Origin of the sequence: Chitinophaga horti (assembly GCF_022867795.2) — a bacterium.
GTDB lineage: Bacteria > Bacteroidota > Bacteroidia > Chitinophagales > Chitinophagaceae > Chitinophaga > Chitinophaga horti.
In genome coordinates, this window is sequence record NZ_CP107006.1 from 3,690,175 (window position 1) to 3,805,517 (window position 115,343).

At 50.0% G+C, this 115,343-nt stretch carries 97 protein-coding genes and 1 other RNA gene (2 of these 98 only partly in view); 42 read left to right on the forward strand and 56 right to left on the reverse strand.

The genetic code is table 11. From position 1 onward, the window contains the following. Positions 1 to 604 carry the 5' end (the start) of a GH92 family glycosyl hydrolase gene (locus MKQ68_RS14860; protein WP_264279815.1) on the reverse strand. The gene continues 1,658 nt to the left of window position 1, outside the view, so 604 of the gene's 2,262 nt are visible here — the first part of the coding sequence; its start codon is at positions 602 to 604; its stop codon lies off the left edge, out of view. A 296-nt stretch (positions 605 to 900) separates the two neighbouring features. Here MKQ68_RS14860 and MKQ68_RS14865 point away from each other — a divergent pair, with 296 nt between their 5' ends. Continuing rightward, positions 901 to 1,167, forward strand: a complete 267-nt coding sequence (locus MKQ68_RS14865) for a SemiSWEET family sugar transporter (protein ID WP_264279816.1) — start codon at positions 901 to 903, stop codon at positions 1,165 to 1,167. Here MKQ68_RS14865 and MKQ68_RS14870 read toward each other — a convergent pair. The 4 genes from MKQ68_RS14870 to MKQ68_RS14885 form a co-directional block, all read right to left on the reverse strand. After that, positions 1,164 to 1,379, reverse strand: a complete 216-nt coding sequence (locus MKQ68_RS14870) for a hypothetical protein (RefSeq protein ID WP_244839486.1) — start codon at positions 1,377 to 1,379, stop codon at positions 1,164 to 1,166. The two genes, MKQ68_RS14865 and MKQ68_RS14870, sit on opposite strands and share 4 nt — an antisense overlap. Positions 1,380 to 1,409: 30 nt before the next feature. Continuing rightward, the gene (locus MKQ68_RS14875; protein ID WP_264279817.1) at positions 1,410 to 2,819 is read right to left on the reverse strand and encodes a nicotinate phosphoribosyltransferase; all 1,410 of its coding nucleotides are present in this window, start codon (positions 2,817 to 2,819) and stop codon (positions 1,410 to 1,412) included. Positions 2,820 to 2,830: 11 nt separating this feature from the next. Beyond that, positions 2,831 to 3,721 carry an NUDIX domain-containing protein gene (locus MKQ68_RS14880; protein WP_244839490.1) on the reverse strand — a complete coding sequence of 297 codons (891 nt, stop codon included), beginning with the start codon at positions 3,719 to 3,721 and terminating at the stop codon, positions 2,831 to 2,833. A 255-nt stretch (positions 3,722 to 3,976) separates the two neighbouring features. Beyond that, positions 3,977 to 4,669, reverse strand: a complete 693-nt coding sequence (locus MKQ68_RS14885; protein ID WP_244839491.1) for an NUDIX hydrolase — start codon at positions 4,667 to 4,669, stop codon at positions 3,977 to 3,979. Positions 4,670 to 4,725: 56 nt separating this feature from the next. Between MKQ68_RS14885 and MKQ68_RS14890 the strand changes: the two genes are divergently transcribed. Then, a complete protein-coding gene (locus MKQ68_RS14890) occupies positions 4,726 to 6,285 on the forward strand; it encodes a class I SAM-dependent methyltransferase (protein WP_264279818.1) in 1,560 nt (519 codons plus the stop codon). 2 nt (positions 6,286 to 6,287) lie between these two features. Here the strand turns inward: MKQ68_RS14890 and MKQ68_RS14895 are convergent, their stop codons facing one another. Next, on the reverse strand, positions 6,288 to 7,163 hold the full coding sequence (locus MKQ68_RS14895) for a hypothetical protein (protein ID WP_244839495.1): 876 nt from the start codon (positions 7,161 to 7,163) through the stop codon (positions 6,288 to 6,290). Positions 7,164 to 7,452: 289 nt separating this feature from the next. Between MKQ68_RS14895 and MKQ68_RS14900 the strand changes: the two genes are divergently transcribed. Continuing rightward, positions 7,453 to 9,336, forward strand: a complete 1,884-nt coding sequence (locus tag MKQ68_RS14900; protein WP_264279819.1) for a gamma-glutamyltransferase family protein — start codon at positions 7,453 to 7,455, stop codon at positions 9,334 to 9,336. Positions 9,337 to 9,342: 6 nt separating this feature from the next. Here the strand turns inward: MKQ68_RS14900 and MKQ68_RS14905 are convergent, their stop codons facing one another. The 6 genes from MKQ68_RS14905 to MKQ68_RS14930 form a co-directional block, all read right to left on the reverse strand. Next, positions 9,343 to 9,963: a hypothetical protein gene (locus tag MKQ68_RS14905; protein WP_264279820.1), complete on the reverse strand. Its 621-nt coding sequence runs from the start codon at positions 9,961 to 9,963 to the stop codon at positions 9,343 to 9,345. Between the two features lie 43 nt (positions 9,964 to 10,006). After that, entirely contained in the window at positions 10,007 to 10,210 is a 204-nt protein-coding gene (locus MKQ68_RS14910; RefSeq protein ID WP_244839497.1) for a hypothetical protein, read from the reverse strand. Between the two features lie 177 nt (positions 10,211 to 10,387). Further along, positions 10,388 to 10,690: a response regulator gene (locus MKQ68_RS14915; protein WP_244839498.1), complete on the reverse strand. Its 303-nt coding sequence runs from the start codon at positions 10,688 to 10,690 to the stop codon at positions 10,388 to 10,390. A gap of 9 nt (positions 10,691 to 10,699) precedes the next feature. After that, positions 10,700 to 11,578 (reverse strand): pirin family protein, encoded by an 879-nt coding sequence (locus tag MKQ68_RS14920; protein WP_264279821.1) that lies wholly within the window; start codon positions 11,576 to 11,578, stop codon positions 10,700 to 10,702. 67 nt (positions 11,579 to 11,645) lie between these two features. After that, positions 11,646 to 12,296 carry a Crp/Fnr family transcriptional regulator gene (locus MKQ68_RS14925; protein WP_264279822.1) on the reverse strand — a complete coding sequence of 217 codons (651 nt, stop codon included), beginning with the start codon at positions 12,294 to 12,296 and terminating at the stop codon, positions 11,646 to 11,648. A gap of 15 nt (positions 12,297 to 12,311) precedes the next feature. Further along, a complete protein-coding gene (locus MKQ68_RS14930; RefSeq protein WP_264279823.1) occupies positions 12,312 to 13,106 on the reverse strand; it encodes a DUF5995 family protein in 795 nt (264 codons plus the stop codon). Positions 13,107 to 13,200: 94 nt separating this feature from the next. Here MKQ68_RS14930 and MKQ68_RS14935 point away from each other — a divergent pair, with 94 nt between their 5' ends. Both MKQ68_RS14935 and MKQ68_RS14940 read left to right on the forward strand, forming a co-directional pair. Next, entirely contained in the window at positions 13,201 to 13,890 is a 690-nt protein-coding gene (locus MKQ68_RS14935; RefSeq protein ID WP_244839502.1) for an LA_2272 family surface repeat-containing protein, read from the forward strand. Between the two features lies 1 nt (position 13,891). Then, positions 13,892 to 15,034 carry a hypothetical protein gene (locus MKQ68_RS14940; RefSeq protein WP_264279824.1) on the forward strand — a complete coding sequence of 381 codons (1,143 nt, stop codon included), beginning with the start codon at positions 13,892 to 13,894 and terminating at the stop codon, positions 15,032 to 15,034. 774 nt (positions 15,035 to 15,808) lie between these two features. Here the strand turns inward: MKQ68_RS14940 and MKQ68_RS14945 are convergent. Both MKQ68_RS14945 and MKQ68_RS14950 read right to left on the reverse strand, forming a co-directional pair. After that, positions 15,809 to 16,054 carry a hypothetical protein gene (locus MKQ68_RS14945; protein WP_264279825.1) on the reverse strand — a complete coding sequence of 82 codons (246 nt, stop codon included), beginning with the start codon at positions 16,052 to 16,054 and terminating at the stop codon, positions 15,809 to 15,811. Between the two features lie 160 nt (positions 16,055 to 16,214). Further along, the gene (locus MKQ68_RS14950; protein ID WP_244839507.1) at positions 16,215 to 17,168 is read right to left on the reverse strand and encodes an ABC transporter ATP-binding protein; all 954 of its coding nucleotides are present in this window, start codon (positions 17,166 to 17,168) and stop codon (positions 16,215 to 16,217) included. Positions 17,169 to 17,274: 106 nt separating this feature from the next. Between MKQ68_RS14950 and MKQ68_RS14955 the strand changes: the two genes are divergently transcribed. The 8 genes from MKQ68_RS14955 to MKQ68_RS14990 all read left to right on the forward strand — a co-directional run bounded on the left by MKQ68_RS14955 (position 17,275) and on the right by MKQ68_RS14990 (position 30,871). Then, the gene (locus tag MKQ68_RS14955; protein WP_264279826.1) at positions 17,275 to 17,868 is read left to right on the forward strand and encodes an RNA polymerase sigma factor; all 594 of its coding nucleotides are present in this window, start codon (positions 17,275 to 17,277) and stop codon (positions 17,866 to 17,868) included. Positions 17,869 to 17,968: 100 nt separating this feature from the next. Next, positions 17,969 to 19,132, forward strand: coding sequence for a FecR family protein (locus tag MKQ68_RS14960; RefSeq protein WP_264279827.1), 1,164 nt, complete (start codon positions 17,969 to 17,971; stop codon positions 19,130 to 19,132). Between the two features lie 283 nt (positions 19,133 to 19,415). Continuing rightward, positions 19,416 to 22,769 carry a TonB-dependent receptor gene (locus MKQ68_RS14965; RefSeq protein WP_264279828.1) on the forward strand — a complete coding sequence of 1,118 codons (3,354 nt, stop codon included), beginning with the start codon at positions 19,416 to 19,418 and terminating at the stop codon, positions 22,767 to 22,769. Between the two features lie 11 nt (positions 22,770 to 22,780). Further along, the gene (locus tag MKQ68_RS14970; protein ID WP_264279829.1) at positions 22,781 to 24,490 is read left to right on the forward strand and encodes a RagB/SusD family nutrient uptake outer membrane protein; all 1,710 of its coding nucleotides are present in this window, start codon (positions 22,781 to 22,783) and stop codon (positions 24,488 to 24,490) included. Positions 24,491 to 24,493: 3 nt separating this feature from the next. After that, a complete protein-coding gene (locus MKQ68_RS14975) occupies positions 24,494 to 26,947 on the forward strand; it encodes a hypothetical protein (protein ID WP_264279830.1) in 2,454 nt (817 codons plus the stop codon). 44 nt (positions 26,948 to 26,991) lie between these two features. Next, positions 26,992 to 28,317: a hypothetical protein gene (locus MKQ68_RS14980; protein ID WP_244839517.1), complete on the forward strand. Its 1,326-nt coding sequence runs from the start codon at positions 26,992 to 26,994 to the stop codon at positions 28,315 to 28,317. Position 28,318: 1 nt separating this feature from the next. Continuing rightward, the gene (locus MKQ68_RS14985) at positions 28,319 to 30,112 is read left to right on the forward strand and encodes an FAD-dependent oxidoreductase (protein ID WP_264279831.1); all 1,794 of its coding nucleotides are present in this window, start codon (positions 28,319 to 28,321) and stop codon (positions 30,110 to 30,112) included. A gap of 90 nt (positions 30,113 to 30,202) precedes the next feature. After that, entirely contained in the window at positions 30,203 to 30,871 is a 669-nt protein-coding gene (locus MKQ68_RS14990) for a GDSL-type esterase/lipase family protein (RefSeq protein WP_264279832.1), read from the forward strand. 51 nt (positions 30,872 to 30,922) lie between these two features. Here MKQ68_RS14990 and MKQ68_RS14995 read toward each other — a convergent pair whose 3' ends face one another. Further along, positions 30,923 to 31,096 (reverse strand): hypothetical protein, encoded by a 174-nt coding sequence (locus MKQ68_RS14995; RefSeq protein WP_264279833.1) that lies wholly within the window; start codon positions 31,094 to 31,096, stop codon positions 30,923 to 30,925. Positions 31,097 to 31,186: 90 nt separating this feature from the next. Between MKQ68_RS14995 and MKQ68_RS15000 the strand changes: the two genes are divergently transcribed. The 3 genes from MKQ68_RS15000 (at position 31,187) to MKQ68_RS15010 (ending at position 35,571) form a co-directional block, all read left to right on the forward strand. Beyond that, a complete protein-coding gene (locus MKQ68_RS15000; protein ID WP_264279834.1) occupies positions 31,187 to 33,970 on the forward strand; it encodes a TonB-dependent receptor in 2,784 nt (927 codons plus the stop codon). 138 nt (positions 33,971 to 34,108) lie between these two features. Continuing rightward, a complete protein-coding gene (locus MKQ68_RS15005) occupies positions 34,109 to 34,423 on the forward strand; it encodes a hypothetical protein (RefSeq protein ID WP_264279835.1) in 315 nt (104 codons plus the stop codon). Beyond that, complete coding sequence (locus MKQ68_RS15010) at positions 34,420 to 35,571, forward strand: sigma-54-dependent transcriptional regulator (RefSeq protein WP_264279836.1); 1,152 nt, start codon at positions 34,420 to 34,422, stop codon at positions 35,569 to 35,571. The genes MKQ68_RS15005 and MKQ68_RS15010 overlap by 4 nt, the downstream gene beginning before the upstream one ends. A 5-nt stretch (positions 35,572 to 35,576) precedes the next feature. Here the strand turns inward: MKQ68_RS15010 and MKQ68_RS15015 are convergent, their stop codons facing one another. Genes MKQ68_RS15015 through moaA form a run of 7 tightly spaced genes read right to left on the reverse strand, consistent with a single transcriptional unit; the run spans position 35,577 to position 40,618 of the window. After that, entirely contained in the window at positions 35,577 to 36,113 is a 537-nt protein-coding gene (locus MKQ68_RS15015) for a molybdenum cofactor guanylyltransferase (RefSeq protein ID WP_244839528.1), read from the reverse strand. Next, on the reverse strand, positions 36,110 to 37,027 hold the full coding sequence (gene moaCB, locus MKQ68_RS15020) for a bifunctional molybdenum cofactor biosynthesis protein MoaC/MoaB (RefSeq protein WP_264279837.1): 918 nt from the start codon (positions 37,025 to 37,027) through the stop codon (positions 36,110 to 36,112). Before moaCB ends, MKQ68_RS15015 begins: the two co-directional genes overlap by 4 nt. A gap of 3 nt (positions 37,028 to 37,030) precedes the next feature. Continuing rightward, positions 37,031 to 37,447 carry a molybdenum cofactor biosynthesis protein MoaE gene (locus MKQ68_RS15025; RefSeq protein WP_244839531.1) on the reverse strand — a complete coding sequence of 139 codons (417 nt, stop codon included), beginning with the start codon at positions 37,445 to 37,447 and terminating at the stop codon, positions 37,031 to 37,033. A 13-nt stretch (positions 37,448 to 37,460) separates the two neighbouring features. Continuing rightward, on the reverse strand, positions 37,461 to 37,694 hold the full coding sequence (locus MKQ68_RS15030; RefSeq protein ID WP_244839533.1) for a MoaD/ThiS family protein: 234 nt from the start codon (positions 37,692 to 37,694) through the stop codon (positions 37,461 to 37,463). An 11-nt stretch (positions 37,695 to 37,705) separates the two neighbouring features. Then, positions 37,706 to 38,434: a sulfite exporter TauE/SafE family protein gene (locus MKQ68_RS15035; protein WP_244839534.1), complete on the reverse strand. Its 729-nt coding sequence runs from the start codon at positions 38,432 to 38,434 to the stop codon at positions 37,706 to 37,708. A gap of 2 nt (positions 38,435 to 38,436) precedes the next feature. Next, positions 38,437 to 39,621 carry a molybdopterin molybdotransferase MoeA gene (locus MKQ68_RS15040; protein WP_264279838.1) on the reverse strand — a complete coding sequence of 395 codons (1,185 nt, stop codon included), beginning with the start codon at positions 39,619 to 39,621 and terminating at the stop codon, positions 38,437 to 38,439. Between the two features lie 16 nt (positions 39,622 to 39,637). Continuing rightward, a complete protein-coding gene (gene moaA, locus MKQ68_RS15045; protein WP_244839538.1) occupies positions 39,638 to 40,618 on the reverse strand; it encodes a GTP 3',8-cyclase MoaA in 981 nt (326 codons plus the stop codon). Positions 40,619 to 40,948: 330 nt separating this feature from the next. Here moaA and MKQ68_RS15050 point away from each other — a divergent pair, with 330 nt between their 5' ends. The 4 genes from MKQ68_RS15050 to MKQ68_RS15065 all read left to right on the forward strand — a co-directional run bounded on the left by MKQ68_RS15050 (position 40,949) and on the right by MKQ68_RS15065 (position 49,106). Beyond that, positions 40,949 to 42,259 carry a NarK family nitrate/nitrite MFS transporter gene (locus tag MKQ68_RS15050; RefSeq protein WP_244839539.1) on the forward strand — a complete coding sequence of 437 codons (1,311 nt, stop codon included), beginning with the start codon at positions 40,949 to 40,951 and terminating at the stop codon, positions 42,257 to 42,259. Positions 42,260 to 42,264: 5 nt separating this feature from the next. Further along, positions 42,265 to 45,762 (forward strand): nitrate reductase, encoded by a 3,498-nt coding sequence (locus MKQ68_RS15055; RefSeq protein ID WP_264279839.1) that lies wholly within the window; start codon positions 42,265 to 42,267, stop codon positions 45,760 to 45,762. Continuing rightward, the gene (locus MKQ68_RS15060) at positions 45,759 to 47,195 is read left to right on the forward strand and encodes a rubredoxin (protein WP_264279840.1); all 1,437 of its coding nucleotides are present in this window, start codon (positions 45,759 to 45,761) and stop codon (positions 47,193 to 47,195) included. The genes MKQ68_RS15055 and MKQ68_RS15060 overlap by 4 nt, the downstream gene beginning before the upstream one ends. An 84-nt stretch (positions 47,196 to 47,279) precedes the next feature. Further along, complete coding sequence (locus MKQ68_RS15065; protein WP_264279841.1) at positions 47,280 to 49,106, forward strand: cellulase family glycosylhydrolase; 1,827 nt, start codon at positions 47,280 to 47,282, stop codon at positions 49,104 to 49,106. Between the two features lie 290 nt (positions 49,107 to 49,396). On the opposite strand, the gene MKQ68_RS15070 is transcribed toward MKQ68_RS15065, so the two are convergent. From MKQ68_RS15070 to rplU, 3 genes are all read right to left on the reverse strand, one after another. Continuing rightward, a complete protein-coding gene (locus MKQ68_RS15070; protein WP_264279842.1) occupies positions 49,397 to 49,819 on the reverse strand; it encodes a hypothetical protein in 423 nt (140 codons plus the stop codon). Positions 49,820 to 49,886: 67 nt separating this feature from the next. Continuing rightward, positions 49,887 to 50,165, reverse strand: a complete 279-nt coding sequence (gene rpmA, locus MKQ68_RS15075) for a 50S ribosomal protein L27 (protein WP_248073049.1) — start codon at positions 50,163 to 50,165, stop codon at positions 49,887 to 49,889. A gap of 28 nt (positions 50,166 to 50,193) precedes the next feature. Further along, positions 50,194 to 50,496, reverse strand: coding sequence for a 50S ribosomal protein L21 (gene rplU / locus MKQ68_RS15080; RefSeq protein ID WP_244839545.1), 303 nt, complete (start codon positions 50,494 to 50,496; stop codon positions 50,194 to 50,196). A 305-nt stretch (positions 50,497 to 50,801) separates the two neighbouring features. Between rplU and MKQ68_RS15085 the strand changes: the two genes are divergently transcribed. The 4 genes from MKQ68_RS15085 (at position 50,802) to ssrA (ending at position 55,409) form a co-directional block, all read left to right on the forward strand. After that, positions 50,802 to 52,292: a GH3 auxin-responsive promoter family protein gene (locus MKQ68_RS15085; RefSeq protein WP_264279843.1), complete on the forward strand. Its 1,491-nt coding sequence runs from the start codon at positions 50,802 to 50,804 to the stop codon at positions 52,290 to 52,292. Positions 52,293 to 52,389: 97 nt separating this feature from the next. Continuing rightward, complete coding sequence (locus tag MKQ68_RS15090; protein WP_264279844.1) at positions 52,390 to 53,553, forward strand: 1-deoxy-D-xylulose-5-phosphate reductoisomerase; 1,164 nt, start codon at positions 52,390 to 52,392, stop codon at positions 53,551 to 53,553. Between the two features lie 67 nt (positions 53,554 to 53,620). Continuing rightward, positions 53,621 to 54,976 carry an RIP metalloprotease RseP gene (rseP, locus tag MKQ68_RS15095; protein WP_264279845.1) on the forward strand — a complete coding sequence of 452 codons (1,356 nt, stop codon included), beginning with the start codon at positions 53,621 to 53,623 and terminating at the stop codon, positions 54,974 to 54,976. Positions 54,977 to 55,037: 61 nt separating this feature from the next. Beyond that, positions 55,038 to 55,409: a transfer-messenger RNA gene (ssrA, locus tag MKQ68_RS15100) on the forward strand. A 79-nt stretch (positions 55,410 to 55,488) separates the two neighbouring features. Here ssrA and MKQ68_RS15105 read toward each other — a convergent pair. From MKQ68_RS15105 to MKQ68_RS15115, 3 genes are all read right to left on the reverse strand, one after another. Next, a complete protein-coding gene (locus MKQ68_RS15105; protein ID WP_264279846.1) occupies positions 55,489 to 55,884 on the reverse strand; it encodes a hypothetical protein in 396 nt (131 codons plus the stop codon). Positions 55,885 to 56,301: 417 nt separating this feature from the next. Further along, positions 56,302 to 56,778 (reverse strand): hypothetical protein, encoded by a 477-nt coding sequence (locus MKQ68_RS15110; RefSeq protein WP_264279847.1) that lies wholly within the window; start codon positions 56,776 to 56,778, stop codon positions 56,302 to 56,304. A 95-nt stretch (positions 56,779 to 56,873) separates the two neighbouring features. Next, a complete protein-coding gene (locus MKQ68_RS15115) occupies positions 56,874 to 57,380 on the reverse strand; it encodes a chitin binding peritrophin-A domain-containing protein (protein WP_264279848.1) in 507 nt (168 codons plus the stop codon). 720 nt (positions 57,381 to 58,100) lie between these two features. Here MKQ68_RS15115 and MKQ68_RS15120 point away from each other — a divergent pair. The 7 genes from MKQ68_RS15120 to MKQ68_RS15150 all read left to right on the forward strand — a co-directional run bounded on the left by MKQ68_RS15120 (position 58,101) and on the right by MKQ68_RS15150 (position 67,821). Further along, positions 58,101 to 58,706 carry an RNA polymerase sigma factor gene (locus MKQ68_RS15120; protein WP_264279849.1) on the forward strand — a complete coding sequence of 202 codons (606 nt, stop codon included), beginning with the start codon at positions 58,101 to 58,103 and terminating at the stop codon, positions 58,704 to 58,706. 123 nt (positions 58,707 to 58,829) lie between these two features. Then, entirely contained in the window at positions 58,830 to 59,999 is a 1,170-nt protein-coding gene (locus MKQ68_RS15125) for a FecR family protein (RefSeq protein ID WP_264279850.1), read from the forward strand. Positions 60,000 to 60,276: 277 nt separating this feature from the next. Next, entirely contained in the window at positions 60,277 to 63,828 is a 3,552-nt protein-coding gene (locus MKQ68_RS15130) for a SusC/RagA family TonB-linked outer membrane protein (protein WP_264279851.1), read from the forward strand. A 17-nt stretch (positions 63,829 to 63,845) separates the two neighbouring features. Beyond that, the gene (locus MKQ68_RS15135; RefSeq protein WP_264279852.1) at positions 63,846 to 65,279 is read left to right on the forward strand and encodes a RagB/SusD family nutrient uptake outer membrane protein; all 1,434 of its coding nucleotides are present in this window, start codon (positions 63,846 to 63,848) and stop codon (positions 65,277 to 65,279) included. 43 nt (positions 65,280 to 65,322) lie between these two features. Further along, positions 65,323 to 65,568 (forward strand): hypothetical protein, encoded by a 246-nt coding sequence (locus MKQ68_RS15140; RefSeq protein WP_264279853.1) that lies wholly within the window; start codon positions 65,323 to 65,325, stop codon positions 65,566 to 65,568. Continuing rightward, entirely contained in the window at positions 65,565 to 66,590 is a 1,026-nt protein-coding gene (locus MKQ68_RS15145; RefSeq protein WP_264279854.1) for a TlpA family protein disulfide reductase, read from the forward strand. Before MKQ68_RS15140 ends, MKQ68_RS15145 begins: the two co-directional genes overlap by 4 nt. Positions 66,591 to 66,597: 7 nt before the next feature. Further along, entirely contained in the window at positions 66,598 to 67,821 is a 1,224-nt protein-coding gene (locus MKQ68_RS15150; protein WP_264279855.1) for a TlpA disulfide reductase family protein, read from the forward strand. A gap of 472 nt (positions 67,822 to 68,293) precedes the next feature. Here the strand turns inward: MKQ68_RS15150 and MKQ68_RS15155 are convergent, their stop codons facing one another. The 5 genes from MKQ68_RS15155 to MKQ68_RS15175 all read right to left on the reverse strand — a co-directional run bounded on the left by MKQ68_RS15155 (position 68,294) and on the right by MKQ68_RS15175 (position 72,206). Then, positions 68,294 to 68,602 carry a hypothetical protein gene (locus tag MKQ68_RS15155; RefSeq protein WP_264279856.1) on the reverse strand — a complete coding sequence of 103 codons (309 nt, stop codon included), beginning with the start codon at positions 68,600 to 68,602 and terminating at the stop codon, positions 68,294 to 68,296. Then, positions 68,599 to 69,441, reverse strand: coding sequence for a lysophospholipid acyltransferase family protein (locus MKQ68_RS15160; protein WP_349773789.1), 843 nt, complete (start codon positions 69,439 to 69,441; stop codon positions 68,599 to 68,601). The genes MKQ68_RS15155 and MKQ68_RS15160 overlap by 4 nt, the downstream gene beginning before the upstream one ends. Position 69,442: 1 nt before the next feature. Further along, on the reverse strand, positions 69,443 to 70,348 hold the full coding sequence (locus MKQ68_RS15165; RefSeq protein ID WP_264279857.1) for a DUF6268 family outer membrane beta-barrel protein: 906 nt from the start codon (positions 70,346 to 70,348) through the stop codon (positions 69,443 to 69,445). Between the two features lie 86 nt (positions 70,349 to 70,434). After that, the gene (locus MKQ68_RS15170; protein ID WP_264279858.1) at positions 70,435 to 71,193 is read right to left on the reverse strand and encodes a LytR/AlgR family response regulator transcription factor; all 759 of its coding nucleotides are present in this window, start codon (positions 71,191 to 71,193) and stop codon (positions 70,435 to 70,437) included. Then, positions 71,190 to 72,206: a sensor histidine kinase gene (locus MKQ68_RS15175; protein ID WP_244839586.1), complete on the reverse strand. Its 1,017-nt coding sequence runs from the start codon at positions 72,204 to 72,206 to the stop codon at positions 71,190 to 71,192. The genes MKQ68_RS15170 and MKQ68_RS15175 overlap by 4 nt, the downstream gene beginning before the upstream one ends. A gap of 190 nt (positions 72,207 to 72,396) precedes the next feature. Between MKQ68_RS15175 and MKQ68_RS15180 the strand changes: the two genes are divergently transcribed. Continuing rightward, positions 72,397 to 72,831 carry a VOC family protein gene (locus MKQ68_RS15180; protein WP_244839587.1) on the forward strand — a complete coding sequence of 145 codons (435 nt, stop codon included), beginning with the start codon at positions 72,397 to 72,399 and terminating at the stop codon, positions 72,829 to 72,831. 4 nt (positions 72,832 to 72,835) lie between these two features. Here the strand turns inward: MKQ68_RS15180 and MKQ68_RS15185 are convergent, their stop codons facing one another. The 14 genes from MKQ68_RS15185 to MKQ68_RS15250 all read right to left on the reverse strand — a co-directional run bounded on the left by MKQ68_RS15185 (position 72,836) and on the right by MKQ68_RS15250 (position 92,830). Beyond that, complete coding sequence (locus tag MKQ68_RS15185; protein WP_264279859.1) at positions 72,836 to 73,021, reverse strand: hypothetical protein; 186 nt, start codon at positions 73,019 to 73,021, stop codon at positions 72,836 to 72,838. A 94-nt stretch (positions 73,022 to 73,115) separates the two neighbouring features. Next, positions 73,116 to 75,326 carry a Gldg family protein gene (locus tag MKQ68_RS15190; protein WP_264279860.1) on the reverse strand — a complete coding sequence of 737 codons (2,211 nt, stop codon included), beginning with the start codon at positions 75,324 to 75,326 and terminating at the stop codon, positions 73,116 to 73,118. Further along, entirely contained in the window at positions 75,323 to 76,267 is a 945-nt protein-coding gene (locus tag MKQ68_RS15195) for an ABC transporter ATP-binding protein (RefSeq protein WP_264279861.1), read from the reverse strand. The genes MKQ68_RS15190 and MKQ68_RS15195 overlap by 4 nt, the downstream gene beginning before the upstream one ends. A gap of 81 nt (positions 76,268 to 76,348) precedes the next feature. After that, entirely contained in the window at positions 76,349 to 77,779 is a 1,431-nt protein-coding gene (locus tag MKQ68_RS15200; RefSeq protein ID WP_244839593.1) for a RagB/SusD family nutrient uptake outer membrane protein, read from the reverse strand. 11 nt (positions 77,780 to 77,790) lie between these two features. Continuing rightward, positions 77,791 to 81,168, reverse strand: a complete 3,378-nt coding sequence (locus tag MKQ68_RS15205; RefSeq protein ID WP_264279862.1) for a SusC/RagA family TonB-linked outer membrane protein — start codon at positions 81,166 to 81,168, stop codon at positions 77,791 to 77,793. A 309-nt stretch (positions 81,169 to 81,477) separates the two neighbouring features. Next, positions 81,478 to 82,671 (reverse strand): FecR family protein, encoded by a 1,194-nt coding sequence (locus MKQ68_RS15210; RefSeq protein ID WP_264279863.1) that lies wholly within the window; start codon positions 82,669 to 82,671, stop codon positions 81,478 to 81,480. A gap of 97 nt (positions 82,672 to 82,768) precedes the next feature. Beyond that, positions 82,769 to 83,341: an RNA polymerase sigma factor gene (locus MKQ68_RS15215; RefSeq protein ID WP_264279864.1), complete on the reverse strand. Its 573-nt coding sequence runs from the start codon at positions 83,339 to 83,341 to the stop codon at positions 82,769 to 82,771. Between the two features lie 257 nt (positions 83,342 to 83,598). After that, positions 83,599 to 84,372: a hypothetical protein gene (locus MKQ68_RS15220; RefSeq protein ID WP_264279865.1), complete on the reverse strand. Its 774-nt coding sequence runs from the start codon at positions 84,370 to 84,372 to the stop codon at positions 83,599 to 83,601. Between the two features lie 14 nt (positions 84,373 to 84,386). Next, positions 84,387 to 85,175 carry a hypothetical protein gene (locus MKQ68_RS15225; RefSeq protein WP_244839604.1) on the reverse strand — a complete coding sequence of 263 codons (789 nt, stop codon included), beginning with the start codon at positions 85,173 to 85,175 and terminating at the stop codon, positions 84,387 to 84,389. Positions 85,176 to 85,195: 20 nt separating this feature from the next. Further along, positions 85,196 to 88,603 (reverse strand): TonB-dependent receptor, encoded by a 3,408-nt coding sequence (locus MKQ68_RS15230; protein WP_264279866.1) that lies wholly within the window; start codon positions 88,601 to 88,603, stop codon positions 85,196 to 85,198. A 211-nt stretch (positions 88,604 to 88,814) separates the two neighbouring features. Beyond that, the gene (locus MKQ68_RS15235; RefSeq protein WP_264279867.1) at positions 88,815 to 89,810 is read right to left on the reverse strand and encodes a FecR family protein; all 996 of its coding nucleotides are present in this window, start codon (positions 89,808 to 89,810) and stop codon (positions 88,815 to 88,817) included. 52 nt (positions 89,811 to 89,862) lie between these two features. Further along, positions 89,863 to 90,456, reverse strand: a complete 594-nt coding sequence (locus tag MKQ68_RS15240) for an RNA polymerase sigma-70 factor (protein WP_264279868.1) — start codon at positions 90,454 to 90,456, stop codon at positions 89,863 to 89,865. A 74-nt stretch (positions 90,457 to 90,530) separates the two neighbouring features. Next, the gene (locus tag MKQ68_RS15245; RefSeq protein ID WP_264279869.1) at positions 90,531 to 91,751 is read right to left on the reverse strand and encodes a serine hydrolase domain-containing protein; all 1,221 of its coding nucleotides are present in this window, start codon (positions 91,749 to 91,751) and stop codon (positions 90,531 to 90,533) included. Positions 91,752 to 91,879: 128 nt separating this feature from the next. Further along, positions 91,880 to 92,830 (reverse strand): fasciclin domain-containing protein, encoded by a 951-nt coding sequence (locus MKQ68_RS15250; RefSeq protein WP_264279870.1) that lies wholly within the window; start codon positions 92,828 to 92,830, stop codon positions 91,880 to 91,882. Between the two features lie 263 nt (positions 92,831 to 93,093). Here MKQ68_RS15250 and MKQ68_RS15255 point away from each other — a divergent pair, with 263 nt between their 5' ends. Then, positions 93,094 to 93,612, forward strand: coding sequence for a DUF4382 domain-containing protein (locus tag MKQ68_RS15255; RefSeq protein WP_264279871.1), 519 nt, complete (start codon positions 93,094 to 93,096; stop codon positions 93,610 to 93,612). Positions 93,613 to 93,813: 201 nt separating this feature from the next. Here the strand turns inward: MKQ68_RS15255 and MKQ68_RS15260 are convergent, their stop codons facing one another. The 4 genes from MKQ68_RS15260 to MKQ68_RS15275 form a co-directional block, all read right to left on the reverse strand. Beyond that, positions 93,814 to 95,823 (reverse strand): glycoside hydrolase family 127 protein, encoded by a 2,010-nt coding sequence (locus MKQ68_RS15260; protein WP_264279872.1) that lies wholly within the window; start codon positions 95,821 to 95,823, stop codon positions 93,814 to 93,816. A 95-nt stretch (positions 95,824 to 95,918) separates the two neighbouring features. Continuing rightward, entirely contained in the window at positions 95,919 to 97,511 is a 1,593-nt protein-coding gene (locus MKQ68_RS15265; protein ID WP_264279873.1) for a RagB/SusD family nutrient uptake outer membrane protein, read from the reverse strand. A 12-nt stretch (positions 97,512 to 97,523) separates the two neighbouring features. Further along, entirely contained in the window at positions 97,524 to 98,504 is a 981-nt protein-coding gene (locus MKQ68_RS15270; RefSeq protein WP_349773823.1) for a TonB-dependent receptor domain-containing protein, read from the reverse strand. Then, positions 98,444 to 100,540 carry a SusC/RagA family TonB-linked outer membrane protein gene (locus tag MKQ68_RS15275; protein ID WP_264279875.1) on the reverse strand — a complete coding sequence of 699 codons (2,097 nt, stop codon included), beginning with the start codon at positions 100,538 to 100,540 and terminating at the stop codon, positions 98,444 to 98,446. The genes MKQ68_RS15270 and MKQ68_RS15275 overlap by 61 nt, the downstream gene beginning before the upstream one ends. Positions 100,541 to 100,756: 216 nt before the next feature. On the opposite strand from MKQ68_RS15275, the gene MKQ68_RS15280 reads away from it, so the two are divergent. From MKQ68_RS15280 to MKQ68_RS15295, 4 genes are all read left to right on the forward strand, one after another. Then, the gene (locus MKQ68_RS15280) at positions 100,757 to 103,840 is read left to right on the forward strand and encodes a sensor histidine kinase (RefSeq protein WP_264279876.1); all 3,084 of its coding nucleotides are present in this window, start codon (positions 100,757 to 100,759) and stop codon (positions 103,838 to 103,840) included. Between the two features lie 3 nt (positions 103,841 to 103,843). Continuing rightward, a complete protein-coding gene (locus MKQ68_RS15285; protein WP_264279877.1) occupies positions 103,844 to 104,623 on the forward strand; it encodes a response regulator transcription factor in 780 nt (259 codons plus the stop codon). Between the two features lie 133 nt (positions 104,624 to 104,756). Next, the gene (locus tag MKQ68_RS15290) at positions 104,757 to 107,282 is read left to right on the forward strand and encodes a T9SS type A sorting domain-containing protein (RefSeq protein ID WP_264279878.1); all 2,526 of its coding nucleotides are present in this window, start codon (positions 104,757 to 104,759) and stop codon (positions 107,280 to 107,282) included. Positions 107,283 to 107,384: 102 nt separating this feature from the next. Further along, positions 107,385 to 108,806 (forward strand): SDR family oxidoreductase, encoded by a 1,422-nt coding sequence (locus tag MKQ68_RS15295; protein ID WP_264279879.1) that lies wholly within the window; start codon positions 107,385 to 107,387, stop codon positions 108,804 to 108,806. A gap of 101 nt (positions 108,807 to 108,907) precedes the next feature. Here MKQ68_RS15295 and MKQ68_RS25940 read toward each other — a convergent pair whose 3' ends face one another. From MKQ68_RS25940 to MKQ68_RS15310, 4 genes are read right to left on the reverse strand one after another with little or no spacing between them, the layout of a single operon-like run. Beyond that, complete coding sequence (locus MKQ68_RS25940) at positions 108,908 to 109,126, reverse strand: LytTR family transcriptional regulator DNA-binding domain-containing protein (protein ID WP_432803746.1); 219 nt, start codon at positions 109,124 to 109,126, stop codon at positions 108,908 to 108,910. Then, complete coding sequence (locus MKQ68_RS15300; RefSeq protein ID WP_264279880.1) at positions 109,024 to 109,599, reverse strand: LytR/AlgR family response regulator transcription factor; 576 nt, start codon at positions 109,597 to 109,599, stop codon at positions 109,024 to 109,026. The genes MKQ68_RS25940 and MKQ68_RS15300 overlap by 103 nt, the downstream gene beginning before the upstream one ends. After that, entirely contained in the window at positions 109,592 to 110,098 is a 507-nt protein-coding gene (locus MKQ68_RS15305; protein WP_264279881.1) for a hypothetical protein, read from the reverse strand. The genes MKQ68_RS15300 and MKQ68_RS15305 overlap by 8 nt, the downstream gene beginning before the upstream one ends. Beyond that, positions 110,091 to 111,050, reverse strand: coding sequence for a sensor histidine kinase (locus MKQ68_RS15310; protein WP_264279882.1), 960 nt, complete (start codon positions 111,048 to 111,050; stop codon positions 110,091 to 110,093). The genes MKQ68_RS15305 and MKQ68_RS15310 overlap by 8 nt, the downstream gene beginning before the upstream one ends. 111 nt (positions 111,051 to 111,161) lie before the next feature. On the opposite strand from MKQ68_RS15310, the gene MKQ68_RS15315 reads away from it, so the two are divergent. The 4 genes from MKQ68_RS15315 to MKQ68_RS15330 all read left to right on the forward strand — a co-directional run bounded on the left by MKQ68_RS15315 (position 111,162) and on the right by MKQ68_RS15330 (position 114,683). Continuing rightward, complete coding sequence (locus tag MKQ68_RS15315; RefSeq protein ID WP_264279883.1) at positions 111,162 to 112,484, forward strand: serine hydrolase domain-containing protein; 1,323 nt, start codon at positions 111,162 to 111,164, stop codon at positions 112,482 to 112,484. A 119-nt stretch (positions 112,485 to 112,603) separates the two neighbouring features. Beyond that, the gene (locus tag MKQ68_RS15320) at positions 112,604 to 113,044 is read left to right on the forward strand and encodes an RrF2 family transcriptional regulator (RefSeq protein ID WP_264279884.1); all 441 of its coding nucleotides are present in this window, start codon (positions 112,604 to 112,606) and stop codon (positions 113,042 to 113,044) included. Between the two features lie 71 nt (positions 113,045 to 113,115). Then, positions 113,116 to 114,315 (forward strand): NO-inducible flavohemoprotein, encoded by a 1,200-nt coding sequence (hmpA, locus tag MKQ68_RS15325; protein WP_264279885.1) that lies wholly within the window; start codon positions 113,116 to 113,118, stop codon positions 114,313 to 114,315. Between the two features lie 92 nt (positions 114,316 to 114,407). Beyond that, entirely contained in the window at positions 114,408 to 114,683 is a 276-nt protein-coding gene (locus MKQ68_RS15330; protein WP_244839647.1) for a hypothetical protein, read from the forward strand. 34 nt (positions 114,684 to 114,717) lie between these two features. Here the strand turns inward: MKQ68_RS15330 and MKQ68_RS15335 are convergent, their stop codons facing one another. Continuing rightward, on the reverse strand, positions 114,718 to 115,059 hold the full coding sequence (locus MKQ68_RS15335; protein WP_244839649.1) for a HopJ type III effector protein: 342 nt from the start codon (positions 115,057 to 115,059) through the stop codon (positions 114,718 to 114,720). Positions 115,060 to 115,203: 144 nt separating this feature from the next. Here MKQ68_RS15335 and MKQ68_RS15340 point away from each other — a divergent pair, with 144 nt between their 5' ends. Then, a protein-coding gene (locus tag MKQ68_RS15340; protein ID WP_264279886.1) for an acyltransferase family protein crosses the window boundary here: on the forward strand, positions 115,204 to 115,343 show its start. Its footprint extends 934 nt past the window's final position; only the first 140 of its 1,074 coding nucleotides appear in the window; it begins with the start codon at positions 115,204 to 115,206; its stop codon lies beyond the right edge, outside the window.

A 115,343-nucleotide genomic window follows, 5' to 3' on the forward strand; every position in this document is an offset into this window, starting at 1 on the left:
ACTGGATCACGAAATAGTTGCGGAAGTTTTTCGGGATGTAGCGGCCATTATTCACCCAGCCTGTGATCTGGCGCGTTTGGGGCGAGATCTTTACGCCACTCATTTTATCGTATCCATCTAACACGATATAAGCTGCCTGCCCTGCAGGGAATTTAAATTGCAGATGCGCTCCCCGTTCTGTGGGCGACATTTCTGTAGTGATCTTATTGTCGAACGTGACTTTGTAATAATGCGGATGCGCCGTCTCCTGCTCATGACTAAACGCAGATGCGCGCTCGTCTTCATTCACCACCAGGCGGCCTGTTTCAGGGAAGAGGGAGAACACCGCGTAGTCGAGCGACCAGGGACTGCACTGGTGCGTTTGTTGGAAACCGCGGATGGTTTTTGCTTTATATTGATACTTCCAACCGTTGCCATTTTTACCCGTTTGCGGCGACCAGGCGTTCATACCAAAAGGTAGTGATGTGGTTGGATGCGTGTTACCGTAACTGAGCACAAACTCGGAATTAGTGCCCTGCAGCGTGCTTGCATACTGGACCAGTGGCTTTTGCGCGCGGGCGCAGATCGTTATCAGCAGAAGAAAAGCGATTCGTGTAAAATGCATGGAATACTGTTTGTTTATACGCTATGGGCGGAAGATAATATCCGCCAACAGTAAACGATGCTTTTTTGTGATGAACGATTTACCAAAAGAAAAAGCCATCCGCGGTATACCGGGATGGCGTGTGGCGCTTACTGCGCCTCCAGATATTTTGATGGACTAAGCCCGGTTAGACGATACCAACCGCAGGCTTCCATGAATATGCTGTAGATTCCATGAATACCTCCTTTTCTTTGGTGAATGAAATTAAAGCTATCGAATATTTCTGAATATCTCGCAAAACAAAATGTTAAAATCGCATGGCAGAGTTAACCACATTTATCGGTATTGGCGCAGGGATTTGTACTGCCATTTCACAACTACCACAGCTTATCAAAATCATCAAAGAGAAAAAGGCAGATGACATCTCCTACTTCATGGTTACCATACTACTCACCGGCGTCACCGCCTGGACCTGGTACGGCATCCTGCAGGAAGATTATCCCATCATTGTTACCAATGCATTTTCTGTTGTGCTGGATTTACTGCTGCTGATCTTTACGATCAAATACAAGAACCGGCGTTAGGAAGGCCGGTCGCGTGTGTTACGGATTAAGCCGATACCGGCAAAGAAAAAGATGGCGCCCAGGACGCCGTAGATGATGATGGATTTGATATTTCTCATTCCTTCCCCGCCGTTCATAAAGTTCACACCTGCCATAATAAGGCCTACAATGCCCAGGAAAGTGAGAATGATACCGATGACGCGTTTTTCCATAATGGCTTTTAGGATGTCCATATCAAAAGCTGTGCCCGCAAAAAAGGCGGCCTAAAGCGCCGCCCTTTCCCTGATGGTCTCATATTTTTGATCGACGAGCAACACGCCGTTCTCGAACACCGTCACCAGCTCATCTGCTAGCTCCGGTTGCTCCTCTTCCCGTAAAGTCTGAAACTGCCCGTCCACTTTCACCAGCTTCAGGCGGCCGGCTTTGGATTGTTTAAAGGATTTGACCAGTTGACCGTGACCGTTCAGCTCCGTCGGATTTTTGCGCACATCTACATTTTCGCCGTTTACCTCTGCAAAAGAACATTTGAAAGCGAACTTCTGTGTATCGCGGTCTACTTTCTGGAGCAGCGCACCACCCATGCCCAATACCAGGTTTTCGGCACTGATGCGGTTTACCCGCAGCGCATCGTAGATCGCACGAATGCTGTGGATGTTCACCCCGTCACCCTGTATCACCCTCACCTGGGAAGGAAGTACCTTGTAACCTTTGCCGTTCACCGTATACCCGAACTTATCAAACAGGATATCGAACACCCGTAACAGCGTAAATACCGGGTCGCCGCTGTCGGGGCGGATAACGAGTGTACCCTGGCGGCTCAGTACCATTTCTTTCAGCTCACCCCCCCAGTATTCGGCACAGGCGCGGAAAATGTCGTAGGAGTCAGATACACAAGCTACCGTACCCGTCGGGAACGTGCGTAACACATGTTTGAATACTTCCAGCTCCCCGGCTTCCCCTTTCAGGGTGCAGATAGAGTGTTCCGTAGCAGGGATGGAAAGGCCGTATACCTTATCTGTTCCATAGAACTCCTGCGCGAGCAAAGAGCCAACGATATTATCGCTACCCTGGAAGTTGAGCAGGTGCGCCGCACCACCCAGTCCCGCACTCTCCATAGAACTGGCGCCCCGTAAACCAAAGTCGTTCAGCACGAAGTCGATAAAGTCCGTATCCGCCGTTTCCCGGAAAGCTTCTGCCACCACCCTGCGCACTTCGCGGCTGAGCGTACCTACTGTAATCGGGTACCAGACCTGCAGCAGCAGCGTTTCCAGGAAGTTGGGAAGCCAGTAACATTCGTCATCGGTATTTTCGATCGTCATTAATACATTGCTTACAGGCACCGCCGTACCTTCTGGCACCGCCTTGATGCGGATCGGCAGATAGCCGTCGTACTTTTCGAGAATGTAATCGAACTTACTGCGTTCGAATACGTCGTTACGGCCAAACACCTGTACCAGCAGCTTCTCCGCTGCATCGATCTTTTCTCTTGTAATTACTTTTCCCGTGAGATACGCTTTCAGGAAGTACTGCAGCCCGAAGAACACGGTATTATCAAATTCACCGCCGCGGCTTTCGAGGTAGGAATACATGCGCGTTGTACCGGGATAGTACAGTTTATGGTGAGAGTACTTGTAGGCGTCGGATAACAAAATGAGGTTGTCTTGCGTTTTCATGGTCTTTGATTTTATAAGTCAACGTTGAGGTTTGCCAGCAGTTTTTTCACCAATGGGCGATGTTCTGGTGTTACCTGCTGTAGCATTTGCGGTAAAGCATCCAGGCCGAACCATGCCACTTCGGCAATATCGTCGCTTCCTTTTGCTTCCCCGCTGATATAATTCGTTTTATAGAAACTGGTGATGATCTTATCCACTTCACTGCGGTAACGCCAGTCGTCAATTTTCACAGATCCCACATACTCCATGGCTGTTGTTACCAATTCGCCACACTCTTCCCGCATTTCCCGCTCCGCCGCTGCTTCAAAGCTCTCGTCTGCCGGATCGGTAAAGCCACCCGGGAAACGCCAGAGGGCAGCGTTATGCCGCCTGCCGAGCAACACCTTTCCGTTATTCAACACGGCAATATCTACGGTCGGATAAACTTTCGGGTATACATTCTGATAGGCGTAGTTAATGCCCATCCTGAAGTCGTTGGAATCCAGCACACGATCTGCATTTACATCGCGGATAGCTGTGGCAGAATGTGTACCAACTTCCGGCAGCAGCTCCACCGGCAATTGTCCGCTATAATAGGGAGCAAAACTATTACGGCTGCCGTACAATACAAACCGCTCCTGCGGAAAAGCACTGGCCAGCAGGCTATCCAGCTGCTGACTCCACACCGCATCCGAAGGGTGATCGGCCAGTGGCAATACCACCAGTTCGGCGGCGTAATGTTTTAATAACTTTTCACGGGTATAGAAATCAAATGGATTCCGGCGGCTGCCCTTAACGGGTGTAACGCCGAGTAATACCACCACTTTGTTATGTTTCGCGCGTATCTCGTCGATCAGGTACGTGTGCCCTTCGTGCAGATAAGGTGTTTGAAACCTTGCGATGATGACTCCTGTGGTTTTCATTTTGCGTTGTTTACACGCAAATATAGTACGGAGAAATGTATCTGCCAAATATTGCGTCATAAAAACGCAAAATAAATTATTAACGCTTCGTCATTGCGAATGAAATGAAGCAAACCTCGTGTGCAGTTTCCGCACAGAGCCCCACGTCAGGACAAACGCATAGACGGAGATAGTAACGAGTGCTCTTTCAAATCGTTATTTCGAATGAAAGGAAGCAAACTTCCGCTCTTATCTTCACGTTTGCGAACAATACACCTATATCTCGAAATTGATCCCCTGCTTCCGCTGTTTCAGGTAGCTCGCCTTGTTAAACTTATATATCCTGCTGGGCCTGCCTTTCCCTTCCGCCTTCGCAAATTCGTCTGTCTCCTGGAGGATGTCGAGGGCGAGCATTTTGCGGGAGAAGTTGCGGCGGTCGATGTCGCGGCCGAGCAGGCTGATATAAAGATGTTCGAGGTCAGCGAAGGAGAACTTGCGGTCGAGCAGTTCGAAACCGATCGGTTCGTAGCGTACTTTGAGGCGTACCCGGTCGATGGCGGTGGTTAGTATTTGGGCGTGATCGAATGCCAGTTCAGGCAATTCATCGATAGGGAACCATTGGGCATTAGCAGCATCTGTAGAAGCCTTCAGCTCCTGGTATTGAGAAGACTTCACCAGGCAGAAATAAGCGACCGATACCACATGCTGGCGCGGGTCGCGGTCGGGTTCACCGAAGGTGTATAACTGTTCGAGGTAACTAACGGTAATGCCTGTTTCTTCTTTCAGTTCACGATGCACGGCCTGCTCCAGGCTTTCACCGGGAAGCACAAAGCCACCAGGAATGGCCCAGGCATTTTTAAACGGCGCATACTTACGCTGGATCAGCAATACAGATACGCCATCCTGTTTGGAATAACCAAATACAACGGCATCTACAGCCAGCCTGATAGGAGAAGATTTAGCAGTCATACAACCTGCAATTTATGACAATCTTGGCTATCTTTACTTTAAACCGACTACGCATCATGTACCTGCTTATACCCGGAAGACACCAGTTACTCACGAAATTCCAGTTCTCTTACCTCCAACAAATCGTTCAGCAAGGCCTCGGCGGACAAACAGACGCATTCGGCAACACCCTACCGCACAGTAGCCCGGTTACAGCCGTAATATTTGCCGTAACCTCCGCGAATCATTCCGGCACCAGGCGTAATCCACTACCCTTTTACCTGCGCGCCCTGGCCATCGAAGCCATGGGAAACGATCTGGGCGTGCCGGTGTTCAGTTATGGGATAGACGATGTGGGCGAGCTGCCGAACTTCGCGAGCTACACGATCAAACGCTTACGGCATGACAGCGATTTCCAGTTCGAACTGACACCCGAAAACACCGTGGTCATTTGTTCTACACCGGTATTGCAGATGTATGCCGACCTCGGATACCGCATCCTGCCTGCCGAACTGGAAGACATAGCCACCTGGAAACACCATCAACCCATGCCCTGGGATATTGTAGAGAAGATCGCTTATAGCGACGACTGGCAAAATGAACCATTCGTTGTACAACATATGCTGCCCGCCGCGTACAACATATGGCGCAAATACCGCCAGGGCGAAAAGGTACAACTCCTGTTCCGCGACACCATGATCAGCAGCGACGGCGACCTCACCGAAACCCGTGACTACAACGTGTATGTAAGACAGATGGACGACATCGCCGAAATGAAATTTCGCGATACGGCTGCCTATATACAACCCGGCCGCATCGGCGACATAGGTTGCGCCGTAGGCTCATGGATCAAACTGGCCGGCAAAGAAGAAAAGCTGCGGGAGTCCGATTTCTATGGCATCGAAGTATCCCGCTATTTGTACGAGATCTGCCAGCAACGGAAGCTGAACGGCGAGTTCGAAAACCCGTTCGTATTTTTCTCCAAGAAGAACGCCGTTACCGGGCTCGTGTTCGAAAAACACTCGATGCAAACCATTCACACCTCTTCGCTCACCCACGAGATTATCTCTTACGGCCACCCCGGCGACCTGGAAAAGTTCATTCGCAACCGTTATGAAGAACTTGCCCCCGGCGGCATCTGGATCAACCGAGATGTGGTAGGCCCATACGATAAAGAGCAACAAGTACAAGTATGGCTGAACGCCGCCGACGGCAGCAACGACGATCCCTTCCGCGAATGTGACGATCGTCACACCCTGTCCGCCTACCTCGAAACCTTAAGCACCCAGGCCCGTTTCCTGCGCTTCGCCCGCGACTTCCGCGAACCTATAGCCTATACCCGTAAAGGCGAGCACTTTGTGATGCGCCTCCGCGACGCTGCCGAGTTTCTCAGCCGCAAAGACTACACCGACAACTGGCAAAGCGAAATGCACGAAACCTTCTGCTACTGGGACTTTAACGAATGGCAACAACAAATGACAGCCGCCGGTTTTTCCATTCATCCCGCCTCGAAAGCGTTCACAAACGACTGGATAGCAGCGCATCGCTGGAAAGGAAAAGTAGCACTGTTCAATGCCGACATGGAGCCAATGGAGTGGCCCGTAACAACCATGTTTTTAATGGGCGTAAAAGCCTGAGACTACTTGTAGTTAAACAGGTACATCATATTCGCCAACACCATCCGTTCACCGAACGAAGTATCCAACTGCACCCGCTTCATTAACGCCGCCGCATCCTTCGCATGCTGCGGCAACAATGCCCGCGTGTCTGTCCCGGATATACGTACCAGCAAATCACCCAGCACCAGCATCAACTGCCCGTAAGCAATGATGCCCGTCTCCTCCTTCACCTTACCCAGCCAGTTCGTGGTACGACGACGTACGATCACATAATCTACCTCCGGGAATAGCGACGCCTCCGGCGCCAGCCAGGCAGAGAGGCGAACCGGCTCGAGCGTGGCCACCTGTTTAAACAGCATGATCTGCGGTACATAATAGGCATTACCCAACTGCTGCTGCAACAAAGGCCGCGTCACGTTGTAAGCCCATATTTCGTCGGATACTGCGGGCGGAATATAAGTGATCAGCGAGGCGTCGAAATGTTCGATACATCCGGCACGGTTCACCCGCTGCCATTCCGCAAATAGCTGCGTACTGTTTGCAGGCACCGGGTAATTCACGCCACCCTGTGGATCGATAATGTATAACCCAAGCGTAGCCGTCATCTCCTGTACGAAAATGAACGCCTCTTTGCCGAAGAAATCCGGCCGCATATAGTTAAGACTGAAGCTGATGCCGGTATCAGCAAACCCCACGTAATCCTCTCCTACCACCCCTGATGGCCCGTTCCTGTATAAACTGAAATACACCCCCGTATGCATGTTACCGTAGTGCCAGGCATCCTGCTCCGGCTCCTGTTCGGGCGGCACGGGGATTTTGGCATCAAGATAGGCATTGATGGCATGGTCGCTAATGACAGAAGCGGCGGGGCGAAAAAAATAGAGGTCGAAGCTCATAGGTAGTGCAAAAGTAATCGAAATCTGTATTTTTGGAAGACAATCACCCGGTATGGCTGAAGAAGAACTTTTCCAATTGCATGAAACGGACGGTGAAGACCGCCCGGACGTGGTAATCATGATAGAACAGTCGCTGGGCATACAATACCCGGCAGAGGCATTGCTGCAAGTATTCACCTGGGACGGAAAAGCTGATGAAAGACATCTTCGTAGAGCGGCTCGATGTAGACCGGGAAGCCCTGATTCCCGCTGCTCATTTCTAACAAACCATTCAACCAACAATCTAACCATGAAACATCTCCTCCGCTTCGCCCTGCTGCTTGTCACCATACACACCTCCGCTCAATCCACGCAGAAGCCACCACTGCACGGTAAAAACTGGATGGCCATTACCGGTAAACCGATGGCCGCTACGGCCGGAGCGATGATCTTCCAGAAAGGCGGCAACGCGGTAGATGCAGCTTGCGCCATGTTAGCCGCTACCTGCACGATGTGGGATGTACTCAGTTGGGGTGGAGAAACGCAGGCACTCATCTACAACCCAAAAACAAAAAAGGTAATCGCCATCAACGCACTGGGCGTGGCGCCAACCGGCGCTACACCGACGTTCTATAAAAGTAAAGGTTATAGCTTTCCCCCGGAGTACGGACCACTGGCGGCAGTCACGCCTGGTACGGCCGGCGGGATCTGTCACATGCTGGCGGAGTATGGCACTATGAGCCTGAAAGAGATACTCTCACCTGCTATGGAAATGGCTGCCGGCTACCCGATAGAAGCACAAACGGCCAACAGCATCGAGCGCAATAAAAAGCTGATCAAAGACTGGCCTTACAGTAAAGCAGTATTCCTTACGCATCCCGGGGAAGAACGAGAAGCCCCGGAGCCAGGCGAGATCTTCGTACAGAAAGATCTGTTAGCGATGCTCACCAAAATGGTCGAAGCAGAACAAACAGCCCTGAAGAATAGGAAATCCCGCAAGGAAGCGATCATGGCAGCATACGACCGCTTCTATAAAGGTGACATCGCACAGGAGTTCGTGCGCGGCTGCCAGGAACAGGGCGGCCTTATTACCATGAACGACCTCGCTAAATGGAAGCCAGTCGAGGAAGAGCCCCTGCACGTTAACTACAAAGGCATCGAAGTATACAAACTCCAACCCTGGACGCAAGGCCCCATGCTCCTGCAAAGCCTGAACATCCTGGAGAACTTCGACCTCAAAAGCATGGGTTACAACTCGCCCGAGTATATTCACACACTCTACCAAACCATGAACCTCACGTTCGCCGATCGTGATTTTTACTATGGCGACCCCGCCTTCTCGAAAAACATCCCGATCAAAGGCTTATTGAGCAAAGAATACGCAAAATCAAGAGCCAGAGAAATCAACGCATCTTACAATAAAGCCAATAGCCAACCCGGCGATCCATATCCCTTCGAAGGGAAAAAGAACCCACTGCTGTCGTTACTTAAAATACGCGAAAGCCTGGGCGACACCTCCAACAAAGAACCAGAACGCTTCGTGCCCAAGCATGATGCCGTCACCGCGATGAACGATGCCTATCAAGACCGTCTCTGGCGTGGCACCACGAGCGTAGAAGCAGCCGACAAAGAAGGCTGGGTCGTATCCATCACCCCCAGCGGTGGCTGGATACCCGCCTGCATAGCTGGTCGTACCGGCATTGGCATGAGCCAGCGGGCACAGAGTTTTGTACTTGATTCGGTGCTCAGTCCATTCAACGTCATCGCCCCCGGCAAACGCCCACGTGTAACGCTCACCCCTTCCATGGCGTTGAAAGACGGCAAACCCTACCTCTCCTTTGCCGTGCAGGGCGGCGACACACAGGATCAGAACCTCCTGCAGTTCTTCCTCAACGTAACCGAGTTCGGGATGACGGTGCAACAAGCCACGGAAGCCGCCAACATCAACAGCAACCAGCTTTGGTTGTCATTGGGCGGCACAGCATTGAAGGACAGGCAGCCACGTGCGGGAAGCCTCTTATTGAACAGCAACACACCTGATAAAGCCCGGCAGACGCTGAAGGGCATGGGATATTCGCTCAGCTTCAGCGAGCGTACGAGCGGGCCGGTTAATGCGATTTATTTTGATTGGAAGCATGGGAGCCTTTGGGGTGGGAGTAGTAATCACGGGGAGGATTATGGGATCGGGTGGTGATAAAGACTACGGCCACTTAACCACTCTCCTGGGAACAAAATACCCCTTAATCATATTAGGGTTCCTTATGCAAATCTGTATATGCGTCTTATCAAGAAACCCTGCACCTTTATATAACTCATCCCCTTCAAAAAATACGCCTCTTACAGAATCAAATGGAGGCTCACCCAACTTCTTTAATTGCTTGTGAATGTTTTTTATTACCGCACAATCCAATCGCCTTATTATTTTGTCATTAGATTTCTCAAGACCTTTTGGATTTACATTTGAGGGCAATTCAGTACCCTCTGCTTTCGCAGTTTGGTCTAATGTTTCGTATGAATATTTTAGCAGGTCTATATACTTTTTGTCCGTAAGGTCCAGACAATTACCCAAACTAAATACTGCACCAATGACGGACGGATGATCAATCCTAACGTTGGGAGAAGGATTATTAGCATAGTGTAACGCCCGATCGTAGTTATTTTGCCAGAAGTAAATTCCATCTCCCAACCAATCCCAGGGATTATTACTTTGGTGTAAAAACGTTTTTCCGGTAACAACATCATCCCGCAACTTCTGAGAACAACCGTGAAAACCAATTGTCAGACCGGGATCTGAAGAATAGATAAAGTCAGCTGAGGCCATACATAAACAATGATGACGCAATATTAAGTAAATCTTTCAGAACTTATTTGCCAGCAGCTTTTTTAGCAGTGGATTTGCTCGCTGCGCTTTTTCCAGTGGAGGATTTTTCAGGAGACTTGGGGGCTACCATTATATCTCTTAATCCCAGATCATCAATAAAACGACTTGCCGCTTTTTTGGAAGCAGTAACGTCACGCCTTTGTTGAACAAGCGCGGCTTTTAGTCTTTTATATGATGTGTCGGTCATAAAGCAAAAATACAAATTCTTTTCCTATAAATACTGTACCCGGTACAGTATTTTAAACCACGGCGAAAGATGTGTAAACATTTGGCAAAAAACTATATACATAAAAAACACCGTCTCCCCCTAAAACAAAGCGGCCGGCCCTCCGGCCAGCCACTCCTATCATGACACCTCACTATATCACCCCTGTAATGCCATCATCACCTCACTCAACAACAACCCACTCCCGCCGCCATAATGCTGCACCAGCTTCACCTGCGACCTCTTAGCCACAAAGTATTCGCACAACGCCGCTTCCTCGTCCGCACTAATGCCCGGACCAAACAGCACTAAATCGAACGGTGTGCCGTTGAACAATGCCATCGCTTCTTTGTCGTCCTGCACCCCTACGCCGTTCCATTCTTCGCGTTTGTTGAGTAAACGCACAACGGTTTCCAGTATTTCGGGGTTGCGGCCGATGTATAATATGTTTGTCCTGATCATAAAAATGTTTTAACTCATCATCATCGGCACGTCCATCAGTAATACTTCTGCATCTTCAGAATTAGCCGTGATGTGTAAAGATGATTTATTCCAGATACCTAGTCCGTCGCGGCGATGCAGGGGGGTGTTATCGACGGTTACGTCGCCGCTTAACACGAATACGTATACGCCGTTGCCTGCTTTGCGCACTTTATAGTCGGTGCTGATGCCTTTATCGAAGCGGCCCATGTGGAACCAGGCATCCTGGTGGATCCATACGCCGGCATCGTCTTTACTGGGGGATAAGATCTGTTGTAATTTATTATGCCTGTCGGCTACGTTGAGCGTAAGCTGATCGTAACGCGGCGTGATATTCTTTTTATTCGGGAACAGCCATATCTGCAAAAAGCGGGTTGCCTTGTTTTTATTTTTGTTGTACTCACTGTGAAAAATGCCCGTTCCTGCACTCATCACCTGTATATCTCCGTGTTTGATCACGGCCACGTTACCCATGCTGTCTTTATGTTCCAGGTCGCCTTCCAGCGGGATGGAGATGATCTCCATATTATCGTGCGGATGCCGGTCGAAGCCCATGCCTGCCGATACCCAGTCGTCGTTCAGCACGCGCAGTACGCCGAAGTGCATACGTTCGGGGTTATAGTAATTTGCAAAACTGAAAGTATGATGACTATCGAGCCAGCCGTGATTGGCGTGGCCGCGGGTTTCTGCTTTATGTAATACCATATTGGGCAGGATGGCGGAGTTGGTATTTGGCAGGTGATTAAAACCCATCACGTCCAGCGCTTTCAGTTCGTCCACATCGTTCTTGATCACGTTGCCCATGGCCGCATTAGCTACGAACATGCCGGTGCCCAGCAATCCTTTCCTGATAAAATCTTTTCTTTCCATAGCGGTGGTGTTTATACAACAAATGTACCTATGCTGTATAACCCGGGCATTGAACTAGTTCAAGAAATTATTTTTTGGCGAGCCGCGTGCGTACTTTACTCAGGAACTCCGGCGAAAACCCCAAAAACGAGGCGATCTGGTGCTGCGGCGCACGCTGTGGAATGGTGGGATAACGTTCCAGGAAGTCGAGGTACTTCTGTTCGGCGGTGGTGGCGATGGTCTGGAACAAACGTTGTTGCAGCCGCGACAGGTTGCGTTGCACCATCAGCCTGAACATGCGCTCGAAGCGCGGCACCTGTTGTAACAGCTGCTCTTTCGTATCGGGATTCAGCATCAGCAGCTCACTATCTTCCAACGTTTCGATAAACAACCGGCTGGGCTGCTGTTCGTGAAAACTGGCAATGTCGCTCACCCACCAATTCTCGATCGCAAACTGCAACGTAATCTCCGCCCCCTGTTCATCCACATAATAACTGCGGATGCAGCCTTTATTGATAAAGCCTTCGAAACGACACACCTCCCCTTCCTGCAACAGGAACGTCTTTTTCGGCACGGTGCGATGTTCTAACAGGCTGTTAAACAACGCTACTTCGTCCGGCGTAAAGGCGGAGAATTGTTGGATGTATTGATTGATGGTGGTGAACATGCGGAGGTAAATATATTGATTTCCTTTGTAACCGGCAGCAGCACACTCCTCAGCCGCCGTTGTGTCACTCACTTCAACGGCAACAACCTACTCCAGCTTCCCCTCCTTCGTCGTTAAATACTGCTTCCTGTAGGTATACAACGCCTCTATCACCTTTCTCGGATTCTTCCGCTCAAACAACCATATCACAAACGTCGTAAAACGTATCAATCCCTTCGGACTTTTCAACGCCGTCGCCAGTTTAGAAATGCTCTGGTCACGGGCGGCCATACACGCAGCACGCGTAGCACCTTGTTTGCCATACAATTCCTCTGCAAAACTCCAGGCGCCATCGCGGGCGTTGCCGATGCTGAACTGGATGAGTACTGACTGTCCGTTCGCGGCGTGCAGGCCCATCAGGGAGAGGAACGGGGACAGGCGACTGATGCGGTTGGTCACGTCGTATGTCAGGGAACCGATGATGTTGTTGATGGCGAGAAAGTCTTTATGCAGACCTTGTATGTCGTTGGTGCCGGAGCAGTCTACCGAAGCGATGCCCAGGTCGTAGTTGATGTGGGCGTTCATGCCTAACAGGAGTTGCTGCAGGATCACGACGCGCCACTTACGGGCGGCTACGAACGATACTTCCCATGGGCCGCTGGCCTTTTGTTTGGCGCGTTGCTGGTGAACGGCCTCCAGGTAGCGGTTGGCGAAGAATACGTCGAGGCGTTCCATGCGGGCGCCGTCTTCGAACTCGTTATTCAGAATGCCTTCTTTCACGCGCACGGTTACTTTGTGGTAAAGGGCCGCAAAATAGCCCAGGCGGTCCTTACGCCGCATGCAATCTTCTATCAATGCTTCTAATTGGAGAATAACCTCGTCGATGGTGGTGGCCGGCTTCATGAGCAGGGTATTTTGGGGTGATGGAATATGGCGCAATATTACACGTTATTCTGTAAAAAAGGGCTATATTTCCGTGTCCATAAACCCACTACCTATGCCTCGCCTTACGGCTACACTGTTTTTCATCCTGTTATACGCAGGCCTCAGCGCCCGGCAGGACAGTACGCACCCATTCGTGGCCGATCGTAAACAGCACGATACCATCTATCGTAAACGTTTTCCCGCCTGGTATACACCTGCGAAAGTAGAGGAGATCAACGGCCTGGCCATTGGCCTGGAAGCGAAGAACATCAAGAACAAAAAGTACGATCTGCGTGATAGTCTCGTTGTACGCGGTATCAATGTAGAAGTACCACCACTCGGCCTCGCCGTGATGCCTTTCGCGATGGTACGCATGTTCACCGGCGTGTTTAATCGCCGCGATACCGGCCACATCGCGAACATCCAGTTAGGTAAATGGACACAAAAGATTTACGGCATCAACATCTCCGCCTGCAACATGGACGAGGAACGGCAGATCAATGGCCTCAACATCGCTGGTATGACCTTCGGCACCCGCATGAACGGTATTTCTTTCGGCACGCTGATGAACGCATCCGACATACAAAACGGACTAATGATCGCTGTAGTTAACAGGGCCACGAAGAGCCGCGGCATACAAGCCGGACTATTCAACGTCAGCGGCGATCTGCGCGGATTACAATTCGGCTTATGGAACAAGAACAGCAAACGTAGCCTGCCTTTTATCAACTGGCAATTCACTAAAGACAAACGGAACCAATAACATGTTACGCATCACCCTTATCCTGCTACTCACACTTTTTTCGATCATTACCAACGCAAACACAGACAGCACCTGGAAAGTACTCATATACCAACAGGGCAGGGAGATTGTACAACGCCCCGATATGAGCACCTTTGCGAAGACAGGCTTTTATCTGTATCGTCATGTAGTCTATGGCGTTACCCTCAAAGGCCCTACCTACATGCGTAACGCCGAGCTGATAGACGTAGTACCCGACACCCTGCGCTTCGTGATCCACGCGCCCGCAGGGCGTTACCCGGATACCGTGTCTGTACATTACCGCGAGGTAGAACTGCTTTCGTTGCAACCGGCGTTGCAGGTAAGTCCGCAGTTGCTGAAATTCTATGACTTCAGGTTTGTGAAAGATACCGGCAGCAACTACATTCCCGGTCGCGCCGCCTACACCTGGGACAAAGACGGGAACAGGATCGAATACGAAGCCCTGCCCCGCCTTACCCGTAGTGGCATCGACACGAGCTTCGTTCCGCACGGCATCTCTATCCGGGAGTATAGCCTCACCCCGGATCCCTCTTTGCGTGACACGATCTATCGTAAAAGAAATGTATTCGGTTTCACCCCCGGTAAACGCGAAGAAATCAACGGCCTCTCCTTCGGCTTTTGGACGCGCAACCGCAAGAACAAAAAGTATAAAGTACGTGACTCCCTCGTAACCCGCGGCGTAAACATAGAACTACAGCCGCTCGTGCTCGTCGGACTTTTCGTATGGCCCTACCTCTCCGTAGATCCCGACGAAACCGACACCTTCGAAAAGTATGTAGAAGAGGGTCAGTATAAATGGGAATCAAAAATTTACGGCTTCAACGTATCCCTGTTAAACGGTGGCCCGCGGCGTATTTACGGCATCAACCTAAGTGCGACGATTACTTCCGCTGATGAGATACACGGCCTGACGATCAGCCCGATCGTGAATTGGAGTTACATTCAGAAAGGCACCGCCATCGCCCTTGTGAACCGCGCGTTCAAAACACGCGGCTTTCAACTGGGACTGTTCAACAAAAGCTTCGACCATCGCGGTTTGCAGATCGGCCTGTGGAACCGCAACGCGAAACGTGGGTTGCCGATTATTAACTGGCAGCTGAAAGGTGTTAAGGAAGCAGAGTAGTGCGCACCTTCTCTCCGCAGATTGCAGGCGATGGTCTAACCTTATGGGGCGACTGAAATTGTTCGGCACGCAAACTCCTCCCCGCAGTATGATACCATATCAGATTGCTCTAATAGTTGAGACTGGTAAAATTGTAGTCAATAAGATTCAAAAAAACAATGCGCAAAGGGCCCCGAAAGGGCGTCGAAAGGGCCTGGCTCCATCCTGGCTTGCTGTTACGTGGCTGTATCCTTCGAAGATGCCCGTAAACAGGATGTTTTACGTATGCAGGGCGCAGCACTTTTTAGCAGGGATGTGGAAAGGATGTTGGGAGGATCGGGCAAGGATGGCCGTTTCCATGGGCGGGACGACTTGTATCCACGTAACAGCCGCTGCGTTTGTCAGAGGCTTTAACACATTTAAAACGTTAGCAACACACTTATATAACCATTTGTTAATGAAATAATTAACACTGCTAAAACGGCATAATTTTTGCCATCTAACCCGCCCAAAACAACAGCTTATGAAGATGAAAGAGTTTAACGCATTCATGTCCGGCGCCAGCGGCAAGATTGGCGACCTGGTGTACAGCCAGCGCAACGGCGACACCTGCGTGAGCAGGGCTCCCAGGAAGCGGCCGGGCAACGGCACGCCTGCGCAGGCAAGGGCACGCAGGGAATTTAGTACGGCGAACCTGTTTGCCAATGTGGTACTAAAGGACGAAACGCTTTACAACACCTACCACCAGCTACGTCTGAAGGGATGCAATGTGCAGAACATGGCGGTGAAGGACTTCTACGGGGTGCCGGAGATACTGGAGATCGCCGTTGCCGGGCAGCATATCTTCGTAAAGGCGATTGATAATGTGTGGGTAGCGAATGTGTCTGTCGCGTTGTACGATGCAGACGGCAGCCTGCTCGAATCGGGCAATGCCGTGGTGGCAGACAGGGGCAAGACGAAACGACGGAAGTCTTCCGAATGGACGTACACGATAAACACTTCCACGCAGATAAGCCGGATGGTGGTGACTGCGCTCGACATGCCGGGAAATACAGCAGTGGAGGAGGTCTACCCGGGCGTTGCCGTTGAAGTGAGTGACACAACGGGGGCTAGGGAGAGTGATAATGCTGGTGCAATAATCGAGGAACCAATGATCGCGGAATTGCAGTACGAAACGGGCAACAACATCGCAGCAAACACACTACCCCAAATACCAATAGTCCCGATGCTTCAACCCCAACCGAACCTCACTCCCGACAGCCATCCCGCCTTCAGGGATGTGCACCACGATCACCTCGCCGTTCACGAGCACTTCGGCCTCGTAGGTGTGGCCGATGAAATCGAGGCGTTGGAGGGTACCGGGGATGCCGCCTTCAGCAACGATGGCGACTTGCTCCGGACGCAGGAACAGGCCGGGTTGAGTGTCCGGGAAGATGGACTGCTTCAAAATGGTATAACGGCCGAACAAGCCGGCAGCGTAAGGACTGGCGGGTTGGCGGTAAGTAACTTCGGGACTGGCCTGCTGCACGATCCCGCCGTCTTTCATGAGGATGATTTCGTCGGCCCACGACAGGATGTCCAGCGGGTCGTGGGATACGAGCAGGATGGTGATGCTGAGCTTTTCGCCGATGTCGGCGATCACAGCCTTCAGGGTTTGTTTATGTACCAGGTCGAGGTTGGAAAAGGGTTCGTCGAGCACGAGCAGTTTAGGCGAAGTAGCCAGTTGCCGCGCCAGGGAGATCCGTTGCTTCTCGCCGCCGGAAAGCTGGGTGGTCCAGCGTTTCAGGAGGTGATCGATGCGACAGATGCGGTATAGTTCTTCGGAATCTTCGTCGTAGAAAAGGTTGGCGTAGGCCAGTTCTTCTTCCACCCGATAATTATTACGCAACTCGTAATGCTGCGAGAGGTACGCAATACCGGGATGACCTGGCATCAGCTTTTCATGGATCCCTTTCACCTTTTTACCATTGAACCAAACGAGGCCTTCGGACGCCTGTCCGAGCCCGGCCACTATTTTTAACAGGGTACTTTTACCGGAACCAGATTCCCCTGCGATGGCTATTTTCTGAAGGGACTGCTGTGTGAAACTGATCCCTTTTAACACTTCTTCCTGACCTTCCTTTTTGCGGATGTCGGTGACCTGTAATAAATTCATAAGACGCCCAAAAGTAAGCCCCGCCGTCATCTTAAAAAAAACAAATATTCTCCGGCCTATTTATTAATTTTACTTAGCGACTAATTCCACAATTCCTTACTTATACATGGAGCCGATACCACGTTCAGAAAAGATGCTGCTCATGCAGGCAGCGGAGGGCGACCAGGCCTCCTTTTCGGCGTTGTTCCATGCTTACAAACACAAACTTTACGGCTTCCTCGTCCGCATTACCGACGCTCCGGGTATGGCGGAAGATATTATCCAGGATGTGTTCCTGCGCCTCTGGAACAAACGGGTGGAGCTGACGGACATCGACAACTTCGGCGCTTATTTATTCCGCATGGCGCAGAACCAGGCGCTCAACGCACTGAAACGCCGCGCCCGGGAGTACCAATACATCGCCTCCCTGCAGGAACCGGTGGCACCAGCGGAAGCAGAGACCGCGCTCAACATGCGTGAAGTGCAGGCCAAGCTGGAAAATGCCGTGGCGCAGCTGCCGCCGAAGCAAAAGCAGGTGTTCACCCTCAGCCGCGATAAAGGACTGAAGCACGACGAGATCGCGCGTGAAATGAATATTTCGCCCGCTACCGTGAACAATCATATGATAGAAGCGCTGCGCACCTTGCGTAAGCATGTTGGCCCATACCTTTATACGTCAGGCAGTTATGCGTTGCTGACGTTCCTCTCTCCTCTTTTTTAAAAAAACTTTCAGACAGACTAGGTATATCTTCTTTTTCGGTTGTCATATTAGTGACGCAGCTTGTTCCACGTAGCTTCAGCATGCAATTAAACTGATACAAATGACGCCGACAGCCAGAATCCGGTACCTGGTAACCCAGTTCGTTTCGGGCACCTGTACACCACAGGAGCGCCACGAATTATTTGGTTACATCAACCGGTCGGAAAACGACGAAGCTTTAAAATCGGCCCTGGATGAGGCCTGGGCAGCTTACGAGCCCAACACGCCCATGCCGGATGACGTTTCGGAAAGGATCTTGTCTAACATCTACCCAACAAGCCAGCCCATGGTGGTAAAGCATCGCCGTAACCTTGGGTGGGCGGCCGCAGCAGCACTGGTATTGAGCGCAGGCGCTTTCTTCATATGGAAACCGGCTCCCCAACCTCGCATGCTGGCCACACCAACACCTCGCTACCAGAACGAAGTACAGCCCGGTGGTAATAAAGCCTTACTCACGCTCGCCGATGGCACGGTGATAGAGCTGGACAGTGCCGCCAATGGCGTCCTCGCCACACAGAACGGGGCGCAGGTTAAGAAGCTGGCGAACGGGCAGCTGGTGTACGATGCGACTGCTGCTAACGGTGCGCCTTCCGGCAATAACACCATGAGTACACCACGCGGCGGCTCCTATCGGCTGTCGTTGCCAGACGGCACGCAGGTATGGTTGAATGCTTCTTCTTCTATCACCTACCCCGTTAATTTCGCCGCAAACGAGCGCAGGGTAACGATTAGCGGGGAAGTGTACTTCGAGGTAACACCCGATGCAGCAAGACCTTTCCGGGTGAATGCACCGCAAATGGAAGTTCAGGTTTTGGGGACCAGCTTTAATATCAATGCCTATGAGGACGAGAGTGCCGTGCGCACGACTTTGTTGACCGGCGCCGTGAAGATCACTGCAGGCGCACAGGTGTCGTCGGTATTACAACCCGGGCAGCAGGCCAGCCTGAAACAACAATCACTCACCGTCGCCAATAATATCAATACAGAAGATGTAATCGCGTGGAAGAACGGTTATTTCCAGTTTAACGATGCCGACATGGCTACGGTGATGCGGCAGCTGGAAAAGTGGTACGATGTGGAAGTAGTGTACGAAGGCGAAGTTCCGAAACGCAGCTTTGGCGGGGGCATGCAGCGCTCCTTACCACTTACCCAGGTATTAAAGATCCTGGAAGAGAACGATGTACAATTTAAAGTGACCGGCAATAGAATCACTGTTATGAAATAAAAACTGAGTTATAAAAACCAATACGTTATGAAGTAGTCATCATTCTTAAAGAGGCTTGCTCATAAAAAAGCCAGAAATGCGGGAACATCTCTGGCGGCATTTGATGAGCAGCCCGGAACAATCGGCAAGACAGTCCAATTACTCAACCAAACAAAGCAAAAGTATGCAAATTAGCTTTAACATTTTTTGCAGCCGCCGCGCCATGCCCATACCTCAGGCGCAAACCCGGCACAATGATGTGGTTAAGCAACGTTTTCCACGTTCAACTAAAATCTTGTTAGCGATGAAGTTAACATTACTATTGATCACCGTCGCCCTGCTGAATGCCAGCGCCTCCGGCGTTGCGCAGTCTGTCAGTTTTTCCGGTACCAACGTACCGCTGCGCGCCGTGTTTGCCGCCATTAAAAAACAAACCGGGTATGTTGTTTTCTATGACAACGACTTGCTGAAAAGCAGCAAACCGGTAACGTTGCACATGAACGGTGTGAGTGTAAAAGACTTACTGGCTGCGTCTCTGCGCGACCAGAGCCTTGCTTACTCCATCACCGACAAAACGGTAACGATCCGTAAACATGCGCCCTACATCCTGCCCTTTACGCCCAACGTGGCACCTGCCGTGGTAAACATCACGGGTAAGGTGATCGATGATGAGGGGCAGTCGCTCCCTGGCGTAACGGTAGTGGTAAAGAACACACAGAACGCTACGGTGACCAACGACAGCGGCATCTATCGCCTGCGCGGGGTGCCTAACGATGGGGTGATCGTATTCAGCTACATTGGTTTCGAAAGACAGGAAATACCCGTGGCAGGACAAAGCCGCGTAGACATTACCATGGCCAAGGCTGCGAATAGTGGCCTGGACGAAATTGTGGTAGTGGGATATGGTACGCAGAAGAAGAGCGACCTTACCGGCGCAGTAGCCTCTGTAAGCGGCGAGCAGATCACCAACCGTAAAACCACCCAGATATCCCAGGCACTGCAAGGTGCGATGCCGGGCGTAATGGTCACCAGGAGCAGCAATGCGCCGGGCGCCACGGCTTCTGTTCGTGTGCGTGGTATTACCACCATGAGTGATGAAGCAGCACCGCCGTTGATTATTCTCGATGGTGTGCCGGTAGATGATATCAACTCTGTAAACCCGAACGACGTAGAATCTATTTCTGTATTGAAAGATGCGGCTTCTTCGTCTATCTACGGTGCCCGTGCAGCTTCCGGCGTGGTGGTGATTACGACGAAACGTGCGAAGAGCGGACAGATGGCATTAGACTACACCTATGAATATGGCGTGGAGAAACCTACCAAACTGCCCCAGTACGTGGATCCGCAGCGCTACATGCAGCTGGTGAACGAACTTCGTTGGAACGACAATGGTAATAACGCCAACGAATATCCAACGTACACCAAAGATCTCGTCGACAATTATTATACACTCAATAAAGAGAATCCTGATCAGTACCCGGTAACCAACTTCCGCGACCTGATCCTGAAAGATGCGGCTCCCCGCCAGACCCACCTGCTCACGCTTTCCGGCGCCGGTAAAACATTGCGCAGCCGGGTGTCTTTGGGGTATGATAAATCAGAAGGATTGTATGACCAGCGTGGCTACGAAAGGGTGACTGCGCGCGTGAACAACGACCTGTTCTTCAATAAATATATCAACGCCAGCGTAGACTTCAACTTCCGCCGCACAATGGTAGATCGTTCTACCGTGAAGGCAGATGGTTATGACGACGAGCCTTTTTACAAGATGGGCATCATGCCGGGCATTTATGCCGGGGAGTGGTCTGACGGCCGCCTGGCTTCCGGTAAAGACGGTGCTAACATCCTCGGTCAGCTGAAGTACGGTGGTTTTAAAAAGGAATGGTACAACCAGGCTGGCGCTAAAGTAGCGATAGACGTCATGCCGGTAGAAGGTTTAAAAGTATCGGCTGTCGTATCGCCTTTCCTGAACTTCGATAAAATAAAACGCTTCCAGAAGAGAGCCCCGTACACCGCATGGAACAACCCCGGAACGGTAGCCGGCTACCTCGAAGGATTGCCAGAAACGAAACTGGAAGAGAGCCGAAATGACAACTACCGTTATACCATCCAGTTCCTCGCTAACTACAACAAGAAGTTCGGTAAACACGACTTCGGCGTGCTGGCAGGTTACGAGTACTTCCGTGCCTTTAATGAAGGCCTGGGTGCTTCCCGCGGCCAATATGGCTTATCTAACTATCCTTACCTTAATCTCGGTCCGCTTGAGTTCAGGGATAACAGTGGTACTGCCAGTGAAAATGCCTACCGCTCTGTATTCGGACGCGTATCCTACAGCTTCTCTGACAAATACCTGATCCAGGGTAACCTGCGGTACGACGCGTCTTCCCGTTTTGCTTCCGGCTATCGCTGGGGTGCCTTCCCGTCGGTTTCTGCAGGTTGGGTAGTAACGGGTGAAGAGTTTATGAAGAGCACCGAGAAATGGCTGTCGTTCCTGAAACTGCGCGCATCCTGGGGTTCCCTGGGTAATGAACGTATCAAGGGTAACTATCCCTACCAGGCAATCCTTTCCTTCGAAAACAGTTCGCTGTTTTACCAGGGCAACACCGTGGTATCGGGCCAGTCAGCGGCGCAGTGGCAGTACGCTATCCGCGACATTTCCTGGGAAACCACGGAGTCTTACAACTTTGGCGCAGACGTCAACTTCCTCAACAATCGTTTACGCGTTACGGCCGACTACTTCAAAAAGACCACCCGCGACATCCTGCTGGAGTTGGAGATTCCCGACTACATCGGCTTCGACAACCCGTTCCAGAACACAGGCCGGATGTATACGAACGGTTGGGAGTTACAAGCTAACTGGAACGATCGTGTAGGCGATTTCAGTTACAGCATTTCCGCTAACCTGTCCGACTTCCGGTCCAAGATGGGCAACCTGGGCGGCACAGAATTTATCGGCGACCAGATCAAGATCGAAGGCAGTGAGTTTAACGAGTGGTATGGTTACGTTTCAGAAGGCCTGTTCCAGACGGCGGCCGACGTGGCCAAATCGCCGGTAACTGCCGCTACCGTAAAAGCAGGCGACGTGAAGTACCGCGACATCAGTGGCCCGAACGGTGTACCTGATGGTAAAATTTCGCCTGAATACGACCGTGTGCTGCTTGGAGGTTCATTGCCCCGTTACATGTACGGCGGCTCCATCAGCGCAGGTTATAAAAACATCGACCTGAGCATCTTTGTGCAGGGCGTTGGTAAAAGGAATGTGCGCCTTACGCCTGACATGATACAACCGCTGCGCGAGAACTTCGGCAACTTCCCTACCGTGATCGACGGCAGCAGCTGGAGCGCTTATAAAACAGAGGCGCAGAACCTGGCAGCCCGCTATCCGCGCTTCACCAATACATCAGCAGGTAACAACTATGCAATGTCCGACTTCTGGATGTTTAACGGTCGCTACTTCCGTTTAAAGAACGTGAGCCTGGGTTATAACCTGCCGCGCGAACTGGTGAACAAAGTGCATATGCAGAACCTGCGTGTGTACGCTACTGCCACCGACCTGTTTACACTGAACAAGTATCCTAAAGGTTGGGACCCTGAGCAAAGCAATCTTACTTATCCCATCACCACCGGTTTTGTTATCGGTGCATCTGTTAAATTCTAAAACAGCGCCACATGAAACTGATCAAACTGAAACCTGTATATAATATGTTTGCGGCCGGCGCACTGGCTGTAAGCCTGGCCGCCTGTGGCTCTCTCGACCTCAACCCACTGTCTGACGGCTCCAGCGAGACCTGGAACTCGAACGCGGCGGAAATTGAGATGTCGCTCAACGGCCTGTACAAAGAAGTGTTCTGGAAAGAAGACAGCGATGAATGGACCGACGATTTCATTTACCGCGATGCGGTGACGCCCATCACTGGTGCTACTATCAATGGTGAAACAGACTTCGTGAAAGATTGGTGGAAAGACACCTACAAAGCCATTGCCCGTGCCAATGCGGTGATTGAAAGTGTGGACCGTGCGGCCAGTGTTTTAACTGCGGAGCAGATCAGCCGTTATTCTGCCGAAGCTCGTTTTGCCCGTGCCTGTTTTTATTCAAGATTATTGTCGCACTACGGCAACATCGTGTACACCGAAAAAGCGCTGGACATTGAGCAGGCCCTCGCATTGAAACAGGTGCCTGCTTCCGAAGTGCTGCCTAAAATTTATGCCGACTTTGACAGTGCGGCGCTTCACCTGAAAGCCACCTTCGGCTCCAATGAACTGAAGCGTGCCAGCAAAGGTGCCGCCTACGCGATGAAGGCCCGTATCGCCATCCAGATGGGCGATATGACCACTACCCGCGATGCTGCCCAGTCCTGCATGACGCTTAACCTTTATAAATTACATACCAGCTTCCCCGACCTGTTCCTTTCTAAAACAAAGAACTCGCAGGAAAGCATCTTTGCACTGCCACGCTCTATTGCGTTAAAAGTAGTGCAGGGCGACTGCCAGAACTTTGTACCGAGAAATGCCGGCGGCTGGGCGGCCAAAGACCCTTCCTGGGACCTGTTGTTCTCGTTCCTTTGTAAGGACGGGCTGCCTGTCGACGAATCGCCGCTGTTCAATCCACGCAAACCGTTCGACAACCGCGACCCTCGTTGCGCAGCAACCATCGTTCCGCATGGTACGGCGCACCTGGGTTTTGTGTATGAACCACATCCCGATTCATTAAAAACATTGCAAACCACTACCGGCAGGCAGGTGACCAATAACGACACACGCTCTGTAGCGCAATACGCGTCGTTTAACGGCCTTGTGTTCAAGAAAGGCATCGATGGCGACTGGCTGCTTAACTCGTGGCAGGTGGAGCCGGATAAGATCATTATCCGTTATGCAGACGTGCTGCTGATGTACGCCGAAGCCAGGATCGAACTGGGCGAGATCGACCAAACTGTTCTCGACGCCATTAATCAGGTACGGGCGAGGGCTTACGGCGTAGCCTACACGAATACGGCTGCTTATCCTGCCGTAGTAACTACTGACCCTGCGCAACTGCGCACCATTGTACGTACAGAACGCAGGATGGAGTTTGCCCTGGAAGGCAATCGCTATGCGGATATCATCCGCTGGAAGATCGCCGGCAAAGTGTTAAACCAGCCTAATTATGGCATGCTGGACCCGGCAGACCTGCGGGCGAAAGTGGTGCAACCCGGACTGTGGTTCTTCCCAGGCACGCCAGCCATTGATGAAAATGGCACGCCCGACTTTACACCCATGTTTACTGCCGGCCTGATCAAACAAGTAGCGCTGCGCAAATTCGACGAAACAAGACAATACCTCTGGCCTATTCCATCCACCGAAGTACTGGCCAGCGGTCTGGACCAAAACGACAACTACTAGCAAATGCAGAAACTATCCTTTTCTATACTCTTTTTAGGTTTATTCATTAACATGCGCGATGCGGCCGGTCAAATGGCCGCACCGCGCAACTTCAGCGGCGTATACCCGAAGCTGGCCATGTACAACAAGGAAGGCGAATGTGGTACCGGCGCGGTAGTGCCCTGGGCGGGCAACCTGTGGGTGATTACTTACGGCCCTCACCTGCCCTACGGCTCGTCCGACAAACTGTATGAAATAAACCCGCAGCTGCAGCAAACCGTGCGCAGTGAAAGTATTGGTGGTACTCCCGCCAACCGCATGATACATCCTGAAAGTAAACAACTGTTCATCGGCCCCTACGCCATCGACGACAAAGGGCAGGTGCGCACCATTCCTTACACCGAGATGCAGGGCCGCCATACCGGCAATGCGCGTCACCTCACCGATCCTTCCGGCAAGATCTATTACGGTACCATGGAAGAAGGTTTTTACGAAGTAGACGTGCATACGCTGGAGCCAAAGCAGCTTTATCCCGACAGGAATAAGAACGGTAAAGTGATTACTGATCCTACTTCTCCCGTGAAAGATCTACTGCCTGGCGCACATGGTAAAGGGCTGTATTCCGGACAGGGGGTCATGATCTATTCCAACAACGGAGAGCCTACGAAAGAGGCAGAGAAGAAATACGATATCCAATCCGGCGTGCTGGCCGAGTGGGACGGTAAAGACTGGAAAGTGGTTCGCCGCAACCAATTCGTAGAAGTGACGGGGCCGGGCGGTATTAACGGCAATGCGAATCCTGCCACCGATCCGATCTGGGCAACTGGCTGGGACCATAAATCAGTACTGTTAGGCTTACGCCAGAACGGTGGATGGCAGTTCTTCCGGTTACCGAAAGCCAGTCACAGTTACGACGGCGCACATGGCTGGAACACAGAGTGGCCTCGCATCCGCAACGTCGGCACCAATTCGCAACCCGATTACCTGATGACCATGCACGGCATGTTCTGGCGTTTCCCTGGTACATTTAGTGCTGACAATACTGTGGGTATTCGTCCGCGTAGTGCTTACCTGCGTGTGGTGGGCGACTTCACCCGGTGGAACGATCAGCTGGTATTCGGTTGTGACGATTCTGCCCAGAAAGAGTTTTTGAACAAACGTAAAGCGAAAGGTAATATCGAAGGTCCGGGCCAGTCGAACTCAAACCTGTGGTTCACCTCCCTGCAACTGCCCGATCAACTGGGGCCGGTAACTGCCGAAGGCGCGGTATGGATCAGGGAAGATGTAAAAGCGAACGAGTACTCCGAACCCTTCCTGTTCGCAGGCTGGCCGGTACGTTCGGCCTGGTTACAGAACAATGGTCGCGAGGCGGCTACATTCACCTTCGAAACCGATAATGGAGAAGTAGTAAAAACACTGAACCTGCCTGCCGGCAAAGCAGCGCAGCTCGAGTTTGACAACACCGCGAAAGGTGAATGGATCAAGGCGAAGAGTAATAAGGCCACCAATGCAACACTACATTTCTCTTATAAAGGCAAAGATGCCCGTAATACTCAACCTGCAGCCCTGTTTAATGGTTTAGCGAAAGTAACTTCCGCTAAAGTAAACGGCGGCCTCATTTACGGGCTGGGCAATGATCGCCGTACGATGGGCATGAATGCGCTGAGCTACAACGGTGCACAGTCTACCGAAAACGGTTACTACGAACTCACCGATGATATGGAACTGGTGAAACGTACAGACGATACCACCAGCGCCTTCATCCGCGATCGTTTTGCGATACCGAAGAACGCGGTAACCGTGGATGCCGCTTCCGTACTTGTAATAGACGATGCAGGCCGCCGCTGGCGCCTGCCAATGGGCAATGATGCGTTTACGCCGCTCACCCATAACGCCGCACTGCGCGTATGCCGCGAAGTAGCAACCGAGCGTGACCTGTTTAACTGTCACGGTACGTTCTACGAACTGCCTGCTGAAAATGCTGATGGCTATGCGAAGATCCGCCCCGTGGCTTCTCACAATTATCGTATCAACGATTACGCTTCTTACCGTGGACTGCTGGTACTGACGGGTTTAGACCCGAACGCCAAAGCCGGTGAACACATCATCGTATCAAACGATAAGAAAGCGGCCGTATGGGCTGGGGTGATCGACGACCTGTGGAAGTTAGGTAAACCGACTGGGCGTGGCGGCCCGTGGAAGAACAGTGCGGTGAAAGCCGGTGTAGCTTCCGACCCTTACCTGGTGGGCTTCTACGATCAGCGCAACCTTGCCTTATCGCATACTGCTGCCGGTGCCGTTACTTTTACCATTGAAGCAGATCCGGTGGGTACGGGCGTTTGGATGCCTTATCTCGAAGTGAAAGTTGCACCCGGCCAAACCTACCAGCACACGTTGCCTGCGGGCTTCGAGGCCAGGTGGGTACGCGTAAAGGCTGATAAAGATTGTACAGCGACTTGCTGGCTTACGTATAAATAATCATGACCCGGTATTTGATCCATGTTCAATTAATACTTCTAACCTTGTGCGCGGGCGCTGCCTTCGCGGGTGGTGGCCTGCGCATAAATGGTATGGATGCTCATGCGGTGCCCGGTATTGACGCGGTGGTGGCTGCGGATGCGGTGCCTGGTGTTTACGCAGTGGTTGCTGCGGATGCGGCGCCTGGTATTGACGCGGTGGTTGCTGCGGATGCGGCGCCTGGTGTTAACGCGGTGGTTGCTGCTCATCCGGTGCCCGGTATTGACGCGGTGGTGGCTGCGGATGCCATGCCGGGTGTTGGTGCCCTGTGGCAGGTGCGTGCGACATCCGACCTTAGCGATTCGCTTCGTACCAAAAGCTACACCATACGCCTGCACGACACTATCTCCTTTGAACTGAAGCTCGTGCTCGACGCGCAGGAGAAACCACTGTATTACTATCGCAACATCTTCACACCAGTATGTCTGACCGGTGAGTGTAAGCCGGTCTACATCAATCTCTATTGGGATTTGCTCGGCAATTATCAGCGCTTCGATTTCCCTCCGGGAGAGATACTGACCAAGGCAGATCACAAGCCCTTCAAGCAGGAGGATTACGAAAAGCTGCAAGGCATCCTCGCGAACCCTGGCTCTATTTTCGGCGAACTGCTAATCACCGACCTCACCGCACCAGGCACAGAAAACCTTTCTGACTCGGCGGATGGTAAAACAGGCGCTACGCCGAAGAAGCTTAAATCCGAAGTGATTGAAGGCGCGGTGTATACCTGCTTTACGTTGTGGCATCTTGCGAATGGTGCGGTGAAACAGGAGATGGAAAAGATTACCGCGCAGTATGAAAGTCCGGCGCTGTTGCATCGGTTTATGCAGCCGGGCAATCATCACTACCAGTATTGGGCGATGGAGCGGGTGATTAATCCCAAAGGCATCGTGCGCAAAGGATTTGAGCAGGACGTGCAGCAGGTGATGACAGGCGACAACCTGTTCACCGCCCGTCATGCTTTACAAAAAGTAGCTCCTGCTTTCTTTTCGGGAGATGCGATGCAGCGATGGTTATGGGGCTGGTATCTAAAGGCATCCTACCCTTTGCAGAATGCGATCTTAAAGAAACTAACAGAAGTAACACTGGGCGATACATTAAGCGGGAAACTGGCCGGAGTGCTGACAGCATCGAATAACGAGCAGTTTAAACTGATGCTCGCTGCATTGGCTGCACAACGACAGTTATCTCCCAAAACCCAACTGCAACTGGCGAAGCATCTCCAGGACCCTGGTCCGGGCGATGCCGCCAGTATTCACGCGGTATTGAAGCGATTCAAACCTTCCGCCGAAGTAAAAACCCAGATACAGCAATACGAAAAAAACACGCTTTGATATGAAACAACTAAAGACGTTATTGAGCTGCCTGTGCCTGCTGCTTTTCGCCGCTACCGGCGCTTCTGCACAGCAACATGTGTTCGTAGAAACAGAATCGTTTAAAGACAGGGGCGGCTGGGTTATCGACCAGCAATCTTTTCCCGTGATCCACTCCAGCTACCTGATGGCGCATGGCATGGGCAGGCCTGTAAAAGACGCCAGCACCACCGTCACCTTCCCGAAAAAGGGAAAGTACCGCGTATGGGTGCGCACCAAAGACTGGGCACCGTTTCCCAAAGGTCCGGGACGTTTTACCGTTACCGTTGGCGAACAAGCGTTAACGCCTGTATTCGGTGAAAGCGGCAACGATCAGTGGAAATGGTACGATGGTGGCGAAACCACCATCAACAGCGAAGAAGTGAAAGTCGCGCTGCATGACCTTACCGGCTTCAACGGCCGCTGCGACGCCATCCTGTTCACGGATGCGGCTAAATTTACGCCTCCGAACAATGTGGAAGCGCTGACGGCTTTCCGTAACAAGCTGCTGAAACTGACCGACACGCCAAAAGATGCAGGCAACTATGATCTCGTGGTAGTAGGTGGCGGCATTGCCGGTACCTGTGCGGCTATTTCCGGCGCACGCCTGGGTTTAAAGGTGGCGCTCATCCAGGACAGGCCCGTACTCGGCGGCAACAACAGCTCCGAAGTACGTGTGCACCTCATGGGTGATATAGACAAGAACGTATATCCAAAACTGGGTCGTATCGTAAGAGAAATGGACAATGGCGACCCCGGCAACGGTAACCCCGACGCCAACGAGTACGGCGACGCCCGTAAGATCCAGATCGTAAAAGCGGAAAAGAACCTGGCCCTGCACCTCAACACACACGTGTACAAAGTGGAGAAATCAGGCGATAAGATCACTGCTGTTATTGGCCGCGATATCGCTACCGGACAGGATTACCGTTTTACCGGTACGTACTTCTCCGATTGCACAGGCGACGGCACTGTAGGTTACCTGGCGGGTGCCGACTACCGTTTCGGCCGCGAGAGCAAAGCGCAAACCGGTGAGTCACTGGCAGCCGAGAAGCCCGACAGCTTTACGTTAGGTACCTCTAACCTGTGGGCATCTTTACCGAAGGATACCGAATCAACTTTCCCTGAAACACCCTGGGCATTACAGTTCTCGAAAGAATACCACATCGACGAACCTAAGTCCGACTGGGAATGGGAAACCGGTTTTGGCAACTTCAATACCATCTACCAGGCCGAACAACTGCGCGATCATAACCTGCGGGCGATCTACGGCAACTGGTCGTATCTCAAGAATCACAAAAAAGAAAAATATGCCAAACACCAGCTGGCCTGGGTAGCCTATATCGGCGGTAAACGTGAATCGCGCCGCATTATTGGCGACCATGTACTTACTCAAATGGACATCCAGGACGGTAAACAATATCCCGATGGCTGTGTAACCGCCACCTGGACCATCGACCTTCACTTCCCGAATGAGAAGAACAGTCAGTACTTCCAGGGTCAGGAGTTCTTCGCCAGCACTAAACACATCCGCGTAGCGCCTTATACCATTCCGTACCGCTGCCTGTACAGCCGCAACATCAGCAACCTGTTCATGGCCGGCCGTAACATCAGCACCACCCACGTAGCCTTCGGCAGCACCCGCGTTATGCGCACCTGTGGTATGATGGGCGAAGTTGTTGGCTATGCGGCACACGTGGCCAAAAAGAACAACACCTCACCCAAAGGCGTATACGAAAAACATCTTGCAGAACTGATGGGCATCATCAAAGACTAACACTACGGCAGGGAAGCCATTGATCACTTTTATACTGGGATTACTCATGATTTTGTATTAAACTTGACGAACAGAAAAACATTCACGTCTATGAAAGTATTGGCTTCCCTGCTGCTCTTTTTTATTACCAGTTTCGCGGTTGCGCAAGAGAAACCCGCTCCTGCTGCACCGCCATTCTGGACTGATATTACCAACTTCAAGAAACAGGACGCGGCCAAAGCCCCGCAACAGCAGGCGATCCTGTTCGTAGGCAGCTCTTCGTTTACCCGTTGGAGGGACGTACAATCCTACTTTCCCAATCATACTATCATTAACCGTGGCTTCGGCGGCAGCACACTGGTAGACGTGATCCGTTACGTGTACGATGTAGTGCTTCCCTACAAACCCAAACAAGTAGTGATCTACTGCGGCGAAAACGACGTAGCCTCCGGCGGGCCCGACGCCAACGAAGTAGTACATCGCTTCAAAACGCTCTACGGCATGATCCGCGAAAACCTCCCGGACGCCACCATCGACTTCGTTTCCCTGAAACCAAGTCCGAGCCGTACGAAACACATGGCTGCCATGATCGAGGTGAACAAACAGATAAAAGCCTTCCTGGAAAAGCAAAAGAACGCCCATTTCATCAACATCTTCGACGCCATGCTGGACGCTAATGGTCAGCCAAGGCCGGAGTTGTTCGTAGAGGACATGCTGCATATGAAACCCGAGGGGTATGCGATCTGGCAGAAGATTATGGAGCCGTATCTGGTGAAGTAGCGATGGGGACGATCGTTCCCTCGCCGTCACTGCGAATGAAATGAAGCAACCTTAGTGCGTAGTCTCCACGTGGTCATTCGCGAAGACCAGAGCGGATGTTTGCTTCCCTGCGGTCGCAATGACGAAGAGAAAAACAATCCCTAAAAAATATTCCGCCTGCAAGATCCGCTCCTGCAGGCGGTTTTTGCTTTTATAAATATCCCACTGCGATCCTATCGCTTTCATGTTAGAAAGATTATATCTACTTTTAAGTGCGAAGATTAACACAACAGTAACCAACTAACCGTCAGCACACACCTTAAACTCCCCTACCGTATGAAAGCAATTTTTCTTGCTCTTGTGTTCTTTATGGCCGTACAATTTCCTGCATCGGCCCAGGACTCACTCTTACGTGGCGCCGTTTACGACGCGGCTTCCAGGCAGCCTGTTACAGGCGCCACCGTACTCATTAGCGGTACCAATACCGCTGTGGTCACCGATAGTTCCGGCACCTTTCGCTTCGCCCAGGGCATTCGGCCACCGTTCTCCCTCACCGTCAGCAGTTTGGGTTACGTGACGCTGCATACCCGGGTCACTGACCTCACCTTTGTGATGCTGATGCTCGAAAGCCGTGATGAACTTATGAATGAAATAGTCGTAGCCGCCACGCGCCGCGAAGAACGACTGATCGAATCGCCATTGAGCATCGACAAGATGGACCAGCGGGCGATCAAACAAACGGCTTCCCCAAACTTTTATGAAGGTCTACAGAACTACAAAGGCGTGGAGATGATTGCCAGCGGCCTTAACCTGCGGCAGATCAACACCCGCGGCTTCAGCTCGGGATCGAACCAGCGCTTTTTACAATTGATAGATGGCGTGGACAACCAGCCGCCAGGTACTAACTTCGCACTGGGCAATACCTTTGGTCCGTCTGACCTCGACATTGAAAGCGTAGAGATCATCCCAGGCTCCGCCGCTGCCCTGTATGGCCCGGTGGCCTTCAACGGCGTGCTGGCCATGCATACGAAAGATCCTTTCAAATACCCGGGACTGAGTGTACAGTTGAAGTCCGGCCTTAATCACGTAAACGATAAAAACACCGGCGCACAAGGCTTGTACAATATCGCCCTGCGTTACGCCGGACCTATCGGTAAACGGTTTGCGTTTAAATTGAACGCCTCCTATTTTACCGGGCAGGATTGGTTTGCAGCGAACTATGAAGATGTGGATGCCGCTACCCCCAAGGATCAGCGCGGCGATGCGAACCCTGCGCGTAATGCATTGAACGTGTATGGTGATGAAGTGAGCAAAACGCTCGCAGGCATCGGGCGTGTAAGCCGTACAGGTTATGCGGAAAAAGACCTGATGGACTATCATGTTTACAACCTGCGCCTGAACGGTGCGCTGTATTACAAGTTCAACGAAACCACTCACCTTAGCTACCAGGCGAACGTGGGCCAGGCGACTGTGTCGCAGACAGGCAGCCACCGCAGCTCCCTCAATGACTACCTGGTTACGCAGCATAAGATCGAACTTTCTTCCAAACAATATTTCATACGCGCCTATGGCGTAATAGAGGATGCAGGCGACTCGTACAACTCCCGCAAACTGGGACAGGCCATTAACCTTACCTGGGTACGCGACCTGAATGGCAATGCTGTTCCCATTACGCAGGCTAACGACATGTGGTTTAACCGTTACGACGCGGCTTACAAAGGCAATGTAACCGGCGTAGCCGCGAACAATCATAGCGCCGCCCGCAGCTTTGCGGACCAGGGCCGATACCTGCCGGGCAGTACCGCGTTTGAACAGGAAAAACAACGCCTCTCCCGCCTCGACGGACCGGAAGGTGCGCGCATCTTTTCAGAAAGCAAATTGTATCATGCAGAAGGTCAATACGACTTCAGCCAGCTGTTTCGACCGGTGCAGCTCATTGCCGGCGGTAACTTCCGTAGTTATCATATGTTCACCAATGGCTCGCTGTTCGATGATAAGGACGGCGATATCGTGATCCGTGAAGGTGGTGCGTTTGTACAGGCGGGTAAACACTTGTTCCGGGAAAGACTGAATATAGTAGCCTCCATCCGTTATGACAAGAACCAGAACTTTAAAGGCAGGTTTACGCCAAGAGTAGCCGCATCTTATGAAGTGGCGAAGCAGCATTTTTTGCGGGCGTCGTTCCAGACTGGATTCCGGAGCCCTGTTCCGGCCGAGCAGTTTTATAAAAGTAATGCCGGCGCCTTCACCGTATTGGGTGGCGCACCTGCCAACAGTAAAGGCATGAATGTATATGAAAATTCGTATACCCTTACCAGTGTAGACAGCTTCGGCGTGGCCGTCAACCGCGCTATTCAACAGGGCAGCACTACGGAGGCCGCCGTAGCAGCGAATAAAGCGAGGCTGCAACAGGCGAACGTAAAATACATTGAGCCTGAGCGGATACGCACAGTAGAAGTTGGTTACCGCGGACAGGTAAACGATCAGCTATTCCTGGAAGCCAGCTATTACCATAACGATTACACGAACTTTATTATTAATAGCCGCATGGTGCGTCCCGATGCACCGGTGAAGGATGCTACCGGCGCGATCAACACGGACGCCGCAATGAATTTGCTGACCCGCAACTACCAGGTATTTGTAGTATTCACCAACGGCAGCGACAAAGTATCCTCGCAGGGCGCGAGCCTGGAAGCACGTTACTTGTTAAGCGATAAAATTCACCTCAGTGCACATGGTACCTGGGCGGAGTTCAACATGCGTAATGCCAATCCCAATAATATCCCGGCCTTTAATACGCCGCGCTTCCGCATGGTGGTAACGGCAGGCAGCGAAAACATCTGGAACAATGTAGGCTTCAATGTCGCCTGGCGCTGGCAGGATGGGTTTGACTGGTACGGATCATTTAACGATAACCGTCCCGGCCGCATCGGTGCCTACTCCACCATGGATGCGCAGGTAAACTACCAGTTCCCGAAAGCGATGACGAACATCAAACTCGGCGCGAGCAACCTGCTGAACTATTATGCGTACCAGGGTTACGGTCTGCCAGCGATTGGCGGCGTATATTATGTGACCCTCACCTTTGATTCATTCAGGGGATTGCTACCGAAGGGTTAGACAAAAACAGCGTAAGGTTTGGACAATTCATCGATAACGAAGGCCGGGAGCAGTAAAGCTTCCCGGCCTTTGTGATTAATCTTTAGCTTTGATGTACCGCCTGTGGCGCTGAAAGGGCTAACCCGGCCGATACATACAATGTCCCATACAACATCTTTTACAAATGTCCACCGCTACGCGGCCTTACTGGCAGCGGAAGCAGCTGCATTGGAAGCACGGCTGATGCAGCAACTTACCTGGGCGGGCATCGTAGTCGCCGTACTCGTCGCAGGATTATGTTGTTACGGCTACCGCGTTGGCAATACATCGCAGCAGGAAACAGGCATTAACCTGATCCAGCTGCTCACCATGCAGCTGAACGGTGTCATCACGATGAACAACGAGCCCGGCTTAATGATCAGCATTGTGTTCCAGGAAGAGCGGGAAATGGGCTCAAATACCCGGAATTTATGAATACATCCAACATCCTGATCGTGGAAGATGAACTGATCGTCGCCCGCGACCTGCAACTCACCCTCGAAAAGGCGGGCTACCATGTATGTGGCATTGCCCGCTCCGTCGTTAAAGCGGAGGAACTGGCAGCACAACACCAGCCCGAACTCGTATTGCTCGACATTCACCTCGCCGGCCGCGAAACCGGAATAGACCTGGCACACCGGCTGCGCGAACAACGTATTGCCTTTATCTTTATTTCTGCCAACTCGGGTGCAGATCTTTTAGCGGCCGCCAAGGCCACCCAACCTTACGGCTTCCTGGTAAAGCCTTTCCGCGAGCGGGATGTGCTGGTAAGTATTGAAATCGCGTTGTACCTGCACCAGCAAAAAGTCGCGCTTCGCCCACAGCAAGCCGGCAATTGTTTCGACGGCATCGTGGGCAGTCACCCTTTGCTGCTACAGGTGTTCGAAGATGTAAAGCTCGTTGCGGCGCTGGATACATCCGTCCTTATTACCGGCGAAAGCGGCACCGGCAAAGAGCAGATCGCCGCCTGCATCCACCGCTTATCGCCCCGCCGCGATAAAGCACTCGTGAAAGTGAATTGCGCCGCCCTGCCCGAAAGCCTGATCAACTCTGAGTTGTTCGGCCATGAGAAAGGCGCTTTCACCGGCGCTACAGAGAAACACGCCGGCAAGTTCGAACAGGCACATGGTGGCACGTTGTTCCTGGATGAAATAGGAGAAATGTCGACCGACCTGCAATGCCGGTTACTACGCGCCTTACAAGAAAAAGAAATCGAGAAACTGGGCGGCAAAGCCCCGGTGAAAATAGATACCCGTATTGTTGCCGCTACGAACCGCGACCTGGAAAAAGAAGTGGCGGCTGGCAGGTTTCGGGTGGATTTGTATTACAGGCTGCACATCTTCCCCATTCATTTGCCGCCCCTGAGGGAGCGCAAAGAAGATATACCGGAACTGGTGCAGCATTTCCTGATGCGCTTTGCGGAGCGTACGGGGCGGCCTGTGGTTACGATTGCTCCTGCTGCGCTATCGCAGCTCGTTGCTTACGATTGGCCGGGCAATGTGCGGGAGCTGGAGCATGTGATCGAGCGGAGTATTATTATGGCGAAGGGAGGAATTGTGACGGAGGTGTTGATGGGGAGGTAGCTTTTCTACTCGTTATAATTAAAGAAATATCCCCGCCAATTCCCGGGCACCATCAACCGCTGCACCGGTATCAAACCCAGTACAAAACGCATACTGTACTTAGGCAACGTCGCACCCGCAAGCTGCGCCAGCGCCTCTGCTGTGTAAATACCACATAACGGCTCGTCAAACCCAGCATTCTCGTAAATCGTAGTGGTGCCGTTGAACGCTGCCTGTACCTGTTGCAGCACGTCCGCATGCATATCCTTCAGATCACAGGCGAGCAGGAATATATCTTCGGTTGGATATTGCCGATGCACGGATAAGATGCCTTTTAACGGACCGCCCATCTGCAGCTCCACATCATCTGTGATCAGGGGCTTTATGCCTTGTTCGGTGTAAGCAGGCACCTGGCTTTCGTTCACAGAATATACCACGGGTAGCCCGAGCGCGGCGAGCTGACTACCAGCATGCTGCGCCCAGGTAGTGTTACCGATGGGCAACATGCCTTTATCCGTTCCCATGCGGGTGCTGTTGCCGCCGCAAAGTACCAGGCCGATCATGATTCTATGTAGTGTTGTGCGCCGCGTGCTACTTTGAAAATATGCAGCACGTGTGGAAACAGGGCATGCATACTTTCTTCCGCGCCTTTCGTGGAGCCGGGTAAAGTAATTACTAACATATCGCCCATAAAGCCGGCAATGCCGCGGGACAGCATCGCGTAGGGAGTACGTTCCTGGCCGTAAGTGCGGGCGGCCTCCATAATGCCCGGCACTGTTCTGTCGAGCAGCGGAGCGATGGCTTCAGGCGTTGTATCTCTCGGGGAAAGACCTGTACCACCACAGAATAAAGCTAGCTTAAAACCAGCTGCCTGTAAGAATTTTGCCTTTTCCTGCACCTGCATTATATCATCAGGGATGATGTCGTAAGCGGCCGCCTGTAATCCGTGTTGCTCCAATACCTGTACGATCGCTTTCCCTGCCAGGTCATGTTTCTTGCCGGCGCTTACGCTATCGGAACAAACGATCACGGCACATTGCAGATCTTCCTGCTGTTCGCGGAAGTTGGACTTCCCTCCCTTTTTATCGACGAGTTTAATTTGCCCGATCGTTACATTTTTATCGATCGGTTTCAGCATGTCATACATCGTAAGTGCGGTAATCGCCGCGCCGTGCATGGCTTCTACCTCCACGCCGGTGCGATAGATCGTGTGTACTTCCACGTTGATGATAATATTCAATCCATCTATTTCATGCTGAATACCCGCATATTCCACCGGTAGCGGATGGCAGTCGGGGATTACATCGCTCGTTTTTTTGATCGCCAGCAAACCCGCCGCCCGTGAGAACTCCAGCACATCACCTTTGGGCACTTTGCGTTCGCTGACAGCAGTAATCGTTTCCTGTCGCGACACGGTTAACACCGCTTGCGCGATAGCTTTGCGCAGACTTGTATTCTTATGAGTAATGTTGATCATGCCCTAAGTATTTTGCTTCCATTGAAATGCATCTTCTCCAAATATCTCCTTTCCCCAGATGGGAAGTTTTGTTTTGATTTGTTCCAGCGCGTCTTCACAAGCCGCTATAGCCGCCTTTCTGCGAGGTGCAGAGGTGAAAACGAAAAGGCATATCTCACCTGTTTTCACTATACCTAAACTATGATACACATGCATGCAAGACAGGCCATATTTCGGAATGATCGCCTCCCGTATTTCATGCATCTGCTCCAGCGCCATGGCTTCGTAAGCCGTGTATTCAATCGCCGTTACGCCTTCGTCGCGGCGCACCTGTCCGAGAAAGATGCTATGCGCACCAATCTGCTCAAGATGGCTGTGTTTCTGGATCTGCTCCGTCACCAGCGTGGCCGGCACGGGGCCTTGTATGAAAATGTTCTTCATGTGCTTTTTGATTTTAGCCGCCGGAAAATGGTGGCAACAATGCTACTTCTGCACCTGTGTGCAAGTCCTGTTCACCCTGCACCAATTCCTTATTCACCGATATACGGTACGACACGCTTGCCAGCCCGGGATACCGCTCCTGCAACTGCTGTCGCAGCAAAGCTGTATCTGCTACCGCGGGCCAGTCCAGCGATGCCTGTTGCACAATGTCCTGCAACCGCCCGAATACTAAAATAGTCATCGACATGTATAATGTGATTAAATGCCTGCAAATAATAATTTAAACGACGCAATGGCCAATACGCCGGCCAGCACTTGTTTCAACACCGCGTGATTAAATCGCACGGCGCCGACATACGCACCCGCCAATCCACCCACAAAAGCAACACCCACATAGGCCACCATATCCGGCGTAAACGAAACACCTTTTATTAATTGTCCGCCCAATCCGGATAAAGAATTAACGAAGATAAACATGGCGCTCACGGCGGCCGCCTGTTTCTGGTTGGCCCACTTCAACAATAACAACACAGGCGAAAGGATAATACCACCGCCAATGCCGATCATCCCGGACAACAACCCAATTACGCCACCAATACCCAGTGCAGCTGCAATGGGCGCAGGTTTCAGTTGCTCGTCCGGCACGTTCCTGAAAAACACAAAACGTATTACTGGTAATAATAACAATACGCCGAGCAGCTTTTTATAGATCATGCCATCGAGTGTGATTAGCCCACCGACAAACGACATCGGCACGGAGGCCAGCGCGAATGGGATGAACAGCCGCCAGTCGAAATGTCCGCCGCGATAAAATTGAATAAACGCTGTGAGTGAAACAAATAGATTCAGCATTAACGCCGTCGGTTTCATCACATCTGGCGCAATGCCGTAGAGCGCCATCAGCGCCAAATAGCCACTGGCCCCGCCATGACCAACTGACGCGTATAGAAACGCGACCAACAGCAATAAAATATAAAATGTAAGCATCTTCAGGAAATAAAATGTACTGCCACCTCTTCGCCCGCTTTCCATTGTCCGCGGTCTGCATCCAGCGCTACCAGGCAGTTTGCGAGCGCGAACGTGTTTAATTTATATGACTCCTGTCCGGTGAGCAACGTCACTTCCTGCCCGTCGCTGCGTGCTTTCAGGAAGTGCGTGAGTCCGGGCGGTTTTTCGTGATCATGTGTAAGTGGTAATTTTCTAATGCTGCTATCATGGCCCGGATGCTGCATGCGCCAGGCGATTACCGGGCGTACGTATTCGTAAAAACAAGTCAATACGGAAGATGGATTACCCGGTAAACCGAATACGATCTTATCCTCCTTCCTGCCTGCGAATAAAGGCTTCCCGGGTTTTTGTCTGATGCGATGAAACAATGTTTCCACGCCGCATGCTGTCAGTGATTGTGCTACGTAATCGTAATCGCCTACGCTTACGCCGCCCGTCACCAATAATATATCTGCTTCCTCCAGCGCCGCTGCCAGTGCCGCAACAATCTGTTGCGGATCATCGGGTGCGTGACGTACAGTTACTTCTTTTATCCGCCATGGTTCAAGCGCCGCGCGTAATGACCAGGAATTGGATTCGTATACTTGTCCGGGTGCGAGTGGCAGGCCGGGTGTTTGCAATTCATTGCCTGTTACCACGATACTTACGCGAGGTGGTGGGTACACCGCAACATTTGTGAAACCTAACGCAGCAAGCAAACCGGTAGCGGCCGGTGTTAAGAGTGTGCCGGCGGGTAATGCCAATTCATCTGCCCCTATTTCGGAGCCTATTGGGCGCACATTAGAGCCGGCCTGCAGCGCGGTATCGAGAACATGCAACTGTTTATCTGTCACGCTCGTTTTTTCCTGCATCACGACAGTGTCTGCACCCTCCGGCATCGGTGCGCCGGTGAAGATACGTGCGGCTTGTCCGGCCAGTAAAGACATTACCTTCGTCGCGCCTGCGGCTACTTCGCTGGCGATTTGCAGGGGTGATATTTTATCCCAGGCGGCGTAATCGAACGCATAGCCGTCCATTGCCGATTGACGAAAGGCGGGCATGTTACGGGGCGCTTTTACATCCGCAGCCAGTGTGAAACCTGTGGCCTCCTGTAACGGCAACATCGCCGGTGCAGGCACACTGGTATTGGATTGCAGGATGTGAAGTGCGGTGGATACGTCGATCATAAAGTAAGTTGTATAGTTATCCGCCAATGGCGATCATACTACGGTTGACAAGGCTGGCGGCTACTGTATCAGCAAAGTCTTCACCGAACTGGCCGCCGCGCTCCTTCGCTTTCTGCGCCAGGTTTTGCAGGATCAGTTCCTGTACATTCTGGCCGGCTCTTAATGCTGTGAGCAAGTCCGTTTCAGAAGTAGAGAACAGGCAGTTCTTCAGTTTACCATCGGCGGTGAGGCGCAGGCGGTTGCAGGTGCTGCAGAACGGGGCGCTCATACTGCTGATGATCGAGAAAGTACCGGTGTGCCCGGAAGCCTGGAAGTGACGGGCCGTGTCGTGCGGGGCAGACGGGAGGCCGTCGAATGGCGTATGTTCTGCAATGTTCGCCAGCATTTGTTCGTGCGTAAATACGCGGTTGCTGCTCCAGCGATTACCGTCAAAGGGCATAAACTCTATAAACCGTACGTTGATCGGCAGGTGGCGTGTCCATTCCACGAAGGCCGGCAGCTCGTTTTCGTTCACGCCCTTCATCACCACCATATTTATCTTCACGCGGATGCCCTGTTCGAGCAGCTGGTATATATTATGATAGACCGTGTTGAACAGGTCGCGGCGGGTGAGTAACAGATATTTGTCTGCCTGCAGCGTATCGAGGCTGACGTTAATGGTGCGGACGTTGGTTTGTTGGAGGACGGGCAGCATGGGCGCCAACCGGGTACCATTGGTAGTAATCGCCAGTGCTATAGGCAATTCAGACAGGGCGAGCAGGATCTGCGGGGCATCTTTGCGGACCAATGGTTCACCGCCCGTGAGCCGCACCTTGTTAACTCCCATTGCCACGAATGTTTTTACCAGGGATATGATTTCATCCGCCTGCATCATACTTGCAGCCGGCCAGTGCGTATACGACTCCTCCGGCATGCAGTACGTGCAGCGGAGGTTGCAGTTATTCGTAAGCGATAACCGCAGATAGTCGTGTTTCCTGTTAAACCCATCCTTCAGCATAAAAATCACCCCTCTTTCTTCTTCTTTATATAAATAGTAAATAAAAATATATTATCCAAATCACATCATGAGATATAAAATATGAACCTATTTGCCTAATTTCATGATTGTGATCATAAAAATAGCGACTTTTTAGCAACAATTGCGATCATAAGTATTACATATAATATTTTACAATGTAATTAGTATACTGGCCATTTTGCTTTTATAAACCTACGAAAAACTGATGCAAAATCCACAAGGTGCTACCTGATCGACCGCGGACGGGCTGGCAATCCTCTCATACACCCAAACAATGTGCGCCTGGATCATCAATTTAAACTTGTTTGTATGCAAAATGCCACTCAACAACCGCTGCAGAAACTGAACATTTTCAGCCTGAACAGCCTTCAAATGCGCACGTTTCACATCACCTGGCTGATGTTTTTCGTTTGTTTCTTCGGATGGTTCGGCCTCGCGCCGCTCATGCCTACCATCCGGGAAGACCTTCACCTCACCAAAAGCCAGGTAGGTAATATTATCATCGCCTCCGTATCCTCTACCATCCTGGCCCGCCTGCTTATCGGCCGCCTGTGCGATACCTGGGGACCACGTATTACGGCGGTACGACTACTGCTGGTCGGCTCCATCCCGGTGATGCTGGTAGGTTTGTCCAAAGATTACACCACCTTTTTAATATTCCGTTTTGCGATCGGTATTATCGGCGCTTCGTTCGTAGTAACGCAGTTTCACACCTCTATGATGTTTGCACCACACCTGAAAGGTACGGCTAATGCGGTTACCGGCGGCTGGGGCAACCTGGGAGGCGGCGTCACCAATATGGTCATGCCGCTCGTTTTCGCGGCCATCGTTTCTTTCGGCTATACCAAACCCGAAGCCTGGCGTTATGCGATGATCATACCCGGACTCATGATGTGGGGCATCGCTTTCCTTTATTATCGTTATACGAAAGATACGCCGGCAGGTAATTACAAAGACATTGGGCACGAAGGCAGCAAACAGAAGGCTGACTGGTCTGTACTGGCCGACCGCCGCGTTTGGGTGCTTGCGCTGGCTTATGCGATGTGTTTCGGGATGGAGATCACGTTCGACAACGTGGCAGCGCTCCACTTCACCGATTCGTTCGGCTTATCGCAAAGCCACGCAGGTTTTTGGGCCGGTGTTTTCGGGTTCATGAACATCTTTGCCCGCGCACTGGGCGGCATCTTCTCCGATAAAATAGGTTTGCGCTTCGGTCTGAAAGGCAAAGGCTGGCTGCTCGCCATCGTATTGCTGCTCGAAGGCATCGGACTGGTACTGTTCTCCCGTTCCGGCGGCATGGGCATGGCCATCGTATCGATGTTAGGCTTTGCGTTATTCCTGAAAATGGCGAACGGCGCTACTTACGGACTTGTTCCTTTTATTAATGAGAAGAACGTGGGACTGGTGAGCGGCATCGTAGGTGCAGGCGGTAACGTGGGCGGCATGCTGTTCGGGTTTCTTTTTAAATCGTCGAGCATCACATATGTACAGGCTTTTGCTTACATCGGTTTCATTGTAATGGGTGTGGCACTGGTCGTATTAGTGACCCGTTTCGGTAAAATCACAGAAGCGAAACAAGAGCCGGAAAAGGCAGATCAACCGGTATTGGCCATTAACTAACGCTTATGGTAAAAACAACGTGCTGTTATTGCGGCGTAGGATGTGGCGTGATTGTACGCGAAGACAGGAATGGACAAATAACAGTGGAAGGCGACAAAGACCATCCTGTCAACAAGGGCATGCTTTGCTCCAAAGGCATGAACCTCCATTACACCGTGATGGATACGAGCGATCGTTTGTTGCAGCCCGAGATGCGTTATAACCGCTATCAATCCAGGCAGCAGGTAAGCTGGGACCAGGCACTGGAGCGCACTGCCGCCGTGTTTAAAACATTCATCGATAAGTACGGGCCTGATTCGGTGGCCTTCTACGCCTCCGGTCAGTGCCTTACGGAAGAATACTATGTTGTTAATAAACTCATCAAGGGTTTCATCGGCAGTAATAATATAGACACCAACTCCCGTCTTTGCATGAGCAGCGCGGTGGTAGGTTATAAAATGGCATTGGGGGAAGATGCGGTGCCTGTATGTTATGACGACATCGAACTGGCAGACTGCATCTTCGTTGCGGGTGCTAATCCCGCGTGGTGCCATCCTATCCTGTGGCGCAGAGTGGAAGCTGCGAAGGCCGCCAATCCGGACTTACAGATCATTGTAAGCGATCCGAGAGTAACGCAAACCGCTTCCATCGCTACTTTACATTTGCAGGTGCTGCCGGGTACGGACGTGGTGTTACATCACGCCATCGGGAGGATATTGATTGAAGAAGGATATATCGATCCCGTCTTTTTACACGCAAATACCAATGGCTATGAGGCGTATCGCGATAACGTGATGCAACGCAGTGTGGAAGAAGCTGCGGCCATCTGCCAGGTGCCGGCTGAGAATATTCGTCAGGCTGCGCTGCTGATCGGCGAAGCCAAAGGTTTTATGAGTATGTGGACGATGGGGCTGAACCAGAGCGCGATCGGCGTTAATAAAAACCTCAGTTTGCTCAACCTCCATCTCATCACTGGCCAGATTGGCAAACCCGGCTCCGGGCCGCTCTCACTTACGGGCCAGCCTAACGCGATGGGCGGCCGTGAAGTAGGCGGCTTATCTAACTTACTACCTGCTCACCGTAACCTCGAGAACCCCGCGCACCGGCAGGAAGTGCAGGCTTTCTGGGGCGGCACTACGATCTCCGACAAGCCCGGTCTTACCGCTACACAGATGTTCGAAGCATTGGAAAACGGCTCCCTGAAAGCGATCTGGATCATGTGCACCAATCCGTTAGTGAGCTTACCCGATGTAAAAAGAGCAGAAGCCGCGTTGAAGAAAGCGAAGTTTGTGGTAGTGCAGGAGATATCGAACAAGCCGGAAACGCTGGCTTACGCAGATGTGGTACTTCCCGCAGCGGCATGGATAGAAAAGGAAGGGACGATGACCAATGCGGAACGGCGCATCACGTATCTGCCTAAATTAAAAGAACCACCCGGCAATGCTTTGCCAGACGCAGAAATTATTTGTCGGTTTGCGCAGAAGATGGGTTATCACGGATTCGACTATACGGATGCAGCAGCTATTTATGCGGAGCATTGCGCGCTTACAGCAGGCACCAATATCGACATCAGCAGTCTTAGTCACGATACGATCAAAGCCGCCCGCAGCATCCAATGGCCTTATCAGCAACAAGGTACCCAACGCCTGTTCACTGATGGCAAGTTTTATACCCCCGACCAAAAGGCGGTCATTCACAGTTTTCCGGATGTAAATGAATCGGAGTCATTAAGTCCGGAACACCCACTGATCCTTACTACGGGCCGCATCCGCGACCAGTGGCATACGATGAGTAAGACAGGTAAAGTGGGTAAACTAAAACAACATATCCCACAATCATTTATAGAGATACATCCCGAAGACGCGGTGGATCGCGGCATTGGCGAGGGCGACCTCGTAGAAGTGAATGGCGCGCGCGGCTCGGTTCGGGTGAAAGCACAACTGTCTGAAAAGATCAAAAAAGGCGTGGTGTTCCTGCCTATGCACTGGGGAAAGATATTGGGTAATGACCTGCAAAGGGCTAATAATATTACCTCTCCGATGATCGACAAAAAATCGAAGCAGCCTGACTTTAAATACGCCGCTGTGAATGCGCGTCGTTACGTAAAGCCACGGCAGCGCATCCTCATCATCGGTGCCGGCGCCGGCGCACATGGTTTTGTACATAGTTACCGCGCACTGAACCAGGAAGATGAAATCACCATCTTCAGTAAAGAAAAATTACCCTTCTATAATCGCGTGATGCTGCCCGACTACATCAGCGGCAGCCAGGGCTGGGACCAGCTGGTGAAGATGACGAGCCGCCAGGAGCGGGATGCTGACATTCGTTTCCTGAAAGGCGTTTCGGCCACGAAGATCGATCGCGTTGCCAAAACCGTTACCGATGATCTCGGCCAGGTGCATTCGTATGACATACTGATTTTGTCGACCGGCAGCCGGCCTGCAATGTTGAAAGACACGCCACCGCTTCCTGGCATCTTTACCATGCGCACCCGCATCGATGCCGACCAGTTTAAAACGCATGTACAGCCGGGTAAAGGCCGCGTGCTGATCATTGGCGGCGGCTTGCTGGGCATAGAACTCGCTGGCTCGCTTCGTGAAATGAACATTGATGCGACCATCCTGCAACGCGGCTCTAAACTAATGGACCGGCAGCTGGACCCGATGGGCAGCCAGCTTTTACACGAAGCCCTCACCGACCGCGGTATTGAAGTGATCTTTAACGACGAAGTGGCCGGCTACCAGGGCGTTCAGCATGTGGAAGGCGTGCGACTGAAAAGCGGCAGGCTGCTCGACTGCCAGGCCGTGGTGATGTCTATCGGCACCGTACCTAACATAGAACTGGCGCAGGCTGCAGCGCTCGACTGTAAACGCGGCATTGTCGTGAATGAATACCTGCAATCATCCGACCCATCTATTTACGCGATCGGCGAAATCGCCGAATATAATGGCATGACGTACGGCATCACCGCCGCTGCAGAACACCAGGCGTCGATCGTGGCCAGTCACCTTAGCGGCGACATTGGCAGCTATTATAAAGGCACCGTATCCATGAACATACTCAAAATTCATGGCCTGGACCTTTGCTCGCTGGGCATGATAGAAGCGCCGAAAGACGCGGGTTACGAGGAAGTAGTGTTTATCGACCGCGCCAAACATTACTATAAGAAGTGTATTGTTTACCAGGATAAACTCGTCGGCGCGATTCTTATTGGCGATAAGACCGAGTTCTCCGAATTTAAGGACCTGATACAGCAACAAACGGAGCTGTCGGAGAAACGCTTGTCACTGCTACGTTCCGGCAAGAAAGCCACTCCCGTTTCCGGCAAACTCGTTTGCTCCTGTGGCAATGTGGGCGAGGGAAATATCTGTCAGCAGATCGCGGCAGGCATTACCGACTTCCAGCAGTTATGCACCGCTGCCGGGGCGGGACTTGGTTGCGGTAGCTGTAAACCTGAAGTAAAAGCCATCCTGGAGCAACAATTGGCGCTTGTGCCATCATTAACCGCCGACATCAACATATGAAGAAAGATATACCGGTAGCGATCAACTTTACGGGCGGCATCATATCCCCCGGCATCCTGCTTCGCCTGCTCGATGTGGCAGAAGCGGCGATGGTGAAAGAAGTGCGCTTCGGCCTGCGGCAGCAATTGTTGATAGATGTGCCGGAGAAGAATTTCCGCTCGTTCCAAAAGAATTGCGATGCTAACGGGCTCGCCTATCTGAAAGGCAGCAGGCCGGCACCGAATGTGACGAGTACGTATCCCGCTACAGGCATCCTGCTGCAGGACAGCTGGCTGGCAGAGGGCGTGTACAAAGACATTTTCGATTCTTTTGAATTCAGTCCGTCATTGAAGATCAGCATCTGCGACCGGGAACAAACCTTTGTTCCGTATTTCAGCAGTCATATCAACTGGATTGCCGCCACCAATCAACACTACTGGCACCTGGCTATTCGTCCGCCGAAATCCAATACCATCCTGCACTGGCCGGAACTGGTGTACAGTAATAACATTGCTGACGTATCTGCCTCGATAGAAAAAATGCTGCTGGCCGGCGTTACCGAATTGAACGAACTGGTGAACCACATCAGCGTATCGTATATTAGTCTGCCCGTCACCCATCCCCTCCCCTTGCCTACCTTCCATCTGCCTTATTATGAAGGATTTAACCGGGAAGGGCAGCAATACTGGTTGGGGATATATCGCCGGAACGAGCAGTTTTCCGTTCAATTACTAAAAGAAATTTGCAACATCTGCCTGGAAACCGGCATAGGTGAATTGTACGCGACCACCTGGAAATCGCTGATCATAAGACATATATCACCGGCCCACCGGCCTTTGTGGGATTATGTTTTAGGCAAACACCGCGTAAACGTACGGCATGCCGCCAATGAGCTGAACTGGATCGTGGAGAGTGAGGAAGATCTGCAACTGAAGCGCCACATCATCCGGCATTTTGACCGGGAGGATGTGCGTACTTATGGGTTGTGCTTCAACATTCGTATGAAAAGTACGACGGGGTTGTTCGGGTCTGTTATTATCCGTTTGCGGGGGAATGCTGCTTCCGGGCGGCTGCGCTCCCAGGATCGTTTTGACATCTTGTACGCCCGCGACTTCAACCCCAACGCCAGCGAATGGATATTGTACCGCGAGCAGGTGCAGAAAGAACACCTGGGCGTGTACCTGGTATCGTTATGCAAGACCTTTTATGAGCATAACAGCCAGGAAGACCTGCTGCAGCGCTACTACGTTCAAAACCATATCGCTGCTACCGCCGAAACCACCGCTGTCCCTCTTCACCAGTGCCCCGACTGCCTTACCGTATACGATCCTGCCACCGGCGATCCGGAACAGGGCGTTACCCCGGGCACCTTATTCAGCGACCTACCGGACACGTATATATGTAACGTTTGCGAGGCGCCACTGGCATGTTATAAAACTGTGACGGCTATATGATGCTACGGTAAGTTTCATTATCTTCAGGCAGGCTGCCCCGTCAACCAGGCAGCGTTTTATTATTAAGCACTAATGCCCAGTTCGATGAAACATTACCTGTTGTTGTTTTCATTGTTGTTTTCATTGTTGTTATCAGTACTGGCGCTCAAAGCCCAGTCAGCATTTCCACTTTATGAAGGCGCTATTCCCGGTAACCTCTCCGGTAAAAATGAGGAAACGAGCGAAACCAGCGGAGGCATTCTTCGCATCTCCAAAGTATCAGAACCAACACTCACCGTTTATCGCCCGGCGAAATCGAAAGCCAATGGAGCGGCTGTGATTATTTGTCCGGGTGGCGGCTACCGCATTTTAGCCGCAGCCCACGAAGGGGCGGATGTGGCAAAGGCGTTTAATAAGATAGGCGTTTCCGCATTCGTGTTGAAATACCGCATTCCCGATGCAACGAAACAATCAACCCCATCGATCGCACCACTACAGGATGCGCAACAAGCCATTCGTATGGTGCGTAAAAACTTCCAGCGCTGGAACATCGATCCGCAGCGGATCGGTATTATGGGCTTTTCAGCGGGCGGGCACCTGGCTTCCACGGCAGGTACGCATTATGATAGTTGCTTTATCCCTAACCCGGAGAACATTAGTCTTCGCCCCGATTTTATGATGTTGATTTATCCTGTCGTAAGCTTTAACCATAATGCACACCAGGGTTCAGCATTTAACTTACTCGGTCACAATCCGGGTACTCAATCACTGACTTATTTCTCTAATGACGAACAAGTGAGTCCTACTACGCCCCCTACCTTCCAGGTGTTTGCAGCGGACGATGATGTAGTACCACCTGCCAACAGTATCAAATTTTACGAGGCACTGCGCAAATATAAAATACCTGCGGAGCTGCACATCTTTCAGCAAGGTGGACATGGATTCGGATTACAGATCAAAGGTCGCACCGAGCGCTGGATGGACCGTTGCGCCGACTGGATGAGCAGCAACGGATGGCTCTCTGCCTCGCCAACCCGCACACATCTTTATGTGAAAGGCCGCTTCCTGTATACACCCGGCGGCGAGAAAGTCGTATTGAGAGGCGTGAATAAGATGAACGTGTGGTCAGATAAAACCGGTGAAAAGTCCTTCCCCGAAATCGCTAAGACCGGCGCCAACACCGTTCGGATCGTCTGGACAACCGCCGGCGGCGGTGGCGCACAACTGGACACTATCATTGGCAACAGTATCAAACATAAACTGATCCCGATTATCGAGTTGCATGATGCTACAGGCAATTGGGACAAGCTGCAACTCTGTGCAGATTATTGGGTGCGTAAAGATGTAGTCGCTGTTATTAAAAAGTATCGTCGTTATTTGTTACTTAATATTGCTAACGAGGCCGGCGACAACAAAGTAACGCAGGAACAATTCAACACCCGTTATTCATCCGTTATTAAACAATTACGCAAAGCCGGGATAGATGTACCACTCGTCATCGACGCCGCCAACTGGGGCCGTAACGAAAACTTCCTGATCAATGGCGCCGATGCTTTGCTACAGGCCGATCCTGAGAAGAACCTCATCTTCTCCTGGCACATATGGGATTCGGGTATTGCTAATAGTCGCATAGCCGGTGCGATCGACAAGTCCATTCAAAAGAACTTCATGTTATTGGTCGGCGAGTTTGCCCCTATGGAAGTGAAGTGTAACTGTTGTATTCCATACCACTACATTTTAGAATACTGCCAACACCAAAGCATTGGCTGGCTGGCCTGGAGCTGGGGGCCGGGCAACGGCGATTGTGCCGCCATGGATATGACGAAGACCGATGCTTACGAAAGTTTGTACGGCTGGGGCAAGGAAGTGGCGGAAACACATCCTTTTAGTATAAAGCATACGTCGTTGCGACCGTTGTCGTTGTTTAGATGATATGGAGAAGCGCTGGTGATGAGCCGGCGTTTTTTTTGTGCATAGGATTGATTTACCTGAGCCCCCTGTTAAGGGTTTGGTGCATTTTGATGTATGAAACATCCTGATTAGGGCTGACTTCATAGAAGCTTCTATTGCACTGTTTCCTTGTTAAGACCGGGCAGATCCCGATTAGACAATCCCTTAAAAGCGATGCTCTTCAGCAGCAAAAAAACTGATCCGCAGTATACAGCAAATAAAAAGCCCCGGCTAGTGCCGAGGCTTTATAAATCGAATTTGTAGTTCCGAGATTAGATCGCCGGAGCTGCAGGTGCTGATGGAGCAGAAGGTGCTTTGGTAGCAGGCTTCTTAGCAGCAACTTTCTTCTTTGGAGCAGCTTTCTTAGCAGCAGCTTTTTTAGGAGCAGCTTTCTTAGCAGCGGCTTTCTTTGGAGCAGCTTTCTTAGCAGCAGCTTTTTTAGGAGCAGCTTTCTTAGCAGCGGCTTTCTTTGGAGCAGCCTTCTTAGCAGCAGCTTTTTTAGGAGCAGCTTTCTTAGCAGCGGCTTTTTTAGGAGCAGCTTTCTTAGCAGCAGCTTTTTTAGGAGCGGCTTTCTTAGCAGCAGCTTTCTTTGGAGCAGCTTTCTTAGCAGCAGCTTTTTTAGGAGCGGCTTTCTTAGCAGCAGCTTTCTTTTTAGGCGCAGCTTTTTTAGCAGCCGCTTTTTTAATTGTTGCCATTGTTTTTTGAATTTTGGGTTAGTAATTAAAATTGGGTATTAAAAAAAACTTTATGGCAAACACTAACTTAGGCTTCCGCCTGAGCAGTGGTGTCAAATGATTTTACAGAAACGTAAGTTTTGTTCTCACGGCCTTTTCTGAATTCCACTACACCATCTGTCATCGCGAAAATGGTAAAATCTCTACCAATTCCAACGTTCTGACCAGCATGGTATACTGTACCACGCTGACGGATGATGATGTTACCAGCTACGGCAACCTGACCACCGAAGATTTTTACTCCAAGCCTCTTGCTCTGGGAATCGCGGCCGTTCTTTACACTACCTTCACCTTTTTTATGTGCCATTGTATAAGGTCTTTAAACTTTTTAATAATTAAGCAATATCGTTGATCCTGATTTTAGTAAAATGGGTACGGTGACCAACTTTCTTCCTGAAACCCTTGCGGCGCTTCATTTTAAAAGCTATCACTTTATCCCCTTGTACATGGCTGAGGATCTCTGCTTTGATCACTGATTTTACATCAGTACCTACGGTCAGGCTGGTGTCATTGTTTAACAGCAACACTTCAGAGAATTCTACTTTATCTCCAACGTTGCCATTCAATTGCTGAACAAAGATCTCCTGATCTTTTTGCACCTTGAATTGCTGACCTGATATTTTAACAACTGCGAACATAGTTATCCAAAAATAATTTCGGCAAAGGTAACCTTTACTTTTAAATGAACAAAGTTTTTCGTACTTTTTATGTGGACCCAAGTACAAAATACGCAGGTCGTCACACAATAATTCCACCAAAGATACGGACTTTTTACAATTTTAGTTTTTTTTAACAATTGTTTGTAATTGTTTGCCAGCGGCTGAGGATGAACACCCAACCTATCTACCTCGATCAATTCCTCAAAATAAGGCAGTGCCCGCGGCGCAATGCGTCACAATTTTTATACTTTTGTTTTTTACCTTAATTTAATAAACACAGCGGCATGAAGTTTAAAGCACTGCTGGCCAAGCCTTTTGCTTCTTATATATCTGCCAAGATCAGGAAGGAAATGATGCGGGCGGTAGAAGATCAGGGAGCTATCTGGCAAGATTTGATCAAAACTGGCAAAAAGACTGAATTTGGTAGCGAACATGGTTTTAACGCCATCAGTACCTACGAAGAATATAAGCAGGCTGTACCTATCCGTGATTACGAGCAGTACCGCCCCTATATAGATAAGATCAAACAGGGTAAACACAACGTACTGTGGAAGGGACAACCCATTTACCTGGCTAAAACTTCCGGCACTACCAGCGGCGTTAAATATATCCCGATCTCGAAAGACTCGATTTCCAATCATATCGATACGGCCCGTAACGCCCTGCTGTGCTACATGGCAGAAACTGGCAATACGGCTTTTGCAGATGGAAAGCTGATCTTCCTGTCCGGCTCTCCCGAACTGGAACGTATCGGCGACATCCCGACCGGGCGCCTCAGCGGCATTGTGAATCACCACGTACCGAAGTACCTGCGCACGAACCAGCTTCCTTCGTACGAAACGAACTGTATCGACGACTGGGAAACGAAGCTGTCTAAGATCGTAGACGAAACCATCAACCAGGATATGACGCTCATCAGCGGCATACCACCATGGATGCAGATGTATTTTGACGAACTGATCGCGCGTAGCGGTAAAAAAGTGGGAGAACTGTTCAAAAACCTCAGTGTACTGGTACACGGCGGGGTGAACTTTGAACCTTATAAGGCCAAACTGCTCGACTCTATCGGCCGGCCCATGCATACGGTGGAAACATTCCCGGCCTCCGAAGGCTTCTTCGCCTTCCAGGATACGCAAACGCAGGAAGGGCTGCTGCTGAATACGAACAGCGGTATCTTCTTTGAATTTGTGCCTGCCGGCGAGATCTTCTCCGAAAACCCAACCCGCCTTTCCCTGAAAGATGTAAAAGTGGGTGAGAACTATGCGCTGATCGTGAACAGCAACGCGGGTATGTGGGCCTATAATATTGGAGATACGGTTAAATTCGTATCGACCAATCCATACCGCCTCGTGGTAACCGGTCGCACGAAACACTTCATTTCTGCCTTTGGCGAACACGTAATCGGCGAAGAAGTAGAGCATAGCCTGATGAGCATCGCGGCGCAGGAAAACATTCGTATTATCGAATTTACCGTGGCGCCAAGGGTGCAAACAGATGGCGAACTGCCTTACCACGAATGGTTCGTGGAATTTGAAAATGCACCGGCGGACATAACTGCGTTTGCCAAAAAGGTAGATGATGCCATGCGCAAAAAGAACATTTATTATGACGACCTGCTTACCGGCAACATTCTTCAAACGTTGAAGATTCGCCCGATTAAGAAAAACGGGTTCATCGAGTATATGAAATCGATAGGACGCCTGGGCGGACAAAATAAAGTGCCCCGTCTCAGCAACGATCGTAAAATAGCGGATGGTCTCGCGCCGTTCCTGTAACATTCACGCCTTCGTTAATCTTTAGAAAGACACGGCAAACCATTAACCACTATTCTTTTCTGACAAGAGGTCATTCTCTTGTGTTGATAACATGACCATGAGTAAGAAACGTATTGGCATTTTCGGCTCTACCGGCTCCATTGGCAAACAAGCGCTGGACGTGATAGAAGCGCACCCCGAAAAGTTTGAAGTAGAAGTGCTGACGGCCCAGAACAATGCGGAGCTGCTGATCGAGCAGGCCTTAAAGTTCAGGCCCAACGCCGTTGTGATAGGTGATGAAAACAAGTACACCCAGGTGAAGGATGTGCTGTTCGACAAAGGCATCAAAGTGTTTGCCGGCGCCAAAGCGATGGTGGAAGTGGCATCCTGGAATACGATCGACATGATGCTGGCCGCCATTGTTGGTTTCGCGGGATTGGCCCCTACCCTTTCAGCGATTGAACAGGGCACACCGGTAGCGCTGGCCAATAAGGAAACATTGGTAGTAGCAGGCGATATCGTCATGGCTACCGCGCGCCGTAAGAACGTGCCGGTAATCCCCGTAGATTCTGAGCATGCCGCCATCTTCCAATGCCTGATCGGCGAACCGGCAGGCAGTGTGGAGAAAGTAGTGCTTACCGCTTCCGGCGGACCTTTCCTCGGTAAGAAGCCCAACTATCTTATCAATGTAAAAAAAGACCACGCCCTGCAGCATCCTAACTGGAGCATGGGCGCAAAAATCACGATCGATTCCGCCACCCTCATGAACAAAGGCCTGGAAATGATCGAAGCGCGCTGGTTATTTAACCTTACGGCCGACCAGATCGACGTGATCGTACATCCGCAGTCCATCATCCACTCCATGGTGCAGTTTACCGACGGCTCTATGAAAGCACAAATGGGCCTTCCGGACATGAAGCTGCCTATCCAGTATGCAATGGGCTTCCCACAAAGGTTGCCGAACGCATTTCCGCGGTTCTCTTTTAAAAATTATCCATCGCTCACCTTCGAAGCACCCGATACCAAAACCTTCCGCAACCTGGCTATTGCCATGGAAGTGCTTAAGATTGGTGGTAACTCCGCCTGCGTGATGAACGCCGCGAACGAAGAAGTGGTAAACGCCTTCCTCCGTAACCGCATCGGCTTTTTGCAGATGACCGAGGTAATTGAAGAAACCCTGGCCAAAATACCTTTCCAGGCCAAACCGACCCTCAACGATTATTATCTCACTGACGCCGCAGCGCGCAATTATGCTGCATCTTTGGTAGATCGCCTGGGCTGATAACAGTCTTATAACACTTAACCATTTTTAAAAAAGCATTACCTTAACGGGGTTTTAACGCAAATAAATGATAACAACGGCAATATTAGTGAAAGCAGGACAGTTGATCTTATCACTGTCCATTCTGGTGGTGCTTCACGAACTGGGCCACTTCATCCCAGCTAAACTTTTCAAGACCAAGGTTGAGAAATTCTACCTGTTCTTCGATCCCTGGTTTTCCCTCTTCAAATTCAAAAAAGGAGAAACCGAGTATGGCATCGGCTGGCTGCCGTTAGGTGGTTATGTGAAAATTTCCGGCATGATCGACGAGAGCATGGACAAAGAGCAGATGTCGAAACCACCCGAGCCCTGGGAGTTCAGGTCGAAACCAGCCTGGCAACGACTGATCATCATGATCGGCGGGGTGACCGTAAATATCGTACTCGCCTTTTTCATTTACACCATGATCCTGTGGTATTGGGGCGAAACCTACCTGCCGACTAAAAATCTCACTTATGGTATCGCAACCGACTCGCTGACCCAAAGCATTGGCTTACGCGATGGCGATATGATATTGAGCGTAGACGGCCACAAAGTCGATAACTTTCACGAGGTAGCCAAAGTGATGGTGTTAAAAGAGGCCAAAAGCATCCAGGTGGAGAGAGAAGGCCAGCAGGTAAATATCCCGATCCCCGAGATGTTTATCAGTAAAGTGATTGAAAGACGCAGCGAGTTTATTGGCGTACGCGTGCCTTCCGTGATCGATAGCGTCGGGCCCGAAAGCAAACATGCAATAGCCGCCGGCTTGCAGAAGAACGATAAAGTATTGACCGTTAACGGCGCTCCTGCTGATTACTTACACCTCATGGGGCGTGAGCTGATGAAAGCCAAAGGAAAGACCGTCAACCTCACCATCCTTCGCGGTAGCGACACCCTCACGAAGAGCGTAAGCATCCCGGCGGAAGGTGATTACGCTGGCAAACTGGGTGTTTCTATTCGTTCAGGCAAAGACGTATTTAAGTTCGTTACTACAGATTACAGCTTCGCCCAGGCCGTTCCGGCCGGCTTCAGCACCGCTGTCGAAAAACTGAAAGACTACGTGCAGCAACTGCGCCTGATATTCGTATCCAAAGAAGTGAAAGTAACTGAATCTTTAGGCGGATTTGGCGCCATTGGCAACCTGTTCCCATCAGTATGGGACTGGCAGAGCTTCTGGTCACTGACGGCCTTATTATCCGTGATTCTTGCATTTATGAACATCCTGCCTATCCCGGCACTTGACGGCGGGCACGTGTTGTTCCTGATCTATGAAATAATTACCGGTCGTAAACCCGGCGACAAGTTCATGGAATACGCACAGATCGTGGGCATGGTGATTTTGTTCAGCCTGCTGCTGTTCGCCAATGGTCTTGACCTGTGGCGTGCGATAAGAGGATGGTTCTAAACTAACTGAAATATTAAAGGGCGGCACTTGTCGCCCTTTTTTTATATCTTTGCCTTCCACCGGGGCTGACCGGTTTTGACAGCATAGGTCTTTGAAAGTGTAAGCATGTCGTGCGTTGGATAATTAGCACGTAAATCTGAATACCCAAACTTCAAATGGCGAATCTAACTACGCCATGGCTGCCTAATTAAATTAGCGCACCCATTATAGCCGCCGGAGTTGCTGCCCACTACGACTCCCGCCGCCGAATCAAACCATAGAGGGATAGGCGCATATGGTTTCTGTGAGTATGCGATGAAAAACTAAACGGATAAGGACCAGGTTGGTTTGTTTTGCCCCTGCTTGGTCCCGACAAAACAATGCAGAAATAAACATGTAGAAAGCTTTCGGAGGATGTGTTTGGACGCGGGTTCGACTCCCGCCAGCTCCACCTGAGGGGAACTTACCACAAAGTTCCCCTTTTTTATTTACAAAAAGTAAATCTAACTCATTGTTTTCTAGTGGATTATAAGTTAGTCCCGGAAACAAATGTGGGGTTCGATAACTGCCCTTTTCGTAATATAGGTGGTTATCGAACACCAGAATACTGTAGCCCTCGCAAATACCTCCTTAAGATCACCTAAACACCCAATTTCTTCTTCATAAAGCTTTAGTAAATCCGGAGCCTTTGTTGAGGTTTTCTTAAGCCGAGCACGTAATGCGGTAAGTTGCTCAAAGTATTCCCTTGACCATCTGTCGTAGGTATCCTGCGATATTTTTTGTGCAAAATACTTTTCCTCAAGATCCTTTGTCTTTTTCTCCATCACACCTATTTCCTTTTTGAGCGATTTCACTCCGAGTTGCATAGACGCATCAGTTTTTCCTAACAAATCCAACGTGGCTGTCTTAATTTCATCTAAAATATCCAAGGGAATACTAATTGCATGCAATATCCTATCGAACTGATCATGAACCTTAATTGCGGATAGATTGAGGTGCCGTCTTTCTCGGCATTTATAGTAGTAATATAGCTTACCCAATTTGCCTGTGGAAGGAGCTCCTGTAAGCGGTAAACCACAGTAGCACTTAAGTACGGATCGAAGGGGCAATTCCTCGCTCATGACGGTATTCCGAAGGCGCCCATCAAATAAATTAAAATTCTTACATGTTGTTACAACTGTACCAACTCAGATAACACCTCCTAACACCAAGAAGGCGCCACGCATGAGCAGTGGCGCCTCCAAATCATTATGTTATTCAATAATGAGGAAGTCAAGAAGTGCAGTCCCTCATCAGGCATCTAAACTCATTCGTTTTATTTTCCGGAATAGAAAATGGACTTCAAGTTATCTCGGAAATTTTTGTAACTGCATTGAAATGCTAGCACGAATCGAACTGTCTGAGAGTTGATCATTGACGTCATTCTTCTTAGATAACTCTTTGTTCATAACCTCTATCCCAGCTTTGAGCTCCTGGAACAAATCCTCATTTATTCCTATCTCAGCGCCTGAGTTCAGGCCCGTGGAAAGCCTTTTGTTCTGTACGGAGACATTCGAATAGAACCGATAGACGGTGGTTCTAAACAGGTTCATAGTGTCAACGCTAAAAGACTTATTGGCTTTCGATCTTTCAAATATATTCTTGGCTGCCGACAGGGGCAGATTAATGTGTTCTTTACTTTTGGCCAACTCTAAAAGGCGCTCGTCGGAGATTCGTTTTTGAAATCCAGCATTGCTCGCATTTGCTTCATTTAGCTGCAGCCCGTTAAGTCCAAGTGGGCTTCCGTCGAGGCTCTTGTCTCGACCACAGGCTACTAATGCCATAATGGAAATGCATATTATCAACGTTTTCATATTGGGTATTATTTGATTGAAAGGTGGTCAAATGCTTATAAGAAGAGATTGTAACTAAAGATGGGCTACAGGTAAGTTGATCTATAATTAAAGGTTATATTCGCAGCATCAGAACTTGTACTTGCCGAGTGGTGGTAAGTCCTGGGAACCGTGCCCCAGATGTAATCGCTATGTGTAATGCTGTTACCGGGCAGTAAAATTCCGGCATAGATCGTTGTACTTGATGTAAACTGTTTGGTCCAAACTAGTGTTACACCTAAAATATTGTTGTTGGTAGCTTTCCCATCCATTTGTGTACCTCCTGAAATTACCATGTCGATGCTTGAGTTTGGCGGATTGATTAATGCAAATGACTTATTCACATCACCGCCTCCGCAATTGGATAGATCAGGCCAATCACATCTTTGCTCGACCCAATTGAAATAAAGACCAGGCGAACAAGTATGTAATACACAAACATCGTCAATGCAAGCATAAAATGATTCGCAGTCGGGACCAGGCAAATAAGTTTCTTCTTGAAAACTAACTAATGCAGGACTAATAATTAATAGACTAATTAACAAACGCTTCATAAAGAAAATAGGTTTACAGGCAATATACAGACGAACTTTCATATAGAATTAGTAATTTCTAGGTATATCGATATACTAAAATATCAACTCTACGATCATCTGGTAGCCGGTCTGTTTGAACCTGACTCCAAAAACACATTTGTCTAAAAGCCTCGAGTGGTATTTCGGCAAAACTGGTTAGTAATTCCGCAAACATGATGACACCATGTTCCGCATTAAACTTGCAGCAATTCCGCCGAAAAGTGGTCCGTTTGACCTGCAGATTAGAAGTTTATTGATTGGTGTCTTCCTAAGCTGGCATGAAAAATATGTTCTAAGCGCCGCTGAGAAGAGCATGTGGTTGTCATCAGGTACAAGCCAGAAGGTGCTGGAAAATCGATTGTAGGCCTTTATTTAAGTCGTGTGTCAAGGAGATGGGACCTGCGGATCAGATAAACCTAAAGTCGCAAGCCGAAGTGCCTATGTAAGGCAAGACGAAATCCTTCGTTAACTTGCCAGGCCAGCAAACCCTGAAGTGAATTTCTTTCGCCAGTTAAAATGTGACCACTTTGCAGCGAAATCAGCTGACCACTTTGAGTGAAATATGCAGCAATGAACTACAGCAAAGAAAAAGAATACAATCCGCCAGCTTACTTTGACGGTGTGGCTTACCATGGTTTGCGAATAATTATCTATTATTGCTAAGATTTCGAAGTATTTTAATAACGATTTTATAAGCACATGGCATTGAAGCCTCTTAGTGATGAAGCGGAGTTACTGGCGATGATTGCAGCCGGTGACCAGCGTGCTTTCACTAAGATGTTCAACCACTATCAACGTGACCTTTATCTTTTCAGTAAAAGCGTTACTAAATCTGAGGAAGCCGCAGTGGAAGTGGTTCAGGATGTTTTTTTAAAAATCTGGTCAGCGAGAACAGAGCTTAGTAGCATAGACAATTTCCCCGCTTTTCTGAACCGTATTGTCCGCAATCATTCCCTGAACGTACTAAGAAAAATCGGCAGGGAAAACCGATTACGTTATCCGCTGAAAGCTGACCAGACGGGACTTGAAAACGTACTGCCGGATCAGACAACGCATCAGGAACTTGACTATAATGATGCCGTTCGGCTTCTCAATACCGTACTTGCCGAACTACCCACTCAGCAAAGGCTGGTATATCAGCTCTGCCACGTCGAAGGATTGAAATATGAAGAGGCCGCACTAAAGCTTGGCATCTCTGTGGAGACCGTCCGGGTGCACATGAAGCGTGCCATCCGCAAAATCAGGATTCAGTTCGCCAATCATGCAATTCTATACCCTTTGCTGATCATTGCCCTTGCCAGATAACTTTATATTGTTGATAATTAATCTTTTGCATCTTTTTTTGGATCCTATGTAACCCTAAGCCTCCGCCAATGGTGTCATTGTTTACGAACGCACAATTGTGCCCGTAATCGACAAATCACCAAAATGACCAACAGCAACCCAAGACTGGAGGAACTCCTGATCCTCTATCTAAACGACAAGGCGACCGATCTTGAAAGGGCGGAATTTTTTGATTATGTAGAAAACCCGCTTTATGGCGGTCAACTGGAAAGCCTCCTTTCCGGCGCGTATGAGCAAGACCGGAACGGATCAGGAATACCTCCCCTGCAGCAGCAGCTTGTTTTGAATTATATATTCGCATCCGAAGCCGTGCGCGAGCCGAAAACCCGGAATATCAGGGTCTGGCAAAGAATTGCCGTGGCTGCATCGGTTGTTGCCTTGATGATCTGCGGAACCCTCTATTACCAGCATACGCAAGACCGTCCCCAAACCATCGGTCGAAACAATGACATTGCCCCCGGAAAACAGGGCGCGACGCTGACCTTATCAAACGGAAAAAGCATCAGACTGACCGATGCAGCAAGTGGGCTACTTGCCGATGAAACAGGCGTACGTATCATCAAATCGGATAAAGGGGACCTCGTCTATGAAATCAAAGACAATCCGGGTGACGCAGAGGCTATGAACACGCTGTCAACAGCAAACGGGGAAACCTACCGGCTGCGTTTGCCTGACGGTTCCCTTGTCTGGCTGAACGCCGCCTCAAGCCTCAGCTATCGGGCAGGCCTTCTCAAAGGCGGAACAAGGCATGTTACCTTGTCTGGTGAAGGCTATTTCGAAATCGCCAAAGACAATGCCCATCCTTTTATCGTCAGGGCTGGCAAGCAGGATGTCGTCGTGTTAGGCACCCATTTCAACATCAACAGTTATCCCAATGAGGCAGCGATCACAACGACACTGCTGGAGGGCAGCGTAAAAGTAAATGCGGGTCACCTGACAAAAACCCTAAAACCGGGTGAGCAGGCCCTGAACAGCGGCGACGGCATCACGGTGGCCGTAGCGGACCGCGATAACGCGCTGGACTGGAAAGACGGGGGCTTTGACCTCAATGACCAGAATTTCAAGACGGTGATGCGCAAAATTGCCCGGTGGTATGATTTGGAGGTTATTTATGATGCATCCGTTCCCGACGATCTTGAATCCGGCGGATGGATCTCCCGGGAAGAAAAACTCTCGGAAGTACTGAAAGCAATTTCTTCAACAAGCCTGATCCATTTCAGGATTGACGGGCGCAGATTATATGTTTCGAAATAGACAACTCAAATATCATTAACACCCATTATAAATCTTAAACAGACATACATATGAAATAGAACTACGCGAAATTATTAACAAAACAACCAGACCTATTCAGATCTGGTTGGAGCCTGGTCATGTAACCAGATAAACTGATCAACCATTAACCTGCAGCGAGCTTTTCCCGTGGAAAGTTGAAGCCTGCTGCAATCAACCAAACTCAAAACAAATGTATAGATTTTATACCAGGAAACTAGGTGTGCCTGAGCGGCTGTGCCATAAAATACTGTTGATTATGCGACTAACCACCATCGTACTCATCGCATCCCTTTTACAAGTCAGTGCCGCAACATTTGGGCAGCGCATTAATTTGAACCAAGCAAATATCAAACTTCAGACAGCCCTTACCGAGATCCGCAAGCAGAGCGGGTTTAGTATGGTCTTTGACGGAAAGATCCTCTCTGACAAACAACGTGTAAACATTACTTTGAAGGACGCCTCGCTGGATGAGGCGCTCTCATCCGTTTTAAGAGGATCAGATTTGACATACAAAATCGAGGGACGGATCATCCTGATAGAACCAAAAGCAAAACCGTCGCTTCTGGATAACATCGTCAACCGGCTTAATGCCATTGACGTAAAAGGGACGGTTGTAGACGAAAGCGGGCAGCCGCTGGTGGGGGCCTCTGTAAGGGTTAAGGGAACCGGAAAGGCCGTTATCACAGGGGAAAGCGGAACCTTCACACTGACCAATGTCGAAGAAAACGCGGTCATCGTTATTTCATATCTCGGCTACCAGACAAAAGAAGTAAATGCTTCAGCCAACATGGGCGCCGTAACGCTGAGTGTTCTGGAGGGGAAGCTTGCGGAGGTGTCGATTGTCAATACAGGCTACCAGCGGATTGCACGTGAGCGAAGCGCCGGCTCATTTGGAAAGCCCGATCATGAAATTATGCGTAACCGCTCCACCAGCATGAACGTGATCCAAAGGCTGGACGGTCTCATCCCCGGACTGACCATCAACAACGCGCCGGGAGGCAGCGGCGTTTTAATACGGGGTTTAAGTTCCATCAACTCCAACCGAACGCCATTGGTTGTTGTTGACGGTATTCCGGTTGCCGACATTAATTCGATCAATCCGCAGGATGTTGCAGACGTAACCGTTTTAAAGGACGCTACCGCTGCCTCTATCTATGGCGCTAGGGCATCCAACGGCGTGATCGTGATCAGTACCAAAAAAGGAAAAGCGTCAGAAAAACTCACCATAAACTACGATGGCTTTTTGAGCTTTCAGGGTAAGCCGGACCTCGACTATCAGCCTTCTCTGACCAGCGCACAGTATATCCAGGCGGCAAGGGAAGTTTTTGATCCGGTGGCCTATCCCTGGAATACAGCATCCGCGATGCCAAGAGGGCTTAATAGCGTTGCGATACCTCCCCATGAATTAATTCTCTATAACCAGGCCCGAGGGCTGATCACCCAGGCGCAGGCCGACAAAAGCCTGGACAGTCTCGCAGGTATCAGCAACAGGGGCCAGATCCAGGACCTCTGGTACCGCAACGCTTCCTTGATGAACCACACGTTGTCCTTTAACGGCGGCGGGAAGGTGCATGCGATATATGGCTCACTTGCCTACACGGACACCAGATCCAGCCAACCCGGCGCAAAGAACCAGAGCTACAAAATTAATGTGCGACAGGACTTTAAAATTACCCCGTTTCTCAGCGCCTTTCTCATCACCGATCTGACCAACACCATCGGCTCATCTCCGCGGGAAGTAAACGTAACCAACAGGTTTTATCCCTACCAGCTGTTCAGGGATGAAAAAGGAAATAGTTTGTCAATGCCATACGTAGGAGACTTTTCTGATGCAGCAAGAGCCGAAGCGTCAGCAAGAGGCAGAATTGACCTGGACTTTAAGCCGCTGGACGACGTCGGGCTGGCTGACAACCGCAGTAACGCCCTGCTCAACAGGATCACAGGGGGAACCACACTAAATCTCTTCAAAGGACTGCGCTACGAAGGTGTCTATGGTTACATCAGGGGACACTATAAAAGCACACGATATGACGACAACCGCAGTTTCGTGCAGCGAAATGAACTCTTGCAGTTTACCGTAGCGGCAAACCCCTCGGTGACGCCTGTTTACTACCTTCCTGTGACCGGCGGAAAGTTCTTTACCAGCAATGGTATACAGCGGGACTGGACGATCAGAAACCAATTTGTCTATGACCGGGAATTTCAAAACATGCGCCACCAGGTGACCGCCTTATTGGGGCAGGAAGCGCAGGAACAGCTCCTGACCACCAACGAAGGCACCGTCAGGGGATACAGCAGACAGCTGCGCAGCGGCATGCCTGTTGATTATGCTGCCCTCAGTTTGGGTTTACAAAATCCTATTTTCATGAATAACCTCGGCAGGAGCGTGCTGCCTGCGGACTTTTACGTTGAAAGTGAAGCGCAAACCCGTTTTAACTCCTATTATGCGAATGCTGCCTACTCGTTTTTGAGCAGGTATTCGCTGAATGCCAGCTGGAGAATTGACAAGAGCAATCTCTTCGGACTGGAAAAAGGGGCACAGAACCGGCCGCTATGGAGTGCCGGCGTCAAGTGGATGATCCATCACGAACCTTTCTTTAAAGATGTAAACTTCGTCGATAAGCTCGCACTTCGTGCCACTTATGGCGTCACCGGAAATGCACCTGTTCCCGGCACCGCTTCCTCTTTCGACATCCTGACTTCCGCTTCTTCGGCTTCTTTGCCGGGCGGCAGGACTCTCTCGATAGCCACTCCTGGAAATCCCAAGCTTTCCTGGGAGAGCACCGCAACCGTAAACTTCGGAATCGACTTTGCGTTGCTTAACAATCGCATCTCCGCTTCGGTGGATTATTACCGGAAAAAAACCAACGACCTGATCGGCCAGCTGGGCGTGAACGCGCTTACCGGCTTTTCCACCATCGTGGGAAACTTCGGCAGCCTGCAGAATAATGGCATTGAAGCTTCGATCACTTCGACCAACATCGACCTAGCGAATTTCCAATGGACGAGCCACCTGGCCATAGCTTATAACAAAAACCGGATCACCGAACTAAGGCTGCCCGCCCCTGTGACAACAGGTGAACAGCTGATCAGCCAGGTCTATTTCCCCGGTTACTCGGCGTATGCGCTTTTTGCCTATAACTATGCCGGCCTGGATGCCATGGGTGATCCCATGATCAGCCGGGCAGACGGCAGTGTGACCAAAGCCAGAAATGTCTCTGTGCCTGCTGATATCGCTTACAAAGGCACAAGCCAGCCGCCGGTCAGCGGAGGGCTCACCAACACGTTCTCCTATAAAGGATTTTCACTGGGGCTTAACGCAGTGTTCAACCTGGGACATAAAATGAGAAGAGACGTCGGAAACTTTTATACCGGCCGGTTGATCGGCACAAACGCCCTTGGCCTGATTGCGGGCCGTTACACTTCGGCCATCAACTTAAACCAGGGGAATATCCATACCATTTTCAATGAGCGCTGGAAGCAGCCCGGAGACGAGCTCCTTACAAATGTGCCTGCTTATGTGAGCAACACTTCGCTTTCCACCAGCAGGCGCGATATCGGATATTTCATCAACGGGGACCTTAATGTACTGGATGCCTCCTACGTAAAAATGAGGGACATCACCCTCTCCTATTCATTGCCACAGAGGCTCGTAAACAACCTGAAGGTCGGCAGCATCACACTGAGGACACAGGTCTCAAACGTGATGCTCTGGAAAGCAAATAAATACGGAATCGATCCTGAATTCTTAGGAGGTATCCGAAACATGCAGGGGGTGATAACCGCCGGTGCAAACGTGTCCTTTTAATTTAAAAGTATAGAGAAATGAAACATACTATATATTCAACCTTGTTTTTACTGGCGTTAACGTTGGGAGCCTGTAAAAAGAGCTTTCTTGAAATCACGCCCTCAGGAAAAGTAATTGCGGAAACAACCGCTGACTATGACCTGCTGCTGAACAGCCTGACACTGGGAAACCAATTTATGACCTACGCGCAGGCCATGGGTGATGAGATGGCGGCAATTGAGCCCTATTTTGGCGGAACTACGCTCCAGCAGCAGCGCGCCTTTAAATGGGAGAGCACCATTTACGAGCGGGAGGAGGATGCCCCGGAGATTATGTACCCGACCACCGCACTATATATTTACAATAAGATCATTAACGAAGTAAGCGACTCAAAAAATGGCAGTGATGCGCAGAAAAACGAGGTAAAGGCCGAGGCACTGGCGGGAAGGGCATGGACCTATCTGCAGCTCATCAATATCTTCGCCAAGCCATACAATGCCTCCACCGCGTCTGCAGACCCTGGTTTTCCAATCATCCGGGAAGCCGATGTGACGATGGGTGATTTTCCGAGGTCCACCGTCAAAGAGGTGTATGACTTCATCATCAAAGACCTTCAGGACGCCATCCCTGGTCTCCGCCCTGTTCCGTTACACAGGTTCCGGATGTCAAGACCTGCAGCTGAAGCCCTGCTTGCCAAAACCTATCTGTTCATGGGGAACTTTACCGAAGCGCTTCCGCACCTGAACAACGCCATGGCCGGCATTGCCGCCTCAACCTACCCCGTGATACTGTATGATTATAACACGGCTTTTGCAACCGGCCCTCTGGCCCCGGTAACTGAATTCGGACCAAGTATACCCAACCTGTATAACAATCAGGAAAGCCTCTACTCCAGGCAAACTATGGGCGACTGGACGTCCCTCACCAACGCCCTGCTGCTAAGGCCGGAGACAATGGCGCTTTATGGAGCATCTGACCAGCGCAGAGTGTTTACACGGAACAACCCCTTTCCCGGAGGAGCAGCATTCCCGCGGAATATGGCGCAACGGGTCGCCCCCTTTTCACCGATCATCGGCATGGTCGTCCCTGATGTTTACCTGATGCGTGCAGAAGTGAGGGCACGTCTGAACGATCTCACAGGAGCTGTTAGTGACCTGGAAGCGTTAAGGGTCAAGAGAATGCCTGCGGCAGACGCTTCGGTCCCTGCACCGGTTGCCGCAGACCGCGCTTCCCTGGTGAAATTTATCCTGGAGGAACGCATCCGGGAATTTGCAGCCCTGGGTTACCGCTGGTTTGACATGAGACGCCTTTCGGTTGATCCTGAATTCAACGGCACGGTGAACAAGCAGCATATCTTATACACGGCTGACGGAAACATATCGCAAACCTTTACGCTAACGGCCGACAGGCTGACATTTAAACTGCCGCCGAAGGTATTATTCGAAAATCCCGGCATGCAGGATAACCCTTAGATTACAATCAACGTTGTTAAACAATCGTGATAAAAATATTCATATGAAACTTAAACCAGTCATTATATTACTCACACTTCTCTTTCCAATGGCGATCCACGCACAGACTGCAGAAAGCGGAACCCAGGCAAAATCAAAAAGCCAGTCCGATCGTGAGCAACTCATCCAAAAACTATATGTGGAGCCAGACGGCCGGAATGCTGAACTGATCGCTGCTGACATCCTAAAAAAATTGACACCGATACAGCATGGGCCAGTGAAAAAAGCAAGCGCGATATCTACAGGGTGACTCCGCTGTATGCTTATCTGGAAGCCGAAGACTTTGATGGCTTCAAGCGGTATTTAGCCAAACTGGGCGAGGTGACCGGAACAGAAAGGATTCATTTTGCAACTGCGGCATACGCCCGTCGGTTGGTGAGGAAAGGTATTGACCTGGATTTCGCCAGTCAGCTGATCCAAAAAGAAAGGGCCTGGGCAAAACAAAAGATGTTGCAGGCCGCTGACGAAAGCGAGGGCAGAAGATTTGCCTATGCCATGTTTACCGCTGACTATGCAGCATTGTTGTCCAAGAAAGGGGAAAAGCAAAAAGCATTGGATCTTTATAAAGAAGCAATGACCTACAACACCCACCGAAAAGAGGCTGATCTTACCAATGCTTATTTAGCGCTGGCCACCGAAATGGTTTCCAAATCCCAGCTTAAAGCTGAAATGGAAACATTGGTGAAGAACGGGATGGCAACGGCCAGGATCATCGATAAGATGAGGACTTTCTATGTTGAAGAGAAGGGCAGTGAGACAGGCTTCGACAGTTACCTGGCTTCCTTCAACGGAGACAAACTTCAGGAGAAAATCAAGTCACTACAAAAGGAGATGCTCAACGAACAGGCACCCGATTTCCATTTAAAAGATCTGAACGGAAAATCCGTAAGCCTGGCGGGTCTGAGGGGCAAAACGGTCGTGCTGGATTTCTGGGCTACCTGGTGCGGCCCTTGCAAAGCGGCATTTCCTGCCATGCAGGCGATGGTCAACAAATATAAAAATGATCCGGAGGTGCAGTTCCTGTTCATCGATACCTACGAGCGTGGCGATGCTAAGGAAAAAAACGCCCGTGATTATATGACGCAAATGAAATACACCTTTCAGGTCCTTATGGACAACACGGATGAGGTGGCGAAAAAATACAATGCCAAGAACATTCCCGCAAAATTCGTCATTGACAAAAACGGAATGCTACGCTTCCGGGCGGCCGGCTTCAGTTCCGACGCAGACCTGATGGAAGAAATTGAGGCAATGATCACACTAAGTAAATAAATAGATGATGAGAGCTATTAAAATAACGGCTTTTCTCCTGCTGCTGGGCTTTGCAGTAAAGGCTCAGCAGCCATTCCTCATAAACGGCACACTGACGGGAGATGTGGAGGGAAAAACGGTGTACTTGCTTCGCGGCGACGATGAAAGAAACAGGGAAGTGGTCGACAGTGCCATCATTAATAAAGGTCGGTTCCAGTTCAGGGGGAAAACCGATATTCCCGAAGTATATGTGGTCAGGATCTATCTAACGCAGGACCGCAGTTTTGTTAACAATAAGCTTGAATACATACCAAGACCGTCGATACCTGTGCTGATTGACGGAGGTACCATTCAGATAGAGGCCAGCCTGAAGGACATTCCGATGAGTTCTTTATATGGAGGGCATGACCTCTCTAAAGTGAAAATCTCCGGTTCATTGGTCAACCAAGCTTATATGGGATATCTGCAAATCGAATCCACTGCCCTGGCATCGTCCGCTCCCTTGAAAAAATCCTACAAGCAGTATTTGAACAAACGGCCGAATGTATCGTTGTCCGAAGGCATTGATCTAATCGGCAAACTGGACCGTGCGGACAGTGTGTTCAAAAATTCGATCATTTCCTTTATTCAACGGAATAAAGACAACCCCGGTGCACTTTATGCCATCCGTAAGAATTATGCTTCCAACATCGGGTTCTTTTCCTCGGGTGAAATCGAGGATCTGCTGAACTCGTTTTCAGCAAAAGTGAAGGCCACGTCCTATCACAGGGCTACATTGAAGCAGGCAGGCGAGATAAAAAAGTCGGCCACGGGTAGCCACTACGCGGATGTAAACTTACAGGATACAAACGGAAAGCCGGTAAAGCTATCCGAGCTGGTTGGCAAAGGGCGGTATGTACTTCTGGACTTTTGGGGTCCTTGGTGTATCCCCTGCCGTAAAGAGTTTCCCTTTGTTAAAGAGACCTATAAATTGTACCATCCCGAGGGCCTGGAGATTATTGGCATCTCGGTAGATATGGACGAGGCAAGATGGTCAAAGGCGATGAGCGAAGAACAGCTGCCATGGCCTCAGTTCGCTTATCTGAATAAGGAAGAGGCGAAAAAAGGCCAGCACCTTTATAACTACTTCGGCGGGATTCCGTTCTGCGTACTGATCGGCCCCGACGGACGAATTGTTGACAGAAATATGAGCGGTGCATATATGGATAAAAAGCTTATTGAAATATATGGAAATAGGTTCACCGCCAGGTAGCCGTGCTGCAGGCCGTTGCCAAGACTACCTGCGTTCTTCACAAATGATAAATAATGCCGTACCTGGGTACGGCATTATTTATCATCTTAAGTTTACCCCGGATATTGTTCCTACCTGCTTCACTAGCCAAACGAGAGGATAAAAGGACTGAGCATGATAAGCTTGATTATTAAGACACCAGACTAACTACAGAGGTCAGGTTCAGACTACCAAACCCACTCCTGATGTCCTCTAAATCCAGATCACACATTAGATCATCTTCTTTTCTTATCCCTGTTCTGGCATATTTTATTAAGTAATTGTAATACAGGAACTAAGGATTCGATAGTAAGCTCATTAGCTCCACGACTATTTTTATCATGCGTCTTTCCCGATGGGAAAGACGCATTTTTTTTGCCGCAAAGCTTAGATTACGGTAGCAACTTATAGCCGTCAATTAATATCGGTCATCAGTCTGGGCCAACAAGCAAGTTTACGGCTCATTGTACCCAAACAACCTGAACTTCTTACACCAGGCAAGAAATCGGTCCAGCCCGCGCTGGTCCAGCTGCTCGATATGAAACAGTTTATGTGGAAAAGGAATTGCATTAGTGTAAATACCATCATTTGCAAAAACCAGCGCGGTAATGGCTTGCCCGGCAAAGGAAACATTGCCGTCCTGGATCATCACCACGCAATCATAATCGCTGCATTTCTGCACGTATATGCTGTTCCCATTGTTCCACAAAAAATCGGCAAAATCATAAAGCAATTCATTTTCGCTAATAAATAGATATCTCATCGTTTCCATCTTTTATGTGTCCATAACCAGCCGTAGGGCTCTTCCCGGATGTTGCCCTCCAACAGATCAACATACCGGCGGGTGACAGCACCTTCGGCCATGGCGGCCGCGTTGGCGCATATAGGCAGGCAACTTACTTTGTAGCACCCTCGTGACAACTGCGCGATGTGCATGTACACTACCGCAGACCCGGTGATCCGCGCAAGTTTTTCCATACCGGATGACAGGTAAGTGGGTTGGTGCAGCAGGATGAACCGATATTTTTCATCTTTGATCATCGGGCATTGATCAGCGAGAAACAGGTAAGCTGCCGGCGATGAAAACTGCGTGAGCATATGCCGTACAACCGACTTATCGGTGAGTAGCCGCATACCGAAACGACATCGTATCCTGATCATCAGTTTATTCATGGCCTGCGACCCGAGCGGCTTATACACGGCATACACCTCATGTTGCAGCTTATAGGGCAGGAAGTTTAACATCTCCCAATTGCCGCAATGCCCGAGGCCGACTACCACGTTTTGCCCGGCGTTCAAATACTCGTTCAGCAGTTCAAGATTGTCGAATACAATTTTCCTGTCCATTATTGTCGCCGGGGCCGATATGCTATTGATCATCTCGGCGAAGTAGTCGGAAAAGCTGGCGTAGAACTTCTTCACAATGCAATGTATTTCCCCGTACTTCATTTCAGGAAACGAACGTGCCAAGTTTTGGATCACTACAGATTTCCGGTATCCAAACACGTGATAGACCAGGAAAAACGTACATGAACTCAGGCCATAAAGAAAAGACATCGGCAGAAGACTGAGAAGGTAAAACAGACCATATAACAGCTTCATCTTAAAATGCCATTTTAATGCCAACAGATGCGTAACCTGATGCCTGGAAAGAGTACTCCTTGTCCCGGAAGATGCTTTTCAGTTTCCGGTCATTGATGCTTGCCGGACGCCAGGCACTCAAGCCCACAGTAATCGGAATGGAAATTTTTTTACCAATTTTGAACTCAGGGCGAAGGCCGGTTACCAGATACACATGCGAGAACATCTTATCCTGTCCGTTTTGTTCCAGTAGCGCAGTCTGACCGTTCATTTCGGCCACAAGGTCTAATCGAAGGCGTTCGGAGAATTCATAACCTGCGGCTACCTCGAGTCCTTTTATCACAGCAATCTTTACATCGTATTTCCCCTCTGTGCGCCAGTTAAGGTAAACAGCCGGAAACACCATGGGTACGCCGAAGGAGTTATTTAGCGCGAGCCCGCCACCTAAATCAAGATTCGGCCGCAGATGCCGAATAAATATCACGCCGGCGCTACCCAATACATTTTTCAAGCTTATACGGGAAAGGTCGGTACCGGGCATAAATACGCCGCCACCAACGTTTGCCATCAATGACCATTTATCGTTTAATGGTCTCAGGTGATTCAGGCTTACGCCCATATTGAGAAGCTCGTCTATCACCAGTGGCTCGGTAAAATTCTTGTTTTTGAGTCTTGCATAGGCACCTCCCACACTAACAGACCACACAGTGGGCCGGTTGTTGATATCCGTTTTTTTAGAGATAGGGATGTTTACGCCACCCTGGAAAACCATGGCCGATCCTTTGCTATCACCGATACGTTGGCTCGTTTCCCCTTCTGCGACCTTATAGTGCGATTGTCCGAAATATTCAGTTTTAAACGTGACCTGGGCGAGTAGAGCAGGGTATATGCAGAGTGCCAGTAACGATAACGCGAGCGTCTTTTTCATCTTTTTTTTAACAAAGAAAGACTCCTGATAACGGACTATAAAGTGAGAAGCGACAGAGTTCAGGATCGACAGGATGAATTTCAGGATTATGACTCCATGACGCCATCCATCCATTTGAGGAAGTCCGGCACACGAATACGGCTAACCAGTACCTCATGCGGGCATGCGGGAACAAACGATAGTTTTAACCGGCTGTTGAAGTATTTGGACACATTTTCAATTGCCTTTAATTGGCCGATGCAATTACGCGATACGCGGAAGAACAGGCGTTTGTCAAGTTGGTTTTCGAGTTGGTCCAGCGTATAATTGATGATGTGCCGTTTGTTTTGAAACGTGTGCAGGAACACTACCTTTTCCTCACTGTAGAAGTGCGCGATATCAGCCGTTTCGATATAATGGTAATTATCTCCCTTCGATATAAGAAATCGATTTTTGATTTTGTTGATCAGTAATTGCTCGAGGTTGTGTGGTGTGGTGCTTGCAGCAGACGGGAGAATCCGCTGTTCAAATTTGTGAAGCGCAGCTTCCAGCTCCTTTTCATCAAAGGGCTTCAGCAGGTAATCAATGCTGTTTACCTTAAATGCTTTAATCGCATGTTCGTCGTAAGCCGTGGTGAAAATCACCGGCGTGTTCACCGATACGTGGCTGAATATCTCGAAGCAGTTACCATCGGACAGCCGGATATCCATCAATATTAAATCCACTTTGCTGGTTTTAAGGCAGGCAATCGTCTCAACGACAGTCTTTGTCCATTGTTCCATTACATAATCGGAGCGTAAGGCCGTCATCATGCGCTTCAACTCTTCATACGCAAACCTTTCATCTTCAACAATAAGGTACTTCATAATTCAATGTAAGGTATTTTTACGGTGAACAATTGCCCGTTGTCTTCCACCACGACGTCCCTGCCGTATAAAGCATATTGCCTGGTCAGGTATTTAAGCCCGATGCCGGCTTTATCAATATCATTGGATGGCTGGATGTTATTCTGCACGACGAGCAGGTCTTTACCAATAATTACTTTGATGACCAGCGGGGAATCCTCGGTAGCGATATTGTGCTTAAATACGTTCTCTATCAGTAGTTGCAGCGTTAGCGGGATTATCCTATGCTTGTCGGCCAGCTGTGTTTTTTCCAGCAGAAAGGTAAAGCAATTCTCAAACCGCATCTTCATCAGGAACATATAGAAGTGGAGGGCTTCAACCTCGTCTTTCACTAAGACCAGTGGTTGCTGGTTGAGTGAAAGTACATAACGATAAGTTTTCGAGAGCGCTTTGGTAAACTTATTGGCATTTTCCGGGTTAACGTAGATCAGTGAAGACAGTACGTTCAGCGAGTTAAACAAGAAGTGTGGGTTGATCTGCGCCCGCAACGTTTCATGCTGGAACAGCAAAGCTTCTCTTTTCGCCTTCTCTGAATCAGCAATGGCCTTTTGCTCCGACCGGAAGTAATAGATTAACTCAAACGCCAACAAAATGGGAATATTGGTGGTCATCGCAAAAGCAAACTTCACCAGGAAGGAAGGCATTCCTACGCTGGAAACATTGAACACGTTGTATATCATGAAATTGAAAGCACCTAACAGCACCAGGCAAATAATGGTGAGACCTGTAAGACCGGCAATAATGCGGTACAGGATATTCCTCGTATACTTGTTCAATAGCAGGAGCAGACCGTAATCGGCAATGCACATGGCGAGAATTACTATGTAATGCGCCGAGAGCTGAATATGGAAATTGGTCCATAAATCCTCCTTCATTAAAATTATGCTGAACAGCAACTGGCACAAAGCATAGATGAGTGTGGAAAAGATAAAAATGAGCAGCGTATTTACCTTTACTTTCTTAAGTTGATCCATGTACCAAAAATAAGGCTTACCCGATGGATTTGGGAGAATCATCCGATGGACTTCATTTTAAAGGGGATGGATTTGAGGAATCCGTCTTTCAGAAGGCTCCCCGACGCAAAAACACCCTCCTTTTGTCACATTCCTACCCTCCCGATTTCAATTCCAATCCCTACATTTGATCCATACTAAAGACAAAATTATGCCCATCATCAATCCACACATCAACTTCAACGGAAATGCCGAGGAAGCATTTCAATTTTATAAATCAGTATTCGGAGGAGAGCTTACAAAAATCATCCGCTTCAAAGACATTGCGAGCGACGAATTTCCCATCCCCGAAAAGGAGGAAAACAAACTCATGAACATTGCATTGCCCATTGGCAAGAGTAATATGCTCATCGGAAATGATGTACCCAGTTTTATGGGCACCGTCAATGAGCAGGAAAACAGAAGTAAGATTTCAATAATAGCCGAAAGCAAGGACGAGGCTGACAAATTATTCAATGGACTTTCAGCTGGCGGAACAGTAGAAGTACCGCTTAACGAAAATCCAGACGGAGCCTATTTTGCCATGTTCAGAGATAAATATGGCATTGAATGGATAGTGAATTTTGACCCGAGGGCAAGTAATTAAAAATCTATCCTTTCGCGGCGGTAATCGACTTTAGCACTAGTGCAACTCCGCAAATAACAAACAGGCCAAAACCGGCGAGTGACAAGTTTAACAGCATTGAGGCACCGCTCCAATGATTAACTTTCCAAAGCACGCCGAGGCTGATCAACACAACGCCTAACAACAGGCCAGATAAAAGTATCTTTTTCATAAGTTATAGTTGTCTGTAATAAATGACGATGGGTTTACCCGCAAAATACGATAAATCAGGATAAAGGGAGGCCTGACCAGACCTCCCTAAAAAATTATCTTCTTTTCCTATATAGCAACAAGCCTGCCGCAAACAACAACAACGTACCAGGAATTAACCCAAAGAATATAATCCGCATAGTGAGAATCCCCTTATCATCGCTGTCAATTACATCTTTAGAACGAATAGCCCCCGTATTCACCGGGAAATCTCCGTACGTAAACCAGCGAAACGCTTCGGTAATCAACTGCTGGTTCCAGTTGTAAGGCTTACGCCGCGCCAGTTCGCTCGAACTCATGAAGTCGGCATCGCCGCTTACGATGATGCGTTGCTCCTTGCCATTTACAGTACGCGAGGCCGCCACCACCAGTGCTGACTTATTTTTAGCCTCCACCAATGGAACGGTATTAAAACCCAAAGAATCTCCGTACGCCAGCGGAATAGCGCCCACCATCGACACTACGCCATTATCAGCCTTGTAACCGCCGAGTTTCGGCGCAATGCTGCCCGCACTATCAGCAAACCTGGCGAGGATGAAATCCGGCGCATAATCGCGACTTTCTTCCAATATCACGGAGTCACCGGGATGGATGTCGATCTGTGCCAGCAATGGCTTCACGATCTCCTGCGATCCCGGTTCGGTGATGATGAAGAGGTTTCGGCCGCTGGCCACATATGCAGTCAGCCTAGCTTGCGCTTCGGGAGTAAAGGCGGTTTTAGGGTCGGCAATGACCAATACATTTGTGGAGGCGGGGATGTCTTGCTGTGCAAGGTTCACGGTATCCACGTTGAAGCCCTGGTTAATGAGCGCGCCCCTGAAAGCCAATTCGTTTACGAAGGTGCGAAACTCCGCGTCGCCGGCTTTGGTAATACTGCGTTCGCCGTTACCGCGAACGAAGGTTACTGAAGGGATTTCGGCAGGTGTGATCAATCGCTTTAAGGCTGCGGTAAACTCCTGTTCGCCGGGATAAATGCGGATGTCGTTATAGTAACGGAGAAAGGTTTTCTTTTCTCCGTACTCGAGCAGCCGCACCAGGCGGTTTTCTTCGGGGTTCAGGTCCACGAGCTTGCGCACTTCTTCGGGCTTCAGCACTTTTTTGTAATCGAGGTCCTGGATGTCGGCTACTTTTTTTGCAATAGCAGCATCGCTTTCGCCGGGGTAATTTTTATACAGGCCTTCGTTATTGGAGAAGTCGTAGTAGTACACGTACTTCATTTCCATATCGGGCATGAAGCGGCGGTAGGGCGTCAGTATCCTTTCGTCTTCGCTTTTCTTTTCGGGGGCGCCCAGGTAGTAGTTGTTATCCAGTATGTTCACATAGGTAGTCACTTTCAGCGGATGTTCCATCTTGCTGATCAACGCGCGGCTTTGAGCGCCAAGGGTGTGGGTTTTCGTGGCCGTCATATCCACGTAACCGGTAAGGGATGGAATGGTACTGATGTAAGCAATGACAAAACAAAGGGCGACTAGTCCGAAGTAACGCACGGTGCGGACTGCTGCTGGCCTGGCTTCGCGCTGGTCCTGCAATCGCATGGTGGTAATGGCTAAAAAGAAGCCGATCACGATCAGGAAGTAAACAATGTCCTGTGTGCTGATCAGGCCGAAAATAAATTGCTCGGTCCTGCCGGCAATAGAGATAAAATAGGTGATGTGACGTACGGTATCGTTACCCTGGAACAGTCCACCAACGAAGTTCAAACCCGCCAATACGGCCAGTGTACTGATCGCAGCCACTACCTGGTAGGTGGTGAGTGAACTCATAAACAGACCGATAGCGGAATAGGCACAAATGAGCAAGTACAGACCTGTCGCGCCGGAAACCAGGAACACCCAATCGATATTGGTAATGAAAAAAGAACCGGCTATGGCATACAGACAAATAATTACGAGCAGCAACGCGCCGTAACCCATCATGGCCACGTATTTACCCAATACAATATCTCTTACTTTGATGGGAGAAGAGAGCAACAGTTTAATGGAACCGCTGTGCATCTCACGGCTGATCAGCCCCATGGTGAGCAGTGGAATATAGAAGTACAGGGTGCTTTTCACACCGGGATAAAACCCTTCCTGTAAGCCTGCGTAGATCATGGCGGTGACATCGGAAAAGTGATTCCCCATTCTTTGGGCGCGACCGATCATCTGGATATAATGGAGGAAGTTAACACCGATCTGTATGGGAAACACGATCAGTATGAGCCAGGCCACAGGCGAATGAAACAGGAGGCTTAGCTCCTGGCGGGCTATTCTGAATATTACTTTCATTTTTGTTCGGTGTGTTTAAATGTTTTGTTGGATAACTGGGCAAAAATGGCATCCAGTGAGCTCTTCTCCAGGGTGATCTCTTTCAGCCGCCATTTGCGCTGAACGCTGGTTTCCACGATGGTTTCGGCAATATCGGCGGCTACTTCAAAGCGCACGCGAACGGTTTTATCCGACAGGTAGGTCACTTCTTTGATGCCTTTGATCGAACGTAATTCCTCGGCTGGCGGCGGGTTTTCCATGGTGGCCACAAAACTATCGGGCTCTATGTAGTTGTTAAAGGTGTCCATGGTGTCTTTAAACACGATCTTTCCCCCCTCGATCATAATAATATCCTCGCAGGTTGCCTGTATCTCCGACAAAATATGCGATGAAAATATCACTGACCTATCTGCCGCAATCTCTTTGATCAATTGACGCACTTCCAGTATCTGGTTAGGGTCAAGGCCGTTAGTCGGTTCGTCCAGTACGACCAGCAAAGGGCGATGAATAATGGCCTGTGCGATGCCCACACGCTGACGATAACCGCCGGACAAATTCCCGATCAACCGGTTAGAGAAGTGTGCTACGCCGCAACGTTCTTTCACGGTATCCACAGCTGCTTTGATCTTACTTTTCTCGATCAGGCGCAAATGCGCGCAATAGGTAAGATATTCGTCCACGGTTTGTTCCAGGTAAAGCGGCGCGTTCTGTGGCAAAAAGCCGATCCGCTTTTTCGCTTCCTCCGGCTGCTCGCGCATGTCAATACCCTCTATCAGCACGCGGCCGCGGGTCTGGCTCAGCACACCGCACAAAATGTTCATGGTAGTAGATTTACCGGCGCCATTGGAGCCAAGTAATCCGACTATACCGTTCCTGTTGATCTCGAAGCTGATATTCTGCACCGCCCAGTCTTTACTATAGCGGTGGTACAGCCCTTCGATTTTTACGATATTATCTTGCATTGTTAGAATGATTACGCAATAGGAGGTGAATGGTGCTGGCGTTATACCAGCACCATACCAGGCATATGGCTGATTTTTATTTTATGGATTTAGCTGCCAGTCCGGGTTAAACACGGTCGCGTTAGGCCACAGTTGACGCAGGTATTTATCGCTGTTCGGCTGCAATTCGTACTCAGTGCCTTCCGCTGTATGCTTCACGGTTTTCTGGAAACGGGTCTCTTTGTTCAGGCGTTTCATATCGATCACACGCATGTTGGTGAAAGCAAGTTCGCGCCTTCTTTCTTCCAGCACGAAACGTAATACCTGTTCATTATTATTACCGAAATCGGCCGCCGTAAACGCTTTGTAGGCAGCAGGCGTAATCCTGTGCTCGCGCAGCTTATTTATATCTGCCAGCGCCTCGTTCTTAAGGCCTTCGCGGGCATTACATTCGGCGCGTACGAGGTACATCTCGGGCACATTGAGATAATTGTTATAGAAATCGCCACGGAGGTAAATTTTTACTTTATAGCGATTCATATAGTTGAAAGGTGGCGCTGGCGGCCAGCCGTCGGCGTAGTACAGCGTCCAGCGTTTGTCGTCGTTGGTAAACAGGGCGCTCAATTCCGGCGAGGCGCATACGTCCATCGCCAAACCAAAGGGGCGCAGGAAGTGGCGGGCCACAATGCTCTCCGGGTTACGCTGCCCGTCCGGAATATCCGTCCAGCCCAGCGGTGCCCCCGGTACGTTCGGGAAGGGACCAGGAATAAGTATCTTATACTCGTTCATATTCTTAAGCGTTCCCTGTAAGGCAATGGCTTCATTCGCATTGCTGCGGGCATTTTCATAATCGCCCATAAACAGGTAAGCCCTCGCCAAGACCGCATATCCACCGGCTTTCGAAGCCCGGAATTTGGTGAGTTTATTTTTGAGGGGCAAATCCTTTAACGCTTCAGTAGCATCCTTGATCACCTGTTCGTACACTTCGGCCACGGTATTGCGATCGAATTTTGCATTGATATCGGCCTCCAGCGCCAAAGGCACACCTGGCATCGTAGCGGCCTTCGCTGCATCGTAGTGATGCGCGTACACGTTCACCAGCAGCAAATGTTCCATCGCGCGATGCAGCAACGCCTCTGCACGCACGGCTTTCTTATTGGCTTCCGTACCTTCCGTCGCATCCATGATATTGTTGATAATGGTATTGTAGTAGAAGATGCGTTTATAGCCTTCGCTCCACAGGAAATCATTTGCACCCTGGTCGTACGGGTTGGTATTGAAGGTATAGATCCGGCGGCCGTGCAGCTGTTGTTTCGAATACAGGTTGCCCGGCTCCCCTTCCGGCAGAAAGGCATCGTCGCTCTGAAGATCCCAGAAGTAATCGCCAAAGTTCACCGTGGTACCGGAGTTGAGCATATTCTCAAAATCGGCGGTGGTCGTCGGAATAAATTTATCTTTCGGTTGAATATCCAGGAATTTGTCGCAGCCGGTAAGTGCAACGATACTAATGATATATAAAGTTAGTTTCTTCATGATTCCTCGTTTTAGAAAGTGATATCAATACCTGTCATGAATACGCGGGTTACGGGCAGCAGTCTTTCCGCGTACTGACCAGCGTGATAATATGCTTCAGGATCTATACCCGCATCGTTCCTGAACCAGGCGAACGGATTTTGCACCTGCAAGGTGAGTTTCGCGTTCTGCAGTTTCTTTTGTCCGGGTAACAGCGGCGCAAAGTTGTAACCAAGGGCGATGTCGCGCACTTTGATGTAATCGCCTTTCAACACGTTGTTGTTTCCGGCATAATGCAGCAGCGTGTAGTACGTGCCGCCATTACCTTTGATATCCGGAGCGGGCATCATGCCAGGTATTTTCTCGTCACCAGGCTGGCGCCAGAAGTTAGCCGAACGGCGGTCGGTATTGCGGGGCGGGAAGTTGTTGGAAATAGCTGGCACCACATCACGGATCACATTGCCGCCATTGCCGATCAACATGACGTTGAGCGAAAACTGCCTGTAGCTGAAGCTGTTCGTAAAACCCGCAGTATACTTGGGACGAAGTGTACCACTATATTCCAGCGCGTTGATATCGGTCATGTTGGCCACAATATTGCCATTCTGATCATAGTTTTTCACGAGGGTGCCTTTCGCATCGTATACCATTACAGACCCATTGGTCGGATCGAGTCCGCCATATTTGAAGCTGAATACAGCATCCATTGGGTAACCAATGCGGTTTACGCCATAACCTTGTGTGAGCACATAGATGTTTGCATCCTTGATATTGATTTCCGTCATTTTGTTTTTATTGAAACTCAATGACAGTGTGCTGCTCCAATTGAAATTTTTATCGACGATGTTCGCGGTGTTCAGCGATAGTTCCACGCCTTTGTTATTCAGGCTACCGTAGTTGATCAGCGCACTTGGGAAGGCGTTCGTGGGATCGATCATTTTCTCTCCCAACAGATCAGATGTTTTGCGGATGTAGTAATCCAGCGATCCGGAGATGCGGTTCTTCAGGAAACCGAAATCGATACCAATGTTCGTAGTTGCTGTTTTTTCCCAACGCAGCAGTTTGTTAGGCGGGAGGATAATATCTGTGGCTGCGGCTTCGGCCTCCGAAAAGAAGGTGGTACGCGCCTGCAGGTAGGGGCCTACTGTACGGGCTACCGTGCCACCTAAACCGTAGGTGGAGCGAATAGTCAGATTACTTAACCAGGTCACGTCTTTCATGAAATCCTCTTCGGTCAATCGCCAGCTTCCGCCAACGCTCCAGACTGGAAGGTAGCGGTAACGGGGATCTGTGCCGAAAAGGTTTGAATTATCTACACGTACGCTTCCGGTAACGTTGTACTTTCCATTGTAGGTGTATCCGGCATTTGCATAAGCCGATATGTAACGATCTTCCTCTTCTGTGAAATTATTGTATCGGTTAAACTGGAGCATGAAATCACTGCCGAGTGATTGCGTGCCTTTCAGGTTGCCCAGCGCTACTTCATCTACCGGTGAAAATACAAGATTGTTATCGTTATAGCCCATCTTAAACACCGTGGTGGCTTTGTTCTGAATAGCACGTGCTTCAAAGCCTGCCAGTGCAGTCACCTGGTGCTGCATACCAAAGCGCCGGTCGAAGTTAAGCTGCGCACGCGCGGTGTATGATCTTGAATTGTAACGGTTTTCATAGAGTTGTCCACCGTCGGGCACATTTTTGATGAGTTCATTATTGATCAGCTGCGCAGCGTCGTTGATCATATTTTTAACGTAGTACGAATTGCCGTTGTAGTATTCCTTTGTAAGACCAGCACCACGTTCAGTCTGGTACTTCAGGTCGAGCGATAGACCTTTGATAATTCTTGCTGTAAAACCGCCCTGTAACCGGAAGTAGTTGGAAGCGTAAGAAAGGTCCTGGTTATCGAGTTCCTGCAAGTGATTAAACGTTTCATCATAAAGACCCACACTCTTCAACCGCTCTATTTCGTAAGCCGATTTCAGTTTGGTATAGGCGGCAGGGCTACCATCAGGATTTTGAAGGATTTCGTAAGGCATGTTGAAGTAAAGTCGATCCGGCGTTTCGCGGATAAAACTTCCTTTGCGGATATTCGTATGCGCACCTACTTCTGCATCCAACCATTTAAACACTTTCATTTTATCGCGCAGTGTTACGTTCACATCCGAGGAGCCTGTCTTCAAAGCATATTCATTTGCCCCGGTGAAGTTCATCGCCAGGTTGTACTGGTGAATATCGTTGCCACCACTGGCGGAAAACGCATGACGTTGTCTTACGCGGTTGCGCATATAGAGGTCCTGCACTTGCTTCAAACCATCCTGACCTTTCAACCGGTTCAACGTTTCGTCGAGTTCGGCCTGCGTGATCTGCCCCTGTTCATGCTGATACAATGCCTCGAGCGCCTGGTGCTGACCTGTACGGCGCAGCAGCTCGCTATAAGAAGGATGCCATATGTTGAACAACTCCTGTTGCAGTTCCACCATGCCTTTCGAATCGAACAGGTTCATATAATCGGCATCTGGTTTGGGAGAGATGAACACCGTGCTGCTGAAGTTCACCGTCTGCTTACGACTGCTGCCGTAACGGGTGGTGATGGAAATAACGCCATTGGCTGCACGTGTTCCGTAAATAGACGTGGCCGCGGCATCCTTCATCACGGTCACATTCACCACATCGGCCGGGTTTAGATAGTTAAGATCGCCCTCATACGGAAAGCCATCCACCACATACAGCGGACTTCTCGTACCATATAAAGTGGAAAGACCACGAATATTCACCGCACCGTTCTGCATAAACAGCCCCGGCACCGTGCCTTCCAGCCTTTCCAGGATATTGGTTTCCATCCTGGCATTCAACGTTGCTTCTGTCACTACGCCGAAAGCGCCGGTAGCCCGTTCTTTCGGTATATTCTGGTAACCAGTATTGGCGGTTACATTCAACTCTGTTAAGCTGGATGACATGGCAGATAATACCACATTACCCACCGTACCAGCTTGCAGCATGGCAGCAGTCACCGTAATTTCTTTAGGTTGATAACCGATGAAACTAATACGGATCACATTACCAACGTTAACCGGCAGCGTAAAAGTGCCCTGCAAATCGGTAATGGCAGAACGCCCGCCACCTACTATGGAGACCGTTGCACCAATGAGCGGAACGGCCAGACTGTCTGTCACACGGCCGGCTACAGATGTTGCTACGACCGCCACTGCAGCATCGTTTTTGCTGTAGAGGAAAATCGTATTATCTGTAATCCTGTAGTTAAATGGCTGATCTTTCATGATCAAGTCCAGGAAACTGAGCAGCGGCATATTTTGCACCGATGCGGAAACGGTGCCTGCCTTTTGCAGCAGTTCCGACTTTCCCCATACTACAAAACCTGTTTGCTGCTTAATAGAAGCAAACACTTTTTTCATCGGCACCGATCTTCCTGAAAAGGAAATCGACTGCGAGTACGTACTGGCCGATACATGTACACAAATGGCTAGAAGGAGAACACTGGTAAGTTTCATAATCCGAAGGATTTTGGTTGGCAGCCGGCATGGCAATTCCTCACGGCTCCAGTAAGCAGTTTTTTGCATAGATTTGCAACGTTTGGTTGTTTAAAAAAGGAGGTCTCGAAACCCGTTTTACTACAACCCGACAATTTTTAGCGGAAGTGTTAGCGCACTTCCGTTTCTATTTCGGACTGGTGATTTTAGTTGATATATACTCGTTTTAAATAATTACGGCATTACGATCAGCCTACGCCCCTCTTCCAGCCTGAAGTGTACATCCGAGCGTTCAAGCCCGCTCAGTACGTCCGACAGCTTTAGTTTCCGGCTCATCTCCCCGAAAAACACGACGTCAGGCACATTACCTTCATACACCACTTCGAGGTCATACCAACGTTCCAACTGGCGCATCATTTCCCTTAGTCCTACCCCATCGAAGTTAAACAAGCCATTCTTCCAGGCGATGGCCTTATCCATGTTTGTGTTGCTGATAACATTTGTTCCACCTGCGCCGTGCTGCAATTGATCGCCTGGTTTCAGCACCAGCGGCGCTTTACCTGAGGGCGTTACCTTTACAGCACCGGTGATCAGGGTGGTATAACTCGTTTGTTCGTTCGCGTAAGCGCTGATATTAAATTGCGTGCCCAGGACCTCTACATCCACCTTGCCGGATACCTTTACGATAAAAGGTGACATGGCATTCGTCTGCACATCAAAATAAGCCTCTCCTGAAAACTCCACCGCCCGGTTATTGCCATTAAAAGCCACCGGGAAACGCAGTGAGCTCTCGGCATTAAGCCACACTTTTGTGCCATCAGGCAGTGTGATGTTGTACGAGCGGCCTTTAGAAGTGGTGATCGTATTGTATTGCGGCTCCGACGCGTTTTCAGAGCCGGGCGTGTATTGCAGTCCGTCGTTCTTTAATATTACCGTGGTGCCGTTCTGTTTGGTGAGGATGCCATTGCCCGCACTATCCAACACCATTTGCGATCCATCGGCCAGGGTAAGTACCGCGCCAAAGCTGCCCGGTTCCACATCCTGCACGTTCAGAGAAGCCGTCACAGGCATCGGTTGTGTTTGCCGGCCTTTCAACATCCACACACCTGCGGCCATTACCACCACAGCGGCTGCGGCCCACCACCAGCGGTGCAGGAAGTGTACACGCGGCCGGGGTACGATTACCTCGGGATGTGCAGGCAACTTGTCTGCCTTCAGTATCTGGCTGGCCATCTGCATCCACTGCGAGCGGTCGTATGGCGGCAGCTCCTGAGTGGAATGTGCTTCCAGCCATTCCTCCGCGTCTTCCACACCGGCACCGGGTTCATCGCGGCCTATAAGGACAGACAACTCCTCCAGCTCGGCATCCGTAGCAGTGTTGTTGGCCAGGCGCTCCAGCAAATATGTTAATCGGGCTTTGTGTTCCATAATAGTAGTATGAAATGTGATGCACCCCTTCTATACCAGACAATCGGGGAAAGCGGTGGTACCGAAAAAAGTCAAATTTTTTTTCTGCGGGAGGTGTTCATAGTAAAATGTCGAGCAATACCAGGATAAACAGCGGGTAGCCGGCCCTTTGCAGCGACTCCCGGATATTTTTGAGCGCCATCACCATCAGATTTTTCACCGTGCTGACAGCCAGGCCCATCTGTTCGGCTATCTCATTAATGCTTAAGTGTTGTTCCCTGCTAAGGCGGTAAATGCGTTGCTGCTTTTCCGGTAATTGTTGTACAGCTTTGTTCACCAGCCCCAGGAGCTGATTAAACTCCAGCATCTCGGCAGCGGAAGTCGTTTGCAGCGCATCCTGCCCAACAGCGTTTACTACTTTACCATGGATATTTTGCCGGCGAACATAATTGATAGCGAGGAAGAAGCAGATCTTTTTGATCCATGCCGAGGGCTGGTCCAGCTCCGTAAGCTGGTCGCGGGCGAGCCATACTTTAAGAAAGGTATCCTGCACGAGATCGTGCGCCACGGCCAGATCGCCTGTAATGCGAACGGCCAGCGCCTGCAGCCTGGGGGCATACAGCTCCACCAGCTCCCTGAATGCGCTCTCCTCCCCGGCGGCCACACGTTTATACAATCCTGGAACATCCATTATCTGACGGTCGTTCAATGACGCGGTGATTAATAGTGAAAGGTGCTAACGGATGAATGATTTTGATTGAAACAGGGGTAAATCTCGTGAAAAAGGAGCGAAAATGCAATGGGTGGTGCCTGCGAGACGAAGGGGCTGAATAAAAAACAGTGAAGACTTTCAGAATTGCGTAAAAGCCGGGTCTTCTATCCGCTATACGAATAAGAAGGGGCTGACCATTTACTATTGGTCAGCCCTTGTAGGCTATTGGTGGCAAGTTATTTTGCCCGACCGGGATAGAAGAACATCCGCGCATGCTCCAGCTGCCAGACTTTCGGCAACAGGTAGTATGGCTGCACGAGTCCCTTTTCGCCAGTAACCGGCAAATACAAACCTCCTGCGGACATTCTGCTCACGGACTCATTGTCCCGGAAGGCCCACTGGTCGGTAGTACCCGCCTTTGTGAAATAAATACTGGTATTGCTCAATGCCACCGTGGTCTCAAAACCCGGTGCGGCCAGGTAATTCACGGTAATCCAGCTGCCTGGCTTCACGTCTTTCGCCAGATAGTAACGTAGCTCCTCCCCTGTACTTGCATCCTTCCGGTAAAGGAACATGTCGAAAGGTGCTTCATCTTCCGGAAAGTTTACATAAAACAACAGTTTGTTCGTCGCTGTGTCAACCGCCGGCGGTGTATACTCCGTAGTTTTACCATCAACATAAGTGAAATTGATAGCCACTTTTGCCGCCGACAGATCCACAGTTTTACTGAAAACCACCTGTTTGGTAGCTGTATCGCGGACGGTCAGTATTTGTTCGTGCTGCCCCTGCCGGTAGGTGTACACCGTTCCGAAACCTATTATTCCTGCGGACTGCACAATTTTGGTAAATGCCGTATAACGCGTCGTATCAATAGCGATTTCCAGTCCATTTTCACCGCCATTATATCCGTTCACCACCACATAAGCGGCCATTTCAGCGCTCAGTTCTTCCTTATTACAGGCGGTAAACAGTAGCAGGAATAGTAAACATATATTTACATTTGATTTCATAGTGATAATGTCTTTTAAAGTTCAAAATTCTTGGTATAACGCATCGTGGTACCCTGCGGGCTTTCGCTGAACACGAAAGCTTTGGATGATGATGCCGAGGCCGCCGGCAGCGGCACGGATGTGGTGGAGATGTTCCACACGTAACCAGTACCATGCGTGTAATACTCAGTTGTACCCGCTTTATAGATCAGCGCCCTGAATTGCACGGCGGTAAGCTGCCCGTTATACTGCTGCTGCGCGGTGGAAAACGAAGGAATCGTCACCGTTTCACTGAACGTGTTGGGCTGTACATTGTTGATCCTCCCTAGTTCTTCTATCACCTTCGGCGTTACGTAGTACTTCACGAGTACAATATCTACCGGGCCGCTGTATTTCGTCACGGTCGGACGAAACATAAAACTTGCTTTTAATTTGCCGGTTTCAATCGGCGCCACCCTGGGCAGGTCGCTAACTGTCCCGTCGAGGTAAAGGAAGTTGATCCGTAACGGCGCATCGGCCTGCGTTACCGTCTTTTCCAGCAGCACTTTATCATTTGCGGCATCGGTCACCGATAACTTCACTTCTTTGTGGCCGTTAAGGAACGATACGGCCTGGGTAAAGTCAAACGCATTGTTCGATGGTATCTGCGTATCGAATGTGTCCAGCTTTACATCCAGCTGCCCTGTACCGCCATTAAAACCTTTAAATGATACGGGTATTACATTCACCTCGTTCAGCAAATCGTTTTCACCTTTATTGCAGGCCGCCAGGGCGTACAGGCAAACACCTGCCAACGCCACACGGTTTATAGTCCATAGTTTCATAATTTCTTTATGTTGATGCGTTAGAAAGTATAAGAAATTGACAAGCTGAAGGAAGTACCTACTTTGCGGAAGAAAGTGTCTTTATCGCCCACCCGCGTTTTGGTTTTGCCATCTGTATCTGTTTCCCAAAAACCCTTCTCGTATTTCTGGGTGAATCCATATTTCCACTCATAGATGTCGGCCCATTCCGTAGCAGTGATGGCAGAGCCAGGCAGGCCGCGCCATTGCGGCTGCAGTTGGTAAGTATCATTACTATTGATATAAAAGCGATACGGATTATCGAGCAGGTTCGTGATATTCAGACGTGTCTGCAGTTTTTTATTTTTAAGGAAACGATAGCTCAACTGCGCATCCAGCTGTCCGCGCGGGCGCTCATATTCTACGATATCGGGCGTCAGTCCGGTAGCAAAGGTTTTATATCCCATATGATTAAAGGCTATGTTAGCTCCCAAACGATCGCCTGCATATTGCAGTCCCAGGTTGTACACCACCGGTACCTGGCCGTACAACGGACGTTTTTCGCGCAGCAGTTTTTTTGTACGGTATTCATACTGGTTACCATATTTATCATCGGTCATTGATTTCCCCGCAAACACACTGCCTTGTACATCCGATGTCTGCAACGTAAGGTTGGCGCTCACGTACAGATCATCCAGGAAATTTAAACCAGGTTTAATAAAGCCAAGGCTCTTACGCATATCGAATTCAAGCCCTTTCACCTTTGCCCATTCCGAGTTTTGGGTGATGAGATACACACGCCCGGTAGCGTCGGGCTGTGTACGGTATTGTTCAACCGGTTTATCAAAATACTTATAGAAAGCCCCGAAGGATATGACCTCACCCGGCTTAGGATACCATTCAAAACGCAGATCATAATGATCAATGACAGTAGATAACACGCCATCGGTACGGCGGAAAGCCCCGATGGCCGGATCAAACCGCACCATGCGTGAGTTTTCGATCAAGGCCGGACGAATCACCGATTGCGAATAGGCTGCGCGGATATTGAAATCCCTGAGCGGGGTAAGCGTAAGGCTCGCAGATGGCAGGTATCGCCATGCCTTTTCCTCTGTTTCAGGATCAGCAAAAGGCGTTACTATTTTACCGGTACCAGGATCTACAAACTTCTGGCTTTCTTCTCTTTTTATCAGCGCATCAATTGCCAGGTCGTTAGGACCGCTTCTAAGGCGTTCGTACTGGTAGTATTCTGCCCGTAATCCCCATACGAGGCGCAGCCAGCTGGTAAAGCGGTTATCCATCATTCCATAAATAGCATGGTTCAGGTTGCGGCCTTCATAACCGTTACGGGAAAACGAAGCTGGGTAGTACATCAGGTCTTTCATCGGATCATTGAACGCAAGGAACTGACCCCATTGCTGCAGCGGCAAAAAGTTGTACACGCTGTTAACAGGTTGTACAGTACCGATGGGCAGGATCACCCAATCATATTCACCCTGGCGCTGCATAAACTGGTAACCTGTTTTAAAGAGCTGTTTTTGTTTCAACATGCGGAAGTTGTAACTGATCGCACCTTCCAGGGCTTCATTGGTTTCACTGTAGGTGTATTGCGAGCGGTTAAAGGTACCAGCACCCGGATTGGTGACACCGTTTACGATCACGTTATAATGTTTACCGTTCAGCGTTTTATAAGTATTCAGCCAGGCTTCCGTGGCATCCTGCTCCAGGTTTTTCACCTTGTTGCGCGACACGCTCCAATCGAAACGAAATGCGCCGGCAGTATGTTCACCGTTAATACGGTTCTGCAACAGGTCTATAAATTTCGGACGATCATATTCCCTTATAGCCGGGTCCTCCGCACCTATATCATTGCCCCAGCCCACTACACGCGAAAACTGGTTGGCGAACATGCGGGAATAAAAGTTACGGGCAGTGATCTTGTGATTTTTAGCGGTCCAGCCAACGTTCAGCAATGCACCCCAACTCGTGATGAAATTGTACTGGTTAGCATAGGTTGGGTTCAATTCTTTGCCGGTGGCGATATCGACACGCGTGTTACCCAACTTTTCCCATTCACCTCTGCCAAAGTGAGATATCTCATCCATGTTCTGTTCATTGCGATAGCTCAAAGAACCAACCAGTCCAAGGCGGCTGCTTTTAAGTTGATACACACGACCGAGGCTGAACTGGTAGTTTTGTCCGGGCAACGCTTTATACGTACGTGTGCCCAAACGTTCAAAACCGCCTATCTTTTTATTCTGTTCGGCTATCTGCGCCGGCGTTATGGGCGTAACACCGGCCGGAGGCGCTCCGTAAGGGTTATTAGGCGTATAGTTCTGCTGATTGAAGGTGATCAGCTGATCAGGAAAATGGTCGCGGCCACCATCGTCGAAACCCAGGTAGTCGTTTTTACCACGACCATAACCCAAAAAGTCTTTTCCCGTTCTGCCTGTGATGTACTTCATCCCTGCAGTAAGGGTTAAAAAATTATTTTCGGGAACGGCCATTGTATTGATCTGCACCAGACCGCCACCAAAACCGAAACTCATATCCGGCGTAGCCGTTTTATGCACTACGACATTATCGATCAGGTTACTGGGCACGATGTCAAATTCGAAATCGCGGATCTGCACATCTGTACTGGGCAGCTGCGCGCCATCCATCATAGCCAGGTTGTAACGTTCCGCAATGCCACGCACCACCACACGGCGGTTGTCGTTCGTAGACACTCCGGAGATTCTTTTCAGCGTTTCGCCAACATTTTTATCCGGCAGCGCGGCCATCTGCTCGCGGCTGATGCCGTTGGAAATACCGGCCTCATTTTTCTGGCGCAGGTATAACGCCGCTGTGCTTTCCGTTTTGTATTTACCGGTTACGACCACCTGCTTCAGGCTACTGGAGGCTACGCGCAGCACTACATCCAGTTTGGTGCTGCGATCTTCCGCTACCACTATTTCTGCAATGCGTTTGGTTTGAAAGGAAATGTAACTCACCTCCACAGTGTAAGTACCCGGAGGCAGGGTAAACTGGTAGCTTCCATCCGGACTGCTTTGCACTACCGCGCCCGTTTGCAGCACTATAATAGTGGCACCTGGCAGCAACTCCCCTTTTTCGTCTAACACTTTGCCTACAATCCTGCCGGGCTTAGGAGGCTTGGGCTGCTGGCTTACGGAAATAAGGCTGCCTGCAGGTTTAAATACCAACCGATGTCCGGCCGACAACTGCTGCAGGGTAGCCTGCAGGGTTTCGTTTTGCACACTGATGCTGAAGGGAGCCAGTTTACCAATCTCCTGCGGATAGGCGAAAGTGAAGCCTGACTGACGTTCCAGGGCATCCAACACCTGGTCGAGTTGAGCGCCCTTGAAGTTGACAGACACCCTTACCATCCCCTGCGATTTTACCACTCCCGCGACACTCGTGCCTGCCACCGTTAAAATGGTGACCAGCGCTAAAAAGGCGAACCTCGTCATTGCACATAGGTGTTTAATTACATTCTTTTTTTCGTAGAATTGTACATAGCTTTTTACATGATTTGTTGTACGCATTATCAATAGATCTAAAAGCTACACCGAAGTGGAGGCCTCGAACCCTCCGCTTCTTTCTTTTTTAGACCCTTTACTGTTGCTGATTTATGTTGGCTGTTGGTTACCCGATCATATGCATTTATTGTTGTTATCTGAACTATTTGATCACCACTGTGTTTCCTCTGATCTCATACCTGAAACCCTTTCCCGAAGTGCTGAGCGCCTGCAATACGTTATGTAGTTTTTCGTTTCTGATTTTCAGCTTATATCGCTGTTGAAGTAGTGCCGGGTTGGCGCATGAAACCGTTATACCATACCATCTCGAAAGGCGTTTCGTGATATTTTCCAATGTTTCGTAGTTAAATACAAATGCGCCCTTTTCCCAGGCGTGACTATTGGCTGCAATGGTGGCCGCCACCTGTACCTGACCGGATTTGCGTGCATAAGTCAGCTCCTGGTCGGGCAAAAGGATGCTCCCCGGCGTGTTGCCCCCAGGAATGGTCACGCCAACCTTACCAGTGGCAACGGTTACCGCAATGGCCTCGTCGTCCTTATAAGATCTCACGTTAAAAGACGTTCCCAATACCTGTACCTGCAATTCATCCGTTTTAACAAAAAACGGATGACGGTCGTCCTGCTTCACATCGAAGAAGGCCTCTCCTTGCAGGCTCACCGTTCGTGCATCACCTGTAAATTGCTCCGGGTACTGCAAGCGGCTTTCCGCGTTCAGGTATACGATAGTACTGTCGGGCAGCACGACCTTCAGCAGTTTGCCCGCCTTGGTGGTGCTTTCCAGCATGGCTATTGCCATCGGTGCCTGCTTCTTATTGAAATGATACCAGCCATAACCGCCTACCGTTGCGATCAGCAACACAGCTGCTGCGTATTTGAACATCGGCATCAGCTTAAATCGTTTCGCCGGTAGGGGTTTGGGCGTGGTTATTTTTTGACGGAACGTTGCCTGCCAGGCTTCCAGCTGAGTGGTTTCTGCAGGTTCGTCCGGAATTTCGGTCCAGCGCTCGTTCAGCATCTCTTCCAATAGCTGCTCCGCTTCCGGTTGTTGCAGGAATGTGCGAACACGCACCAATTCTTCCGGTGTACAGCGATTGTCGATGAATTTTCTAAGCAATGTTTTATCCAGGGGACGTTCCATACCCTATAGAACACAAAAAAAGTGGCTTACCCCTAATGCAACGACAAAATATTTAAGAAAGGAACAGCGCTGCCAGGATTAACGTAGTATCAGATATGGTTTTCAACTTCTTACGAAGAATAACAAGCGATGCGCTGATATGATGCTCCACCGTTCTTACGGATAAGTTAAGCCGGCTGGCAATCTCAGGATAGGTAAGCTCCTCGTGCCGGCTGAGTTCAAAAACTTTTTTGCGTTGCGGGCTAAGGGCTTCGAGGTGTTGGTGATATTGATTATTTATTTCGGTAGTAAGCAGGCTATGATCAGCCGAGCGGCTGTCCGCATAATCGCGTTCTTCACTTACATCAAGACCACTGGTTTCTAGCGCTCTTCTGCGCCAATAGTTGATGAGTGTATTTTTCATCGCCTTAAACAGATAAGGACCCAGACTGTCCTCCACCACGATGTTACCACGGCGCTGCCAGATGCCAAGCATCACATCCATCGCCAGTTCTTCCGCAATAAGTTTGTCTTTGGTGAAGCTGAGCGTATACTTGAAAAGCTTGTTAAAATAACGGCGAAACAATTCGTTAAAGGCGAGTTCATCACCCTTTACGGATTGTTTTAAGAGAGCATTGTCTGATAAGTCCGTTAGCTTTTGCGCCATCACATGTTTGGATTGACGGCAACAAAATTAAAAGAAGCAGGCGATGTGCATGTTAAGTAATCATTAAGTATGTATTATGGCTTTTGCACTGCTGCTTCGAACCGGGGAACGAAAAACCTGTCCCAATGATACACCCGCGCCACCGCATTACACACCTCCAGCATAAATGCATTGTTGCTGCTGTTGGTCATTACCACTATGCCGTACCCATCTTCCAGGCTGCCGTAAGAAGCACAGCTAAACCCTGCGTTGCCGCCGTTGTGATTGAAATAGTACGCGCCATTCTTATAACGGAGAAACAATCCCAGCCCGACTTTACTTTCGTTATACATTACGACGGGCTTAAATCTTTCCTGCATGTGCACACGCGACAGTACTTTACCCGAATCACCTCTCAGCACCCGCTGGCATTCAATCATATACCGGGCAATGTCAGTGGGCGTAGTCCATAAACCGGCGGCGGCCAGTTCCGGATACAAGTGATATTTGCCATTTACCGGTTTGCCATCTCTATAATACGCGGTGGCAATATTCGATGTATCGCCACAGAGCGCGTAACGGCTGCGCGTCATGCCCAGTGGATTAAGCACTTCGCGCTGTAAGAATTGTTCGTAAGGCTCGCCGGTGATGTCAGTCAGCAGCAACTGTGTGATATTTGTTCCGCCACCTGAATATTCGAAACGCGTGGCAGGCGGCAAAAAAGAACGCACGGCGGGCGAGTTAGCCGGCGCGGTACCATTGAGCACCTGGATTAATGCAGGAAGTGCTGCCCGTCGGTTATACCCCGGAAAACCGGAAACGGTTAACCCGGCCGAATGACTCAGTAATTGCCTTGCGGTAATCACTTTACCCGCAGCCGCACTGTCGTACGGAAACTTCCAGGTGGTAAGGTATCGGTTGACATCTGTATCCAGGTCCAGCCTGCCCATCTGCACCAGCTTTAACAATGCCATACTATTGATGCTTTTACTGATAGAGGCAGCCTGGAATAAGGTGTTCGCATTCACAGATCTCTTTTCTAATTCATCTGCCATGCCATAGCCTTTAACCCATACAATCTGGTAATTGTATATAACGGCGATACTCACACCCTTCACATGCAAATCGCGCATTCGCTGGTAAATATTCATTGACGGGATCGTACTATCCGCGCTGATGATCATTTCCGGCGTAAGTGAATTTTCAACTGCGATGATGGCGTCTTTGACGTCTGCGGGAACTTGTGCATGTGCAATATTGACGAAAAGCACGGTCCACAGGGTAAACAAATAGTCAGGTACCTTAAGCAATTTCATTGGGCTGAGTTTAGGGGAGCAATCTCAGTCTTAAAGTACGAAATAACGCTCACTTTTTCGGCACAAAACAACAAAGCAACTACCACGGCACGCCGGTAGTTGCTTTGTTAAAACAGGATAAATAGCGATTATGGAAGCAATACCTGGTCGACCACATGGATAACACCATTAGTCGTTACCATATTGGCAGAGGAAATGCTGGCGGCAGTCGTGTTCTTATTACCTTTCACTTTCGCACCGCCGGTTAACGTAACCGTCAGCGTAGCACCGTTCACTGTCGCTGGTTTAGCACCTTCGGTGAGGTCGCTGGAGAATACGCGTGATGCTACTACGTGATAAGTAAGAATGCTGGTAAGCACTGCTGGATCAGCTGCCTGGATAGCCGCTACGTTCGCAAAACCTGCATTGATGAACGCCTGGTTAGTAGGCGCAAAAACCGTAAGCGGACCAGCGCCGGAAAGTACCTGTGCAACGTTGGTAGATCCCGTGCTGGCTCTCACTACCGCAGCAACCAGGAAGCTAAAATTCGGATTAGCCTGCGCTGCTTCTACGATATTGCCGCTTGGTGGCATGAGCACCGTGTTGATCACGTGTATCACGCCGTTGCTGGCCATTACGTCTGCCTCTAATACAGTGGCGCCGTTCACAAATACGCCATTCGCATTTTTGGTAACGAATATGTCCACGTCTGCTGAGGTTTTAACAGCCGTGTTGCTGGCAGTGGCAATCGCCGATGAAGCGATCTTCTGTCCCACAACATGGTACATCAAAATCTTTTTCAAAGTTTCAGCGGGAACAGCTTTGATTTTAGCCTCGGTATCAAATCCCGCTGCTACAAATGCTGCGTTGTTCGGTGCAAATACGGTGAAGGGGCCGGTACCAGCCAATACGCTTCCTAAACCGGCATGTGCCACGGCCACGTTCAGGAGGGAGAAGTTGCTGTTGGTTGCCACGATGGCAGCGATACTCTTGTTCGTAGGTTGGTCGTCGTCCTTACTGCAAGCGCCCAACAATACTGTAGCCAATACAACCAGCATCATCATACCCCGCTTAACCAGGGGTAAAGTAGTTTTTTTCATAACATTTGGTGTTTTTGAAAACATACCAAACGGAATGCCATTTAGTATTTTTAAATACTATTATTGTAGGTATCTCACATAAATTTGTCTTTTTTAATACTATTTACAGTTATAAATACACTTCACTTCTTCTAAAAGTGTGGACAATTCGGTACAAGTAGTATTTTTTTACACCACATTAAACCTACAACCAAAACCGCTGTCAAAACCAAAGTCCGCCTTAACCGGATACACCTTTTTAACCATCATTCAAACGAAACACCATGAAACCACTGCATTTCATTATCGCGGGCACTTTTTTGATCGGCACCTTCGCTTCCTGTAAGAAAGAAGAAAATAAGTCGACCGACCTTCGCATCAGGCTCACCGATGCTCCCTATGACGCATCGGAAGTGAATGTTGACATCGAACAGGTACGCGTTAAATTCAGCGACGACAACAGCGATACCGAAGGCTGGATCGACCTGGCCACCACGGCAGGCATCTACAACCTCTTAGATTATCAAAATGGTGTGGATACGCTGCTCGCACATGCGGTTGTGCCTACCGGCAGACTAAGAGAAATCAGGCTCGTACTGGGTAGCGATAACAGCATTAAAATCGGTACCAACGTTTACCCACTCACCATTCCCAGCGGCAGCAGTAGCGGGCTAAAGATCAAGCTGGATAAAAACCTTCGCCCGGACCTGGACTCCGTAATCGTAGACTTCGATGCGGCATTGTCTATCTTCCAGGAAGGAACCGGCGATTATAAACTTAAGCCCGTACTGAAAATTAAATAAGAAACGGAGAAAGAGTCACCCGCTATCTGATCACCAGAATGGCAAGTGAGAAGGAAATTTCGGGCGATAAAGGGTGAAGGTATACTTATAGTATAGAGGCCTTCAACAGGGGCGCGGGTTTCAGAAGATCAGGGTATAGAATGGAAATAAGATCCATATACGAATAGAGGCGCCAGTACATGCTGACGCCTCTATTTCGTTTTATCGCCTGTTCACAACAGGGAACTGTGATATTCTCAAATTTGTACAGCCATAAGGCACTAACACGATGTCTTCTTCCTCAGCCGCCGATTCGAAGCGGTAAGTGATGCTGAAAGGCAGCGGTCCGGCCATTTCATTGTATAGTTGCCAGGAAGGTATCCTGCGGGCTTTCGTTTTGATTTGCACGGGTGCATTGTCCAGGTTCCAGGGGTAGGTTGCGACAATAGCTTTCTTTTCAAACTGATACTGTTCCTCCATTTTCTGGCGGTCTGTCTGTATCAGCCCGTAGTTCCAGGGGGTTGTTGGCCGCACTTCGTAAAACTCAGGTCCACCATAGTTGTTCGGGTGACCAGGATTTTTTACCAGCTTGGTCGACTCTCCTATCTTCAAGGCATATACGAGCGGACCGCGTTCTACAGAAATAGCGTTCTCTTCCCAGGTGTTGCGGTAAATGTGCATAGGAAGTGTTAACTCCACTACATCTCCATCTTTCCAGGTGCGGCTGATTTTTACGACCTGGTTGCCTTCCGGCTGTGACCAGTTCTCGCCGTTTACTTTGATGGTCGCGCTTTTACACCAGGCGGGAATACGCAGGTGCAGCGGGAAGGTAACGGTCGATTTCTTAGCAGTATTAAATACAAAACGCACTTCCTCGTTAAAAGGATAATTGGTTTCTTCTTTAAAACTTACAGGCTTGCCGTTGATCACCGTCTTCACGTCGCTGGCTGCGTACACGAGGGCGGCCAGACCACTATCAGCCGTGGTATACCAGAGGTTCTGTGCGAACTTGGGCCAGCCCTGGTGCATGTTGGCCGTGCAACAAGGGAAGCCGGTGAGCAGGCCGTAACATACATCTGTACCATCGTGGTTCGTTTCGAAGTTGCGCATCTTATGTGTCGCCATCACCTGGTTAGCCTGCTGAAAATACTGGCGGGTCAGGAAGTCGTCGGAAGCCTGTGCAGGTAAAGCATTGAAGGCAATTTTTTCAAGATGATCTGCAAAGGATACCTGGCCGGTAATTTCGAGCATGCTTTCCAGCGAGAACATCATTTCTACTGCGGAACAAAATTCAGAACCCTGGGTAGGATTGTTACCATGCAGCGTTTCGTCGCCACCATAGAGGCCGTGGGCCATGCCATTGAACTTACGCAGATCCGCGAAACCGGTCTGGATGGCATCCAGGTATTTTTGTTCGGGATGACGTTGATAGTAGATCATCGGTTCCTTGAATCCCTGCGCCAGGTTCACACAGTGGATGCTGCCTTGCGTAGCCAGCAGCTTGCGGTCGAGGAAGGCGGTGGTGTAATCGAAGGTTTGTTTGTGCAACAGGTCGCCGAGTTCCAGCAGAAAGTTGTCGCCGGTGATGTTGTACAGCCAGTACACGAGCATCAGGTTATCGCCACCCCTGTACTTCGCCCAGAAGGTCCAGTTGTCGAGGGGTTTGGACGGCAGTTCTTTCAGCTGGTAACGGAAATAATTAGTCATCAGTTTGATCACACGCTGGTCGCCAGTGGCAGAGTAGTATTGTTTCAGCACTTTCAGCATCACCATTTTCGGCCACCAGTCACGACTATTGTCGCGCTGCACGCCGGGTTCCGGACCGTAGTCTTTCGACGGACCAAAGTATCCGTCGGGTTGCTGGCTTTTAATCGCCCACTCTACCCAGGGTTTGGTTTTAGCGATCAGTTCTTTATCGTCGAGCAGATACGCGAGTGGCAATAGTCCGTCGAGCCAGTACGGACCACGCTCCCACTGGTCGCCGTCGCCGCCCAGCCAGCCGTTGCGGTTGCCCATGACAGAGGGGTATAGGCGGTCGAGCTGACCGGTAGCGCCGGTTTTTTGCCGGACGAGCATCTCCTTCAGCCAGCCTTGCGCTTTGATAGCCCCCAACGGCAATTCGCGGTAAGGGTTCTGTCGCAATGCTGTACGCTGCGCTTCGCCTGTGGCCTGGGCTGATGTGTGTAATACTCCGCCAAGACAAATGGCAGCCAACATGATCTTTAATCTCATAATCTCAAATTTAATAACGCTTATTCAAAAAAGAAACACGGGGCATGCGTAAGATTACGTACCCCGTATTCCTAAGACAAAAACAAAAATCAGGTCTACTTCAGCTTTGGATTCGCGTTAACCGCTACCTGCGGAATCATGAACGTGGCCCTGTCGGCACCCTGCGGTTTGTGCGACAACCAACTTTTCGTAGTGTATACGCCAAACCGAATGTTATCGCGACGGCGTTGTGCCTCCCATGCAAACTCCCAGCCCAGCTCGTCCATGAAACCACCGAACGGCACAACAGCTGTATTTCCCGGATCCACCAACTGATAATTTTCTACGTAACCATACTGGTAGCGCGTATTGCCGGTAAGCGCAGCCCCGCTGACATTCGCCTTGACAGGATCTGTAAAACTTCTCCGGCGCACATCTGTTACCAGCAATGCCGCACCGTCTGCGTCGCCCGTCCGCATCATACACTCGGCTTTCATCATCAATACCTGCGCGTAGCGAAAGAACGGAAAATCATTACTCAGGTCGAAGCGCGCACCAATCTTGATCTCGAACTTATTCATGCGATAACCTTCCGCTTCGCCGGTGAACAGTCCGTCGGGCAGGTTCTTTGTGAACACCAGGTTCTGACCGGCAATGTCGTAGGAGCCTTTTAATGGCGTGGTGCCGTCCAGCGCAAACTGTTGTCCCATCAGCCAGGTATCACCCAGGCGTTTATCGGCGGGATCGTAGGTATCGATGAACTGAGGCACGCCCATCGCGGAGCCCGAGCCCCAGGGCGTTATTTGCATCGCGCGTTTATCACGCAGTGCGGCATGCCAGGAAAACATGTCTACAAAAAAGCCTCCACCGCGGTTTTCATCAAAGGGGATGGCGAATACGATCTCCGGCGAGTTTTCGTTCTGCGTTCTGAACACATCGCGGAAGTTGTCTTCCAGGCTGTACTTACCACTGTTGATGATCTCGTTGCATTGGGTGAGGCAATCGCCCCACTTATCTTCGCCCACATATACTTTCGCGTTGAGGTAGATGTTGGCAAGTAAAGCCCTGGCAGCCCATTCATTGAAACGGCCATGCATTGCCGTGCCGTTAGTTTTACTAAGATCAGGAATCGCCTCATTCAGTTCGGTCACAATGAAATCATAGATATTTTTTCGTGTTGCCTTTTCCGGTAGTTCGGTACCGATCGTGGTAACGAGCGGCGCATCACCGAAGTTGTCGCATATCAACCAGTAAAAGAAAGCCCGCGCAGCCCGCATTTCCGCGATCAGCGATTCTTTCGTCACACCAGTTGGCGGCGGCACTTTACCCGATTCCAGTTGAGCGATGACCCGGTTGGAATTGGTAACGCCGCGGTACAGGATGTTCCACATGTTGAGCAGCTGCGGGTTTTCGGAGTTCCAGGTGTGCAGGTGCATTCTTTTAAAAATGCCGCCGTCGTCCCAGCCGGAAGGGTTGGCGGGCATCACCAGTTCATCCGAAGTGGTTTCCTGCGCCATATAAAAATTCGTATGACCGAACAGGCTGCGCATATTCGCATATACAATGCCCATTGCCGTCGTAGCATTATCGTAGGTGTAGTTTTGTTCGGTAACGTCGGAATATACGATCTCGTTCAGATCGCTGTTGCAGGCGCCCAGCATAGAGGGAGCCAATGCCAGGGCCAGGATGCATTTTTTAAAACGTGTCATGATCTGTCTTGGTTAAAAGGTGAAAGATGCGCCAAGCGTAAAGGTGGTGGTAGCAGGATAACGATCGCGGTTATCGAAACCAGGTGTAAGTCCCGATACACCTACTTCCGGATCAACACCGGTGTATTTGGTAAAGGTGACCAGGTTAGAACCTGATGCATATACTCTCAAACCCTTTATCGCTACCTTCTTCAGCGGGATGCTGTAGCCGATCGTTACGTTGTCGATCTTCCAGTAATCACCGTCTTCAATATAATAACTCAGGTAATTCAGCGACTGATCATCCGCCAGCGGGCGTTTGCCATAAATGTTATCATAAGCGGAAGTAAGCAGGTTGCCACGTGTAAGCATCACCGGCGCCGCATAAAACATACGGGGCGAGTTCAATACCTGGAAGCCGAAAGCACCGCGCATGGTCACATTCAGGTCGAAGTTTTTATAACTCAGGCTGTTGTTGAAGTTGAGGTAATGCTTCGGCAAACCATTACCGATAATCTGTTTATCATCCGCCTGCTGCTGCGCGATCGGCTTGGCTGCTCCATCTTTCCCTTCAATGATCCAATACCCGTTTTCATCAATATCGACGGACTTAAAGCCCCAGAAATTACCGATAGGCTGACCAATCTGTATCCTTGCCAACGCCTGCTGAATGGGCTCTTCGGTGGTACCGGCATCGAAGTAACCGGCTGCCAGCTGAAAGTTTTTATCGGACAGTGACAGCAGTTTATTTTTATTGGTAGAATAGTTGATTGACGTATTCCATTTGAAATCCTTTTGATCGATGGCCGCTACATTCACCTGGAATTCGATCCCCTTGTTTTCCATAGACGCCGCATTGGCGCGAATGGTATTATACAGATACGGCGGCGTAGGCACCGAATAATCTAGTAATAAGTCGCGTGTAGTGCGCTTGTAAAGGTCGAGCGAGCCGGTTACGCGGTTGTTCCATAAACCATAATCAAGACCGATGTTCGCCTCCTCTTTTTTTCCCAGCGCAGGTCAGGATTCGCATTGGTAGATGGATTGATCGCCTGTACCCATTGTCCGTTCACCAATGTATAGGTATCGAAGTTCAGGCGGTTGAGCGACATGTAGGGATCGTTGGGCTCTGTACCGGTAATGCCGTAACCACCGCGCAACTTCAATGCACTAACAGCTTTCACGTTTTCCATAAAGCCTTCGTTCCGTATATTCCAACCGGCGGATACGGCCGGAAAATTACCATACTTGTTGTTCACACCAAATTTGGAAGAGCCTTCACGACGGATGCTAGCCATCAGCAAATACTTGTTTTTAAAGCTGTAGTTCAATCGGAAGAAGTACCCGATCAGTTTATTGCTACTTTGATAGGAGTTCTGCGGCGCCTCTCCCCTTGCGAGTGCCAGTCCGGCCCCGATATTATTATAGGAAAAATCATCTGTCGGAAAATCCCAGTTCTGCATCCAGTAATCCTGGTAGTTCGTTTGTCGCCAGCTGTAGCCGCCCAATACTGTGAAATCGTGATCGGCGAAGCTGCGCTGGTAGTTGACCGTAAGTTCCAGCAAATCTTCCTGCGAACGCGTGGTACCGCGGGAGGCGTAGCCATTGCGGCCGTCGCGCAAAGTGGAGTAGTGTTTCTTGCTTTCGTAATAACCGCGCGTACTGTTATTGAGGTCGCGGGAGCCGAGTAACATCACATCGAGGCCTTTGATCGGGGAGTAAGTAACGGTACCGATCGTACGGAAATTGGCCTGCTGATTTTTGCCGTCCGTTTCCATCAACAGCGATACCGGGTTGGCGTAGGCGGTTTTATCTGTATGTTCGGTCCAGTTACCATTGGCGTCTTTTACCGGGTCGGTGGGATTATACGTAAGACCGTTGCGGTATACATCGCCGCGGTAGGCACCACCGTCAGAACCGGAGAAGTAAGTTTGCTGGCTGCCGCTCAGGTTGGCGTTCAGGCGAAGTTTTCCATCCAGCATACGATGATTTACTTCGATACGTGGATATAAGATCTTGTTATCCGAGCGCAGGATGAGCCCCTGCATGCTGCGGTAGTTCAGGTTAGCGATGTAGCTCGTATTTTTAGAGCCGCCGCGCAGGGAGAGGTTATATACCTGCGAGATGGGCGTGCGTGTAATTTCATCGATCCAATCGGTGGTAGCACCATAGTCGTAAGCGCCTGGTTTGCCTTGCGCCACCAGCTCGCGGTATTGCGCAGCATTCATAAAATCAAGTTTACGGGTGATGCGTTGCGCCGTTACATAACTGTTTACGTCAATCGTGGCAGGCATTTCTCCTGCCACTTTACGCGTGGTGATAAGTATCACGCCGTTCGTACCTCTTGTGCCGTAAATAGCGGCGGCAGATCCGTCTTTCAATACATCGATCGATTCTATGTCTTCCGGCGCTACCGTGGTAAGCGTTCCCGGCACACCGTCGATCAGCACCAATGGGGAAGTACCGGACGTGATTGTTGTGATACCGCGAAGATTGATCTGCGCCGTACTCGTAGGATTACCATCTGGCGTAATCACGTTCAGCCCGGCCACTTTGCCGCGCACCAGTTGGGCAGCATCCTGCACGGCACCTTTCACGAAGTTTTCTGATATCACGCTGGCAATGGCGGTGGTTACCCGTTCGCGCTTCTGTGTGCCATAACCGACAACCACAACGGCGTTGAGCGAAGTTTCGGTAGCGAGCAGCTTTACATTGATCGTGCTGCGATTGCCGACCACGACTTCCTGCGGGGTGAAGCCGATATAACTGAATAGCAGCGTAGCGGATTCGCGCGGAACAGCGATACTGTAATGACCGGCGGCATCGGTCGCCACACCGGTACTTCCTCCTTTGATCCTGACGCCCACGCCTGGCAGCGGCGTGCCGGATTCGTCGGTCACCGTTCCCGACACTTTCACTTCTTGAAAATAGTTCGTAGTTGGCTCGTACTCTCCTATCGCCCTGGCGGGATGGGAAAAGAGCGCCAGCGGGAGCACGGTAATTCCTACCATGGCCACCCAACCGGCCGGAAGAAGTAAGCTTCTTTTCATAACGGTCAGCTAATTTATTTGATAACAGGATGTAAACACCCGCTGCACATAATGGCAGTACGGTTTATTTTGGTTGTTTGCAACAAGCTTCAGTGGATCCAGGAAGCGAGTCAAAATAACAAGAATTAAAAATGATGGGCTTAACACTCCGTATCATAATTCTCCCAATTTGTATCAGCCCTGCATTTTGCCCCCGTTTTGGCTATTTTTGAAGGGATGAGATATGCGCTTCTTTATATACTGCTGTTTTGTATGGCCGGCACTGCCCGGTCGCAGCCGGTGTACTTCAGGCATTACCAAGTAGAGGACGGACTGCCAAATAACACGGTGTTTGCTGTCTTACAGGATAGCAAGGGTTTCATGTGGTTCGGCACGAAGGAAGGCCTCAGCAGGTTTGACGGCAGCGCGTTCAAGGCTTTCAACATGGCGCAGAACAATGGCCTTAATACGCGGGAGTTCGTGTATTGTATAGGCGAAGGTATTCGAAATACGCTATGGATCGGCACGCGTAAAGGTGTATACGAGTTTGATCCTCGTACAGAAACGTTTACGGCCAGGGCGCCGGCACAAAAAGGCGAAGTGCTGGACATTATCACTGATGGCAAAGGGAAGGTATGGTTTACCGCCGACCTGCGATTAAATTGTTACGATGAACGGAATGAGCGCATCACCAGTTACTTGCCCAACCTGCGCATCGCCGCCATCAGCATGGGCGAAGACGGTACGATATGGGCAGGTGCCATCGATGGGGCTATCTTACGATATGAGGCCGACAGCTTCCGTTGTGTAAACCCTGGCAATACAACTTTGCGTGATATGAACGCGCTTTACGCTGCGGCAACAGGAGAGATACTGGTCGGCACTATTCGTGGACTGACCGCCTTCGACCCCGCCACCGGGCATTATCGTCCGTTACTGGGCAAGAAGCCGGTGTATGTGCGCGACATTCTTCACTTTTCCGGCAATGAATATTGGATTGCGAGTGAATCGGGCATTCATAGTATCAATCTGGCCAACGGCACTATACAGTTATTGCAGCAACAGGATTCCGACCCTTATTCTCTTTCTGATAATGCAGCCTACACTTTATACCGCGACCGTGAAGGCGGCACCTGGTGCGGCACTTATTTCGGGGGATTAAATTACTATCACCAGCAACACAGTTACTTCAGAAAATACTTCCGGACCAGTACCAGCAATAGTTTAAGCGGCCACGCTGTTCGTGAAATATGTGCCGATGGTCATGGTAATTTGTGGATTGGTACCGAGGATGCAGGGCTGAATAAACTCAACACTTCATCCGGAGAGATCACTCGTTATCCTTACCCGACAGCCGTTTCATCTACAAATATTCATGCACTACTGGCAGATGGAAATGAACTATGGGTGGGAACTTTTCAGCAGGGGCTGGATGTGCTGGATATTCGGACCGGTAAACGCCTGCGGCACTACAATGCCGATCCGGCGGGCAACGGTTTAAAATCGAACTTTATCATCTCTGCCTGCAAAACGGAATCGGGTGATCTGCTGTTTGGTACCAGTCATGGCATTTACCGTTACGAGCGCACCAGCGGGCGATTTGTGCCAGCACCGGGCTTTCCTGAACATTGTTATGTATTTAGTTTGTACGAAGACCAGGATGGCTGCCTTTGGGCAGGCACCATCGGTAACGGGCTCTATTATTATCACCCGAAAAAAGGAACGAAAGGTAATTTCCGCTACGACGCCAGCGGCAAAGGTATCAGCAGCAACAGCATCTGCGGCCTATTTGAAGACAGTCAGCAACAACTCTGGATATCCACCGAAGGCGGTGGCCTGTGCCGGCTCGATAAAGACAGGCGGCAGTTCAGCCGTTTCAATACCAGCTCCGGCCTGCCGAGCGACATGGTGTACAAAGTGTTAGAAGATCCGCAACATCGCCTCTGGATCAGCACTTCCCAAGGACTCGTCGTACATGACCCGGCAGCAGAAAGCTGGAAAGTGTACAGCAAATCACACGGACTGCTCACCGATCAATTCAATTATAATGCAGGTTACAGTGATAGTTCCGGCACCTTATTTTTCGGCAGTGTAAAAGGACTGATCAGCTTCCGCCCTGCTTCCCTGCTGCCGGATACCGGTAGTCCGCCCGTACATATTACCAGCCTGCAGTTAAACAACCGTGAATTTGACCAGCTGCCGTATGCGATTAGTTTTGCGGACACAGTGCGCATCAATTACGACCAATCGTCTTTTGCGATCGGCTTCGCTGCCCTCACTTATATTGCTGCAGACATGACCACTTATGCTTACCGGTTGGATGGACTGGAGCGCAACTGGACGTACCTGCCCACCAACCGCAAAGTATATTTCACCGACCTCTCCCCAGGTGATTACCTGTTCCGCGTGCGTACTGGCTGGGACCAGCGGGAAACAAGATTATTGATACGCATCCTGCCGCCATGGTGGTTAAGCTTTCCGGCATATTTCGCATACGGTGCATGTACACTATTGCTGATCTACTTTCTTATCCGCACATACCACCGTCGCCAACGGGAGCGGCATCAGCGTAAGATGGCCATCTTTGAGCAACAGAAAGAGAAAGAGATCTATAAAGCCAAGATCGAATTTTTCACGAATGTAGCGCATGAGATACGCACGCCGCTGACATTGATTAAAGGTCCGCTCGAAATGGTGATCGATGAATTGGGCGAACATCCGGGTGTGAAAAAGAGTTTACAAAACATTGAAAGAAATACAGCGAGGCTGGTGGCCTTAACCGACCAGCTGCTGGACTTCCGGCAAACCGAGCACCAGGACTTCCGCCTTAGTTTTGTGGAGGCGGACATACCGCTTACTGTACAGAAAAACGTGCAGGCATTTGCGGTGGCGGCACAGCAGAAGTCATTGGCGTTTGAGCTGCAATTACCTGCCCAACACTTTTCTGCCTTCATCGACATGGAAGCGTTTCACAAGATCATCGACAACCTGATCGGCAATGCGCTGAAGTATGCAGGCAGCCAGGTGCTCGTGACGGTCGAAGAACCTGGTGAGCAGGGCAACTTTGTAATACGTGTAATGAACGATGGCGCACTGATTCCCTGGCAGCTGCGGGAGAAAATATTTGAACCGTTCTTCCGTATACATTCGATGGAACAACCCGGATCGGGCATTGGTCTGCCACTCGCGCGTGCGCTTACACAACTGCACAGCGGCCACTTACAACTTCGCGAACCAGTAAACGGGATGAACATCTTCGAATTAACATTGCCTGTACACCAGGAAATCGAGTTTACATTAAATGCAGTTCAATCGAAATAACACATGCTTCCTACTATATTAATCGTTGATGACAATAAAGAGATACTGGAATTCGTAGAAGAAATTCTCGGAGATCAGTATCATATTTTGAAGATCACCAACGGGCAGCAGGCGCTGGAGCTGCTGTCCAGCACCACCGTACAACTCATCGTCAGCGACGTCATGATGCCTGTCATGGACGGCTTCGAGTTCTGCCGGCGCATCAAATCAGACCTGGAACATTGCCACATACCCGTGATCCTGCTCACCGCTAAAAATACCCTGGTAGCCCGAATCGAAGGATTGGAACTCGGGGCAGACGCGTATATCGAAAAGCCTTTTTCGCCCAGGCACCTGAAAGCCCAGGTAGCCAACCTGCTCGCAAACCGGGGCATGTTGCGCGAGTACTTTGTCAACACACCACTCATTCATATCAAAAGTATGGCGAGCGGCAAAGCCGACGAACAGTTCCTGGAACGCCTGAACGACATCATCCTCCAACACCTGGACAATGCACAACTAGACGGAGAACTGCTTGCCGTAGAATTGAACATGAGCCGCCCCACCCTCTACCGGAAAATAAAAGCCATATCTAACCTCACCGTACATGAACTGATCAACCTGGCCCGTTTAAAGAAAGCTGCAGCCTTACTCGCGGAAGGCAACCTGCGCGTGTTCGAGGTCGCGCACATCACTGGTTTCAGTTCTCCCAATCACTTTAACCGGATATTCGCAAAACAGTTTTCGATGTCGCCTACTGCGTTTATGAAAACACATGCAGGCAAACGCGACCATCAAGATTAAAATTCGTAGAATCTACTGATTTAAGCAACTTGCGCATATTGCCCACCCCTTATATTGCGGTCGCGCGAATGACCGTCCCATTTAGCCCTGGGCCTGATCAAGACTTTCAAAAACCCAAGATTAACTATTGTCTATGAAACAATTCTACGTTTGCCTCTTACTTATTTTAGGGATGCACACTGCCATGGCGCAAGTCCGGATTTCCATGTTGGTCCCCAAATCGAACCAGGTGTTGGGCAATAAGGTATTTGTGGAGGGATACGCTGCCTCGTCCGCCGGGCCCATCACGTCGGTGAGAGCACAGATCAATACACAGGAGGTTACCATGAACATTGCCAACATTCCGTATTTCTTTGGCAACTTCAACCTCAGCACCCTGCCTTCCGGTCCGCTCCAATTACACATCATCGCAACCGATGCATTGAACAACCAGCTGGACACGGTAATCAACGTCCTGCGAAACAATCCGCCCACTGTAGTATTGGAATCACCTGTCAGCGAAGCAGTGGCCCGGCCGCTGTTACGCGTAAAAGCGCATGCAGTGGATGATGGTCCTGTAAGTCGCATGGAGGTAAGGTTTGCCACGCGCACTTACGTGTTTAACGGCAGCAGTGTCGATACTATATTTGATGCATCTGCAGAAGTGTCACCGTTGAGTGTATATGCGATTGATGCTTCCGACGCGGAAGCTTTCGCAACCAGTTATTTTACGGTGGATATTACACCGGGACTGAAGCAGACCTTTAGCTTACCATCGGACCACAACATCATGGAGTTCAATTATGGCCAGGTGATATCGATGACCGACATGCTCAATGCGCAGTATCAACCGAGATTACACTTGACAAATTACCCTGGCGGTGTGACTAAGACAATCCCCGGCGTTTACCGTTTTGACGTTAGTACCACCCAGCTAAAAAACATATTCGCAACCCCGAGGGGTGTAGTGTGGACGGGCAACCGAAGGGATATCGATCCAGCGCCGAGCGGTACGCTCCTGTATCAATTCCTCGACAGCGGGGTAACTGTGTTACAAGCAGGCATAAAAGCCGTGCGCGTCGCCGGTAAATACATTGCGTGGACGAGCCAGGCCGGCGATTCATTGTTCCTCCGCGACCAACTAACGCAAACCAACACCTACATCACCCGGGGAGTAGGCTATATCGACGTAGACAGTATTGGCCGCGTGCATTACACCCTCAGCAAAGGAGTGTATCTATATAATCAGGGTGTAACAAGCCTGGTGATGGCCCGCGATGCTTCCACACCTTTACACTATATTGATACAGATGGCGATTACTTATCGTTTTACGTAACGGAAGGGAATATCAACGATGTGGGCTTGTCCCTTTATAAAGATGGCGTTCGTACATCTTTCGGGGAGCTTAGGAACGGTATATTAAACATCCCGTTATATTATCGCCTGACGAACGGGCACCTCGCATTCATGAAGCACGTATCAGACAGAACATCCGTCACCTCCTTCTATATTAAATCGCCTGGCGACAGCCTAAAATTACTTAAGCAGCTCACCAGGGAAAACCGTTTCGGGTCAGAAGAACTGGGAGAGATTCGTGGCCTGAATGCGAATGGCGACTTGATGATCTGGGAGAACATTCCAAATTCCGGTACGCAGCAAATTAGTTATCATCCCAAGAATGGTTCGTCCAAATCGATCAGCAGTCTGCCACTTACCATCTACGACATCAACGGCAAATGGTACGGCTCCTACCTCAATACGTTGTACGAAATCCAGATCGATGCAGACTACAGCGCCGACGCAACGCCGTTCACGAAACCGCTGCTCATCAATCAATCTGGCCGCTTTGGCGTAAAAGACTTTACCAGTCACTTCTCCGGCCCCGAGTATGGTCCGGGTCAGCTGACAGAAGTAAAACTGATTCGTCTGCCTACCTGGGGCAACCTCGTACATCCGAACGGCACCCTGCTTAAAACGACAGGCCAGGTACTTAAACGCAGTGAACTCGAAGGGTTGCGGTATGTTCCGTTCCAGAACGTGATTGGTGCGGATACCGTTCGCTGGGAGGGTAAAAACGGTACAGTATTCGGTAACCAGGCCGCCATCACACTGATGACACATCCCAACCTCACGGCGGCGCCTAAACTCTCCGGCCTGGACAGTACCTACTGCTCCACCGTGACTGCAGATGTGATCAAGATCACCAACTATCCACCGGTAAAATGGCGCACCAGTGTAACCGTATTGCTGGATGACACTACCATATTGCCTGTAGGCCAAGACAGCAGCTTTACCATCACTCCGACAGCCGGTAGTCATACGTTGACCGTAAAGTTCAGGCACCCGCTGGACTCCATCAGTACAACTGCCCGCTTCACTACGGTGGATTGTAACACTACCAACGCCCGTATTGGCAAGATCGACGACGTGGAGATAGTATCAGCCTATCCAAACCCATTCAACAGCCAGTTTACCGTAACGGGCCTGAATGCATCTAACCGTTACACCCTATCGCTCCACGACGTGCAGGGCAGCGTGGTGTACACCGGGTTGGCGAATAACCAGCAATCGGTGGTGATTATTCCGAATGTCACCTTGCAGAAAGGTATTTATTATTTGAAAGTGTATGACGTGGCATTGCGTAAAGTAATTGCTGTGACGGCGGTCGTGAAGATGTAAACTGCCTGATTTATGAGTAAGCCGGTAAGTTGCAGACTTACCGGCTTATTTTTTGCCTTGGATTGGTTGAACAGTTCGATTCTACATTTTGTTAGCATTTATATGAAAATCCTTCTTACCGGCGCGACCGGGTACATTGGAAAACGGCTGTTGCCGACGCTGCTGGAACAACAGCACCACGTAATTTGTATGGTGCGCGATGCCGCGCGGCTGGACATTCAGCATTTCGATCAAAAGCTGGTTACCGTAGTGGAAGCAGATATGATGGATGAAAAATCCCTGGATCGGCTTCCGGGAGATATTGATGCAGCTTATTACCTGGTGCATTCCATGAGCATCAGTAGCGGTGATTTCAGTGAAGAAGAATTGCGTTCGGCGCAGCACTTTACCCGGTACCTGGATACAACGAATGCCAGGCAGCTGATCTACCTCACTGGCATTGTAAATGCGCAACAACTCAGCAAACACCTGAGTAGCCGGAAGGCGGTAGAAGACGAACTAAAGAAAGGTAAAACACCCCTGACCTCCTTGCGGGCAGGCATCATCATCGGGTCGGGCAGCGCATCCTTCGAGATCATCCGCGACCTTGTAGAAAAACTGCCAGTCATGATCGCCCCCAAGTGGCTGAAAAGTAAATGTCAACCCATCGCCATCAGCAACGTTGTGCAAATGCTGACAGGCGTTTTGGGGAAAGAACACCTCTATCATCAACACTTTGATATTTACGGTCCGGACCTGCTTACTTACCAGCAAATGCTGCTGCAATTCGCGGAAGTGAGAAACCTCAAACGCAGCATCATCATCGTGCCCGTCTTTACACCAAAGCTATCCAGCTACTGGCTCTATTTTGTGACCTCCACCTCCTACCCCCTTGCGCGCAACCTGGTGCAGAGCATGAAAGTCGATGTGATCCCCGAAGCCAACCACCTGGCCGACGAGTTAGGCGTTTCCCTCATCCCCTATAAAGAAGGGATTCGCATGGCCTTTGAGAAAATCGAACAAAACCTCGTACTTTCCAGCTGGAACGACTCAAGTCAGAACCGTATATTCAGAAAAGGTTTATCAAAACATATCGAAGTACCTAAGTTCGGCGTGTTCACTGACGTAAAAAAAATGAAAACTCACGATCCTTCACTCGCCCTGCAAAGAATATTCTCCATCGGCGGCAAAACCGGCTGGTATTATGGCAACTGGTTATGGGAGTTCCGCGGCTTCATCGATCGCCTGTTCGGCGGTGTAGGTCTGCGCCGCGGCCGCAAGAACGCCACCAATGTAGCACCTGGCGACATCCTCGACTTCTGGCGCGTGATACTTTCCAGCACCGAACAAAAGCGTTTGCTCCTGTATGCCGAGATGAAACTGCCAGGAGAAGCGTGGTTAGAGTTTTGTATCGACGAGCATAACGAGGTAACACAAACCGCGACCTTTCGTCCGCTGGGATTGTCGGGCAGGTTATATTGGTATGCGATGCTGCCGTTTCATCATTTTATATTCAGGGGGATGTTGCGGAAGATTGTGGAGTAGGGAATTGCTCTTTCTGGCCTGACATCCCCGGCCTATTGCGTGGTTAATTCACCACCCCCTCGGCAATGGCGCCGCCCTAAGTCATAAGTTTGAACGAAACGCTATAACATTCCTTTGATACGTGACGCCATCCCTTCCCTATACACCTCCCCAATCGGCAACTGCATCCCACCCAAACTTACCTTCCACTTCTCTACCATTGCGACCTGTTCCAGGTTCACGATGTACGACCGGTGGATGCGAACAAACGTTTCGGGAAGCAGCGTTTCCAGGTCACGTAGTCTATCGCCCGAAAGATGTTTACCCCCTGCGTATGAAATGCAGTGTAGTCACGCATACCTTCGATATACAAAATATCCTTTAGCAGCAATCGTATCAGCTTTTGTCCGGATTTTATGAAGATGAACGGCATAACGGTGGGAGCGGTGGATAATCGTAACAGCGCGCGCTCCGTCGCCTGCTGGAAACGTTCGTAGCCGACAGGCTTAACAAGGTAGTCGAGCACTTCGTACTCGTAGCTTTGCAGCGCATACTGCGGATAAGCCGTAACGATGATCACGGCGCACTGGCGACGCAGCAATTGCATCAGCTCAAATCCGTTGATACCGGGCATCTGGATATCCAGGAAGGCCAGCGACACTTCTCCTTCATGAATCAGCGATAACGCCTGCATACTATCGGTCGTAGCATGCAACAAACGCAGGCCAGGCGTACGTTCTACGTAACGCGCAATCAGGCGGGCAGCCAGTGGTTCATCGTCTACTACCAGGCAATTGAGTGGTTTGTCATGCATGTGGATATAGTTTTTCGCGTAATTGTTCGCTAAATGCTTCAATGGCAGGCAACACCTGCGGATCATCTATTTCCAGCAACGCTTCTATCTTCTGCATTTCGGTAAAGAGTAAGTCCGCACTCAGCTGCTGCCGTTGTTGGGCGAGCAATAAGGCTGCCTGTTCCAGCGCCAGTTCTCGTTGGCTGATAGCCTGCTGTTGCACGCGGCGAATGAAGAAATAAAGTGTGCTATATAAATAGATTGATAGAATCAATGGATAGTGATCGGCGATGAACAGCCCTGGCGGCTGATCCGCAATCAAAACGTATAAGGGCAGCAAGATCAATCCGGATGCCAGCAAAGTGGGCACCAGGAGGCGCGTCTGAAAGCAATAATGAAAACTTGCGTACACTGCGGTCGCCATTGGAAGGAACTTGAGAACGTCATACCACGACAAACCCGGAGCAGCGGCAGCATATATCAGCCCATAAAAAAGTAGGAACAGGAGCATGTTACGCATAACGAACTTTTAATTGAACGGTGAAGAAGCCAGCTTCAGGCTGTATGTGCAGACTATGTTCGCCGGGATACAACAATTGCAAACGGCGACGTATATTTTTCAATCCTATTCCATCAGCGATCACTGGCTGCGACTTACTCACAGCATTACGACAATAGAAGTGCAGCAAACCACGGTCCGCATGCAACTGCAACATGACGGGTGATGCGGTCACATCTCCATGTTTAAAAATATTCTCTACCAATGGCAACAATAGCAAAGGCGGAATGGGCGCATCCTTTATGGCAAAATGCGTTTGCAATTGTAGTGGCTGCGGATAACGAAGCTGTTGTAGTTGCAGGTATTCGCGAATGCAACGTAGTTCATCTTCCAGCGGAATAAAAGCAGGCCGCCGCGCGTAAAGAAACCGCAGCATCGCATGCAGGCTCTTAAAGGCAGGCAATGCGGCGGCGGAACGATCTTCTGCCAGCGCGTAAATATTATTCAAACTATTGAACAGGAAATGCGGATGCAGTTGCATATGCAGGAGGTCGCGCTCCGCCTGCATGCTACCGGCTGCGGTTTCCCTGCTTTCGAGCGCTTGCTGCCGCGCGTATCTTACAAAGAAAAAGACGGCCGTAAACAGCGGCATGGCCAATATCACATGCGGCCCCTTCGCATAATAGTATTCCCAGGGAAATCCGCCCCCATACACAAGGTGACGCCTGACCAGCTGCATGCCTGCAAAGGCTGTTAATGCTAAGGCAGTGCCGAGTATAGGCCGATTGCGATAATACCTGACGAGCAACCAGTAAGGCAATGCCGTAGCGCCCAGCCATAACAGGTACTCGCGCACATTAAACCAAATGCTATACTGACGGTACAGCCACGCGACAGGCGGCGCCCAACAGATGTTCGTCCACCCGTACCATAACGTATAAAACAAGAGGAAGTATGACCAGCGGGGCTTCATACTATAAATCTACACAATACCGCGGCAACGGGAAACAGGTTGGCAGAACAAAACGGGCTGTTCGCAGAAATGGCACTCTTGGGTACGCTGCATGCGGGTAGCTTTGACATTATGAAACTATACTTATCATTTTTGGCCCTCCTGCTGGCAGGCCCGATCTGCGCACAGGATACCCTGATCGACAGTCTCTTTACAGCTACAGAACCCGGCGGTGTGATATTGGTGGCACGCGGCGACCAGGTAGTGTATGAACGTGCGTTTGGCATGGCAAACATGGAACTGAACGTGCCTATGCGCCGTGAAATGGTCTTCAATATCGGCTCGGTCACTAAACAGTTTACGGCCATTGCCATATTGCAATTGGTAGAGCAGGGGAAACTTTCTTTGCAGGATACGGTAGGCAGTTTCCTGAAAGGTTATGTTGGCGGACAGGCAACGGTCGCGCAACTACTGACCCATACCGCAGGCATACCTAATGCGGCAAGTGCGCAATCGCTTATTGCCAAAGGCCGCGGCTGGCTATCGGCGGCAGATGTGATGAGTACATTCAAAGATCAACCACTTACCTTCGTTCCGGGTACCAACTGGGCCTACAGTAATTCGGGCTACCAGTTGCTCGGCTACATCATTGAACAGGTAAGTAACATGTCATATGAGGATTACATCACCCGTCAGGTGCTTCAACCTGCAGGCATGGCGCATGCCTTGTTTGGCAACGATATGTGGCTGGTGCCTAACCGAGCCTCCTCCTACATTTACACACGGCGCGGCGTGGAGAATGCAGTTAACGCCAACGCTCAGATTCCTTATTCGGCCGGTGCTTTACAAGCTACTGCAGCTGATATCTTTGCCTGGTACCGATCAGTTACTACACATAAGATGGTGCAACCCACCACACTCCAGCAGGCATGGTCGCGTGCACGAATTACATCTGGCCGGCAACCGGACTATGGCTTTGGCTGGACGATCGGCCACCTCGGCGGCCATCCGCTGGTAGAACACAGTGGTAACTTCGGTGGATTTATGTCGCACGTGATGTATTTCCCTAAAGATTCGCTACTTGTATGTGTATTATTCAACTTTCGCAGGCAACTGCCGGAAATACTGGCTACACGTATTGCGGGCAGGTATCTTGGTGTAGATGCTGAATATACGCCGGTAGCTTTGCACGCCACACAACTGGCTACTTATGCCGGGAATTATCTCGATGACTCGCGAACAACCACTAAGCTCGGCTTTGAAAACGGGCGGCTATTTTACCAGAAACCCGGCGGCCCTAAGTGGTGGATCGTGCCGGTAGGTAAAGATCTGTTCAATGCAGAAAACACCAGCACCCTTTTTCAGTTTGTCCGAAACAAAAACGGCTCGATTATGCGCCTCGATATTGGAACAACGAGAAATACGGATAAATATAGTTTAACGCCCGCGCCATAATTCACACCAGTTTATCACGACGAGCGCTCTCAAAAACCTGATTAAAATCATCCTCAAAAATAAAAGACAAAATAATCCTTTATTATATTTTCGCCCTATCTTTGCCCTATCAAAACATTATGAGCGTTTTTTCAAAGACATGCGAATATGCCATCCGGGCGGTATTTTATATCGCGCACCGTACCATGGACGGGTCCAGGGTGGGTATTAAGGAGATAGCAGCGGAGATAGATTCCCCCGAAAGTTTCCTCGCAAAGATACTGCAAGACCTTAGCCGCAAAGGATTGATACAGTCAATGAAAGGACCGAACGGCGGTTTCTACCTCGAACCTAAAAGTATGAAACGCCCGCTCGCTGATATTGTTACGGCGATAGACGGCGAAGAAGTATTTAAAGGCTGCGGCATGGGCCTGAAACATTGCTCCGAAAAGCATCCTTGTCCGCTCCATAAACAATTCAAAAAGGTGCGTAACGAGTTGTCGCATATGCTCAACACCACCAGCATCGGGCAGTTCAATAAGGATTTATTGAACGGGCAGCTGGCACTCAGAAAAGACTAACTATTTTTTTATTCTAATAAAGGATAAAAAGGTCTTATTATATTTATTCAACTTTATTAAACAGCAAACAGATGATGACCACTGCACAGAAGGAGTTGGTAAAAGCTACCGTGCCTGTTTTAAAAGAAGCCGGCGTAATTCTCACCTCACATTTTTACAAGCGTATGTTCAGCCATAATCCTGAACTGAAGCATATATTCAACATGGGCAACCAGCAGAACAACAAACAGCAAACAGCCCTGGCAATGGCGGTTTTGGCTTATGCAGAACATATCGAAAACCCTGCAGTATTACTGCCGGTGATCGACAGCATCGGACAAAAGCATACAAGTCTGGACATACGCCCGGAACATTACCAGATCGTGGGTAAACACCTGATCGCGGCAATCAGCGAGGTACTCGGCGAGGCTGCTACACCGGATTTACTCGACGCCTGGACGGCCGCCTATATACAACTGGCGGGCATCATGTCCGGACATGAGTCAACATTATACCAGGCTCAAACTGCCAAACAAGGTGGCTGGACTGGCTGGCGGCCATTCATCGTTAAACAGAAAGTACAGGAATCGACGGAGATCACATCCTTCTATTTATATCCTGCGGATGGCGGACCTGTTGCAGATTTTACGCCCGGGCAATATCTGAGCGTAAGACTGTTCCTCCCTGAAATAAACCTGCTGCAACCTCGCCAGTACAGCCTATCGGCAGCACCCAACGGCAAATACTATCGCATCTCTGTAAAAAAAGAACGCGGCAGTCAACACCCGGATGGGATGATTAGCAACAGGCTACACGACTTCATCAAAGAGGGCGACCTGATCGATGTATCCGCGCCTGCAGGCAGTTTCGTGCTACAGCCGGAAAGCAAACAAGTGGTATTTATCAGCGGCGGCGTAGGCCAAACACCGCTAATCAGTATGCTCGAAAGCCTGATACAATCTGGCAGCCAGCAACCGATTACGTGGATACACGGTTGCCGGAACCGCGAAGTACATGCCTTTCAGCAACAGCTGCAGCAATGGACAACGCAGCACGAACATATCAGCCAGCACCTATTTTACGATCAGCATGAAGGTGATGCTGCCGTTAATACGGGCTATGTCGACCTGGAGAAGATCGCAGACACCGTAGTACAGCCTGACACACGTTACTACATCTGCGGCCCTGCAGTCTTTATCAGGAAACATTACCAATTTCTCACGGAAAAAGGGGTAAACCGGGCAGACATTCATCTCGAAGAATTTGGTCCGGCCTCCTTACAACTTAATTAGTCTGCAACGTTGCCTATCAACAAAAAGGGGGAACCGGTCATGGTTTCCCCTTTTACATGTAGATAATTCGGTCTATCTTAACCGCAAATCCCATGAAACCTATGACGGAAGAACGTATCGAATTGATCACCGTTTTTAAGAAAGATATCGGGCAGCCCGACGCGGAAAAATTGCTTGCCGCACATCAGCTTACTTACAGGAAAGGCATGGACTCCAGCCGGGGCAAACTCTATTTCCAGAGAACAGGACCTAAATTCATTCTCACTTTCGATAGCGACGCCGCCAGGGAAGCGATGATAACGCTATTGGAACAGCAGGAGAACATACATGAAGTATACATCCCGGACTGGACAAAGTGTAAGGATTAAAAAAGGAGCGATGTAACACCGCTCCTTCTCCTGGTTATTTTGCAGTCAGCGCCTGGCTTTCAAACTTGATACCGTCCCAACCATTTGCCATAAACTGGCGGATGTTCTGATGATCTGCGCCATCGGGAGTAGCGAGTACCGCCTGGTAATGTTCAGCGAACAGGTGCAGCGTGTCTTCTTTGGAAAGGCCGTTCAGTTGCGCAAAAGCAAATACCTTTGCGCTACCCTGGTTCTGTGTTGCCTCATTGAACGCCTCGCCATTTTTGAACGCAGCTGGCGTATGCTGATAATATGTTTCGATAAATTCCAGCACTTCTTTAAAAGTGATCGTGTTGCTTTTCAGTTGCCCAAGCAATGTATGTAATTGTTCTTTCATCGCATTTATGTTTGACGCGGCAAAAATAAAAAAATCGCGGCATCCGGCGGCGGTCATGTTTATTGCGTATCAATCTTTTATCATTTTGATTCATTTTCGGGGGATGTGGTGCCGCGTAACACCTGGCTGCCTTAAGTTTGCGGCATGCATGAAAATTCCACGATCAGCCTGACGCCAACCAGGCAACATTTCGAAATACTGGATGGCCTGCGCGGCATCGCCGCCATCGCGGTGGTGATCTTTCATTTTATGGAAATTGCCGTGCCGGATTACAACAACAGTTT

Excerpts from the sequence above, each read along its gene's own strand:
- MKQ68_RS14865 (WP_264279816.1), top strand. The coding sequence starts at position 901 with ATGGCAGAGTTAACCACATTTATCGGTATTGGCGCAGGGATTTGTACT.
- MKQ68_RS14870 (WP_244839486.1), bottom strand. The coding sequence starts at position 1,379 with ATGGACATCCTAAAAGCCATTATGGAAAAACGCGTCATCGGTATCATT.
- MKQ68_RS14875 (WP_264279817.1), bottom strand. The coding sequence starts at position 2,819 with ATGAAAACGCAAGACAACCTCATTTTGTTATCCGACGCCTACAAGTAC.
- MKQ68_RS14880 (WP_244839490.1), bottom strand. The coding sequence starts at position 3,721 with ATGAAAACCACAGGAGTCATCATCGCAAGGTTTCAAACACCTTATCTG.
- MKQ68_RS14885 (WP_244839491.1), bottom strand. The coding sequence starts at position 4,669 with ATGACTGCTAAATCTTCTCCTATCAGGCTGGCTGTAGATGCCGTTGTA.
- MKQ68_RS14890 (WP_264279818.1), top strand. The coding sequence starts at position 4,726 with ATGTACCTGCTTATACCCGGAAGACACCAGTTACTCACGAAATTCCAG.
- MKQ68_RS14895 (WP_244839495.1), bottom strand. The coding sequence starts at position 7,163 with ATGAGCTTCGACCTCTATTTTTTTCGCCCCGCCGCTTCTGTCATTAGC.
- MKQ68_RS14900 (WP_264279819.1), top strand. The coding sequence starts at position 7,453 with ATGAAACATCTCCTCCGCTTCGCCCTGCTGCTTGTCACCATACACACC.
- MKQ68_RS14905 (WP_264279820.1), bottom strand. The coding sequence starts at position 9,963 with ATGGCCTCAGCTGACTTTATCTATTCTTCAGATCCCGGTCTGACAATT.
- MKQ68_RS14910 (WP_244839497.1), bottom strand. The coding sequence starts at position 10,210 with ATGACCGACACATCATATAAAAGACTAAAAGCCGCGCTTGTTCAACAA.
- MKQ68_RS14915 (WP_244839498.1), bottom strand. The coding sequence starts at position 10,690 with ATGATCAGGACAAACATATTATACATCGGCCGCAACCCCGAAATACTG.
- MKQ68_RS14920 (WP_264279821.1), bottom strand. The coding sequence starts at position 11,578 with ATGGAAAGAAAAGATTTTATCAGGAAAGGATTGCTGGGCACCGGCATG.
- MKQ68_RS14930 (WP_264279823.1), bottom strand. The coding sequence starts at position 13,106 with ATGAAGCCGGCCACCACCATCGACGAGGTTATTCTCCAATTAGAAGCA.
- MKQ68_RS14935 (WP_244839502.1), top strand. The coding sequence starts at position 13,201 with ATGCCTCGCCTTACGGCTACACTGTTTTTCATCCTGTTATACGCAGGC.
- MKQ68_RS14940 (WP_264279824.1), top strand. The coding sequence starts at position 13,892 with ATGTTACGCATCACCCTTATCCTGCTACTCACACTTTTTTCGATCATT.
- MKQ68_RS14945 (WP_264279825.1), bottom strand. The coding sequence starts at position 16,054 with ATGTCGAGCGCAGTCACCACCATCCGGCTTATCTGCGTGGAAGTGTTT.
- MKQ68_RS14950 (WP_244839507.1), bottom strand. The coding sequence starts at position 17,168 with ATGAATTTATTACAGGTCACCGACATCCGCAAAAAGGAAGGTCAGGAA.
- MKQ68_RS14955 (WP_264279826.1), top strand. The coding sequence starts at position 17,275 with ATGGAGCCGATACCACGTTCAGAAAAGATGCTGCTCATGCAGGCAGCG.
- MKQ68_RS14960 (WP_264279827.1), top strand. The coding sequence starts at position 17,969 with ATGACGCCGACAGCCAGAATCCGGTACCTGGTAACCCAGTTCGTTTCG.
- MKQ68_RS14965 (WP_264279828.1), top strand. The coding sequence starts at position 19,416 with ATGAAGTTAACATTACTATTGATCACCGTCGCCCTGCTGAATGCCAGC.
- MKQ68_RS14970 (WP_264279829.1), top strand. The coding sequence starts at position 22,781 with ATGAAACTGATCAAACTGAAACCTGTATATAATATGTTTGCGGCCGGC.
- MKQ68_RS14975 (WP_264279830.1), top strand. The coding sequence starts at position 24,494 with ATGCAGAAACTATCCTTTTCTATACTCTTTTTAGGTTTATTCATTAAC.
- MKQ68_RS14985 (WP_264279831.1), top strand. The coding sequence starts at position 28,319 with ATGAAACAACTAAAGACGTTATTGAGCTGCCTGTGCCTGCTGCTTTTC.
- MKQ68_RS14990 (WP_264279832.1), top strand. The coding sequence starts at position 30,203 with ATGAAAGTATTGGCTTCCCTGCTGCTCTTTTTTATTACCAGTTTCGCG.
- MKQ68_RS14995 (WP_264279833.1), bottom strand. The coding sequence starts at position 31,096 with ATGAAAGCGATAGGATCGCAGTGGGATATTTATAAAAGCAAAAACCGC.
- MKQ68_RS15000 (WP_264279834.1), top strand. The coding sequence starts at position 31,187 with ATGAAAGCAATTTTTCTTGCTCTTGTGTTCTTTATGGCCGTACAATTT.
- MKQ68_RS15005 (WP_264279835.1), top strand. The coding sequence starts at position 34,109 with ATGTCCCATACAACATCTTTTACAAATGTCCACCGCTACGCGGCCTTA.
- MKQ68_RS15010 (WP_264279836.1), top strand. The coding sequence starts at position 34,420 with ATGAATACATCCAACATCCTGATCGTGGAAGATGAACTGATCGTCGCC.
- MKQ68_RS15015 (WP_244839528.1), bottom strand. The coding sequence starts at position 36,113 with ATGATCGGCCTGGTACTTTGCGGCGGCAACAGCACCCGCATGGGAACG.
- moaCB (WP_264279837.1), bottom strand. The coding sequence starts at position 37,027 with ATGATCAACATTACTCATAAGAATACAAGTCTGCGCAAAGCTATCGCG.
- MKQ68_RS15025 (WP_244839531.1), bottom strand. The coding sequence starts at position 37,447 with ATGAAGAACATTTTCATACAAGGCCCCGTGCCGGCCACGCTGGTGACG.
- MKQ68_RS15030 (WP_244839533.1), bottom strand. The coding sequence starts at position 37,694 with ATGTCGATGACTATTTTAGTATTCGGGCGGTTGCAGGACATTGTGCAA.
- MKQ68_RS15035 (WP_244839534.1), bottom strand. The coding sequence starts at position 38,434 with ATGCTTACATTTTATATTTTATTGCTGTTGGTCGCGTTTCTATACGCG.
- MKQ68_RS15040 (WP_264279838.1), bottom strand. The coding sequence starts at position 39,621 with ATGATCGACGTATCCACCGCACTTCACATCCTGCAATCCAATACCAGT.
- moaA (WP_244839538.1), bottom strand. The coding sequence starts at position 40,618 with ATGCTGAAGGATGGGTTTAACAGGAAACACGACTATCTGCGGTTATCG.
- MKQ68_RS15050 (WP_244839539.1), top strand. The coding sequence starts at position 40,949 with ATGCAAAATGCCACTCAACAACCGCTGCAGAAACTGAACATTTTCAGC.
- MKQ68_RS15055 (WP_264279839.1), top strand. The coding sequence starts at position 42,265 with ATGGTAAAAACAACGTGCTGTTATTGCGGCGTAGGATGTGGCGTGATT.
- MKQ68_RS15060 (WP_264279840.1), top strand. The coding sequence starts at position 45,759 with ATGAAGAAAGATATACCGGTAGCGATCAACTTTACGGGCGGCATCATA.
- MKQ68_RS15065 (WP_264279841.1), top strand. The coding sequence starts at position 47,280 with ATGAAACATTACCTGTTGTTGTTTTCATTGTTGTTTTCATTGTTGTTA.
- MKQ68_RS15070 (WP_264279842.1), bottom strand. The coding sequence starts at position 49,819 with ATGGCAACAATTAAAAAAGCGGCTGCTAAAAAAGCTGCGCCTAAAAAG.
- rpmA (WP_248073049.1), bottom strand. The coding sequence starts at position 50,165 with ATGGCACATAAAAAAGGTGAAGGTAGTGTAAAGAACGGCCGCGATTCC.
- rplU (WP_244839545.1), bottom strand. The coding sequence starts at position 50,496 with ATGTTCGCAGTTGTTAAAATATCAGGTCAGCAATTCAAGGTGCAAAAA.
- MKQ68_RS15085 (WP_264279843.1), top strand. The coding sequence starts at position 50,802 with ATGAAGTTTAAAGCACTGCTGGCCAAGCCTTTTGCTTCTTATATATCT.
- MKQ68_RS15090 (WP_264279844.1), top strand. The coding sequence starts at position 52,390 with ATGAGTAAGAAACGTATTGGCATTTTCGGCTCTACCGGCTCCATTGGC.
- rseP (WP_264279845.1), top strand. The coding sequence starts at position 53,621 with ATGATAACAACGGCAATATTAGTGAAAGCAGGACAGTTGATCTTATCA.
- MKQ68_RS15110 (WP_264279847.1), bottom strand. The coding sequence starts at position 56,778 with ATGGCATTAGTAGCCTGTGGTCGAGACAAGAGCCTCGACGGAAGCCCA.
- MKQ68_RS15115 (WP_264279848.1), bottom strand. The coding sequence starts at position 57,380 with ATGAAGCGTTTGTTAATTAGTCTATTAATTATTAGTCCTGCATTAGTT.
- MKQ68_RS15120 (WP_264279849.1), top strand. The coding sequence starts at position 58,101 with ATGGCATTGAAGCCTCTTAGTGATGAAGCGGAGTTACTGGCGATGATT.
- MKQ68_RS15125 (WP_264279850.1), top strand. The coding sequence starts at position 58,830 with ATGACCAACAGCAACCCAAGACTGGAGGAACTCCTGATCCTCTATCTA.
- MKQ68_RS15130 (WP_264279851.1), top strand. The coding sequence starts at position 60,277 with ATGCGACTAACCACCATCGTACTCATCGCATCCCTTTTACAAGTCAGT.
- MKQ68_RS15135 (WP_264279852.1), top strand. The coding sequence starts at position 63,846 with ATGAAACATACTATATATTCAACCTTGTTTTTACTGGCGTTAACGTTG.
- MKQ68_RS15140 (WP_264279853.1), top strand. The coding sequence starts at position 65,323 with ATGAAACTTAAACCAGTCATTATATTACTCACACTTCTCTTTCCAATG.
- MKQ68_RS15150 (WP_264279855.1), top strand. The coding sequence starts at position 66,598 with ATGAGAGCTATTAAAATAACGGCTTTTCTCCTGCTGCTGGGCTTTGCA.
- MKQ68_RS15155 (WP_264279856.1), bottom strand. The coding sequence starts at position 68,602 with ATGAGATATCTATTTATTAGCGAAAATGAATTGCTTTATGATTTTGCC.
- MKQ68_RS15160 (WP_349773789.1), bottom strand. The coding sequence starts at position 69,441 with ATGAAGCTGTTATATGGTCTGTTTTACCTTCTCAGTCTTCTGCCGATG.
- MKQ68_RS15165 (WP_264279857.1), bottom strand. The coding sequence starts at position 70,348 with ATGAAAAAGACGCTCGCGTTATCGTTACTGGCACTCTGCATATACCCT.
- MKQ68_RS15170 (WP_264279858.1), bottom strand. The coding sequence starts at position 71,193 with ATGAAGTACCTTATTGTTGAAGATGAAAGGTTTGCGTATGAAGAGTTG.
- MKQ68_RS15175 (WP_244839586.1), bottom strand. The coding sequence starts at position 72,206 with ATGGATCAACTTAAGAAAGTAAAGGTAAATACGCTGCTCATTTTTATC.
- MKQ68_RS15180 (WP_244839587.1), top strand. The coding sequence starts at position 72,397 with ATGCCCATCATCAATCCACACATCAACTTCAACGGAAATGCCGAGGAA.
- MKQ68_RS15185 (WP_264279859.1), bottom strand. The coding sequence starts at position 73,021 with ATGAAAAAGATACTTTTATCTGGCCTGTTGTTAGGCGTTGTGTTGATC.
- MKQ68_RS15190 (WP_264279860.1), bottom strand. The coding sequence starts at position 75,326 with ATGAAAGTAATATTCAGAATAGCCCGCCAGGAGCTAAGCCTCCTGTTT.
- MKQ68_RS15195 (WP_264279861.1), bottom strand. The coding sequence starts at position 76,267 with ATGCAAGATAATATCGTAAAAATCGAAGGGCTGTACCACCGCTATAGT.
- MKQ68_RS15200 (WP_244839593.1), bottom strand. The coding sequence starts at position 77,779 with ATGAAGAAACTAACTTTATATATCATTAGTATCGTTGCACTTACCGGC.
- MKQ68_RS15205 (WP_264279862.1), bottom strand. The coding sequence starts at position 81,168 with ATGAAAAAAGTGTTTGCTTCTATTAAGCAGCAAACAGGTTTTGTAGTA.
- MKQ68_RS15210 (WP_264279863.1), bottom strand. The coding sequence starts at position 82,671 with ATGGAACACAAAGCCCGATTAACATATTTGCTGGAGCGCCTGGCCAAC.
- MKQ68_RS15215 (WP_264279864.1), bottom strand. The coding sequence starts at position 83,341 with ATGGATGTTCCAGGATTGTATAAACGTGTGGCCGCCGGGGAGGAGAGC.
- MKQ68_RS15220 (WP_264279865.1), bottom strand. The coding sequence starts at position 84,372 with ATGAAATCAAATGTAAATATATGTTTACTATTCCTGCTACTGTTTACC.
- MKQ68_RS15225 (WP_244839604.1), bottom strand. The coding sequence starts at position 85,175 with ATGAAACTATGGACTATAAACCGTGTGGCGTTGGCAGGTGTTTGCCTG.
- MKQ68_RS15230 (WP_264279866.1), bottom strand. The coding sequence starts at position 88,603 with ATGACGAGGTTCGCCTTTTTAGCGCTGGTCACCATTTTAACGGTGGCA.
- MKQ68_RS15235 (WP_264279867.1), bottom strand. The coding sequence starts at position 89,810 with ATGGAACGTCCCCTGGATAAAACATTGCTTAGAAAATTCATCGACAAT.
- MKQ68_RS15240 (WP_264279868.1), bottom strand. The coding sequence starts at position 90,456 with ATGGCGCAAAAGCTAACGGACTTATCAGACAATGCTCTCTTAAAACAA.
- MKQ68_RS15245 (WP_264279869.1), bottom strand. The coding sequence starts at position 91,751 with ATGAAATTGCTTAAGGTACCTGACTATTTGTTTACCCTGTGGACCGTG.
- MKQ68_RS15250 (WP_264279870.1), bottom strand. The coding sequence starts at position 92,830 with ATGAAAAAAACTACTTTACCCCTGGTTAAGCGGGGTATGATGATGCTG.
- MKQ68_RS15255 (WP_264279871.1), top strand. The coding sequence starts at position 93,094 with ATGAAACCACTGCATTTCATTATCGCGGGCACTTTTTTGATCGGCACC.
- MKQ68_RS15260 (WP_264279872.1), bottom strand. The coding sequence starts at position 95,823 with ATGAGATTAAAGATCATGTTGGCTGCCATTTGTCTTGGCGGAGTATTA.
- MKQ68_RS15265 (WP_264279873.1), bottom strand. The coding sequence starts at position 97,511 with ATGACACGTTTTAAAAAATGCATCCTGGCCCTGGCATTGGCTCCCTCT.
- MKQ68_RS15275 (WP_264279875.1), bottom strand. The coding sequence starts at position 100,540 with ATGAAAAGAAGCTTACTTCTTCCGGCCGGTTGGGTGGCCATGGTAGGA.
- MKQ68_RS15280 (WP_264279876.1), top strand. The coding sequence starts at position 100,757 with ATGAGATATGCGCTTCTTTATATACTGCTGTTTTGTATGGCCGGCACT.
- MKQ68_RS15285 (WP_264279877.1), top strand. The coding sequence starts at position 103,844 with ATGCTTCCTACTATATTAATCGTTGATGACAATAAAGAGATACTGGAA.
- MKQ68_RS15290 (WP_264279878.1), top strand. The coding sequence starts at position 104,757 with ATGAAACAATTCTACGTTTGCCTCTTACTTATTTTAGGGATGCACACT.
- MKQ68_RS15295 (WP_264279879.1), top strand. The coding sequence starts at position 107,385 with ATGAAAATCCTTCTTACCGGCGCGACCGGGTACATTGGAAAACGGCTG.
- MKQ68_RS15300 (WP_264279880.1), bottom strand. The coding sequence starts at position 109,599 with ATGCATGACAAACCACTCAATTGCCTGGTAGTAGACGATGAACCACTG.
- MKQ68_RS15305 (WP_264279881.1), bottom strand. The coding sequence starts at position 110,098 with ATGCGTAACATGCTCCTGTTCCTACTTTTTTATGGGCTGATATATGCT.
- MKQ68_RS15310 (WP_264279882.1), bottom strand. The coding sequence starts at position 111,050 with ATGAAGCCCCGCTGGTCATACTTCCTCTTGTTTTATACGTTATGGTAC.
- MKQ68_RS15315 (WP_264279883.1), top strand. The coding sequence starts at position 111,162 with ATGAAACTATACTTATCATTTTTGGCCCTCCTGCTGGCAGGCCCGATC.
- MKQ68_RS15320 (WP_264279884.1), top strand. The coding sequence starts at position 112,604 with ATGAGCGTTTTTTCAAAGACATGCGAATATGCCATCCGGGCGGTATTT.
- hmpA (WP_264279885.1), top strand. The coding sequence starts at position 113,116 with ATGATGACCACTGCACAGAAGGAGTTGGTAAAAGCTACCGTGCCTGTT.
- MKQ68_RS15330 (WP_244839647.1), top strand. The coding sequence starts at position 114,408 with ATGAAACCTATGACGGAAGAACGTATCGAATTGATCACCGTTTTTAAG.
- MKQ68_RS15335 (WP_244839649.1), bottom strand. The coding sequence starts at position 115,059 with ATGAAAGAACAATTACATACATTGCTTGGGCAACTGAAAAGCAACACG.